At 59.7% G+C, this 106,465-nt stretch carries 102 protein-coding genes, 4 tRNA genes and 2 pseudogenes; 47 read left to right on the top strand and 61 right to left on the bottom strand.

Going from position 1 to position 106,465, the window contains the following annotated elements:
• The first annotated feature begins 401 nt into the window (after positions 1 to 401).
• The 4 genes from QP363_RS06950 to arfB all read left to right on the top strand — a co-directional run bounded on the left by QP363_RS06950 (position 402) and on the right by arfB (position 2,130).
• Complete coding sequence (locus QP363_RS06950) at positions 402 to 593, top strand: hypothetical protein (RefSeq protein WP_246821810.1); 192 nt, start codon at positions 402 to 404, stop codon at positions 591 to 593.
• A 259-nt stretch (positions 594 to 852) separates the two neighbouring features.
• Complete coding sequence (locus tag QP363_RS13705; RefSeq protein ID WP_308937178.1) at positions 853 to 1,068, top strand: Fic family protein; 216 nt, start codon at positions 853 to 855, stop codon at positions 1,066 to 1,068.
• Positions 1,065 to 1,655 carry a putative glycolipid-binding domain-containing protein gene (locus QP363_RS06945; protein ID WP_284763636.1) on the top strand — a complete coding sequence of 197 codons (591 nt, stop codon included), beginning with the start codon at positions 1,065 to 1,067 and terminating at the stop codon, positions 1,653 to 1,655. Before QP363_RS13705 ends, QP363_RS06945 begins: the two co-directional genes overlap by 4 nt.
• 31 nt (positions 1,656 to 1,686) lie before the next feature.
• On the top strand, positions 1,687 to 2,130 hold the full coding sequence (gene arfB / locus QP363_RS06940; protein ID WP_284763635.1) for an alternative ribosome rescue aminoacyl-tRNA hydrolase ArfB: 444 nt from the start codon (positions 1,687 to 1,689) through the stop codon (positions 2,128 to 2,130).
• A 54-nt stretch (positions 2,131 to 2,184) separates the two neighbouring features.
• Here the strand turns inward: arfB and QP363_RS06935 are convergent, their stop codons facing one another.
• Positions 2,185 to 2,445: a HigA family addiction module antitoxin gene (locus QP363_RS06935; protein ID WP_070444751.1), complete on the bottom strand. Its 261-nt coding sequence runs from the start codon at positions 2,443 to 2,445 to the stop codon at positions 2,185 to 2,187.
• A 34-nt stretch (positions 2,446 to 2,479) separates the two neighbouring features.
• Positions 2,480 to 2,675 (bottom strand): annotated as a pseudogene (locus QP363_RS06930) (type II toxin-antitoxin system RelE/ParE family toxin).
• 199 nt (positions 2,676 to 2,874) lie between these two features.
• Here QP363_RS06930 and QP363_RS06925 point away from each other — a divergent pair.
• Both QP363_RS06925 and QP363_RS06920 read left to right on the top strand, forming a co-directional pair.
• Positions 2,875 to 3,234: a helix-turn-helix transcriptional regulator gene (locus QP363_RS06925; protein ID WP_070716849.1), complete on the top strand. Its 360-nt coding sequence runs from the start codon at positions 2,875 to 2,877 to the stop codon at positions 3,232 to 3,234.
• Positions 3,231 to 5,123: a cation-translocating P-type ATPase gene (locus QP363_RS06920; protein WP_284763633.1), complete on the top strand. Its 1,893-nt coding sequence runs from the start codon at positions 3,231 to 3,233 to the stop codon at positions 5,121 to 5,123. The genes QP363_RS06925 and QP363_RS06920 overlap by 4 nt, the downstream gene beginning before the upstream one ends.
• A 152-nt stretch (positions 5,124 to 5,275) precedes the next feature.
• Here QP363_RS06920 and QP363_RS06915 read toward each other — a convergent pair whose 3' ends face one another.
• The 3 genes from QP363_RS06915 to QP363_RS06905 are packed head-to-tail and all read right to left on the bottom strand — an operon-like array spanning position 5,276 to position 7,771.
• Entirely contained in the window at positions 5,276 to 6,064 is a 789-nt protein-coding gene (locus tag QP363_RS06915; protein WP_284763632.1) for a zeta toxin family protein, read from the bottom strand.
• A gap of 3 nt (positions 6,065 to 6,067) precedes the next feature.
• Positions 6,068 to 6,331 (bottom strand): hypothetical protein, encoded by a 264-nt coding sequence (locus QP363_RS06910; protein WP_070524133.1) that lies wholly within the window; start codon positions 6,329 to 6,331, stop codon positions 6,068 to 6,070.
• 30 nt (positions 6,332 to 6,361) lie between these two features.
• Positions 6,362 to 7,771, bottom strand: coding sequence for an aldehyde dehydrogenase family protein (locus QP363_RS06905; RefSeq protein ID WP_284763624.1), 1,410 nt, complete (start codon positions 7,769 to 7,771; stop codon positions 6,362 to 6,364).
• A gap of 151 nt (positions 7,772 to 7,922) precedes the next feature.
• On the opposite strand from QP363_RS06905, the gene QP363_RS06900 reads away from it, so the two are divergent.
• Positions 7,923 to 8,843 (top strand): helix-turn-helix domain-containing protein, encoded by a 921-nt coding sequence (locus tag QP363_RS06900; protein WP_284763623.1) that lies wholly within the window; start codon positions 7,923 to 7,925, stop codon positions 8,841 to 8,843.
• On the opposite strand, the gene QP363_RS06895 is transcribed toward QP363_RS06900, so the two are convergent.
• The 9 genes from QP363_RS06895 to QP363_RS06855 all read right to left on the bottom strand — a co-directional run bounded on the left by QP363_RS06895 (position 8,840) and on the right by QP363_RS06855 (position 19,946).
• Positions 8,840 to 10,171, bottom strand: coding sequence for an NAD(P)/FAD-dependent oxidoreductase (locus QP363_RS06895; RefSeq protein WP_070716832.1), 1,332 nt, complete (start codon positions 10,169 to 10,171; stop codon positions 8,840 to 8,842). The genes QP363_RS06900 and QP363_RS06895 overlap by 4 nt on opposite strands.
• Before the next feature lie 18 nt (positions 10,172 to 10,189).
• Positions 10,190 to 11,677: an APC family permease gene (locus QP363_RS06890; protein ID WP_256375575.1), complete on the bottom strand. Its 1,488-nt coding sequence runs from the start codon at positions 11,675 to 11,677 to the stop codon at positions 10,190 to 10,192.
• Positions 11,678 to 11,941: 264 nt separating this feature from the next.
• A complete protein-coding gene (locus QP363_RS06885; protein ID WP_070444607.1) occupies positions 11,942 to 13,429 on the bottom strand; it encodes an NAD-dependent succinate-semialdehyde dehydrogenase in 1,488 nt (495 codons plus the stop codon).
• Between the two features lie 9 nt (positions 13,430 to 13,438).
• A complete protein-coding gene (locus QP363_RS06880; protein WP_070645208.1) occupies positions 13,439 to 14,224 on the bottom strand; it encodes an HpcH/HpaI aldolase/citrate lyase family protein in 786 nt (261 codons plus the stop codon).
• The gene (gene hpaH / locus QP363_RS06875; RefSeq protein WP_284763622.1) at positions 14,209 to 14,994 is read right to left on the bottom strand and encodes a 2-oxo-hept-4-ene-1,7-dioate hydratase; all 786 of its coding nucleotides are present in this window, start codon (positions 14,992 to 14,994) and stop codon (positions 14,209 to 14,211) included. Before hpaH ends, QP363_RS06880 begins: the two co-directional genes overlap by 16 nt.
• Positions 14,995 to 15,154: 160 nt before the next feature.
• Positions 15,155 to 16,231 (bottom strand): 3,4-dihydroxyphenylacetate 2,3-dioxygenase, encoded by a 1,077-nt coding sequence (gene hpaD / locus QP363_RS06870; RefSeq protein WP_070444601.1) that lies wholly within the window; start codon positions 16,229 to 16,231, stop codon positions 15,155 to 15,157.
• Positions 16,232 to 16,280: 49 nt separating this feature from the next.
• Positions 16,281 to 17,795 carry a 5-carboxymethyl-2-hydroxymuconate semialdehyde dehydrogenase gene (hpaE, locus tag QP363_RS06865; protein WP_070444599.1) on the bottom strand — a complete coding sequence of 505 codons (1,515 nt, stop codon included), beginning with the start codon at positions 17,793 to 17,795 and terminating at the stop codon, positions 16,281 to 16,283.
• Positions 17,796 to 17,811: 16 nt separating this feature from the next.
• The gene (locus tag QP363_RS06860; RefSeq protein WP_070645205.1) at positions 17,812 to 18,474 is read right to left on the bottom strand and encodes a GntR family transcriptional regulator; all 663 of its coding nucleotides are present in this window, start codon (positions 18,472 to 18,474) and stop codon (positions 17,812 to 17,814) included.
• On the bottom strand, positions 18,471 to 19,946 hold the full coding sequence (locus tag QP363_RS06855; RefSeq protein ID WP_070645202.1) for a fumarylacetoacetate hydrolase family protein: 1,476 nt from the start codon (positions 19,944 to 19,946) through the stop codon (positions 18,471 to 18,473). The genes QP363_RS06860 and QP363_RS06855 overlap by 4 nt, the downstream gene beginning before the upstream one ends.
• Positions 19,947 to 20,070: 124 nt before the next feature.
• Here QP363_RS06855 and QP363_RS06850 point away from each other — a divergent pair, with 124 nt between their 5' ends.
• Positions 20,071 to 21,435, top strand: coding sequence for an MFS transporter (locus tag QP363_RS06850; protein ID WP_284763616.1), 1,365 nt, complete (start codon positions 20,071 to 20,073; stop codon positions 21,433 to 21,435).
• Positions 21,436 to 21,658: 223 nt separating this feature from the next.
• Positions 21,659 to 23,509 (top strand): FAD-binding monooxygenase, encoded by a 1,851-nt coding sequence (locus QP363_RS06845; RefSeq protein ID WP_144657669.1) that lies wholly within the window; start codon positions 21,659 to 21,661, stop codon positions 23,507 to 23,509.
• Between the two features lie 172 nt (positions 23,510 to 23,681).
• Here the strand turns inward: QP363_RS06845 and QP363_RS06840 are convergent, their stop codons facing one another.
• The 3 genes from QP363_RS06840 to QP363_RS06830 are packed head-to-tail and all read right to left on the bottom strand — an operon-like array spanning position 23,682 to position 26,311.
• Positions 23,682 to 24,470, bottom strand: a complete 789-nt coding sequence (locus QP363_RS06840; RefSeq protein WP_070645196.1) for an ABC transporter ATP-binding protein — start codon at positions 24,468 to 24,470, stop codon at positions 23,682 to 23,684.
• 3 nt (positions 24,471 to 24,473) lie between these two features.
• Positions 24,474 to 25,331, bottom strand: a complete 858-nt coding sequence (locus tag QP363_RS06835) for an ABC transporter permease (protein ID WP_070711367.1) — start codon at positions 25,329 to 25,331, stop codon at positions 24,474 to 24,476.
• A complete protein-coding gene (locus tag QP363_RS06830; RefSeq protein ID WP_284763612.1) occupies positions 25,328 to 26,311 on the bottom strand; it encodes an ABC transporter substrate-binding protein in 984 nt (327 codons plus the stop codon). Before QP363_RS06830 ends, QP363_RS06835 begins: the two co-directional genes overlap by 4 nt.
• A gap of 432 nt (positions 26,312 to 26,743) precedes the next feature.
• Here QP363_RS06830 and QP363_RS06825 point away from each other — a divergent pair, with 432 nt between their 5' ends.
• The 6 genes from QP363_RS06825 to trpA are packed head-to-tail and all read left to right on the top strand — an operon-like array spanning position 26,744 to position 33,371.
• Entirely contained in the window at positions 26,744 to 28,243 is a 1,500-nt protein-coding gene (locus QP363_RS06825) for an anthranilate synthase component 1 (protein ID WP_144657671.1), read from the top strand.
• Positions 28,240 to 28,884, top strand: a complete 645-nt coding sequence (locus QP363_RS06820; RefSeq protein WP_144657673.1) for an anthranilate synthase component II — start codon at positions 28,240 to 28,242, stop codon at positions 28,882 to 28,884. Before QP363_RS06825 ends, QP363_RS06820 begins: the two co-directional genes overlap by 4 nt.
• The gene (gene trpD, locus QP363_RS06815) at positions 28,884 to 29,921 is read left to right on the top strand and encodes an anthranilate phosphoribosyltransferase (protein WP_070444579.1); all 1,038 of its coding nucleotides are present in this window, start codon (positions 28,884 to 28,886) and stop codon (positions 29,919 to 29,921) included. Before QP363_RS06820 ends, trpD begins: the two co-directional genes overlap by 1 nt.
• Entirely contained in the window at positions 29,899 to 31,281 is a 1,383-nt protein-coding gene (gene trpCF / locus QP363_RS06810; RefSeq protein WP_144657890.1) for a bifunctional indole-3-glycerol-phosphate synthase TrpC/phosphoribosylanthranilate isomerase TrpF, read from the top strand. The genes trpD and trpCF overlap by 23 nt, the downstream gene beginning before the upstream one ends.
• 45 nt (positions 31,282 to 31,326) lie before the next feature.
• The gene (gene trpB / locus QP363_RS06805; RefSeq protein ID WP_070444575.1) at positions 31,327 to 32,541 is read left to right on the top strand and encodes a tryptophan synthase subunit beta; all 1,215 of its coding nucleotides are present in this window, start codon (positions 31,327 to 31,329) and stop codon (positions 32,539 to 32,541) included.
• On the top strand, positions 32,541 to 33,371 hold the full coding sequence (trpA, locus tag QP363_RS06800; RefSeq protein WP_284763608.1) for a tryptophan synthase subunit alpha: 831 nt from the start codon (positions 32,541 to 32,543) through the stop codon (positions 33,369 to 33,371). Before trpB ends, trpA begins: the two co-directional genes overlap by 1 nt.
• 291 nt (positions 33,372 to 33,662) lie before the next feature.
• On the opposite strand, the gene QP363_RS06795 is transcribed toward trpA, so the two are convergent.
• Both QP363_RS06795 and QP363_RS06790 read right to left on the bottom strand, forming a co-directional pair.
• Complete coding sequence (locus tag QP363_RS06795; RefSeq protein ID WP_284763607.1) at positions 33,663 to 34,868, bottom strand: HNH endonuclease signature motif containing protein; 1,206 nt, start codon at positions 34,866 to 34,868, stop codon at positions 33,663 to 33,665.
• Between the two features lie 347 nt (positions 34,869 to 35,215).
• Positions 35,216 to 36,451, bottom strand: a complete 1,236-nt coding sequence (locus QP363_RS06790; RefSeq protein WP_070711374.1) for a dicarboxylate/amino acid:cation symporter — start codon at positions 36,449 to 36,451, stop codon at positions 35,216 to 35,218.
• A 157-nt stretch (positions 36,452 to 36,608) separates the two neighbouring features.
• Here QP363_RS06790 and QP363_RS06785 point away from each other — a divergent pair, with 157 nt between their 5' ends.
• From QP363_RS06785 to QP363_RS06765, 5 genes are all read left to right on the top strand, one after another.
• Entirely contained in the window at positions 36,609 to 37,073 is a 465-nt protein-coding gene (locus QP363_RS06785) for an SdpI family protein (RefSeq protein ID WP_070444569.1), read from the top strand.
• Between the two features lie 224 nt (positions 37,074 to 37,297).
• Positions 37,298 to 37,522, top strand: a complete 225-nt coding sequence (locus QP363_RS06780) for a hypothetical protein (RefSeq protein ID WP_070711375.1) — start codon at positions 37,298 to 37,300, stop codon at positions 37,520 to 37,522.
• Between the two features lie 51 nt (positions 37,523 to 37,573).
• The gene (locus tag QP363_RS06775; RefSeq protein ID WP_070645176.1) at positions 37,574 to 37,945 is read left to right on the top strand and encodes a Rieske 2Fe-2S domain-containing protein; all 372 of its coding nucleotides are present in this window, start codon (positions 37,574 to 37,576) and stop codon (positions 37,943 to 37,945) included.
• Between the two features lie 75 nt (positions 37,946 to 38,020).
• The gene (locus QP363_RS06770; protein WP_284763602.1) at positions 38,021 to 38,980 is read left to right on the top strand and encodes a bile acid:sodium symporter family protein; all 960 of its coding nucleotides are present in this window, start codon (positions 38,021 to 38,023) and stop codon (positions 38,978 to 38,980) included.
• A 6-nt stretch (positions 38,981 to 38,986) separates the two neighbouring features.
• Positions 38,987 to 39,295 carry a hypothetical protein gene (locus tag QP363_RS06765; protein ID WP_284763601.1) on the top strand — a complete coding sequence of 103 codons (309 nt, stop codon included), beginning with the start codon at positions 38,987 to 38,989 and terminating at the stop codon, positions 39,293 to 39,295.
• Here the strand turns inward: QP363_RS06765 and QP363_RS06760 are convergent.
• From QP363_RS06760 to QP363_RS06745, 4 genes are read right to left on the bottom strand one after another with little or no spacing between them, the layout of a single operon-like run.
• Positions 39,292 to 39,624 (bottom strand): branched-chain amino acid transporter permease, encoded by a 333-nt coding sequence (locus QP363_RS06760; RefSeq protein WP_070444559.1) that lies wholly within the window; start codon positions 39,622 to 39,624, stop codon positions 39,292 to 39,294. The two genes, QP363_RS06765 and QP363_RS06760, sit on opposite strands and share 4 nt — an antisense overlap.
• Positions 39,609 to 40,325 carry an AzlC family ABC transporter permease gene (locus tag QP363_RS06755; RefSeq protein WP_070645170.1) on the bottom strand — a complete coding sequence of 239 codons (717 nt, stop codon included), beginning with the start codon at positions 40,323 to 40,325 and terminating at the stop codon, positions 39,609 to 39,611. Before QP363_RS06755 ends, QP363_RS06760 begins: the two co-directional genes overlap by 16 nt.
• 35 nt (positions 40,326 to 40,360) lie before the next feature.
• On the bottom strand, positions 40,361 to 40,960 hold the full coding sequence (locus tag QP363_RS06750) for a YqgE/AlgH family protein (protein WP_070444555.1): 600 nt from the start codon (positions 40,958 to 40,960) through the stop codon (positions 40,361 to 40,363).
• Between the two features lie 2 nt (positions 40,961 to 40,962).
• The gene (locus tag QP363_RS06745; RefSeq protein ID WP_070731416.1) at positions 40,963 to 42,396 is read right to left on the bottom strand and encodes a CCA tRNA nucleotidyltransferase; all 1,434 of its coding nucleotides are present in this window, start codon (positions 42,394 to 42,396) and stop codon (positions 40,963 to 40,965) included.
• A gap of 28 nt (positions 42,397 to 42,424) precedes the next feature.
• Between QP363_RS06745 and QP363_RS06740 the strand changes: the two genes are divergently transcribed.
• The 10 genes from QP363_RS06740 (at position 42,425) to QP363_RS06695 (ending at position 56,975) form a co-directional block, all read left to right on the top strand.
• Entirely contained in the window at positions 42,425 to 43,027 is a 603-nt protein-coding gene (locus tag QP363_RS06740) for an NUDIX hydrolase (RefSeq protein ID WP_201828911.1), read from the top strand.
• The gene (locus QP363_RS13730) at positions 43,024 to 45,165 is read left to right on the top strand and encodes a DUF6049 family protein (RefSeq protein ID WP_284763597.1); all 2,142 of its coding nucleotides are present in this window, start codon (positions 43,024 to 43,026) and stop codon (positions 45,163 to 45,165) included. Before QP363_RS06740 ends, QP363_RS13730 begins: the two co-directional genes overlap by 4 nt.
• Positions 45,166 to 45,173: 8 nt before the next feature.
• Positions 45,174 to 48,416, top strand: coding sequence for a murein biosynthesis integral membrane protein MurJ (murJ, locus tag QP363_RS06730; protein WP_070716779.1), 3,243 nt, complete (start codon positions 45,174 to 45,176; stop codon positions 48,414 to 48,416).
• Between the two features lie 220 nt (positions 48,417 to 48,636).
• Positions 48,637 to 49,170 (top strand): YceI family protein, encoded by a 534-nt coding sequence (locus tag QP363_RS06725; RefSeq protein ID WP_070444547.1) that lies wholly within the window; start codon positions 48,637 to 48,639, stop codon positions 49,168 to 49,170.
• Between the two features lie 267 nt (positions 49,171 to 49,437).
• On the top strand, positions 49,438 to 51,150 hold the full coding sequence (locus tag QP363_RS06720) for an ATP-binding protein (RefSeq protein WP_070731418.1): 1,713 nt from the start codon (positions 49,438 to 49,440) through the stop codon (positions 51,148 to 51,150).
• A gap of 43 nt (positions 51,151 to 51,193) precedes the next feature.
• A complete protein-coding gene (gene pepN, locus QP363_RS06715) occupies positions 51,194 to 53,704 on the top strand; it encodes an aminopeptidase N (protein ID WP_284763594.1) in 2,511 nt (836 codons plus the stop codon).
• Between the two features lie 166 nt (positions 53,705 to 53,870).
• Entirely contained in the window at positions 53,871 to 54,413 is a 543-nt protein-coding gene (locus QP363_RS06710; protein ID WP_010188059.1) for a sigma-70 family RNA polymerase sigma factor, read from the top strand.
• Between the two features lie 54 nt (positions 54,414 to 54,467).
• Positions 54,468 to 55,394: a thioredoxin-disulfide reductase gene (trxB, locus tag QP363_RS06705; protein ID WP_284763591.1), complete on the top strand. Its 927-nt coding sequence runs from the start codon at positions 54,468 to 54,470 to the stop codon at positions 55,392 to 55,394.
• 7 nt (positions 55,395 to 55,401) lie between these two features.
• Complete coding sequence (gene trxA / locus QP363_RS06700; protein WP_070444541.1) at positions 55,402 to 55,725, top strand: thioredoxin; 324 nt, start codon at positions 55,402 to 55,404, stop codon at positions 55,723 to 55,725.
• Between the two features lie 65 nt (positions 55,726 to 55,790).
• Complete coding sequence (locus tag QP363_RS06695; RefSeq protein ID WP_070444539.1) at positions 55,791 to 56,975, top strand: N-acetylmuramoyl-L-alanine amidase; 1,185 nt, start codon at positions 55,791 to 55,793, stop codon at positions 56,973 to 56,975.
• 24 nt (positions 56,976 to 56,999) lie between these two features.
• On the opposite strand, the gene QP363_RS06690 is transcribed toward QP363_RS06695, so the two are convergent.
• The 8 genes from QP363_RS06690 to rpmH are packed head-to-tail and all read right to left on the bottom strand — an operon-like array spanning position 57,000 to position 61,936.
• On the bottom strand, positions 57,000 to 57,575 hold the full coding sequence (locus QP363_RS06690; protein ID WP_070444537.1) for a hypothetical protein: 576 nt from the start codon (positions 57,573 to 57,575) through the stop codon (positions 57,000 to 57,002).
• 6 nt (positions 57,576 to 57,581) lie between these two features.
• Positions 57,582 to 58,637 carry a ParB/RepB/Spo0J family partition protein gene (locus tag QP363_RS06685; RefSeq protein WP_284763589.1) on the bottom strand — a complete coding sequence of 352 codons (1,056 nt, stop codon included), beginning with the start codon at positions 58,635 to 58,637 and terminating at the stop codon, positions 57,582 to 57,584.
• Positions 58,638 to 58,643: 6 nt separating this feature from the next.
• A complete protein-coding gene (locus QP363_RS06680; protein WP_284763588.1) occupies positions 58,644 to 59,492 on the bottom strand; it encodes a ParA family protein in 849 nt (282 codons plus the stop codon).
• Between the two features lie 10 nt (positions 59,493 to 59,502).
• Complete coding sequence (rsmG, locus tag QP363_RS06675) at positions 59,503 to 60,132, bottom strand: 16S rRNA (guanine(527)-N(7))-methyltransferase RsmG (RefSeq protein ID WP_284763586.1); 630 nt, start codon at positions 60,130 to 60,132, stop codon at positions 59,503 to 59,505.
• A gap of 23 nt (positions 60,133 to 60,155) precedes the next feature.
• The gene (gene yidC / locus QP363_RS06670; protein WP_284763584.1) at positions 60,156 to 61,145 is read right to left on the bottom strand and encodes a membrane protein insertase YidC; all 990 of its coding nucleotides are present in this window, start codon (positions 61,143 to 61,145) and stop codon (positions 60,156 to 60,158) included.
• Positions 61,146 to 61,154: 9 nt separating this feature from the next.
• The gene (gene yidD / locus QP363_RS06665) at positions 61,155 to 61,433 is read right to left on the bottom strand and encodes a membrane protein insertion efficiency factor YidD (protein ID WP_070444526.1); all 279 of its coding nucleotides are present in this window, start codon (positions 61,431 to 61,433) and stop codon (positions 61,155 to 61,157) included.
• The gene (gene rnpA, locus QP363_RS06660) at positions 61,421 to 61,789 is read right to left on the bottom strand and encodes a ribonuclease P protein component (RefSeq protein WP_070444524.1); all 369 of its coding nucleotides are present in this window, start codon (positions 61,787 to 61,789) and stop codon (positions 61,421 to 61,423) included. Before rnpA ends, yidD begins: the two co-directional genes overlap by 13 nt.
• Positions 61,790 to 61,792: 3 nt before the next feature.
• On the bottom strand, positions 61,793 to 61,936 hold the full coding sequence (gene rpmH, locus QP363_RS06655) for a 50S ribosomal protein L34 (protein WP_003847033.1): 144 nt from the start codon (positions 61,934 to 61,936) through the stop codon (positions 61,793 to 61,795).
• A gap of 798 nt (positions 61,937 to 62,734) precedes the next feature.
• Between rpmH and dnaA the strand changes: the two genes are divergently transcribed.
• The 5 genes from dnaA to gyrB all read left to right on the top strand — a co-directional run bounded on the left by dnaA (position 62,735) and on the right by gyrB (position 70,024).
• Positions 62,735 to 64,366, top strand: coding sequence for a chromosomal replication initiator protein DnaA (dnaA, locus tag QP363_RS06650; protein ID WP_070444522.1), 1,632 nt, complete (start codon positions 62,735 to 62,737; stop codon positions 64,364 to 64,366).
• Between the two features lie 578 nt (positions 64,367 to 64,944).
• On the top strand, positions 64,945 to 66,126 hold the full coding sequence (dnaN, locus tag QP363_RS06645; protein WP_070645132.1) for a DNA polymerase III subunit beta: 1,182 nt from the start codon (positions 64,945 to 64,947) through the stop codon (positions 66,124 to 66,126).
• A 5-nt stretch (positions 66,127 to 66,131) separates the two neighbouring features.
• On the top strand, positions 66,132 to 67,310 hold the full coding sequence (recF, locus tag QP363_RS06640) for a DNA replication/repair protein RecF (protein WP_070444518.1): 1,179 nt from the start codon (positions 66,132 to 66,134) through the stop codon (positions 67,308 to 67,310).
• Positions 67,303 to 67,845, top strand: coding sequence for a DciA family protein (locus QP363_RS06635; protein WP_070645129.1), 543 nt, complete (start codon positions 67,303 to 67,305; stop codon positions 67,843 to 67,845). Before recF ends, QP363_RS06635 begins: the two co-directional genes overlap by 8 nt.
• A gap of 130 nt (positions 67,846 to 67,975) precedes the next feature.
• Entirely contained in the window at positions 67,976 to 70,024 is a 2,049-nt protein-coding gene (gene gyrB / locus QP363_RS06630) for a DNA topoisomerase (ATP-hydrolyzing) subunit B (protein WP_070512880.1), read from the top strand.
• Between the two features lie 74 nt (positions 70,025 to 70,098).
• Here gyrB and QP363_RS06625 read toward each other — a convergent pair whose 3' ends face one another.
• Genes QP363_RS06625 through QP363_RS06610 form a run of 4 tightly spaced genes read right to left on the bottom strand, consistent with a single transcriptional unit; the run spans position 70,099 to position 71,530 of the window.
• Positions 70,099 to 70,545, bottom strand: a complete 447-nt coding sequence (locus QP363_RS06625) for a hypothetical protein (RefSeq protein ID WP_070444512.1) — start codon at positions 70,543 to 70,545, stop codon at positions 70,099 to 70,101.
• Between the two features lie 10 nt (positions 70,546 to 70,555).
• The gene (locus QP363_RS06620) at positions 70,556 to 71,002 is read right to left on the bottom strand and encodes a hypothetical protein (protein ID WP_070444510.1); all 447 of its coding nucleotides are present in this window, start codon (positions 71,000 to 71,002) and stop codon (positions 70,556 to 70,558) included.
• A 49-nt stretch (positions 71,003 to 71,051) separates the two neighbouring features.
• On the bottom strand, positions 71,052 to 71,312 hold the full coding sequence (locus QP363_RS06615; RefSeq protein ID WP_070444508.1) for a cell filamentation protein Fic: 261 nt from the start codon (positions 71,310 to 71,312) through the stop codon (positions 71,052 to 71,054).
• Positions 71,309 to 71,530 (bottom strand): CopG family transcriptional regulator, encoded by a 222-nt coding sequence (locus tag QP363_RS06610; RefSeq protein ID WP_070645234.1) that lies wholly within the window; start codon positions 71,528 to 71,530, stop codon positions 71,309 to 71,311. The genes QP363_RS06615 and QP363_RS06610 overlap by 4 nt, the downstream gene beginning before the upstream one ends.
• Positions 71,531 to 71,609: 79 nt before the next feature.
• Here QP363_RS06610 and gyrA point away from each other — a divergent pair, with 79 nt between their 5' ends.
• The 6 genes from gyrA to QP363_RS06580 all read left to right on the top strand — a co-directional run bounded on the left by gyrA (position 71,610) and on the right by QP363_RS06580 (position 77,071).
• On the top strand, positions 71,610 to 74,198 hold the full coding sequence (gyrA, locus tag QP363_RS06605) for a DNA gyrase subunit A (RefSeq protein ID WP_284763555.1): 2,589 nt from the start codon (positions 71,610 to 71,612) through the stop codon (positions 74,196 to 74,198).
• A gap of 3 nt (positions 74,199 to 74,201) precedes the next feature.
• The gene (locus QP363_RS06600; protein WP_070444502.1) at positions 74,202 to 74,549 is read left to right on the top strand and encodes a DUF3566 domain-containing protein; all 348 of its coding nucleotides are present in this window, start codon (positions 74,202 to 74,204) and stop codon (positions 74,547 to 74,549) included.
• 87 nt (positions 74,550 to 74,636) lie between these two features.
• Positions 74,637 to 74,713, top strand: a tRNA-Ile gene (locus QP363_RS06595).
• 9 nt (positions 74,714 to 74,722) lie between these two features.
• Positions 74,723 to 74,795 (top strand) — tRNA-Ala (locus QP363_RS06590).
• A gap of 375 nt (positions 74,796 to 75,170) precedes the next feature.
• Entirely contained in the window at positions 75,171 to 76,184 is a 1,014-nt protein-coding gene (locus QP363_RS06585) for a DNA cytosine methyltransferase (protein ID WP_118790703.1), read from the top strand.
• A gap of 2 nt (positions 76,185 to 76,186) precedes the next feature.
• Positions 76,187 to 77,071, top strand: a complete 885-nt coding sequence (locus QP363_RS06580; protein WP_083276418.1) for an NgoMIV family type II restriction endonuclease — start codon at positions 76,187 to 76,189, stop codon at positions 77,069 to 77,071.
• Positions 77,072 to 77,157: 86 nt separating this feature from the next.
• On the opposite strand, the gene QP363_RS06575 is transcribed toward QP363_RS06580, so the two are convergent.
• Positions 77,158 to 78,018, bottom strand: a complete 861-nt coding sequence (locus QP363_RS06575) for a polysaccharide deacetylase family protein (protein ID WP_070645122.1) — start codon at positions 78,016 to 78,018, stop codon at positions 77,158 to 77,160.
• Positions 78,019 to 78,187: 169 nt separating this feature from the next.
• On the opposite strand from QP363_RS06575, the gene QP363_RS06570 reads away from it, so the two are divergent.
• Positions 78,188 to 78,260: transfer RNA gene (locus tag QP363_RS06570), tRNA-Ala, on the top strand.
• A gap of 47 nt (positions 78,261 to 78,307) precedes the next feature.
• On the opposite strand, the gene QP363_RS06565 is transcribed toward QP363_RS06570, so the two are convergent.
• The 5 genes from QP363_RS06565 to QP363_RS06545 form a co-directional block, all read right to left on the bottom strand.
• Entirely contained in the window at positions 78,308 to 78,799 is a 492-nt protein-coding gene (locus tag QP363_RS06565; RefSeq protein WP_070645119.1) for a GNAT family N-acetyltransferase, read from the bottom strand.
• A gap of 23 nt (positions 78,800 to 78,822) precedes the next feature.
• Entirely contained in the window at positions 78,823 to 80,634 is a 1,812-nt protein-coding gene (locus tag QP363_RS06560) for an ABC transporter ATP-binding protein (RefSeq protein WP_070645116.1), read from the bottom strand.
• Entirely contained in the window at positions 80,631 to 82,205 is a 1,575-nt protein-coding gene (locus QP363_RS06555) for an ABC transporter ATP-binding protein (protein ID WP_284763547.1), read from the bottom strand. Before QP363_RS06555 ends, QP363_RS06560 begins: the two co-directional genes overlap by 4 nt.
• A gap of 72 nt (positions 82,206 to 82,277) precedes the next feature.
• Complete coding sequence (locus QP363_RS06550; RefSeq protein WP_070533568.1) at positions 82,278 to 82,481, bottom strand: hypothetical protein; 204 nt, start codon at positions 82,479 to 82,481, stop codon at positions 82,278 to 82,280.
• A gap of 166 nt (positions 82,482 to 82,647) precedes the next feature.
• Entirely contained in the window at positions 82,648 to 83,523 is an 876-nt protein-coding gene (locus QP363_RS06545) for a hypothetical protein (RefSeq protein ID WP_070645111.1), read from the bottom strand.
• Between the two features lie 338 nt (positions 83,524 to 83,861).
• Between QP363_RS06545 and QP363_RS06540 the strand changes: the two genes are divergently transcribed.
• Together QP363_RS06540 and metE are read left to right on the top strand one after the other, a co-directional pair.
• Positions 83,862 to 84,785 (top strand): methylenetetrahydrofolate reductase, encoded by a 924-nt coding sequence (locus QP363_RS06540; RefSeq protein WP_070444484.1) that lies wholly within the window; start codon positions 83,862 to 83,864, stop codon positions 84,783 to 84,785.
• Entirely contained in the window at positions 84,782 to 87,046 is a 2,265-nt protein-coding gene (metE, locus tag QP363_RS06535) for a 5-methyltetrahydropteroyltriglutamate--homocysteine S-methyltransferase (RefSeq protein WP_284763543.1), read from the top strand. The genes QP363_RS06540 and metE overlap by 4 nt, the downstream gene beginning before the upstream one ends.
• 32 nt (positions 87,047 to 87,078) lie before the next feature.
• Here metE and QP363_RS06530 read toward each other — a convergent pair whose 3' ends face one another.
• Complete coding sequence (locus QP363_RS06530; protein WP_070645105.1) at positions 87,079 to 87,717, bottom strand: HAD family hydrolase; 639 nt, start codon at positions 87,715 to 87,717, stop codon at positions 87,079 to 87,081.
• Between the two features lie 69 nt (positions 87,718 to 87,786).
• Between QP363_RS06530 and QP363_RS06525 the strand changes: the two genes are divergently transcribed.
• Together QP363_RS06525 and QP363_RS06520 are read left to right on the top strand one after the other, a co-directional pair.
• Complete coding sequence (locus QP363_RS06525; RefSeq protein ID WP_039672975.1) at positions 87,787 to 88,317, top strand: peptidylprolyl isomerase; 531 nt, start codon at positions 87,787 to 87,789, stop codon at positions 88,315 to 88,317.
• A 71-nt stretch (positions 88,318 to 88,388) separates the two neighbouring features.
• Positions 88,389 to 89,033 (top strand): rhomboid family intramembrane serine protease, encoded by a 645-nt coding sequence (locus QP363_RS06520; protein ID WP_070645102.1) that lies wholly within the window; start codon positions 88,389 to 88,391, stop codon positions 89,031 to 89,033.
• A gap of 310 nt (positions 89,034 to 89,343) precedes the next feature.
• Here the strand turns inward: QP363_RS06520 and QP363_RS06515 are convergent, their stop codons facing one another.
• The 16 genes from QP363_RS06515 to QP363_RS06440 all read right to left on the bottom strand — a co-directional run bounded on the left by QP363_RS06515 (position 89,344) and on the right by QP363_RS06440 (position 104,181).
• Positions 89,344 to 89,982 (bottom strand): response regulator transcription factor, encoded by a 639-nt coding sequence (locus QP363_RS06515; protein WP_070710516.1) that lies wholly within the window; start codon positions 89,980 to 89,982, stop codon positions 89,344 to 89,346.
• Positions 89,979 to 91,112: a histidine kinase gene (locus tag QP363_RS06510; RefSeq protein WP_070716730.1), complete on the bottom strand. Its 1,134-nt coding sequence runs from the start codon at positions 91,110 to 91,112 to the stop codon at positions 89,979 to 89,981. The genes QP363_RS06515 and QP363_RS06510 overlap by 4 nt, the downstream gene beginning before the upstream one ends.
• Before the next feature lie 10 nt (positions 91,113 to 91,122).
• Positions 91,123 to 91,950: a hypothetical protein gene (locus QP363_RS06505; RefSeq protein WP_070710512.1), complete on the bottom strand. Its 828-nt coding sequence runs from the start codon at positions 91,948 to 91,950 to the stop codon at positions 91,123 to 91,125.
• Between the two features lie 2 nt (positions 91,951 to 91,952).
• On the bottom strand, positions 91,953 to 92,639 hold the full coding sequence (locus tag QP363_RS06500; protein ID WP_284763523.1) for an ABC transporter ATP-binding protein: 687 nt from the start codon (positions 92,637 to 92,639) through the stop codon (positions 91,953 to 91,955).
• Between the two features lie 101 nt (positions 92,640 to 92,740).
• The gene (locus QP363_RS06495) at positions 92,741 to 92,986 is read right to left on the bottom strand and encodes a ribbon-helix-helix domain-containing protein (protein WP_083315630.1); all 246 of its coding nucleotides are present in this window, start codon (positions 92,984 to 92,986) and stop codon (positions 92,741 to 92,743) included.
• 51 nt (positions 92,987 to 93,037) lie between these two features.
• Positions 93,038 to 93,691: a response regulator transcription factor gene (locus tag QP363_RS06490; RefSeq protein ID WP_070710510.1), complete on the bottom strand. Its 654-nt coding sequence runs from the start codon at positions 93,689 to 93,691 to the stop codon at positions 93,038 to 93,040.
• A gap of 9 nt (positions 93,692 to 93,700) precedes the next feature.
• Positions 93,701 to 93,910 (bottom strand): hypothetical protein, encoded by a 210-nt coding sequence (locus QP363_RS06485; RefSeq protein ID WP_070710508.1) that lies wholly within the window; start codon positions 93,908 to 93,910, stop codon positions 93,701 to 93,703.
• A 51-nt stretch (positions 93,911 to 93,961) separates the two neighbouring features.
• A complete protein-coding gene (locus tag QP363_RS06480; RefSeq protein WP_070444470.1) occupies positions 93,962 to 95,038 on the bottom strand; it encodes a sensor histidine kinase in 1,077 nt (358 codons plus the stop codon).
• Between the two features lie 15 nt (positions 95,039 to 95,053).
• Positions 95,054 to 95,329: a cell division protein CrgA gene (crgA, locus tag QP363_RS06475; protein ID WP_010188168.1), complete on the bottom strand. Its 276-nt coding sequence runs from the start codon at positions 95,327 to 95,329 to the stop codon at positions 95,054 to 95,056.
• Between the two features lie 68 nt (positions 95,330 to 95,397).
• Positions 95,398 to 97,338 carry a Stk1 family PASTA domain-containing Ser/Thr kinase gene (gene pknB, locus QP363_RS06470; RefSeq protein WP_070645091.1) on the bottom strand — a complete coding sequence of 647 codons (1,941 nt, stop codon included), beginning with the start codon at positions 97,336 to 97,338 and terminating at the stop codon, positions 95,398 to 95,400.
• Positions 97,339 to 97,344: 6 nt separating this feature from the next.
• A complete protein-coding gene (locus QP363_RS06465; protein ID WP_070444466.1) occupies positions 97,345 to 98,757 on the bottom strand; it encodes a serine/threonine-protein kinase in 1,413 nt (470 codons plus the stop codon).
• Positions 98,757 to 100,187 (bottom strand): penicillin-binding transpeptidase domain-containing protein, encoded by a 1,431-nt coding sequence (locus QP363_RS06460; protein WP_070444464.1) that lies wholly within the window; start codon positions 100,185 to 100,187, stop codon positions 98,757 to 98,759. The genes QP363_RS06465 and QP363_RS06460 overlap by 1 nt, the downstream gene beginning before the upstream one ends.
• A complete protein-coding gene (locus QP363_RS06455; protein ID WP_284763509.1) occupies positions 100,184 to 101,536 on the bottom strand; it encodes an FtsW/RodA/SpoVE family cell cycle protein in 1,353 nt (450 codons plus the stop codon). The genes QP363_RS06460 and QP363_RS06455 overlap by 4 nt, the downstream gene beginning before the upstream one ends.
• On the bottom strand, positions 101,537 to 102,862 hold the full coding sequence (locus QP363_RS06450) for a protein phosphatase 2C domain-containing protein (RefSeq protein ID WP_070645080.1): 1,326 nt from the start codon (positions 102,860 to 102,862) through the stop codon (positions 101,537 to 101,539).
• Positions 102,859 to 103,311, bottom strand: a complete 453-nt coding sequence (locus QP363_RS06445) for an FHA domain-containing protein (RefSeq protein ID WP_070645077.1) — start codon at positions 103,309 to 103,311, stop codon at positions 102,859 to 102,861. The genes QP363_RS06450 and QP363_RS06445 overlap by 4 nt, the downstream gene beginning before the upstream one ends.
• Positions 103,312 to 103,356: 45 nt before the next feature.
• Positions 103,357 to 104,181: a DUF3662 and FHA domain-containing protein gene (locus QP363_RS06440; RefSeq protein WP_070645074.1), complete on the bottom strand. Its 825-nt coding sequence runs from the start codon at positions 104,179 to 104,181 to the stop codon at positions 103,357 to 103,359.
• Between the two features lie 190 nt (positions 104,182 to 104,371).
• Between QP363_RS06440 and QP363_RS06435 the strand changes: the two genes are divergently transcribed.
• Positions 104,372 to 104,456 (top strand) — tRNA-Leu (locus QP363_RS06435).
• Positions 104,457 to 104,700: 244 nt separating this feature from the next.
• On the opposite strand, the pseudogene QP363_RS06430 reads toward QP363_RS06435, so the two are convergent.
• From QP363_RS06430 to QP363_RS13745, 3 genes and pseudogenes are all read right to left on the bottom strand, one after another.
• A pseudogene (locus tag QP363_RS06430) lies at positions 104,701 to 105,118 on the bottom strand (transposase family protein); the annotation flags it as partial.
• A 164-nt stretch (positions 105,119 to 105,282) separates the two neighbouring features.
• Entirely contained in the window at positions 105,283 to 106,137 is an 855-nt protein-coding gene (locus QP363_RS06425; RefSeq protein ID WP_011117480.1) for a 23S rRNA (adenine(2058)-N(6))-methyltransferase Erm(X), read from the bottom strand.
• A gap of 99 nt (positions 106,138 to 106,236) precedes the next feature.
• Positions 106,237 to 106,284, bottom strand: coding sequence for an erythromycin resistance leader peptide (locus QP363_RS13745; protein ID WP_011116968.1), 48 nt, complete (start codon positions 106,282 to 106,284; stop codon positions 106,237 to 106,239).
• Positions 106,285 to 106,465 lie beyond the last annotated feature (181 nt).

Genomic DNA, 106,465 nt, shown 5'->3' with positions numbered 1-106,465 from the left:
GCGCTTGGCGACGCCCCACCACCCACCAGGAGGTTTCGGGATCGAGGTCTGGGGATTTGGCCGAGGTCAGCGCGGCCGGTCAGATGGGATTGTCATTGGCATTCTCATTGAGGCTACATTTCAGCCTTAAAGCCCGAATGTTTAAGAGTTATCTAGCACCTAAACCCCAATGAGTGGTTGGATAAGAGTTATCCAACCACTCATTGGGGTTTGACGAATGGATAGCCTCTACATGCCCCACTACGTTACCGAGAGCTGGATCCCCGAATCAGGCTCCGGCATTCCCCGGCGTGATAAGGCTGAAGGTCCTTTTCAGGCCTATGTCCCTGACCATCTTGTAAGTACGGCATGGACTTTCCCCAAAGCGCACCAGCCGGGCAGCGCGTATCAAGCGAGATATTTTGGGGCTCAACCGCCATGCGGCTTCAGGCCAGTTGGAGTCTGTGGCCCGCCTGCTCATGCGTTCTGAAGCTATTTCTTCCTCACGCATTGAAGGTATTGCACCCAACGTCGATAAGGTTGTCCTCGCGGAACTCGCCCAAGTAGAAGAAGTCCGCGGCTTTAAGGAAAAGCGCGGAAGAGGTTACCCGTAACCTTACCGTTCTGCGTTCCATCGAGCAGAGCTTTGCCACCGAACCGACAATCTCCATCGAGCTTCTTGAAAAGCTTCAAAGAGAGTTGATGGGGGAGAAGGGCTCCATTCCCACTGGACTTCGCACTATTCAAAACTGGATCGGAGGAAGTAACCACACACCTATTGGTGCCGAGTTCATCCCAGCACCCCCACGCCTAGTCCGTGACCTCGTTGAAGACCTGTGCCTTTACCTAGATGGCGCTTAGCACGGTGCTCTCATCCAAGCCGCGATTGCTCACGCTCAATTCGAAACGATTCACCCATTTTCAGATGGCAACGGCCGTGTGGGCCGTGCTCTCATTCATGGGATTCTTCTGCGTCGCGGACTTACTGAATACACCATTCTGCCGGTAAGCCTCGTCCTCGGTACGCGGTCCAAATCGAAAACTACCTGCCTTTTCGCACCATCGAGCGTTGTAAAATCCTCACCATGAAGCGCACGTATAAGTGGGAGCATGTCGAGACTCCCCTCATCCGGAACGAGGCCGCAGGTCATTTTTTAGGAGCCGGTTTGACCGCTTCCGGAGTGCAATACGGCGATGGATACGAGGCCACGTGGGAGCTGCACGCCGCGGAGAACTGGGTGACCGAACGTGTGTCGGTGAACGTTGAAGGCGACGGATGGGGGCGAAGCCTCGAGCTGTTTAGGTCCGAACAAGGCGTGTGGTCGGCGGAAACCAATGAAGAGGGCGCCCAGCCTGAAGATCTGCCCTCCCCCGGTATCGTCCAGTCAGCCGACCTGAAAGCCGCACTCGATTGCGATCTCGGTCTGTGCCCTCTCACCAACACAATGCCTATTCGTCGCTTGACGCTGCTTGAGACTCAGGTCCCGAAAACGCAGCTGATCATGGCTTGGATTGATATACCGTCCCTCCAGGTGATCGCATCAGACCAGTACTACAGCTCCGTCGATGCTGAAACTGTCCGATACAAAAGCGGAACACGGGGAGTCGACGTCGAGTTGGAGGTCGACGGTGACGGAGTGGTCGTACACTACCCTGATCTCGCACGGCGGGTCTGATCCGGAAACAACTCTAACTAAGCTGGGCGGTATGAACGACCTGACCATCGCGCCTGGCCCAGGGATCCCCGGGGGTCTGGTCATCGTCGCCGCCGACCTGACGGAGCGGTTCGCGAAGTCGTCGGGACCAGGCGGCCAAGGCGTCAATACTACGGACAGCAAAGTGCAGCTTTCCGTCGATATCGCTACGTGCTCATCGCTTTCCGACGCCCAGCGTCGCCGCGTCCTTCACAACCTCGAGCACCGCCTAGACGGCACCGTCCTTACCGTTACCGCATCGACCCAGCGATTGCAGGTACGCAACCGCGCCGAGGCACGCGAACGCATGGCCGCCCTCTTGCGCGAGGCGCTCGCTCCGCCTCCTCCCCCGCGGCGCAGGACCAAGCCGACGCAGAGCTCGGTGCGACGCCGTCTCGAAGCGAAAAAGCGGCGCTCGGAACTCAAGTCCACGCGACGGCGGCCCCAAATTCCCTAGTTCGAACCATCCGCGTGCATATCCTCACGCAGACGGACCTGGTTCGGGTAACCGCTACGCGGAGACAGCTTGGACCGGTTGAATCCGCTCGATTCCCGAGAGGATCTTGTCTTCCGCCACGTCCAAGTCATATTGAGCCTGTAACCCGAGCCAGAACTGGGGGCTCATCTCGAAAAACTTCGCTGGACGAAGGGCCGTGTCAGCGGTTACAGCGCGCTTACCGTGAACAATTTCGTTGATCCGGCGGGGCGGAACGCCAATGGAGACGGCGAGCTTGCGCTGGGTGATCCCCATTTCCTTGAGAAAGTCCTCCATGAGGATCTCACCGGGGTGAACCGGAGGGAGCTTGTCAGTGGTAGTCAACGATTTCAACCTCCTCTGGCCCCGCGGCGGACCACCGAAAACAGATCCGCCACTGGTCGTTGATTCAAATGCTGAACTGACCCCGCTGATCACCTTTCAACGCCTCGAGCCGGTTTCCCCGGGGGAATCCGCTCTCGATTCCACAGACGCTCAGTGTCCTTGTCAGCGAACGACTGGATCATGCTTCACCCTATCCCCCATAACGCGAAGATTCTGGAGAACCTCGCCGCCCACGTCGCTCCCGCGTTGGGTGGCAGCCGAACCACAAAGGATCAGTCATCTGCTATCCCATCCACTAATTCCTGCAGGTCGCAGGACCTTCGCGTAACCGTCAGTTCAGTGCATTTTGAATAGTTCAGCACACGTTGTATTGTTCAGCACATGCTGACTATTGCTTCACGCCTCGACGTCATGAACCGGCTCGGCCGGGCCATGGCTGATCCGACGCGTTCCCGAATCCTGATGACCCTACTCGACGGTCCGGGCTACCCGGCCGAGATTTCGCAAAGCTTGGATCTGACCCGCTCGAACGTCTCGAACCACCTGTCCTGCCTACGCGATTGCGGCATCGTCGTCGCTGAGCCGGAGGGCCGTAAGACCCGCTACGAAATTGCCGATCCGCACCTCGCGGCGGCGCTCAACGCGCTGGTCAACGCGACGCTGGCCGTCGACGAGAATGCCCCCTGCATCGACACTGAGTGCTCGGTGCCCGGCTGCGGCGAGAAAGGAACGGACGCATGAGTTCAGCATGTGGATGCGAACACGAACCCACCACAGAGATCGAAGAGCTCGATCGGCCATGGTGGAAGGACCCCGAGCTACTGCTACCGATCTTCTCCGGCGTAGCCCTCATTACAGGACTGGCGCTGGACTGGTCCGACTTGGAGACGCCCGCAACGGTACTGTATTGGCTTGGCCTGCTGTTGGGCGCTTATACGTTCGCACCTGGAGCGATCCGGAACCTTGTCACAAAGCGCAAGCTCGGCATTGGCTTGCTTATGACGATCAGCGCGGTCGGCGCGGTGATCCTTGGTTTCGTCGGAGAGGCCGCGGCGCTAGCGTTCCTGTACTCGATCGCCGAGGCGCTTGAAGACAAGGCGATGGACCGGGCCCAAGGCGGACTGCGGGCACTGTTGAAGTTGGTACCGCAGACCGCGACGGTGCTGCGCGACGGTACGACGGCCGAGGTCGCTGCGAAGGACCTTGAGGTTGGCGAGCTAATGGTCGTACGCCCCGGGGAGCGGATCGCCACGGACGGCATCATTCGGTCCGGACGATCCAGCCTTGACACCTCAGCGATCACCGGAGAATCCATTCCGGAGGAGGTTGCGCCCGGCGACGAGGTACCCGCGGGAGCGATCAACTCCGCCGGTGTGCTGGAGGTCGAGACGACCGCAGCTGGAACGGACAACTCGCTGACCACCCTCGTCGACCTGGTCGAGCAGGCGCAGGCGGAAAAGGGCGACCGCGCCCGGATCGCCGACCGGATTGCCCGACCCCTAGTGCCCGGGGTGATGATCCTTGCGGTGCTGGTCGGTGTGATTGGCTCGCTGCTGGGCGACCCCGAGACGTGGATCACCCGTGCCCTGGTGGTTCTGGTCGCAGCGTCGCCGTGCGCGTTGGCAATCTCCGTGCCGCTGACGGTCGTGGCCGCGATCGGCGCGGCCAGCCAGTTCGGCGTGGTCATCAAGTCCGGCGCGGCGTTCGAGCGGCTCGGCGGCATCCGTCACCTGGCGGTGGACAAGACCGGAACCCTTACCCGCAACCAGCCCGAGGTTACCGGAGTGGTCCCGGCAGACGGATTCGATCGGGCGCAGGTGCTTTCCTTCGCGGCGGCGGTTGAGCAGCAATCGACGCACCCCCTCGCCGCGGCGATCGTGGCAGCGGAGCCCGAAGCGCCCACCGCCTTGGGTATCAGCGAGGAAGCCGGTCATGGCATCGGCGGCACCGTCGAAGGCCGACGGGTGCTGGTCGGCAGCCCCCGATGGATCGACGCCGGGCCACTGAAATCGGACGTTGAGCGCATGGAGTCCGAAGGCCAGACCTGCGTCCTAGTCACCGTCGATGACGCTCTCGCCGGGGCGATCGGGGTGCGCGACGAGTTGCGGCCCGAGGTGCCCGATGCCGTGCAGTCCCTGCACGACAACGACGTGGAAGTGAGCATGCTCACCGGCGATAACACTCGCACCGCCCGGGCGCTGGCTGAAATCGCCGGAATCGACGACGTGCGCGCCGAGCTGCGACCGGAGGACAAGGCAAGCATCGTCGCCGAACTCTCCTCCAAGACGCCGACGGCGATGATCGGCGACGGCATCAACGACGCGCCGGCACTGGCGGGCGCAACGGTGGGCATTGCGATGGGAGCAACCGGCTCTGACGCCGCGATCGAGTCCGCTGACGTCGCCTTCACTGGCCACGACCTCCGGCTGATCCCGCAGGCGCTGCAGCACGCCCGCCGAGGCAGCAGGATCATCAACCAAAACATCGTGCTGTCTCTGGCCATCATCATCGTGTTGATGCCACTGGCGATCAGCGGTGTACTGGGCCTGGCCGCCGTCGTGTTGGTACACGAAGTCGCCGAAGTCATCGTGATCTTGAACGGCCTGCGGGCTGCACGAGCGAAACGCTGAGGTTGTGACCGGAAAGTCTTATAAGGGTTAAACCACGCGCCGAGCGCACACACGTTGGACCAGGCGAGTCATTCGAGTTCACCACCTGGTCCTTCTCGATGCGTGCAGGCACGGGAACTGTGGGTGAACCTAATAGTTCCACGGGCACAGCCTTAAAGCTTGCGGATAAGCTCTGCATCAGCCACGAGGTTTTGCGTGAGCTTCTCAGCTTCAAGCCCACTCAAGTCACAGCTGTCGAAACGGGCCAGCCAGTCGGCCCGAACAGCGGGGGAGTCGAACCAGGTTGCGCGCTCAGCCTCAATATCCTCGATGCCGCTCAAAGTGCGGCCGTCGCGGGTGCGGATCTCGAGGTCGTCGACAAGCGGCGCAATAGCCTGAAGCCCTGGGACGATGGCTTTAAAACCCGACGTGTGGGAAACCTCATTGGTCCAACGCGGGTAGCGGCTCACGCGCTGCGCCTCCAGGCAGCGCTGGACGACACCGAGCCTGGAGACCTCCTGCGCCACCGCCAAGCCCACGACCCTCACGCGGAAACCCGCGGAGCGAAACTTGGCTATCTCTCCTGCGATGAATTCCGGGTTGGACAGCGTGTTCTCAATGATGAGGGAGTGCCCGTGCTGCCGACCATATTCAATCAGCGAGGACATCCAATAGGGCACCGGTCCATTGGTGAGCACGTCCATGCGCAGGGGGTCGCGCTCCATGATCTCGTCGAGGGCGGGATGCAGCTTCCGAACCTCATCGGAATCAAGGACCGCGTGACCATTCTTTACAGATTCAATAGCCGTTGATTTGCCTGACGCTGGCTGCCCCGCCACATAAATGACCTCTGGAACAGCCGGACCATGAGCATTCGACCGACCAAAATAGCTAGTTTGCAGAGTCTTTAGCCGTTGCTCCATGACCTGCGGATCAACGGGGAAGTCAGCGGCGGAAAGCATAGGCTATGCCGCTTTGTGCTCGGAGGAGAGGGCTTCAAGCCGCTGCGCAAAGAGAGCCGCAGCGGCGCGGATGGCTTCAATGTCGGTTGAATCAACACCACTGACTATGTCCTCTACCAGCCAATTCTGACGAATCCACCATTGTGATTCAACATCGTTGCCTGCTTCAGCGGCCCGAGTGAGGTAGGCAGCTTTCAGCGAGGACGCAACCTCCTTCATGGCGTCGAAGGCTGCGTACTCGATCTCCGGGACTTTGGCGGTGCTCATGGCGCTAAGAATAGCAGCGCCATGGCGGTTTTAGCCGTTGATGATCTGCGGGTACGCCAGGCCCTTGAGGCCCTCGGTACCGAACTCCACACCGTAGCCGGAGGACTTGATGCCACCGAAAGGCACGCGCGGATCCACAGCACCGTGGGCATTGATCCAGGTAGTGCCTGCCTCCAGCTGCGCAGCGACGTCCAGAGCGCGCTCACGGTTGGAGGACCACACGGAGGAGCCCAAGCCCACGTCAAGCTTGTTGGCCTGCTCGATGGCCCATTCCAGGTCTGTGTACTTCACGATCGGCAGCGCAGGACCGAACTGCTCCTCGACGACCAGCGCGTTATCCGGGTCGATATCCGCCACCAGGGTGGTGGGGTAGAAGTAGCCCGGCGCGTCGTAGTCCGGGTCACCACCCAGCAGCACGCGGGCGCCGGAATCCTTGGCGGCGCTGACAAGCTTGTCCACGATGTCGAACTGCTGCTTGTTCTGCAGCGGGCCGAGCACGTTCTCTTCCTCGAGGCCCACGCCCATCGGGGAGGCCTTGGCTACCTCGACGAGGGCTTCGCAGACGGCGTCGTACAGCGACTCCGGCACATACACGCGCTTCATCGCCGCACAGGTCTGGCCGGTGTTGATGAACGCGCCCCAGAAGAGGTCGCCGGCGATCTCCTTCGGGTCAGCGTCATCCAGCACGATACCGGCGTCATTGCCGCCGAGCTCCAGCGTGAGGCGGGTGAGGTTGTCCGCGCTGGCCTCCACGATCTTCTTGCCGGTGGCGGTAGAACCGGTGAACATGATCTTGTCGACGCCCTCGTGGGTAGTCAGCGCCGCGCCAACCTCACCGGCACCGCTGACGACTTGGAGCACACCCTCCGGCAGCACGGAGTTGACCACCTTGAGCAGGCCCAATACGGAGAGCGGGGTGTACTCGGAGGGCTTGACGACGACCGCGTTGCCCATACGCAGCGCTGGCGCAATCTGCCAGATGGTGATCATCATCGGCCAGTTCCACGGGCCGATAGCACCGACGACGCCGAGCGGGCGGTAGTTAACGGTGGCGGTGATGTCATCATCGACGGCGGTGTAGTTGGGGTGCTCGAAGGAGGCGGTGGCATTCAGCCAGCCGGAGCAGGCACCGACCTCGAAGCGGGCGTTCGGGCCGTTGAGCGGCTTGCCCTGCTCACGGGAGAGCAGCTCCACGAGTGCCTCTGCGTTAGCGTCGATGGCGGCGGCTGCCTTGGTGAGCAGCTCGCAACGCTCAGCGTCGCTAAGCTTGGCAAAGTCCTTCTGCGCTGCGCGTGCGGTCTCAACTGCAGCGTTGAGGTCCTCAACGGTGTTCTCTGGGGCGCGACCAACAACCTCACCGGTGGCAGGGTTGAAGATGTCGCGTCCGTTCTCATCCGTGATGGCGTTGAGCAGATCAGCGTAGGTGGCGAACTGAGTCATGAGATCTCCTTGTAAAGAAGTCGAGGGCCCCGCGAACAAAGCCCAAAGAAACTTTTACCTAGGATGTTACCTGCACCACACCGACTCTATTGACTCTGAGTGCACACAATTTGTCCAAAAATGTGCCAGTTCTCACGATATGATGCCACTTATGTCTACTTCCGCCGTTGAGTACTTCGATATCGCGTCATGGCGCACCGCGTCATCCGAGTCTTTTGGACAACTCGACGTGGACACTGAGGACCCCTCTTCCTTTCACGCCACGCTGCGGTCAACGAAAGTGGGGGACATATCCCTCTTCGATATGTGCACCTCCCCGCACACCGTGAATCGCTTCAAGATAGCCGCCAACGAGGCCCCCTTTTGCAAGCTCAGCCTGCAAATCACCGGATCCTCAACCATGAGCCAGGACGGGCGAACCTGTGAGCTACACCCTGGCGACCTAGCGCTGTATGTCACCCAACGGCCTTACACTCTGCGCTATCCGGAGGAGCAAAACACACTCATTGTGCATTTCCCGCAGAGCTTCCTCGATATTTCACCCGCGCAGATCCAACGCCTCACCGCGAACCCCATCTCACGCTCACACGGCTTGGGCGCGGTGGCGGTTCCCCTCTTTGAGCAGCTCGCGAAGAACCTCGATCTGCTCAAGGGCCCGCACGCCACGGCCTTGGTCCGCTCCGCGCTCACTATGTTGGTGTCGGTCCTCTCCTCCGACGTGGCCGAGGAACCTTCCGCGGGCACGCTCCTGTTCAACCAGGCCACCGCCTACATCGAGAAGAACTTGGGCGACCCCGACTTAGGCCCCAGCACCATCGCCCAAGCACTCTTTGTGTCCGTGCGCCACCTCCACGCCAAGTTCTCCGAACAGGGACTCTCCGTGAGTCACTACATCAGAACCCGACGTCTAGAACATATCCGCAGAGACCTCGTGGACCCGCGGTACTCCGAGGAATCAATCAGCCACATCAGCGCCCGCTATGGCCTGCACGATCCCTCGCACCTCTCGCGCATCTTTAAAGCGGAGTACCACAAGTCACCGAGTGCGTACCGCGCGGCGGCTAGCGGTTAACCACGCAGCTTGTTGATAACCTCGCGAGCGGTAGAGATTCCGGTTTCGATGGCTCCATCGACAACCACTCCACGCCAACCGGAAGCCCAATCTGCTCCAGCGAAGTGCAACGAGGAAGTCGAGCTGCGGAAGTGGTGCCAGCCCTCGGTGAACTGACCTCGACGCAACGTAGCCCAGGCCTGGCCTGAGTACTCATCTGCTACCCAGTCATGACCGGTGACACCAACAACCTCGAGATCTGGGCGCCACTGGTCGACAACCTTTTGAGCATCCTCAATGCTCTCCAAATCGATCTTCTCGTGATCGGAGCCAAAGGCAACACAGATAGTCGTGTCATCGTCTTCGAAGTATTCAGAACGAAGCACGGATACGACTGCAGGCTGGGGCGCGTAACCGAAGATGTTGTGGTGGCCCTTGATCTTGATCCAAGCCTTGAAACCAGTCGAATTCCACTTCTGCTCGATAGTCTTCTGCGAGCCTTCAGGCAGACCCGGGGTGAATTTAATGTTCCCCAAAGCACCAACCGGAACCGTAACAATCACAGCATCCGCCGTCTCGGAGGTACCGTCCGCATACGTAACGGTGGCCGAATCTTCTCCGTGCTCAATCGCAGTCACCGCAGTATTCAAACGGATTTCTCCGGTTAGATCCTTTGCGATGTTGCCGTAGATACCCCGCATGCCATTGACAAGTTTAAATCGCAGCGTTTGCTCATCCACCAATGAAAGACGGTGATCACACAAGGCTGCCCACTGCTTGGCCATCAAAGAGGACCCCTGCTCTGGGTACCCGATGTATCCAGCCGACCAATACGCATTGCACAGATCCTTTTCTTCCTGGGTAAAGTCACCGTCCTCCAACGCATCGAGAACTCCAGCCTGATCTGCAGCCAGGAAAGCATCCTTCAATTCTTGAGATGCACCGAATTTCTCATCCAGCACAAGCAGCGGCTTGTGCGGTTCTGGGAAGAATTCGCGAGATTTCTCGAAGATCTTCTCCATCGGCCGCGCCAGTTTGGCATCCATTTCTGCTTCCGTTCCGGACTTCAGCTCACCACCGGCATACCAATATGCGGTATCTACAACGGGCGAAGCGATAATATCCTGACCATAACGAGTGATTTCGGACCAGACATGCGGCTGATGCCAGTGCACCCAGGTTGCGCCAATCTCCAGCGGGCGTCCGAGCCTATCGTCAGTCCAAGCACGGCCACCAATGCGGTCACGAGCCTCTACGATGTGATACTCAATTCCCGCGGTTTGCAATTCGCGCGCTGCCGTTAGACCTGCGAATCCCGCACCAACGACGATTACATGTTTCTTTTCCATGATTACCTTTCTGAAGATTTAGATTCGATCAAGATTGTCTTGGAGACTTGCGTAGATATTCGGCTTCCTGCGTTTGAGACATTCGCCCCAAATCAGGCCCAGAATTCCGGAGGCGATAATGATTCCGGGCATCACCCACACGAGGGCATCCGAACCGGTGTCGCCAATCATGAGCGGGAAATTCATCAGCACCAATGCGAAGACAGCCACGAGTCCACAAGCTGATACAAGCGGTGCAATGATCCGCGTGAAGAGGTTGTAGCCTTTTTCCTGCTTGTTGAGCCATACCATGATGGACACACTCACCACTGCGAGCAGGAAGACCAGGCCGAACGCCGCGGCGTTGGTCAGCCACGTAAAAAGCGTGAGGACTGGGAATAGTTCGCCCATGTCGCTGCCATTTCCGGCAATTGCAAAGCCGCCTACAACTAGGAAAGCAATGGAAGTCTGAGTGAGCGACCCAGCTATAGGTGCTCCTTTGGACGATGACACCGCGAACTTCTCGGGAAGGACGCGTGAGCGCCCAAGGGAGAAGAAGTACCGCGCTGCGGCATTATGGAATGCGACGAGGGCAGCAATAAGCGAAGTTACAAACAAGCAGTTCGCTATGTTGGCAGCAAGCGCTGAATAGTCGCCCAACCACACGAAGACCAGATCGGGACCAAGCTCAGTTGCCTTATCGATGACGACGGACGGCCCCACTCCTTGAGCAAATGCCCACGCCGAAAAGGCGTAAAAAAGGGCAATCGTTCCCACGGCGATATAGGTAGCTTTCGGGACAGTCCGCTCTGGATCACGCGCTTCTTCCGAGTAAATTGCACCCGACTCAAACCCCATAAAGGCTGCAATTCCAAAGGCAAGGAGAACGCCTATACCATCGGTAAAGAATTGGCTCGGGCGTACCGTCTCCGCAGTAATACCCTCTGGGGCAACGCCAAGAGAAAGAACTGAGACTGCAGCAACAACAACGAACTCGAGGGCTACCAATATACCTAGGACTTTGGCAGAAAAATCAACATTGCTGACACCCATGACGGCCACCAAGAGCCAACCAGCCAAGGCGGCAACCCACCACGAGATACTTGTTCCAAACCACCCGTTGATCAGATTGGCCAGAGAGAACCCGAAAATGCCATACAGCCCAACCTGCATCATATTGTAAGAAACCAAAGCCAGAATCGCGGCCGCGATTCCTTGGCGGTTTCCTAGTCCTTCTGACACGTAGGCATAGAACGCTCCAGAGTTCTGAATCTTTGAACTCATAATCCCGTAACCAACGGCGAAAAAGACAAGAATAATTCCAAGGACGAGGTATCCCCAGGGAACACCCAACAATCCAGATACTGCGAAGTTGGTCGGCACTCCTCCCGCAAGCACAGTAAGAGGTGCCGACGCCGCGATAATCATAAAGACTAGCGACGTTGTCCCTAGGCGCCCGGCGCCCAGGCCGCCCTTAAGTTCGGTGGGAGCCCGGTGCCCGGGCTGTACATTTCGAGCGGGTAGCACTGGTGCCTGTGTCGATGTGTCCACGCCAACTCCTCCTTACTAGCTATGTCGGCCCGAGAATCCACCGGACGAACCCGGTGTCTTTCGGTGTATAGCCAGTAATTGTGTCCCAGTACACACTGAAAAAGTTGTTTGTGCGTGATCACGATTTGACTATGAGTGCTGTCACACAACATGGTTACGAATATTATGCAGAAAACAATAATGCTGACACCTCCCACCTAGGAGATGCCAGCATTGTCAGCGGCGAAACTAATGCACTAGTTATGCATTCGCGTACGGGTCGCGCATAGCGATGTACTGCAGCGAGGTGTACTCGTCCAGGCCCTCAGCGCCGCCCTCGCGGCCCATGCCGGACTGCTTCACGCCACCGAATGGGGCAGCGGCGTTGGAGATGACACCAGCGTTGAAGCCCATGAGGCCGAACTCGAGGCCGTCACCGATGCGCCACATACGGTCGGAGTCCTCGGTGAACACATAGGAGGCCAGGCCGTACTCTGTGTCATTAGCAATCTCAATCGCTTCCTTCTCATCGGAGAAGGTCAGGATCGGAGCAATCGGGCCGAAGATCTCTTCCTGTGCCACGCGGGCATCACGAGGAACGTTGGTCAGAACGGTCGGGGCGTAGAAGTAGCCCTTGCCCTCACCCGGCTTGCCGCCGACGATTGCCTTGGCACCCTTCTCCACGGCGTCGTCGACAAGCGCGGTGATGTTATCCAGTGCCTTCTGCTCCACGAGCGGACCACAAGTGACACCCTCATCGAGGCCGTTGCCCACCTTGAGCTCACCGATGCGCTTAGCGAACTTCTCCGCGAACTCATCGGCGACGGACTCGTGGACGATGAAGCGGTTAGCCGCGGTGCAGGCCTCACCGATGTTGCGCATCTTGGCGCCCATTGCGCCCTCGACGGCCTGGTCGATGTCAGCGTCCTCAAAGACGATGAACGGAGCGTTGCCGCCCAGCTCCATCGAGGTGCGCAGGACGTTGTCGGCAGCGGCCTTGAGCAGGGTCTTGCCCACCGGGGTAGAGCCGGTGAAGGAAACCTTGCGCAGGCGGGAATCCGCCATGATCGGCTCGGAGATGGCCGAAGCAGACTTACCGGAGACCACGTTGACCACACCGGCAGGAACGCCGGCATCAATCATGGTCTGTGCGAAGTACTGAGTAGTCAGCGGCGTGAGCTTGGCGGGCTTGACCACCATGGTGCAACCAGCGGCAATGGCCGGGGCAATCTTGCGGGTAGCCATAGCCAGCGGGAAGTTCCACGGGGTGATGAGCAAGCACGGGCCCACCGGCTTGCGACGGGTCACCATGCGCAGGGTGCCCTCCGGCGCCGGCAGGGTACGGCCGTAGTCACGAACGGCCTCCTCGCTGAACCAGCGTAGGTACTCAGCGCCGTAAGTAACCTCACCATAGGACTCTGCCAGCGGCTTGCCCATCTCCAGGGTCATCAGCGCAGCGAACTCGTCCTTGCGCTCCTGCACCAGGTCAAAAGCACGGCGCAGCAGGTTGGAGCGCTCGCGGGTGGACGTGCGTGCCCACTCATCCTGCACGGCGCAGGCTGCATCCAAAGCCTTCTTCGCATCCTCAGAAGTAGCGGAAGCAAGGGTAGCGATAACCTCACCGGTTGCCGGGTTGTCCACGTCGAAAGTGGAGCCATCGGAGGCGTCTACCCACTCACCATTAATCAGCAAGCCAGTTGGAACCTTGGCCAGCAGCTCGTCAATATTGACCTTGTTGTTTTCACTCATGGTTCTTTTTTACCCTCCCAAATGGAATTTGTCTGCCAGTTGGCGTGCCGCACCCGAAAGAAGTTGAACATCCGCCCCAACCAGGGCAAATGATGCGCCAGAAGCCATGTATTTCTGGGCCTGTTCGAGGTTGAAGGCGTTGACGCCTACCTTCTTTCCGGAAGCACGAACTGCTTCAAATGTGTGATTGACCGCCTCGAGCACGTCCGGATGGGTCTGCTGACCCAACAGCCCCATCGAGGCCGCCAGGTCCGAGGGGCCGACGAAGATGTTGTCCACGCCTTCAACAGCCACGATCTCTTCCACGTTCTCCACCGCGGTCGCAGACTCAATCTGCACCGTGAGGCTCACCGTGTCCGACGCGTTGGCGAGGTAGTTCTCCACGCCATTCCAGCGCGAAGAGCGGGCCAGTGCCGAGCCGACGCCGCGCACACCGCGGGGCGGGTAGTGCATGGCTGCAACGGCCGCTTCCGCTTCCTCGGCGTTATCAATCATGGGCACCATCAGATTCTGTACACCCAGGTCAAGGTACTGTTTGATCAGCGCCGTGTTATTCACAGGCACGCGAACCACACGCGTAAGACCATAGGCATCTGTGGCGCGGAGCAAGGAAAGAATGGTCTCCAGGCCATAAGGCGAATGCTCGCCGTCGATAAGCGTCCAGCTAAAACCAGCCGAGGCGATGATCTCCGCCGCGGCCTCCGAGCCGGAACAGATCCAGGCACCAACGAGCGGTTGCTCGGCCTTTTCTAGGACGTCTGCAAAGGTAGGTGGCAACTTTACTGGAATCGGCATGTGATGGACCCCAACTTTCCATAGTCTGCATGGACGGTATCGCCCGGTTCAACCCACATGGGCTTGGTGAAGGAACCGGCCAGAATAATGTCGCCGGCGGCAAGGTTATCGCCGTGCGCGTGAAGCTTGTTGGCAAGCCAAGCCACGCCCATTGCCGGGTGGTTCAGCACAGCCGCCGCCACACCCGTATCTTCGATGGACTCGTTGCGGTAGAGCAGTGCGGACACCCAGCGCAGATCGACGTCCGCGGGATCCACCGGGTTGCCGCCGTAGATCATGGCGCCGAGGGCTGCGTTATCCGAGATGGTGTCGACGATAGTGCGGCCTTCCATCTCGATGCGGGAGGAGAGGATCTCCAGAGCAGGGACGACGTACTCTGTTGCACGCAGCACGTCGAAGATGCTGCAATTCGGGCCCTTCAGCTCTTCCTTGAGCACGAAGGCCAGCTCGACCTCAATGCGAACATTGGAGAACTGCGCGTGCTCGATGGTGGAGCCGTTCTCATAGACCTGGTCTTCAAAGATGGCGCCGTAATCTGGCTCGGTGATTCCCGTGGCTTCCTGCATAACCTTGGAGGTCAGACCAATCTTACGGCCGACGAGACGACGCCCGTCTTCAATGCCGCGGCGCACCCACTCGCGCTGCACTGCGTAGGAATCCTCGATGCTCATCTCCGGGAAACGGGCGGTCAGCAGCGGGACCATGGTGCGATCCTTTTCGGCTTGCGCCAGTTCATCTGCAATAGCGATGTGCTGTTTCTCATCCAGCATGTACTTCGCTCCTTAAGGTGTTGTAGAACGTATCTGTTCTGTTTAACAGGTTCGTTAAACCTGATGGTTTCACGTGAAACGACAACGCGGTCCCGCGATATGTGCGCTTTCTTATCGACGCCGCGGGACCACGTTCATAAACCTGAGTGCTGAGGCCTGTTTAGAGCTGGTGTCCCAGCTTGTACTCGCCCTGCTTCCACTCCGGCATTTCTTCTGCATCTTCCTTACGGGTGTAGGAGAAGCCGTCTGCGCCAATGGTTGCCTCCAGCTCGGACTCGTCCTCGCGAGCCACCAGCGGCACTGGGTTGCCATCGAGGTCGAGGACGGTGGAGCCATCGCGGTACCAGGAAGGGACAACCGGGGTTCCCCACCAGTCACGGCGCTGGTTATCGTGGACATCCCAGGTCACGACCGGGTTATCCGGGTCGCCGGTGTAGTAATCCTGGGTGTAGATCTCCACGCGGTGGCCATCCGGATCACGCAGGTAGAGGTAGTAAGCGTTGGAGACACCGTGGCGGCCAGGGCCGCGCTCAATGCGGTCGGATTCGCGCAGTGCACCCAACTTGTCACAAATCGCGATGATGTTGTGCTTTTCATGGGTAGCAAAAGCGATGTGGTGCATGCGCGGACCATCGCCACCGGTCATGGCGGTGTCGTGCACCGTCGGCTTGCGGCGCATCCATGCAGCGTAGACAGTTCCCTCCTCATCGCGAATGTCCTCGGTGGTACGGAAGCCGAGCTCCTCCATGTACTTCACGGCGGCAGGAACGTCCGGGGTGATCTGGTTGAAGTGGTCGAGGCGAACAAGCGCGCCAGGGATGTGGGCATCGTATGCCCAAGCCAGACGCTCGACGTGTTCAACCTCGTAGAAGAACTCGTACGGGAATCCCAGCGGATCCTGCACACGCACGGAGTCACCGATGCCCTTAACGAAGCCATCCTTGTTACGGCGAACCTCGCAGCCACGTGCCTTGTAGAACTCCTCGGCGAGGTCCAGATCCTCCGGCGAACGAACACGGAAGGAGAATGCAGCAACAGCAGCGACGGGGCCCTGGCGTAGCACGAGGTTGTGGTGGATGAACTCCTCGTAGGTGCGCAGGTAGATTTCGTTCTCGTTTTCCTCGGTCACGACGAGGCCGAGGGTGTCAACGTAGAACTTTCGAGATGCAGCGAGATCGGTAACGACGATCTCCATGTAGGCACAACGCAGAATATCGGGGGCCTGAATGTCAGCCATGATGGCTCCTTAGATAGAAGTAGTGGTGGGGGAGAAGAGAGTGGACGTCTTAGTCCTGCTTGCCAAAGACCGGGTTGTGTACCTTGTCCAGGTTGATGTGGACGGCCTGCTGATCGGTGTAGAAGTCGATCGAACGGTAGCCGCCCTCGTGGCCCAGGCCGGAGGCCTTGACACCACCGAACGGGGTGCGCAGGTCACGGACGTTGTTCGAGTTGAGCCACACCATGCCGGCCTCAACGTTCTGGGCAAAGTTGTGGGCGCGCTTCAGATCCGAGGTCCAGACATAGGCGGCAAGGCCGTACTTCGTGTTGTTGGCCAGCTCGAGTGCTTCTTCGTCGGTATCGAACGGGGTGATAGCAACGACGGGGCCGAAAATCTCTTCCTGGAAGATTCGTGCATCCGGCTTGACGTCAACGAAGACGGTCGGCTGGACAAAGTTGCCTTCCTCGAAGCCTTCCGGGCGCTCACCGCCGGCGGCCAGGGTGGCCTCCTGCTTGCCGATCTCGATGTAGGAGGTGACCTTCTCGTAGTGCTCCGGGTGTACCAGGGCACCGACCTCGGTGGTCGGATCGGAGGGCAGGCCCACCTTCACGCGCTTAGCCTGGGCGGCGTAGCGCTCCACGAACTCATCGTAGATATCGCGCTGAACCAGGATGCGGGAGCCAGCGGTGCAACGCTCACCGTTGAGGGAAAAGACGCCGAAGATGCAAGCATCGATCGCGGTCTCCAGGTCAGCATCACTGAAGACGATGGCGGGGGACTTGCCGCCCAGCTCCATCGACAGGCCCTTGAGGTGAGGAGCTGCGTTGCCGAAAATGATCTGGCCGGTGCGAGACTCGCCGGTGAAGGAAATCAGAGGAACATCCGGGTGCTTAACCAGCGGGTCGCCTGCATAGCCTTCCTCACCGAAGCCGTTGACCAGGTTGAAGACACCCTTCGGCAGGCCGGCCTCCTCGAAGATGCCCGCCCACAGCTGTGCAGAGAGGGGAGTGAACTCAGCAGGCTTCAGGACGACGGAGTTACCGGTGGCGATGGCCGGGGCGAGCTTCCAGGACTCCAGCATGAACGGAGTGTTCCACGGGGTAATCAGGCCCGCCACGCCAATCGGCTTGCGGTTGACGTAGTTGATCTGGCGGCCCGGTACCTTGTAGGCGTCGTCAGCCTGGGCGACGATTAGGTCAGCAAAGAAGCGGAAGTTCTCCGCTGCACGCTTAGCCTGACCGTTGGCCTGAGTGATGGGTAGGCCGGAGTCGAAGGATTCCCACGCGGCAAGCTTGTCCGCGCGGCTCTCGACGATATCCGCAATCTTGTTGAGCACACGGGCGCGCTCACGCGGCAGTGCCTTGGACCACGGGCCGTTCTCGAAGGCCTCCTTCGCAGCAGCGACAGCCTTGTCAATGTCTTCCGGCTTGCCGGAGGCGGCCTTGATGTAGGTTTTATTGGTTACCGGATCCAAGACCTCGAATTCATCACCGTCGATCGACGGGACGAACTCGCCGTTGATGTAGTGAAGGATCTTCTCGGGGAGATCGGTGGGCTTAGCAGCATCGTTGTTGATAGCCATGGGTGATTTCGACTCCTTAGTCGTTTTTCTTGCGATAGGTTCTGAGAGTGGTCAGTCGGTGTTGCCTGGCCACTTTTTCTATGTAGGCGGGTTCCGCGCCAGCCTCGATGAGACTGAGCAATTGCTCGTGCTCGCGCGTTGACTCTTGAGCTCTTTCGGGCACATACCGAAAGGTAGAGACGCGGTGGTATTCCAATTGCTTCCACTGGTCCACCACCAAGTTCTTTAGCCTCTCGTTCGGGCACTTGGAGAAGAGAACGCTATGAAATTCTTTGTTGAGCTGGGTAAATTCTTCTGGATCGTGGTGGATATCGAGCTCCTGCATGCGCTGGTTGATCTCCTGCGCCCGGGCAATATCCTCCGCATCGAGATACGGTGCGGATTGGGCCGTGGCATTTGCTTCTAGCGTGGCCACGATGTCCATGGATTCGTAATAGGCCTCGCGATTGTAGGTGGTCACGCTGGCACCGACGTTGCGTTCGTAGGTGACCATCCCTTCTGCTTCAAGTTGCCGAATGGCCTCGCGGACGGGAACCACACTGACGCCCAGTTCCTCCGCGATTGTTGCTAACACGAGGCGATACCCGGGCTCATAATCTCGAGTACGAATCTTGTGACTTATCCAGTTATAGGCCTGTTGGGACTTGCTTTCCCCAGCTGATAGGGCAGGTTCCGTCATTGACCACCCGCCTTTCCATCACGGAACGCGATATAGGCTTCCTTATTCGCTCCGGTCGGCGGGAAGAGCCCATCCAGGCTGGCGCCCGTCTCCACCTGGGTGGCGACCCATTCGTCTTCGTGCTCCTTGGCCAACGCAGCTTCGGCGACTTCCGCGGCGATATCTAGGGGGATGACCACGACGCCATCGTCGTCACCAACGATGATGTCACCCGGAAGAACGGTGGCGTTGCCACAAGAAACAGCGATATCGCTGTCCCACGGGACATGCTTGCGGCCGAGCACGCAGGGGTGCGCGCCCTGGGTGAAGACGGGCAGGCCAATCTCCTTGACGGCCTCGTAGTCACGCACGCCGCCATCGGTGACAACGCCGGCAGCACCGCGGACTTTCGCGCGCAGCGCCAAAATGTCACCGAGTGTTCCGGAACCGGATTCCTGGCGGGCCTCGATGACGATGACCTCACCCTCCTTGACGGTGTCGAAGACCTTCTTCTGCTCATTGAGACCACCACCGTGGGACTTGAACAGGTCCTCGCGGCCGGCCACGAAGCGCAGGGTGCGGGCAACGCCCACCATCTTGGTTCCCTTCGCCTGCGGGTACACGCCTTCGATCACGGACTGGTTGATGCCGCGCTTGCGCAGCTGAGCGGACAAGCCGGCGGTCGGGGCCTTCTCCAGGGCCGCCTTGAGCTCTGGATCGAGGCCGACCTCACCCTTAGGAGGAAGGCCGGCGGATTCGCGGTCACCGTAGGCATCTTCGCGCTGCTTATCGTCCACGTAGGGCAGGTTGCCCAGCTGCGGATCGAAAGAGGCGGGGACCTCCTTCACGGTGGTCTTCAGCTTGCCGGAGCTCACGCCTCCTGGCACATCAACTTCGACCTCAACGACGTCACCAGGCTCGATGACGGAAGAGCCAGCAGGAGTGCCAGTGAGAATGATGTCACCGGTCTCCAGTGTCATGTGCTGGGAAAGGTCGGCCACAAACTGGGCGAGGGGGAAGATGAGGTCTTCGTCGGAGGACGTACCCTCTTGGACAACTTCTCCGTTGACCCACGTACGCAGGCGTAGGCCCTTGGGGTCGATCCCCTGGGCGTCGATAAGCTCCGGTCCAATGGGGGTGTATCCATCGCGGGACTTGGAACGGGTGTTGGAACCTTTGTCCTGCACCTTGTAGTCATACAGCCCAATGTCGTTCGACGCGGTCACGTAGGCAACGTGCTTCCACGCATCCTCAAGGGAGACATTGCGGGCCGGAGTGCCGATGATGAGTGCGATTTCGCCTTCGAAGGCCAGCAGTTCAGTTCCTTCGGGACGCTCGACAATCCCGTCCGACTCAGCCAGCGTGCTTGTCGCCTTGAGGAAGTAACTCGGGGTTTTGGGCCAGCGGCCGCGCTGTGCCGCGCGGGACTCAAAAGCCACATGGACGGCGATCATTTTGCCCGGTTTTACCGGCAAGAACTCAGGTACAGCCATGAAGAATCCTTAATTGTGAACAAATCCTTGCCCAGATCGTATATTATCCCTAGCACCACCGCAAGTGGTTCAACTCACACGCTTTTCCGTATATGGCACACCCCATGCCGAAAGGAATCACATCATGTCGCACACAGCTGTCACGCCGACAATTTCGACGGCCGAACGCCGCTGTGTCGTCGCCGCGACGACCATCGGTACCGCTATCGAGTGGTACGACTACTTCCTCTATGCAGCGGTGGCCGGACTCGTGTTCAACCACCTCATGTTCGGCCCGCTCGAAGGTGGCCTGGCCACCATCATCTCCTTCCTGACCGTTGGCTTGTCCTTCCTATTCCGCCCAGTTGGCGCGTTCCTAGCAGGGCACTTCGCCGACCGCTTCGGACGCCGCGTGGTCCTCATGGTCACGCTCATCGCCATGGGCGGTGCGACCACCCTGATTGGTGTTCTGCCAACCTATGAAACCGCCGGCATCTGGGCGCCGATTCTCCTCATCACCTTGCGCATCATCCAAGGCATCTCTGCTGGTGGCGAATGGGGTTCCGCGGTGCTCATGGCGGTGGAACACGCCCCGACTGACAAGCGCGGCCTTTACGGCGCAGGCCCCCAGATCGGCGTGCCCGCCGGCCTGCTGCTCTCCTCCGGCGTGCTGTCCATCATGAACACCATCGCGCCTGGCGACGCCTTCATGGACTGGGGCTGGCGCGTTCCCTTCCTCCTCTCCTTTGCCCTCGTCTTGGTGGGCTACCTCATCCGCATGGGCGTCGACGAGTCCCCAGTATTCGCGGAGATTGCGGAACGCGAAGAGGAAGAAGCCACCAACCCCATTGGCACGCTGTTTAAGAAGTTCACCCCGCTCGTCCTCGTCGCCGCCCTCGTCTTCGCGGGTAACGGCACCGTCGGATACATGACTACGGGCGGCTACATCCAGCGCTACGCCACCGACCCGGAGGGCCCCGTCGCACTCGACCGCGGTGATGTCCTCAACGCCGTGACCGTGTCTGCCTTCTCGTGGGCCTTGACCACCTTGTTCGCCGGCTTCATCTCGGACTACATCGGCCGCCGAAATACCTACCTCCTGGGATTCATCTTGCAGGGCATCGGCGCTGCCGCCCTCTTCCCGCTGGTCAATACCGGAAGCCTCGGTCTCCTCTACGGCGCACTCCTCTTCCTCACCGTGGGCCTGGGCCTGACCTACGGTGCGCAGTCCGCGATGTACGCCGAGCTTTTCCCCGCCTCTATTCGCGCCACCGGCGTCTCCATTACCTATGCCCTCGGCTCGGTCCTGGGCGGCGCCTTCGCCCCCATGATCGCCGCCGCGCTCGTCGAGGCAACTGGTACCACTTTTGCGGTGTCAGGCTACCTCGTATCCGCTTCGATCGTCGGCTTCATCTGCACCTTCATCCTGCGCGAACGCAAGGGGATAGCCCTCGGAGCAGAGCACGAGGCCGAGCAATCCCAGGGTCACTTCATCTTCAGCCCGCGCTAGACGACGCCCCTCCACCCATGCGCTCCCCTTTCTGCACAAGCCATTGTGCGCGGGGAACGCATCATATATGATTCTCATATACGACCCAGCTCACATCCTCTTGACGCCTTGAACTGAGTCACCAACTCAACGAGCGAAGCTCACATAGAAGTGGGGGAGCAGCCGCTACCCCCATCACTCTCTTTGTTCTCGTCAACTACAACCGCTAACTAAGGAGTCCACAGTGCAGTTCCACCACAACGGCTACGTTTCGGAAGATCCCCGCGTGCACGAGCCTGCCGGATACGGCATCGATCGCGTCGCTGAACTTCCGGATGAAATGGACGTTCTCATTGTGGGCTCCGGGCCAGCCGGCATGATCGCCGCAGCGCAGCTGGCCATGTTCCCGGACGTCAATACGCGGATCATCGAGCGCCGCCCACACCGCCTCGAGCTAGGCCAAGCCGATGGAATCCAGTCCCGTTCCGTGGAGACCTTCCAGGCCTTCGGCTTTGCCAAGGAAATTACAGAAGAGGCCTACGAGATCACGGAGATGTCTTTCTGGAACCCGGATCCGCAGGATCGGTCCAAGATCATCCGCGGCGCTCGCCCCATCGACGACGAGCAGGGCATCTCTGAATTCCCCCACCTCATTGTCAACCAGGCCCGCGTGCTGGACTACTTCGCTCGCTATGCGCACCGCGCCCCGGGCCGCATCACTCCGGACTACGGCTGGAACTTCGTCTCCCTTGAGGTAGGGGAGGGCGAATACCCGGTAACGGTCCACCTCGAGGATGTCGACGGCAACCCGCGCGACGTACGCGCCAAGTACGTCGTCGGCTGTGATGGTGCTAAGTCCCGCGTTCGCAAGTCCATCGGCCGCTCGCTCAAGGGCGACCAGGCCAATCACGCATGGGGTGTCATGGATGTCGTGGTTGACACCGACTTCCCGGATTGGCGCACCAAGTGTGCCATTCACTCCCAGGCCGGCTCAATCCTGCACATCCCGCGTGAGGGCGGCTACCTCTGCCGCATCTACGTCGACCTCGGCGTCGTGCCCGAGGATGACAATCACAAGGTCCGCTCCACCCCGATTGAGAAGATCATCGAGAAGGCCAACGAGATCTACTCGCCCTACTTCATCGACGTCAAGATGGTTGCTTGGCACTCCGTCTACGAGGTAGGCCACCGACTCGTCGATGCCTTCGACGATAACGACGAGGACCCGCGCGTCTTCCTTACCGGCGACGCCTGCCACACCCACTCAGCAAAGGCCGGTCAGGGAATGAACGTTTCCATGCAGGATGGCTTCAATATCGGGTGGAAGCTCGGCCACGTCCTCGACGGCCGCGCCCCGAAGGAACTCTTGACCACCTACCACGGCGAGCGTCAGCCAGCTGCTCAGAACCTCATCAACTTCGACCGCGAGTGGTCCACCCTCATGGCCACACCTACCGAAGAGCTCGATGATCCGGAGGCAGTGGAGAAGTACTACGTCGCCGCGGAGGAGTTCGCCGCTGGCATGATGACGCAGTACGAAGACAACCTGATTGTCGGTACAACACAGCACCAGGACCTTGCTACCGGCTTCCCGGTAGGCAAGCGCTTCAAGTCCTTTGAGGTCCTCCGCCGCTGCGATGCTTACCCTCAGCACCTGGGCCACCAGCACACCGCCGATGGCCGCTACCGCATCTACGCCTTTGCCGATGCCCCCAAGGCCGGCGAGAGCTCCACTCTGAGCGAGTGGGCCGAGAAGCTCGGTCCCATCCTGACCGCGTTCACCCCGGAGGGAGCTGATGAAAATACCTACTTCGACGTGAAGGCTATCTACCAGCAGACCAACCATCACGACTATGAGATTCTTGACGCCCCACTGTTGTTCCGCCCGCGCAACGGCAAGTTCAACATTCCGAATTGGGAGAATGTCTTCAACGCTCTCCCTGGCGACAAGGACATCTTCGATGCCCGCGGAATTTCCCGCGACGGAGCGGTGGTCATCGTTCGCCCGGACCAGTACGTAGGCGCTGTTCTCCCTCTCGATGACCCATCAGCAGTCGAGGACTACTTCTCTTCCGCGCTCATCAAGCTCAAGTAAGCTCCACTCAAGTTCAACTAGCTTTACGCTTAGAGGGCCCAGCGTTGTGCTGGGCCCTCTTTTTATGTCACCCTCAAACCTTCACAAAGGTGCTAGACCCACGAACAGAAAGAAACCTAGGTGCTGCCAAACACGACACCTAGGTTTCACGTGAAACAACCACGGAGGAACGCTACTGCAAAAGGGTCCTATCGGACGTAGCGCCCTTAATCTTCGCAAACTCCGCCATGAGATCCTCCACCGTGAGCTTCGCCTTCTGCTCAGCGTCGGCGGAGTAAATGATCTCTCCCTCATGCATCATGATGAGGCGGTTTCCCACCTGCAGCGCCTGTGCCATATTGTGCGTCACCATCAGCGTGGTGAGCTGACCTTGTTCCACGATGCGCTTCGTCAAAGTGGTCACCAGCTCCGCGCGTTGCGGGTCGAGAGCAGCCGTGTGCTCATCAAGAAGCATCACCTTCGGGTTGGTAAAGCCGGCCATGAGCAACGACAGCGCCTGGCGTTGACCACCGGAGAGCAAGCCCACCTTCGTCCCAAGGCGCTCCTCCAAGCCCAGCTCGAGCGACTCTAGCTGATCCACAAAGACAGCCCGGCGCGCGGAATTGAGCCCCAGACCGAGTCCGCGCTTCTTGCCGCGCAGATAAGCGAGCGAGAGATTCTCCTCAATCGTCAGGTTCGGCGCTGTACCTGCCATAGGATCCTGAAAGACGCGCCCGACCTTCCTCGCACGCTTGTGCTCCGGCTGGCTGGTCACATCCTTGTTGTCGATCGAGATTTTCCCAGAATCCGGGGTGAGCCGGCCCGCAATCGAGTTCAGAAGAGTTGACTTTCCCGCACCGTTTGAACCGATAACCGTGACGAAGTCACCGGAGGCAAGCTCCAGGGAGACGTCGCGAAGCGCACGGCGTTCGTTGACTGTCCCCGGAAAGAAGGTCTTTGAGATCTTGTCTATGTTGAGCATGATTTAGGCCTTCCTTTTGCCGCGTACCCGCGTCATGCGAGGCACCAGGAGAGCAACAATAACCAGCAGCGCCGTGATGAGCTTCATGTCATTCGGGTTGAGGCCCACCTGGAGGGCGGCGAAAATAATGAGCCGGTAAATTACGGAGCCCAAGGCCACGGCCACCACGGCCAGCCACAGGCGCGACTGGGGGAGTACCGCCTGGCCCAGGATGACGGAAGCCAGACCAACCAGAATGAGTCCGATGCCCATCGAAATATCGGCGAAACCCTGGTACTGCGCGATGAGCGCACCGCACAGACCCACCAGGCCGTTGGACAGGGCCAAGGTCAGGATTTTGGTGAAATCGGTGGACACGCCAAAGGACGTGATCATCTGCTGATTGTCACCCGTCGCGCGCAACGAGAGTCCCAAGTCCGTGGACAGGAACCACACAATGAGCAAGCAGAGCAGCACCGAACCCACCGCAAGCAGACCCACTCCTGCCCAGGTTCCCATTACCGCGTCCAGAGGAGTAAATACCGAATCTTGCGAGAGCAACGGCACATTGGCGCTTCCCATGATGCGAAGGTTGATGGACCACAGGCCGATCATCGTGAGGATGCCAGCGAGCAGCCCGTCAATGCGGCCCTTCGTATGTAGAAGTCCTGTGATGCAACCCGCCACAAATCCCGTGGCGAAGCCAGCCAACGAGGCCACAAAGGGGTTGACCCCATTCGTAATGAGTACGCCTGCGGTGGCAGCGCCGGTAGTGAAGGAGCCGTCAACTGTCAGATCCGGGAAATCAAGCACACGGAACGTCAGGTAGACGCCCACGGCCATCACCGCATAAATGAGGCCTAGCTCGAGTGCACCAATCACAGCGTCTCAGCCTTATCGAGAATCTCCTTCGGCACCTCGACGCCCTGTGCCTTCACGGCATCCTCGTTAATGACGTAGGTGTACTCAGAGGCAGTTTCTACCGGGGTCTCGGCTGGGTCCTCGCCGTCCTGGAGGATGCGCAGCGCCATTTCACCGGTCTGGCGGCCCAGCTCCTTGTAGTCGATACCAATGGTGGCTGCAGCACCACCTTCGACGGCACCGGAGTCCGCAGCAATGACCGGGATGGTCTTGTCATTCGCCACCTTAATGAGCGAAGAGATACCAGAGACGACCATGTTGTCGGTCGGAATGTAGATGGCATCGACATCACCCAGTGCCTCCACGGCCTGGGGGATTTCCGTCACGGAGGTCACCGTCTGCGACTTCACTTCAATACCCTTCGGCTTGGCTGCTTCCGTCAGCTGCTCTACCTGCACCTTGGAATTCACCTCAGCGGAAGAGTAGACGACGCCCACAGATGTGGCGTCCGGCACCAGCTGGCTAATGAGCTCTACCTGCTCCTCGATGGGGGCGGCATCAGAAGTACCCGTGACGTTCTTGCCCGGCTTATCCAGCGCCTCCACGAGCTCCGCCTCGACGGGGTCCGTCACCGCGGTGAACAGAAGCGGCTTGTCCTTGATGGACTTGCTCATTGCCTGACCGGCTGGGGTAGCGATGGCCAGGTAGAGATCGTGGTTAGCGTTCGCCATCTGCTGAGAGATGGACACCGCGGTGCCTTGCTCGCCATTGGCGTTCTGAACATCCCAATCCACGTCCACGCCCGCCTCCTCGAAGGCTTCTTGGAAGCCTTCTGCGGCGGCGTCGAGGGAGGGGTGCTGAACCAGCTGATTAATTCCGATGGAGAAGGAGTCCCCACCTCCGGAGTCCCCGCTGGCGCTTTCCGACGACGAGGAGCAGCCCACGAGGGCTGCTGCGCTCAACGCGATAACTGAGAGAGCGGCGGAAGTTTTAGAGAACATTTCGGTCCCTTTCTACTCAAGAATGACAGTAGTGACCGTTATTTAATCCTCTTTTCACCCTCCTAAGCAGCAGTTTTATGAATATTTTTCCTAGTCGGGGGTACTCTTAGCTCTCCAAAAGCTATAGCTTTATAGTTTTAGAGTTCTACATCACACGTGCTAGCTGCATGTTTGCTACATCACTTCCATAGCCCCCGGTGTCTGCCGCCCTCAGGCCGCGGGGGTACCCGTACGTTCTTTATCTGTACGGCGGAAGGTATCGGTGTTAGAGTCAGTGATGTGAAGAACACATCTAACCTTTGGTGGTGGCGCGCGTAACCCGCGGGCCTCGTTGTTCTCCCATATTTTAGGCCCGCAGCTGCGGGCTTTTCGGCGTTTTGCTCTCTTGCGAAGCTCGCGGCAGCACTCACTATCGTTAAAGAAAGACACAGGATGCCGTATACAGCCCAACGCGAGGTCAGGTACATACCGGACGCCAGCGCGCTCTTTTATGCCCTCGCCACTCCGCAGGATTCCCTGCTCTTAGAGTCCGCCGACATCGAGTCCAAGAAGAACCTCACCTGCATCGCCATCACCAAGGCGGCACTCAAGGTGGTGTGCCGCGGCCAGGAAGTCACCGCAACGGCCTTAACTCCGTCCGGGCACCTACTCTTAGATGAACTTCGTCAGGACTTCCGCTCCAGGATGAGCCAGAACGGTGAGGGCAGCGCCACCTTTAGCTTCGAGCTCTCAACCGAGCACGATGAGCGCGCCCGCCTCCGCGCCACCTCAACTGCAGATATCCTGCGCACACTGCAGTTTAGCCAGCTCTATTCCGGCGAGTCGCTGCCTTTCCTTGGTGGGGGATTCGCCTTCGACTATGTCGATACCTTCGAGGCACTGCCGCCGGTTCCTGATGGCCCTAACGAATACCCCGACTATGAATTTCTGGTAGCCGAGCACGTCCTCACGGTGGACCACCTGACGGAGACCGCGAAAATAGAGGGGTGGGGCGTCGACAAGCACGCGCTCGAAGAAGAGCTGGACCGGGCCGTTGTCACCGTACCTATTACTCCAGAAGCCCCGGCACCGCGCGAGACCATTCGCGCACGCGCTTCCATTGATGACGCCGCTTTCCGCCGCCACGTCGAGCGCCTCCAAGACAACGTACATGCAGGCGATATCTATCAGGTCGTGCCCTCCCGCGCGTTCAGCCTCGACTGCCCGGATGCCTTTACTGCCTACCGCACGCTGCGAGAAACCAACCCCTCGCCGTATATGTTCTACCTGCGCGGCACCGAGCACGAGCTCTTCGGCGCTTCCCCCGAATCCAACCTGAAGTACACGGCCGCTGACCGGCAGGTGCAGCTCTACCCGGTCGCCGGCACCCGCCCGCGCGGTGCGACCCACGAGCTGGACATCCGCAACGAACTCGAGATGCGCACCGACTCCAAAGAGGTCTCGGAGCACATCATGCTGGTTGACTTAGCCCGCAATGATCTCGCCCGCGTCGCTGTTCCCGGCACCCGACAGGTCGCTGATCTGCTCCAGGTGGACCGCTATTCCCGCGTGATGCACTTGGTCTCCCGCGTTGTCGCCACACTGCACGAGGATTTCGACGCCCTCGACGCCTACCGTGCCTGCATGAACATGGGAACGCTGACCGGCGCACCGAAGCTGCGCGCGATGGAGCTCATCCGCGAAACCGAAGGCACTCGCCGCGGCTCCTTCGGGGGAGCTATCGGTTACCTGCGCGGCGATGGATCCATGGACAACTGCATCGTCATCCGTTCCGCCTACGTCAAGGATGGCACGGCCGTCGTCCAGGCCGGTGCGGGAGTCGTGCGTGATTCCGTTCCGCAGTCCGAAGCCGATGAAACCGTCCACAAGGCCTACGCGGTGCTCAGCGCCATCGCCCAGGCCCACAACGCAAACCTGGAGGTCATCCGATGAACCCGCACGTCGTCCTCATCGATAACCACGATTCTTTCGTCTACAACCTCGTCGACGCCCTCGCGGGATATAACACCACCGTCTTCCGCAACACCGTGCCGGTGGAGGAGGTCCTCGCCGCCCAGCCCGACATCATCATCCTTTCACCCGGCCCCGGCCACCCGCGCGACGCCGGATCGATGATGCAGCTTATCGACGCCTCCCTCGGCCGCATCCCCATCCTCGGCATCTGCCTGGGCTTCCAGGCGCTGCTCGAGCATTGCGGCGGCAGGGTTGAAGCCTGCGGCCCGGTGCACGGTTCCTCTGTGCCCATGACGCTGACCGACGCTGGCGCGAAGCACCCGCTCTTCCAAGGGCTCACTACTGATTCCGAGCCAGATAACCCGAACTACGTGGGCCGCCTCGTCCCCGTTGCGCGCTATCACTCCTTGGGCTGCGCGAACATTCCCGCCCAGATGCGCAGCCTCGCGGAGACCGACACCAATATCGGCCCTGTCACCATGGCGGCGGAAACTCTCGACGGTATGGCCCTCGGCCTGCAGTTCCACCCAGAGTCTGTCCTCACGCCGACGGGACCCATCATCATCGAACGCTGTATCAAACAACTTTCTTCTCTCCCCACTATGGAAGGAGCCAAGTAATGACTAATAACCACGCCCTCAAGACACTGCAGGAATTCCTCGACATTTCACATCCAACGCTCGAGCAAGCTATCGAGGTCTTTACCCCACTGACAGTAGGGGAGTACGACGACATTCATATCGCCGCTCTCCTTACCCACATCCGTACTCGCGGCGAAACCTTCGCCGATGTCGCCGGCGCGGCGCGCGCCTTCCTCAATGCTGGGCGTCCCTTCCCAGTCACCGGAAAGGGACTCATGGACACCGCAGGGACCGGTGGCGATGGCGCTAACACCATCAACGTCACCACCGGCGCATCTCTCGTCGCCTCCGCCGGCGGGGTCAAGATGGTCAAGCACGGCAACCGTTCCGTATCTTCCAAGTCGGGTTCCGCCGACGTCCTTGAGGCCCTCGGCATCCCGCTCGACCTCGATCCGGACCGCGCGGTCCGCCAACTCGAAGCCTCGAATTTCACGTTCCTCTTCGCTCCTGCGTATAACCCGGCAGTTGCTCACGTGCAACCGGTACGCAAGGGACTCGGAATTTCAACCCTCTTCAACACCATGGGTCCGCTGCTCAGCCCGGGCCGCCCAGAGTTCCAGATCATGGGCATCGCCAATCCCGAGCAGGGCCAGCTCATCGCTGAAGTATTCAAGGATCTTGGCCGCACGCGCGCGCTCGTCGTCCACGGCGCGGGTACCGATGAGATTGCCGTCCACGGCACCACCCAGGTCTGGGAGCTTCGCGACGGCTCCATTAGCCACTACGAGCTCACCCCGGAGGACCTCGGCATCTCCCGCCACGAGCTCTCCGACCTCGCCGGCGGCAACGGTGAAGAAAACGCAAGGGCCCTCCGGGCGGTCTTCGCCGGTACCGGCAAGCCCGCCCACCACGACGCGATCGCCGCCACCGCCGGCGCAATGTTCTATCTCAATGGCACTACCGATTCCATCCACGAGGGCGTCGCGCATGCCGACCAACTCATTAAGGATGGAACCGTCGCCGCATGGCTGAAGAAGCACGAGGAGGCGAACTATGGCTCTGCCGACCGTGCTTGAAGGGATCGTCGCCAAGCGCCGCACGCATCTGCCCGCAATCCGTGAGCGCCTGGCACACGTTGATTTAGCTGCTCTCCCGCGCTCAGAACGTTCCTTCTACGATGCACTCAACGGCACCAACCGTTTCGTCATGGAGTGCAAGTCCGCCTCTCCATCACTGGGGCTCATTCGGGAACACTATGAACCTGGGGCCATCGCTCGCGTGTATTCGCGCTACGCCTCAGCCATTTCGGTGCTGTGCGAACCGGATCGTTTTGGCGGCGACTACGACCATCTGCAGACTGTGGCCCTATCCACGCACCTGCCTGTCTTGTGCAAGGACTTCATCGTTGACCCCATTCAGGTCTACGCTGCGCGCTATTTTGGCGCCGACGCCATTTTGCTCATGATGTCGATCGTCGATGACGACACCTACGCAGAACTCAAGCAGCTCGCGGATTCCCTTGGGCTCGATGTCCTCACCGAGGCTATCACCGAGGAGGAAGTCGCCCGCGCCACTTCCTTTGGCATCGATGTCATCGGAATTAACAACCGCAACCTCCACGACCTCAGCATCGATCTCACACGCTCCGAGCGCCTTTCACACCACGTCCCGTCTGGCAAGGTCATCGTGTCGGAGTCCGGTATTCGCGATAACCAGACCGTTCGCCGCCTGGGTTCTCACGCCAATGCCTTCCTCGTTGGCTCCCAGCTCACCGGCACGCCCGATATCGACCGGGCCGCCCGTGAGCTGGTCTATGGCCAGAACAAGGTCTGCGGCCTCACGACATGGTCAGCGGCTCAGGCCGCCCGTGCCGCCGGTGCCGTCTACGGGGGATTCGTCTTCGAGGAGGCCTCCCCGCGCAATGTTTCACGTGAAACCGCGCTCGACATCATCGCCCACGAACCCGACCTAAGCTATGTCGCGGTCTCACGCCGCACTGCCGGTTGGGAGGAGTTGGCCATCGATGGCATCTCCGCCTTGCAGATCCACGCGCCTTACCAGGGGAGCACAGAGGCCGAGCTCGAACTCATTGAGTCCGTCCGAGCAGTAGCAGGGGAGCGCCAGGTGTGGCGCGCCATCGACATGACCGCACCCCACGGCTCGGCCCTCGCCGCTGCGCTTGCCGACGCCGTCGACCTCCTCATTCTCGACTCCGGCACCGGCGGCACCGGTACCCCCTTCGACTGGACAACTGTCCCAGACGAGGTCAAAGCAAAGTCACTTCTTGCTGGGGGCCTGAATCCAGAGAACCTCACCCAGGCGCTTCGCGTCGGCACCGCCGGATTGGACATCAATTCAGGGGTCGAAGTGAACGGTCGAAAAGACAGTGCACTCATCGCTCAGGCCTTCCATATAATTCGTCACTTTACGTATTAATCCCCCACCCGAGCCCTAGCAACAGCCCGAGACAAAAGGACTATCATGACCAACGATCAGGACACCAGGGAGACCATTCTTCCCGCCTACTTCGGTGAGTTTGGCGGACAATTTGTTCCCGAATCACTCATCCCAGCACTCGACCAGCTCGAGCACGCCTTCGTCGACGCCCAGAATGACCCGGCCTTCCGCAAGGAACTTGCCGGCTACCTACGGGACTACCTGGGCCGCCCCACGCCGCTCACCGAAGCGACCAAACTTGGCGGAAAGGCACGCATCTTCCTCAAGCGTGAGGACCTCGTCCACGGCGGTGCACACAAGACCAACCAGGTCATCGGCCAGGCGCTCCTAGCCAAGCGGATGGGAAAGACGCGCATCATTGCCGAAACCGGCGCGGGCCAACATGGCACCGCGACCGCTCTCGCCTGCGCTCTGCTCGACCTCGACTGTGTGATCTACATGGGTGCCAAGGACGTCGAGCGGCAGCAACCCAACGTCTACCGCATGGAACTCATGGGCGCCAAGGTGATTCCCGTGGATTCCGGCTCCGGAACCCTCAAGGATGCAGTCAACGAAGCTCTCCGCGACTGGACCGCCACCTTCCACGAATCCCATTACCTCCTCGGCACCGCAGCGGGACCGCATCCCTTCCCAACGATCGTCCGCGAGTTCCACAAAGTGATTTCCGAGGAAGCCAAGGCCCAGATGATCGAGCGCACCGGCGGGCTGCCAGATCTCGTCGTCGCGTGCGTCGGTGGCGGTTCCAACGCCATCGGCATGTTCGCGGACTTTATCGACGAAGAATCTGTCGAACTCGTCGGCGCTGAGCCTGGGGGAGAAGGACTCGATTCCGGGCACCATGGCGCCACCATCAATAACGGAACCATCGGAATTCTTCATGGCGCCCGCTCCTACCTCATGCGCAATGCCGACGGACAGGTAGAGGAATCCTATTCCATTTCGGCCGGACTCGACTACCCGGGCGTGGGCCCACAGCACGCCCACCTCGCACAGACCGGCCGAGCCACATATGTCGGCATCACCGACGCCGAAGCTCTCGAGGCCTTCCAGCTCCTCAGCCGCCGCGAGGGCATTATCCCCGCCCTCGAATCCTCGCACGCCCTGGCCTATGCGTTGAAACGCAAAGATGAAGACATCACCATTCTCGTTTCTCTTTCCGGGCGCGGTGACAAGGACATCGATCACGTCCGCCGCACCCTCGACGCGCACCCCGAATTCAAGATCACGGAGGACAAGTAATGAGCCGCTACGAGAAACTCTTCTCCAGTCTCGCTGCCCGCAATGAAGGGGCTTTTGTCCCTTTCATCATGCTGAGCGATCCCGACCCAGAAACCGCCCTCACCATCGTTCGCGCGGCCGTCGCCGGTGGCGCTGACGCGCTCGAACTCGGCGTTCCCTTCTCAGATCCGGTCGCCGACGGTCCCACGATCCAGGCCTCACACATCCGCGCCCTCGCAGGCGGCGCGACGGTAGATTCTGCGATCGAGCAAATCCGCACAATTCGAAGCGAGTTCCCAGACCTGCCCATCGGCATGCTCATCTACGGCAACGTCCCCTTCACTCGGGGGCTAGAAACCTTCTATGCCGAGTTCCAAGAGGCCGGCGCCGATAGCATTTTGCTTCCCGACGTCCCCGTTCGCGAAGGCGCCCCCTTCGTCGACGCAGCCGACCGAGCAGGAATCGATCCCATCTTCATCGCACCCGCACAAGCCTCCGGGAAGACCCTCGAGGGCGTAGCGAAGTACTCCAAAGGCTACATCTACGCGATCTCGCGCGACGGCGTCACCGGCACCGAGAAGGAATCGGAGACGCGCGGGCTCGATGAAGTAGTGAGCAACGTGAAGCGTTTTGGTGGGGCACCGATTCTCCTCGGCTTCGGAATTTCGACTCCCCAACACGTCGCGGACGCTATCGACGCCGGTGCAGCCGGCGCGATTACAGGATCCGCGTTAACAAAGATCGTTGACGCACACCTTGACGAAGATAATCGACCCACCGAGATGCTCGCTGCTGCAGTTATCGACTTTGTCTCGAAGATGAAAGCTGCCACTAAGCCCACCGAGCCCTAGTCAGGCCTCATCTGCACTTTGCCGGGTAGCGTTTCGGGCAACGATAGCTAAAAGTGAGATGTCTAGCGACCTAGAGCAGTCCGCCTCCCGACGGCCTCTTTCATCACGCTGCGCGCCACCGCGCACCCCGATGGAAGGGGCCGTTTCACGTGAAACCGTGCCCTAACCGAGTGCACAGGCGGTGAGCCTATCGGTATCGAAATAAGCGACGGCCAATAAACCTCAGTCCACCTTCCCCATATGACTCCTTAATTCTCTGTGAGCTTCTCGATGCTTTCGCAGGCTAAGTGCTTAGAAGGGAATATCGTCGTACCCATTCGAGTAGCGTTCCGCAGGGTCCGTCTTGTCGAATATTTCGACCATCTCTCCGCCGTCCACCTCAACTTTCAAAGCTCGCGCCTCTTCGTGCATCTTGCGACGGTGCGCAACCACATCTTCCGCAATGGTCCGGGCCCACACCTTCGAGGCTGGTGCCAACGGGCCGGTTGCCTCAGTTACGGCCCAAGTTCCGTCCTCGTACAACCACACAACATCACCAGTAACCGGGTCCAGGATGTAGAACGCCCGTCCATCTGTTTTCATGTTGTGGTGATGCTGGCAAAGAGCAACCAAGTTTGAGGCATGCGTTTGGCCGCCATCGGAATAGTTAATCCGGTGGTCCAGCTGACATGTCCATGCCGGACGATTACATCCGGGCGCACGACAGGTACCATCGCGCCCCTCGACATACTTTCGGGTAAATTCAGAAGGCTGATAGCCATCGCACGGTCCTGGAGCTTCACTAAAGTCCCGCGTCACTGTTTTCGACGCTGGAACCCCCTCGCCGGTCCACCCATGTCCCTGCACGTAGACTGGAGCCCCCTCCACGTCAGTAGCTTTGTATTCATGTACGACGACCTTTCCCGCCTCAGGCTGAATTTTGCCCGTAATGAGTAGAATCAAGGCATCCGCCATTGAAACGTCATGCTCTTTGGCGGCAAGCTTAATAGTCTCGTGGATTACGACGCCGACCTTGCTGTCCACCTCAAGCTCAATCGACACACGCTCTCCCCGAGTAAGAAGCGAGTAGCGATTCTTTTTCCGCTTGTCCCGGAACTCGATTGAATCATCCAAGACTTTGGCGATGTCTCGCACTTTTCGCCGAATCTTTTCAGCACTGGGGAAGACCTGGTTCGGTTTAGTCGGCGTTAGCCACGCCGAAAGTTGACTGTCAATTTCGGCGACCACCGATGAGAGAGGGTTCCCGAGTTTTGCCATTACCTGATCGATAGCGACCAGGGCTTGCATATCGAGCAAGAACGCAGCATCTTGCAGAACCTTTACTTTCGGCAACTCACTGAGACGGATTAATCCCATGACATTCCGCGCCACATGCGCAGGAGACTTTCCTGTCTTTTGCCCTATACGCAAAAAGGCAGTATCTGAATCGGCATCGAGCGGCGGTTGGACACTAGACCAAAACTCGTACTCTATTCTCCGCATGAGTTGGCCCGCCATGCATTCTGGATCGTGCGGGTTTGAGTGAGAAAAGTACGCAGTAGGTACTGACGTTGAAGAGTTTGTTGTGGTTCCCACGGGTAGCTGCACCCCTAAACTAGCCGAACAATTACGTTCCCCACTCCCACCTATAGAATACATGTTCTATAGGTTTCCCGCAAGAGTTGCTTTATTTTTTCACCGAGGCCTTTGATGGCAAAGTGCGCAATCAGTAGACCACGAAGTTTTCGCCAAAATAAACAAAATCCCCCTCCCAGAGCCAGAGTCCGAGTTAGCGATCTAGACGTATAGACCAGGGATGGAAAGCAGGCTAGGGAGGGGGAAACATCCAGCGTTTCACGTGAAACTTATGCCGTTGCGGGCTCCTCGTCGGCAGCCGCAGCGTCTGACTCAGCCTCTAGGCCGTCAATCTTGTCCCGCGCGAAACGATCGACGATCATCGCAATGGCGCCGTCGCCAGTAACGTTTGCTGCAGTACCAACGGAGTCGATTGCAATATAGGCGGCGATCATCAACGCCACCATCGAATCATCAAAGCCCATATTGGCCTGCAACAAGCCGACCGCGACCATAACAGCACCACCCGGAACGCCGGGGGCGGCGATCATCATGATGCCAAGCAACAGAATGAATCCCAAGGCCTTACCCAGGTCAGCTTCCATACCATCTGCCATAAACACGATCGCGAAAGCGTATAGCGTCAGCTTTATCATCGAACCGGAAAGATGAATGGTCGCACAGAGAGGGATGACAAAGCCGGCAACGGGCTTGGAAATACCATTCTTCAAAGTGGCGTCCAAAGTGACCGGAATCGAAGCGGCAGAAGAAGAAGTACCCAGCGCGGTAAAGTAGGCCGGTGCCATGTTCTTCAATGCGCTGAATGGATTCTTACCTGCAATGGCACCTGCAATGACGTACTGGAGCACAAGGTAAACCAAGGTCATAACGACTGCAAGCAGAAGAACCTTCGTGAAGGCGACCAACACCGTTCCGATATTCCCGTTCATACCTAGGGAAAGGAACATGCCAAAGATGTAGAACGGCAGAAGTGGGATAACGAATCCCCAGATCACCTTGATGACAACATTCTCGAATTCCTTAGTGATCGCGTATAGGTTGTCAGATTTCACGGTGGTCATGGCCACGCCGATACAGAAGGACAGCAATAGAGCTGTCATCACCTCAAAAGGTGCAGGCATTTCGACGGTGAAGTAGGGTTCGAGAGCACCGGCATCAATGTCGGCGACGTCCGTATTAAGCGTTTGTCCACCCAGCAAAGTGGGGTAGAGGGCCTGGGTCAGGCCATAAGCGACAAGGCCCGCCACAATAGTTGAGCCATAAGCGATGCCTGCAGTAATACCCAGCCACTTACCGGCGCCCCGTCCAAGGCCTGCAATTGCAGGGGCAACAAGGGCGAGAATAAGAACGGGGATGAAGAAGCCAAGGAAGTTTGAAAACAGGCCGTTGTATGTGGCGAAGGCCCTTCCGAACCACTCCGGGGCAAACTGGCTAACGATGATGCCCAAAACTATCGCGACGATAATCTTGAACAACAGAGAGTTGAGAACACTCTTGAATGTCATGATTGAGTCTTTTCTATGGTTGCTACCATGTCGGTTTTCTCGCTCGATGATAAGTACATTAATATCTACCAAGCGACACGAAATGTATATTACAGCAGGATGCGAATAATTTGAACCGGCTTTCTCGCCAGCTAGGAAGCCGGATAGACTAAGGGGCATGCTCGTAGTCGGAATCATTTTCCTCATCTTGGCCGCGGTACTTATTGTCGTCGGTGGCCTTGCCACGCTCCGCAAGCTTCCTGGAAATAGCGTCGTTGGCTTACGTCTCGCGGAAATCCGCACATCTAGAGAAGCCTGGGATAATGCCCATGCTGTCGCGGGCCCGTTCTGGTTCTTGGGCGGCGTCGCTTTAGTATTCGGTGGCATCATCGCATTGCGCGCGGAGGGATGGATGTGGCTTATCCCCGCGCTCACCTTCGTCGTGGCAATCCTCGCGCTATCCATCGGTTCAAACATGGGTGCCCGTGCCTCGTACCTGTGGAACCAGGCGCACAAAGGGGACGAAGGCTGCGGTGATTCCTGCAATTGCGGCGATGGCGGGTGCGGGGGAGAAGCGCCGACTGTCGACGTCTCCGCGGCCCGCGCAGCTGCGGCACGCGCCGATAACGTGGACAAGAATTAACACCTACTTTAAAGCACAGTGACGTAATCAATCGGTACAAATAACCACCACACTATTTTCGTCACATTCAAATAAATACGTTGCTCCGCCATCCATGGAATCCCACCACCATTGGCGGAGCCCTTTTCTTTATCCTGTGCCAACACTGAGAAGTGTGCACCAACACCATGGGAGAGCGAGGCGGTGCCGTGACAAGACACGATCTTCGGCGCACCATGGATCCCATGAACAAAGTTACAAACATCCGCACGTTTCGAATCATCGCTGCCGCCGCGCTCAGCCTCAGCATTCTAGGGGCAGGGGCTACTTATGCGCTTTCTAGCGATAACCGCACCGGGCACACCATAGCCGGAACAATCTATAGCGATGTCGGCACAAACTACGGTGCCTATGATTTCAGCGGCAGTAGGGAAGACGAGCTCCCCGTGTGGGATGGCAAACTCAGCTAGCTGCCCACCATCCTCCAGAACACACTCCATCAATCAGATAGAGTAATCAGCATGACAACATGTTCACGCCGTCTCTTCCTGCTTGGTACCGCCACCACTTTTGCCGGGGCTTACCTCGCCGCTTGCGGCAAGGAGCCTTCCGCAGAGATCGCTGCGACAGAAATCCCCGTCGGCTCAGCCATCATTGTGGACAAAGTGATTTTCGCTCAACCCACTGAAGGGGAGTTCAAGGCATACTCGCAGACCTGCCCACACCAGGGCTCCCTCATTACGAAGATTGAAGGCATGACTGCCACCTGCACTAGCCACTACTCCAGCTTTGACCTCAGCAGTGGTGAAGTTACCGGCGGACCCAGCCCCAAACCGCTTACAGAGTACGGCGTAGAAAACAACGGTGGAACAATCAAAAACGTCTCCGCCTAGAGGCTATCCCCGGGGACGCAGGGGCTTGAAAAGATGTTTCACGTGAAACCGTGAGGGGCGTCTAGACTCTCTTCTATGATTGAGCGCCTTAAAAGACTCGACCCCCTCATCATCCTCATCCTCTTCGCCGTCGCAATCGCTATCGTTTTTCCCGCACGCGGAAGCTTTGCAGACGGCTTCGATGTCCTCACGAATATCGCGATCGCCCTTCTCTTCTTTCTTTACGGCGCGCGGCTCTCAACGCGAGAAGCCATCAACGGTATCAAACACTGGAAGCTCCATCTCACCATCCTGGTGTTTACCTTCGTGGTCTACCCAATCATCGGCCTCGCACTCCGCCCACTCACCGCGTTCATTCCAAACGATCTTTACTTGGGAATCCTCTACCTCACGCTCGTACCGTCCACGGTGCAATCATCGGTAGCCTTTACCTCAATCGCCCGAGGAAATGTTCCTGGAGCAATCGTCTCTGCGTCTGCATCAAACCTCGCTGGAGTTCTGCTTACGCCATTGCTGGTCATGGCACTCATGGGCGCCGGAGACGGCATCCATATCGATAGCTCAGTTTTCCTTGAGATTTCTGTCCTTTTGCTCCTACCTTTCGTGCTCGGCCAGCTCACCAGAAAATGGGTAGGACAACTCGCAGCGAGCAAGGCCACGAAAGTGGTGGACCGTGGCTCCATTGCCATGGTGGTGTATGCGGCCTTTTCGAAAGGAATGATCGACGGGATCTGGGCGTCGATTAGCATATGGCAAATTCTTTTTCAGATTGTGTTCTCCACCGCATTCGTTTTCTTCATGCTGTGGTTGACCAAGGTCGTGAGTAAAAAGTTTGGATTCAGCAGGGAAGACATCATCGCTATCCAATTCTGTGGTTCGAAGAAATCCCTGGCCACAGGCCTTCCCATGGCCTCGGTTATTTTTGCCTCCGGTGGTACCTCCTTGGGACTGCTCATCCTCCCGCTCATGATCTACCACCAGGTGCAGTTGATGATCTGCGCGTCTATGGCGGCTCGCTATGCGCGGGTAGAGTGAGAGCACATGAAAAAGCTTTATGTTCGCACCACCATGACTGTTCCTGAGGTCGGCACTGCCATTCACATCGCGGAGCTGGAGGAAATTAACGGCGAGGCCTGCACCATGCTGCGCATGATTGCCCTCGCACCGAATGACGCCATCGTCGGTGCCGCCATGCCAACCGCCTCAGTGGGTGACGCCAACATCCCACAGAGCGTGGTCCCACACCCCGATACCTACGACACGTTCCCCGACATCGACGCCGAGCTTATCGACGCCTTCCAGTTCCACTCCCTGTGGACCGAGGCCATCGCCCTGTACGGGGACTTTTAAAGCACCAGGTTCACTAACACCATGTACACGGCCGTGCCACCGAAGATGGACAAGCCCGAGTTCCGGCGCCACAGGTGCAATACTGCGGTAACCGCTGCGCCGACGAGGGGAGGTATTAGGCTTCCCGTGTCCTGGATCTGACCAAACAAGGTATAGACCACAAGCACCGTCATCACACCCACGGGCATGGTGAATCCCAACATGCTGATGAACTGGCTTCCTTTAAGCGCTTTGACGAACCCGAAGGGCAGCCAACGCAAGAGGACGGTGACTATCCCGACGGGGATCAAAACGGCGAAAATGCTACCGAGGGTTACTCCGTCTGGCATGTTGGCTCCCTCCGCAGAATCAGCGCATTGTCGATACGCGGAGAAAGGTAACGCACCACCAAGAGCAAGAAATAAGCACTCAGCGCCACCATGAGCAGCTGACCGGGAAATAGAAAGCTCGCGAGGATTCCCAGGACCGCCGCTGACAGGGGGAGGGAGTAATCCTTGTTGTTCTGAAAAGAATCAATCGCGAGCACAATAAACAGGGCGACAAGGGCAAACTCCAAGCCCTTCACCGAAGGAGGAATGGCCTGGCCTGCTACCGCACCAATGATCCCGGAACCGACCCATAGGACTTGGCAGTACAGCTGCACGCTAAAAACAAACACGCCACTTGGACGCGAGTTACGGGGGAGGGCCGAGAGCACGGCATAGGATTCGTCGGTAAGCGCGTACGTCGAATAAGCGCGGCCGAGGCGGCTCGAAATCTCATCGCGCGGAAAGGTCAGCCCGTAGAAGATGTGCCGGAAGTTGACCATGAAACCCGTCAGCGCGGCTACGGCGGGCGTCACGCCGCCGGTAACCATGGAAATGGCGAGGAATTCCATCGAGCCAGCGTAAATAATGATGGAAAAGATAGGGGTCCACCACCAGTCAAAACCGGTCTGGACCATGAGCACGCCGAAGGCGAGGCCCAACGGCACCACCCCGACGGCGATGGGCATGCAGGTCCGTATTGCCTTGATGATCTCCGCACGCATGGCAGAGATGTTAGCGCAGAAGAAAAGGACGAGCGCTAATTATCTTCATCGATATAGCGCGGGAAAGTGGCGAACAACGGAAGGGGCATGGCCTGCCTGCGCATGACATCCGACCACGTATCCGTTGACCCCGAGGAGACCACGTCCTGGGGCAGGGCAGGGGCCACGTACCACTCACCGCGGTCAATTTCCTCATCCAATTCGCCAGGACCCCACTCGAAGTGACCGGCGAAAAGACGCATACCCTCTACTAATTCGGTGACGGCATCGGGACCGACGCGCAAATCTACCAGAGCCACGCGCGGGGCGAGGCGGCTCAGCGCCGGCTGCTCCTCAATGGTCACGCCCTGCTTCGTCAGCGCCACACCAATGGCCGCCTGCTGATTGTGCGGACCGCCGATGTAGAGGGCCTGCGGCTTAGCAACCACTGGTAGCCACTCCGGCATGACATTGAAAACAGCGACTTCGGAGCGCTTAGTCAGGTCCACACCATAGGTCCGCCCCGCATGCTGCTCGGTGATAAGGATGACGGAGCGATTGTAATGGGGCGCGAGGACGTCGGGAGCCGCCACAAGGAGCTGGCCAGGGGCGGGATCGTTGCGCTCGAGGGCGTTGAAAAGTCTGTCTGCGTACATCCCTATCTAGAATTCCACCACTCGCGCAGCTTCGCAATAGCAACCTCGCGCTCCAGCGGGCCTTCCTCGAGGCGCAGCTCCTTGAGATAAGACCAGGCCTTGCCTACCTCGGGACCAGGTTCAAGGCCGAGGATCTCCATGATCTCGTTGCCATCGAGATCTGGGCGCACGCGCGCCAAGTCTTCCTTGGCCGCGATATCCGCGATGCGTTCCTCCAGCTGGTCATATGTGCGTTGGAGGCGGCGGGCCTTACGCTCATTGCGGGTAGTGCAGTCTGCGCGCACAAGCTTGTGCAGACGCGGGAGTAGATCACCGGCATCGGTGACGTAGCGGCGCACAGCAGAATCGGTCCACTGGCCATCGCCGAAACCGTGGAAGCGCATGTGCAGGTAGACCAGCTGGCCGATGTCCTCGGTCGTAGCCTTGGGGAACTTCAGCTTGCGCAGGCGCTTGCGGGTGAGCTTCGCGCCCACTACTTCGTGATGGTGGAAGGTGACCTTGCCGTCGGTGGTGTCGCGGGTATCCGGCTTGCCAATGTCATGGAGCAGCGCCGCCCACCGCAGAATCAGGTCGGGACCGTCCTCTTCCTGCTCCATGGCCTGGCGCAGTACTGTCAGCGAGTGCGCGTACACGTCCTTGTGCTGCGCGTGCTCGTCGGGGGCCATGCGCAACGCCGGGATCTCCGGAAAAATATAATCCGCAATACCGGAGTCAACGAGCAGGTCAATGCCCTTCCACGGCGCGACACCGCAGATGAGCTTATTGAGCTCCACCTGTACGCGCTCTACGGTGATGCGCTGGATTTCAGCAGCCATGTCGATCATGGCGCCGCGCACACGCTGGGCGACGTCAAACTCCAACTGCGCCGCAAACCGCGCAGCACGAAGCATGCGCAGGGGATCATCGTGGAAAGAAATCTCCGGCGCATCCGGGGTATCGAGGATGCGGTTCGCTAGGTCCGCGAGTCCGCCCATCGGATCGTGGAATTCACGGGTGCCGTCCGGGCGCAGCTCGATGGCCATGGCGTTGACCTTGAAATCGCGGCGCACGAGATCGCCCTCGAGGGTATCGCCGTACATGACCTCGGGGTTGCGGGACTGCCCGTCATAACTATCGGAACGGAAAGTCGTAATCTCAATCTGCTGGCCCTTATAAGCCGCCGAGACCGTACCGAAGTCAATGCCGGTATCCCACACAGTCTCCGCCCACTCTTCAAGAATGGAATAGACCACGTCGGGCCGAGCCGGAGTGGTGAAGTCGAGATCGTTGCCCAAACGGCCAAGTAAGGCATCGCGGACGGAGCCGCCGACGAGGTAGAGGGGGGCGTCGTGAAGCGCAAAGCGCTCCACCAGGCCGCTTAAGAGGCCACTGAGCCGGCTGACGGTAGCGTCCGCGCGGGCAAGAACGCCGATTAGCTGAGTGTCCTGAAAATTCACGGATCGAAGTCTACTACGATTAGCAGGGATGACTAAGAACACGCCAGGGTCCAAACGCCGCCGCCGGCGGGGCGCGGGCCACCGGAACCAGCGCACTGGACGCCCCCAGCGTACGTCCACCAACCGCATGACCACGCGGGATGAGACCTCCGCCGGCGGACTTGTCGTGTCCGGATTGGCGGAAGCCGTCGACGAAAACGGCAACGTGGACCTGTCCCAGATCTATGTGGCGCTCATCGGCAGGTTGGACCGCCGCGGGCGCCTGCTGTGGTCCATGCCGAAGGGGCATGTGGAAAATGGCGAAGCCAAGGAGCTCACCGCTGAGCGCGAGGTCTGGGAAGAAACAGGAATCCACGGTAAGGTCTTCGCGGACCTCGGCATGATTGATTATTGGTTCGTCTCCGATGGGGTGCGCATTCACAAAACAGTGCACCACCACCTTTTGCGTTTTGTGGACGGCATCATGAATGACGAAGACCCGGAGGTCACAGAAGTGTCCTGGATCCCAGTCTCCGAGCTCATCGAGCACTTGGCCTATGCGGACGAGCGCAAGCTGGCTCGCATTGCCCACGACCTCCTCCCGGATCTCGCGCGAAAGGAAGCTGCCGCAGGAAAGGCGACCCCACGGTGAGGTGGCGCGCAGCGGCGGCCATCGCGGCGCTGGCGGTGGGCTGCGCCGTCCCCGTGGCCCAGGCACAAACTCCAGACACTGGGATTACTGACTCCCACTATTGGCTCGGCTCCCGCGGTCCTGACGAGCTGGAGCTCAGCCTACTTAGCGCAACGGAGGCGCGGGTAGGGGAGACGCTCGAGCTACAATTGCGCATCCATAACCCAACCGAGAGCGCCGTTGATGATTTGCAGATAACCTCCCGGCGCAGCACTGCCGTGAACTCCACCACCCAGGCACGCCAAGAGCTCGCTGCGGGATCCTTTCCTTATTATGGGGCGACACTCGGCGCGGGAAAGCTTGAACCGGGGGAGAGCCGCGAGCTGACCGTGGAGGTTCCCACCGCATTGGGCAAAGACTCCACGCTGGCCATCACGGAACCTGGCGCCTACCCGCTCCTGTTCACGCTCACCGGCACCCGCGACGGCCAGGCGGCCAGTTTCGCGGAGGAGCGGACAATCCTGGATTTCCAAGGAGAAGAATCGGCTCCCGAAGACGAGAGCGAGCATTCCTTTTCGCTGGTCTATCCTGTCACCGCCGAGGTAGACGTGGTGCCGGGAGATACCGGTGGCGAGGAGCTCATCTTAGAAAGCGAGCAGCTGGCTGAACAGCTCTCCCCGGGCGGGCGGCTCGATCAACTGCTCGACGCCTACCTGCAGCATGATCTGCACGGTTCCGGCTGCATGGCTTTGGACCCCGCGCTTGTCGACGCCGCCGACCGCATGTCCGCCGGCTACACCGTCAACGAGACGCGCCCCTCTACCGCCAAACACCCCACTCGCCTGCGTGATTCCTGGTTTAACAGCGCCGATTCCGATCGCGGCACGCCCGGCGCGGGTTCCCGGGACGCCGCCGCATGGCTGCAGAAGCTCAAACAGGTCGACTGCCGCATGCTCATGCCGTGGGCCAACGCAGACACCGATGCCGTGGCCAAAGTGGGCAATGAGTGGCTCACCCACGAGGCCGTAGAGCAAGGCACAGACACCATCGAGCGCATCCTCGGCGTCCCGCTCAGCACGCAGCTCACCGCGCCGGCCTCTGGGACGAGCGAGCATGCGATGTCCGTTCCGCTGTTGGTGGCGGATAATTCCGAGTGGGTAGGCAAGGCCGCCACTTTTGATGCCTCCCTCGGCGCACTCTTGGCCCAAACCGGATCGAAGCCGCAGACCACCGGGTACTCCAACCCGGAGCTGCGCTACGACTTTTCGATCGATTCGGAACAGGCGAGGGCACTGACGGCGGGGGCGTCGATAAGCGTGGCGTCTGCGCAAGAGGAGACCGTGGCCAAGCTGCCGAATTACCAGGACCCTGCCGCCGCACGTGCGGTGATGGAAGCAGCGCAGCGGCTCCTCGATTCTGGGCGCCTCGAACCCCGCCCCGTTACCGCGCTAGAGGTGGAGGAGGGCGGTGGGAGTCCCGGCAGCCCCTACCCGGACCCTTCAGCCTTTCACGACGCCGAGATCACACAGGTAACACAGCAGGCGCGCTATACCGACGAGTTGATGTCCATCATGGTCAACGACCCCGGTATTGCCATGACGCGCTACGACTTCACGGCACCTCTGCGCCACGATCTGCTCACGGCGCTCAGCGCGACCGGCCGCTCCAGCCTGCACGGCTTTCCGACTTCGGTGAAGCAAAGCCGCTCCCGCCTAGAGAAGAACGCGGATATGCTTCGCGAGCTGCGCGCCTCCGTATCCCTCATCCCACCGGGCAACGTGTATACCCGCGTCTCAGAGTCATCGCCGCTGCTCATCGTGGCGGAAAACGGCCTGCCACTGCCTGTCGACGCACACCTGGCTTATGACGCCCCCGACGGCGCCACGTTGAACACGCAGAACATGATTCACATCCCGGCCAAGGGATCCATTACCGTGTCCATGACCGCTGACCTGCCTAGCAACGCTGACCAGACGTCGCTGCGCCTGTGGCTTGCAACACCATCTGAGCACCTCATTTCGGATCCCATCGACATCACGGTGCAGACGCGTGCCGGTATCGTTAGCGTCTATGGAGTCGGCGCGATCGCCGCGCTCGCCCTCGTCCTAGCTGCCCTGTTCCGTCTGGGTAAGCGGAAGAAAAAGAAGTCTCACGGATAGTTTTCTCTATGACACATGAACCTATGTCTGGTGCCCGTCGCCGCATTGTCACGCCCTCGCCGCCGGCACCGGTCCCGGAAAAGCGCGCGCCGAGCGGCGTCGTTGCTGTCGACGACGAACTCGAGGACCGTTCGGGACTGAAGGGCAAGTCTGCCTCGGCCCCGAGTGAGTCCGGCGGCGAAAAGAACTCCGACGGCGCCGTCGTCCGCGCCACCGGTTCCATGGCTATCGCCACGTTGATTTCCCGCATCACGGGATTCATTCGCAACGTGCTCATCGGCTCGTCGCTTGGCCCGGCGATTTCCTCCGCCTTTACCACGGCGAACCAGCTGCCCAACCTCATCACGGAGATTGTGCTGGGTGCGGTGCTGACCTCACTCGTGGTTCCGGTGCTGGTGCGCGCGGAAAAGGAAGATGCCGACCGCGGCGAGGACTTTGTCCGGCGCCTCTTCACACTGGCCTTCTCCCTGTTGGCCACGATCACGGTGCTTTCCTGTATTTTTGCCCCGCAGTTAACGCGCATGATGTTGCCGGAAGACGGCGAGGTCAATGCCGTGCAGGCGACCTCCTTTGCCTACTTGCTGCTGCCACAGATCTTCTTCTACGGACTCTTCGCGCTCTTCCAAGCGGTGCTCAACACCAAGAATATTTTTGGGCCGGGCGCGTGGGCACCGGTGGTCAATAACATCATCTCGATTTCGGTGCTCGTGGCCTACCAGCTGGTGCCGGGCAGTCTGCATCCCGATGCACCCTCGCCGATCACGGACAGGCACGTGCTGCTCCTAGCCCTAGGCACCACGGCGGGCGTGGTCGTGCAATGCCTCATCCTCTTCCCTTATCTCAAGAAGGCAGGCATTAACCTCAAGCCGCTGTGGGGCCTGGATGACCGCCTCAAGCAATTCGGTGGGATGGCCATGGCAATTGTGGCCTATGTGGCGATTTCCCAGTTGGGTTACGTCATCACCTCCCGCGTGGCGGCGCATGCGGATGAAGGCGCGCCCTTTACCTACCAGCAGGCCTGGCTGCTTCTGCAGGTGCCCTATGGCGTCATCGGCGTCACGCTACTCACCGCAATTATGCCGCGTCTGTCCCGCAACGCCGCGGACGGTGACGTCAAGGCCGTGGTTCGGGATCTCACGCTCGGCACGAAGCTGACGTTTATCGCCCTGATTCCGATCGTCATCTTCATGACGGGCTTCGGTATCCCGATTGCCCGCGGCCTCTTCCAATACGGAGCCTTCGACGCCGACGCGGCCGAGCTGCTCGGCCTCACACTGAGCTTCTCCGCCTTTACCCTCATCCCCTACGCCCTCGTGTTGCTGCACCTGCGCGTGTTTTACGCCCGCGAGGAAGCGTGGACACCCACCTTCATCATCGCCGGCATCACGCTGACCAAGGTGGTGCTCTCCCTGTTGGCCCCACACGTTGCGGACTCCCCGGAGCGCGTGGTCATCCTGCTGGGTACTGCCAACGGCTTCGGCTTCGTGGCCGGCGCGGTGATCGGCGGCTTCCTGCTCAAGCGCAAGCTGGGTAGCCTGGGCGGCCGCGCGGTTATCGCGACCACCGTGTGGTCGGTGCTGGCCTCCATCGTTGGCCTAGTCGTTGCTTACGCCTTCAACTACGGCATCAACTTCGTGCTCCCGGCCGAGGTTCCGCCGTTTGTGTACCTGCTCAAGCTCGCCGTCGTGGGCCTGGTCTTCGTGATCGTGACCGGCATCGTGCTCTCGCGTTCGGGCCTGCCGGAAGTCATCAACCTGGGCCGCCAGCTGCAGCGCATTCCGGGCATGTCCCGCTTCATCAAGATCGAGCATGCAGAAGCTATCGAGGTCGAAGCCCCGGAGCAGCTGGAGTTCCAGCCCATCTTCAGCGTGGACGCCTTCAACTCTTCGCCGGTGCCGCCGCCGATGTCTGCCGGTATCGTCCGTGGTCCGCGCCTGGTGCCGGGTGCGCCGGTCTCCGATGGCCGCTTCCGCCTCCTCAAAGACTATGGCTCTGCCGCGGGTACCCGCTTCTGGAAGGCGCGCGAGCAGGCCACCGGCCGCGTGGTGTCGCTGACCTTCGTGGACACCACAGGCGAAGCCCCGATGGCGCCGGCGACCCCGGCCGTGGCCGCCCGCCGCTCCGCCGAGGTCTCCCGCGCCACGCGCCGCCTAGCGGAGATGGAACTGGATGCCGTGGCGGAGAACATCGATATCCTGTCCTACCGCCAGGGCTGCCTCGTCGTGGCGGACTGGGTAGAGGGCACCTCGTTGAAGACAGTGTCGGAGGATGAGGACCTCGATCCGCGCGCCGTGGCCCACGCCTTGGTACCGCTGGTGCGCACCACAGCCGCGGCCCATGCGGCGGACCTCGTGCTGGGCATTGAAAACCGCAACCGCATCCGCATCTCTACCGAAGGTATTGCCACGCTGGCCTTCCCCGCGGTGCTGCACAGCAACGATGAGGAAACTGACCGCTCGGCGTTGGCCTCCGCAATCTCTCTCCTGGTGGACTCCACTAGCCCAACACCGGAGGTGCTACAGGAGATCGCTGCCGACGCCGAAGAGGGCCAGGACTCCGATCTCGAGGACATCGCCCACCGCTTGGCGGCCTTCGCCGGCGACGGCGAGGACGGCGAGGAAACCCTCCAGGTACCGGTGGAGGAGACCCCGCGCAAGGAGGACCCGAGCCCTGCACCGGGCTTCGGCGGCCGCGGTTATTCTGGCTCCGGGATCATCGTGCTCGGTGTGCTGGCTACCCTCTTCGTCGTGGCGATGGCCGCACTCAGCGTGTGGATTCTCTCCCAGGTAGGTAATGAGAAAACTTCCCCCGTGGTGACGAAGAGCGAATCCACGACGGAAACGACCTTCCCCAACGTGCCGCCGGTGATCCTGAAAGACGTAAAGACCACCTCCGTTCCGGAGGGCAAGGAAGTATCTGGTTCATGGTCCACGAAAAAGGCAGACACTGGACTCCTGCTCAGCGTTGACAAGCCCACGCAACTCCGCGCGCTACCGCTTCAGCAGAGCAAGTCCACGGGCGCCAAGTACGAGGTCTATGGCGTTAATACCAAGGATTTTGACCCCACGGATCCTGACTCCGGCAAGCTGACCGAGCTCGCACACGGCACCTTGACGAGCGCACGCCAAGACATCGAGCTCAAGGAGAAGCCCGTGGCCTTCGACGGCGCCCTCATCGTTTTCACCGACATGCCCAAGTCCGGCTCCGTCACACTGAAGGAGGCCACCCTGGTGGGTATCCCGACTAACTAACCCACCACCTCACGCATTCCCCCAGACCTCGATCCCGAAACTCCCTGCTCGCTGACTCAGACGCACCACGCGCTTGACGACGCCCACCTGCAGGTTTCGGGTTCCAGGTCTGGGGCTTTATTGTTCTTGCGATTTCTTCCCTTTACAGATCAGACACGGAGCGTATAATTATTGTTGTCACATCAACAATCTAGAGAAACCTAGAAGAAACGAGGAACCCATGACTATCACCGCAGGAACCTACACACTGGACGCAGCACACACCACCATCGGCTTCGTCGCCCGCCACGCCATGATCACCAAGGTGCGTGGCAACTTCACCGAGTTCGAGGGCACCCTGAAGGTGGGAGAGAACATTAACGAGTCCGCAGCTACCGCCACGGTGAAGACCGCGTCCATCGATACCAACAACGCCGACCGCGATGCGCACGTGAAGAACGAGGACTTTTTCGACGTTGAGAAGTTCCCGGAGATGACCTTCACTGCAACCAAGTTCGACGTGAACGAGGCAGGCGAGGGCATGGTCACCGGTGACCTCACCATCAAGGGCACCACCAAGTCCGTTGACTTCAAGGTAGAGGAGACGGGCGTGGCCGAGGATCCCTTCGGTAACACCCGCCTGGGCTTCGCGGCCAAGACCTCCATTAACCGCCTCGACTTCGACATCGACTTCAACGCTCCGCTGAAGACCGGCGGCGTGCTGGTCTCCGAGGAGATCAAGATTGAGCTCGAGGTCTCTGCCATCAAGCAGTAAGCCATCAAGCGCGAAACCTCGCCGTAGGAAGTAGTTCTAAGTTGTTGCCCGTAGTGCCCATTCCGGTACTGCGGGCAACAACTTTTTAACAACTAAAGGCCCAAAACCGAGTAATAAACAACTCTGAAACAACTCCCAAACAACTTGAACAACGCTCTGGACTGCATGTTCTAGATTAATTCTGAGTCAGAAGCTGCCATATTAGCCAATAGTTGTTTATTAGTTGTTGCGGAGTTGTTTGAAACAACTCTGCTACACTACGGGACCATGAGAGAGGACGAACTCGAATTCATCATCCAGGCACTGCGCTCGATTGAAGCCGGCGCAACCGCCGATAGCCTGGAATCCGAAATTCTCGATTTTAAAGAGGATCCCGCCGTCCACCCTCGAAATCGCAATCCAGACGCGTCCCTTGTTGAATTCCTCATCGATGAAGCCGTGTGCTTTTCCAATGCCGATAACGGGAACGCTTTCATTGTGCTTGGAGTCGCAGACAAGAAATCTGGACCAGAGGCATTTACAGGCACCCAACGGGAATTGGACTGGCTCATAAGAAAGATCTTTGAAGGAACACAGCCCAACATCCACATCGAAGCAGAGGAGCTGGAGTGGTGCGGAGCCCGGCTCATCGTCTTACGCGTTCCCCGTGGCATCACGCTGTATCAACGCCCAAAGGGACAGGCGAGCAAGCGAGTTGACACTCGCTGCGTACCACTCACCGAGCATCAACGCCGCGCACTCTTCTTTGAACGCGCCAACCCGGATTACACTGCTCACCCCTCCCGGCGAGGGCTTGAGGAACTCGATATGACGGCCGTCGATCAGGCCCGACACCTCCTAGCCCAAGCGAGGGCAATGTCCGGTTCCCAGGAGCCTGTTCCCGCGACGGCCCGCGAACTCTTGGGAGAATTAGGACTGCTGGATGGCTCACTAAAGCCCACATACGCGGCCGAAATCCTTTTCATGCCTCCGGTATCCCAGCAGGTTACAGTTCGGCACCTCCTCCGTCTTGTCCCTGGCGGTGAGCCGAGAACAACAGAAATCTCTGCGCCCCTCATCACCACATACTTGCGGTTGAAAGAGCTAATTCGAGTCAATGCCCAGCAAGAAGTGGAGCGGATCGCCCTTGCCACGGGTCAAGAAGTATCGATCAAGGCTTTCCCAGACACCGCTGTCGACGAGCTTGTCTCTAATGCCTTAGCCCATCGCGACTGGGACGCATCGGCTGCAGTAGTCATCGACCAATCTCCCATAGCCTTCTCTGTATGGTCTCCCGGTGGTCTTCCCACAGGTGTACAACGCGATCGGGTTCTCACAACACAATCAATTCCCCGAAATCCCCGCCTTATGACGGCGTTAAGGATGCTGGGGTTAGCAGAGGAATCCTCCCGTGGATTCGACCGCATGTGGGCATCCATGCTGTCGAGTGGTCGCCATATTCCGGAACTTCGCGCCGAGGAATCCTTCGTCGAAGTTACTTTGTCCTCTGGGCGCGTTGACACCGCGTTCGTTAAGTCCTTGACCGAACTCAAAGGTGCTTTCGGCGCTGAGCCTTTCGACAGCGTCAATGGTCTCATCATTGCCCGTCACCTTATGGACAACCAGATCCTGCTGTGTCACACTGCTGCCCAACTCATGCAAGTCAGCGAAGATCAGGCTGCAGACACCCTACGGTGGTATGAGAGCCTCGGTTTCGTAGAACAACTACGTGAAGCGCGAGAGTGGATACTTACCACCAAGGCACGATCACTGATGGGGCTTCACATAGAGGGACACATTGCAGCAACGTCCGTTCAGGATTGGATCCTGGCTCAACTCAAAGAAGGAGCTGCGCTGAATACGCGTAAAGTCGCCGAAGAACTGGGAGTAGACCGGGCAATTGTCACAGGAATACTGCGCCACCTAAGAACTATAGGCCAAGCGCGCATCGATCCTGATGGCCCACAGCGCGGCCCCAACACGCGGTGGATTCTTTCATGACCACCCTGTGATACACACCGCAGCGAGGTTTAAGATGTAGCGCATGACTACCGCAAACCTCACCCATGCAGAAGCTTCCGCCCGCAGCGCCGCGCTGCGTTTGAGCACCTACGAGCTGCACCTCGACGTCACGAGTGCGCCAACCGACGCCGACTCTTACGAGGTCACCTCGCGCATTACGTTCACCACCACCGAGCACGAGACCTTCGTGGATTACTTGGGCAAGGCCGTGCATACAGTGCACGTCAACGGCGAGGAGGTGGAGAACACCTTCGACGGCGGACGGGTTTACCTGAGCAACCTTCCAGTGGGGGAGGAGCTCACCGTGGAGATCACCGGCTCCTCCTATTACTCCCGCACTGGCCAGGGTCTGCACCGCATGCACGACCAGGCCGATGACACCACCTACCTCTACTCGCACCTCGAGCCATCTGATGCCCGCCGCATCTTCCCCTGCTTTGACCAACCGGACCTCAAGGCCAGCTACGAGGTGCACCTCACCGGCCCGGAAGGCTGGCAGCTGCTCAGTAACCAACCGGAGGTCAGCCGCGAGAAGACCGAGGGTGGGGAAGTAGCGCACTTTGCCCCGACCCCGCTGCTGTCGACGTACTTGACGGCGTTTTCGGCGGGGCCGTACGTCGAAAAGCACAGCACCTGGACCGCACCCGATGGATCCCTCAGCGTGGAACTGCGCGCCTTCGCCCGCGCCTCCATGGCGGAGTACCTGGATGATGAAATCCTGCAGGTCACCGCACAAGGCATGGACTTCTTCCACAACAACTTTGGCTATCCCTACCCGTGGGGCAAGTATGATTCCATCTTCGTTCCGGAGTACAACCTGGGTGCCATGGAGAACCCCGGCCTCGTAACCTTTACGGAGCATTACCTCTTCCGTTCCGCCGCCACCCGCGCGCAGCATGCCGGGCGCACGAATACGATCCTGCACGAGATGTCGCACATGTGGTTCGGTGACCTAGTCACCCCGCAGTGGTGGGATGACCTGTGGCTCAAGGAGTCCTTCGCGGAGTTCATGGGCGCGGATTCCTCGGTGCACGCCACCGAGTACACCGAGGCGTGGGTCAACTTTGCCGGCCAGCGCAAGAACTGGGCCTACCTGCAGGATCAGCTGCCCACCACGCACCCGATCAAGGCCGAGATCCCGGACGTGGATGCCGCGCGTCAGAACTTCGACGGCATTACGTATGCCAAGGGTGCTGCAGTGCTCAAGCAGCTGGTGCACTACGTGGGCCGGGAGAATTTCTATGCCGGCGCGCGTGACTACTTCCAGGAGCACGCCTTTGCTGCCGCCACCTTCGAGGATCTCCTTAAGGCCCTGAAGAAGCACACCAACCGCGACCTCGACGCTTGGTCCACAGCCTGGCTGCGCACGTGGGGCCCGGATACGCTGACCCCGGAGTTACACGCGGACGGCGATAGGATTCACGAGTTAGCTATCGCTGTCGAGGCGGAGGACACCACGCGCCCGCACCGCCTCAACGTGGCGCTGTTCGATAACTCCCTGAAGAAGTACGCCACCCTCGACGTCGATCTGGAGGGCGAGCGCACTATCCTCGACGAGGCTTCTGGGCTTCAGGCACCGGCGTTGTTGCTGCTGAACGACGGCGACCACACCTACGCCAAGGTCCGCTTCGATGAGACCTCCTTGAAGACCATTCGCGCGCGCTTGTCTGAAGTTCCGGATGAGCTCTCCCGAGCGGTCATCTGGACCTCCCTGTGGAACCTCACCCGCGATGGCGAGTGGCCGGTGCGCTCCTACCTCGACACCGTGCTGAAGCACGCTCCGGCGGAGTCCAACCCGACGCTTCTGACCACGGCCTTTGCCAATGCCCGCTATGCCATCGACCACTTCGTTAGCCAGGAAGAACGCGAGGAGATTCGCTCCGATTATGCCGAGCGGCTGTGGGAGGTGCTGCAAGACGCCCCGGCTGGTTCCGACGCGCAGCTCACCTTCGCCCGAGCCGCCATTCAGGCGCTCGCGGCCACCCCGGAGGAATCCGGCACGCAGCGCCTGCGTGCGCTTTACGACGACTCCCTCGACGGCCTCGCCCTCGACCCGGATATTCGCTGGGCCATCCTCCGCGCCTTGGCCGCCCGCGATGCCATCAGCACCGAGGAGCTGGAGGCTGAGAAGGAGCGCGATAACACGCTCACCGGTGCCGCCGCCTACCTAGGCGCCTCCCACGCCTTCCCATCTGCCGAGCTCAAGCGCGAAGTCTTTGACCTCGTGCGCACGCCGGGCACGTACTCCAACGCGGAGGTGGATTCCCTGCTCGCAGCGTTCAACGCACCGCGCTCAGCCCACCTCACCGAAGCCTTTGCCCAGGAGTATTTCGATTCTCTGGCGAAGCTCTGGACGGAGCATCCCATCGAGATTGCCAACCGCCTCGTGCGCGGTCTTTACCCAGATCTCGCGATGGCCGACGCCGCCACCAGCGAATTCCTGAGCAAAGATCGTCCGCGCGCGCTGCGCCGCGTGCTGCTGGAATGCCAGGATGCACTGCGTCGTGCGTACCGTGTCCGTGCCGTGCAGTAAGCACGGCACGTTAAACGCGGCACGTGAGACGCTTCGCGTAGCGGATAGCAGAATCTTCCCGTAAACTCGCAACCACATCAACGGGGGGACAATCACAAACCATCGGCTTCGGCCGGGGACTGTGTTGACCCACTTGTCATTGCTCAAGTTTCCGGGGGGATTCTTAGTGTCAGCACAGCCGACCGATCGTGAACTCGTCGACGCCTTCATTGGTGGAGATACCAAGGCCTTTTCGGCAATCGTCGAAAAGCACCGCGCGCGCCTGACCGCCATGGCGCGACGCTATACGCGCAACGATGATGATGCGCAGGACATTGTGCAGGAGGCCCTGCTCAAGGCCAGCTGCAACATGGCCTCCTACCGGCACGATGCCACCCTGAGCACGTGGCTGCACCGGCTGGTAATGAACTCCGGCTATGACTTCCTCAACCATCGCTCCAACCGGGAAAACGCCTCCCTCGATGCAGAGATCATTGAGGATGACCGCAACTATGCGCTCGCGCACAACCCCAGCGAAAACCTGGCGGAACGCATCACGGTGGCCCAAGCGATGGAAACCTTGCGCCAAGACCAGCGCGAGGCGCTCTACCTCACCGACGTTGCAGGTTATCCCATCGATACGGTGGCTAAGGTGCAAGGCGTGGCACCTGGCACGGTGAAGTCACGGCGAGCTCGAGCTCGGCAAGTGTTGCGTGCGGCGATAGACTGAGGGCGAGTAGAATCTGAGTCTTACTTAAAAAGAATCGTTTCAAGGGAGTTTTTAGTGACTATCCACGATGTCGCCATCGTCGGCTCCGGCCCTGCCGGCTATACCGCAGCGCTCTACGCAGCACGCGCCGAACTCAATCCCATCGTCTTCGAGGGCTTTGAATACGGTGGCGAACTCATGAACACCACCGAGGTCGAGAACTACCCAGGCTTCCAGAAGGGAATCATGGGCCCTGAGCTTATGGAAGAGATGCGCGCTCAAGCCATCCGCTTCGGTGCCGACCTTCGCATGGAAGTTGTAGATTCCATCGAGCTCGAAGGCGAGGTGAAGAAGCTACACGTGGGCGACGAGGTTTATGAAGCCCGCGCTGTCATCCTCGCTACCGGTGCCGCTCCGCGCTACCTGGGTATTCCGGGCGAATCTGAGCTGACCGGCCGCGGCGTGTCGGCGTGTGCCACCTGCGATGGCTTCTTCTTCAAGGACCACAACATCGCCGTCGTCGGCGGTGGCGATTCCGCCATGGAAGAGGCCACCTTCCTCACCAAGTTCGCCGAGACCGTCACCATTATTCACCGCTCGGAGAACTTCCGCGCCTCCAAGATCATGCTGGAGCGCGCCAAGGAGAACCCAAAGATCAAGTGGCTGACCAACACCACCGTCGAGCGCGTCCTGGAGAAGGACGGCAAGGTCGGTGCCCTCGAAGTCAAGAACGTGCTGACCGGTGAGACCAGCGAGCTGGATGTGACCGCCATGTTCGTAGCCATTGGCCACGACCCGCGCTCCGGCTTCCTCAACGGCCAGGTAGAGACCGATGAGGCTGGCTACGTGGTGGTACAGCAGCCCTCCACTAAGACCTCGCTGCCAGGTGTCTTTGCCTGTGGTGACTTGGTGGATGACCACTACCAGCAGGCCATCACCGCTGCGGGCTCCGGCTGCCGCGCGGCGATTGATGCGGAACATTTCCTCGCTGAGAACCGTTAGTAATCACATGAGCAACATTAAAAACGTCACTACTGATTCCTTCCGCGCTGACGTCGTAGAGGCAGGCAAGCCAGTCGTCGTGGACTTCTGGGCCGAATGGTGTGGTCCGTGTAAGAAGCTGTCCCCGATCCTTGAGGAGGTCGCCGAAGAACTCGGTGAGGACGTCTCCGTAGTCAAGGTCAACGTGGATGAAGAACGCACTTTGGGTGCCATGTTCCAGATCATGTCCATCCCATCTGTGCTGATTTTCAAGGACGGCGAGAAGGTCGATGAGTTCGTTGGCTTGCGTTCCAAGGCCGACATCGTGGCGCAGGTAAAGAAACAGCTCTAACTGGTATTCTTTAACTCGTTGTTGGCGCACTGTAGTGCGCCTCCTTGATCACGAAAGGGGTAGGTGTGAACCGCGTTTTACGTGTAGGTGACCAGAGCGTTCGGGTCGCCGAAGCACGCGCAACCCTTGCCCGCCTCGGCCTGATGACTGACTACCAGGGGACGTTGTCCGACTGGAAGAAGCAAAAGTACTCCGAAGCCGATAAGCACTTTGATAGCGAGCTAGCGGAAGTACTTAAGGCCTTCCAACAATCACGCGGCATTGTGCCCAGCGGCGATATCGATGAACTCACTTTGCGTGAACTGCGCCAAGCCTCCTACACCTTGGGTGCGCGCGTGCTGGCCTATGAGCCTGGCAACGTGCAGGTGGGCGACGATGTCTCCCAGTTGCAGCAACAGCTCCAGGAGCTCGGCTTCTACCAGGAGCGCATCGACGGCAATTTCGGTGCCCGCACCTATGCAGCGCTGGCGGAATACCAATTGAACTCTGGACTGCGCAGTGACGGAATTTGTGGCCCGGAGACCATCAACGCGCTCAACCTACTGGGTCGGCGCATCACCGGCGGATCAGCGCACAACATCCAAGAGCGCGAGCGCGTCCGCAACGCAGGGCCCCAATTGGCCGGCAAGCGCGTTGTCATCGATCCCAGCCTGGGCGGTTTCAACAAGGGCCGTACGGTCAAGGGCCGCTTTGGTGACATCACTGAGGAAGAGATCCTCTGGGATTTGGCCGAGCGAGTTGCTGGCCGCATGATTGCCGCCGGCATGGAGACCATCATCTCCCGCCCGCGTACCGATGATCCCTCTATTCATGATCGCGCCGACATTGCCAATGCCTTTGGCGCTGACTTGGTCATTTCGCTCGCCTGCGACGAGTACCCCACAGAGAAGGCCAATGGCGTAGCCACCTTCTACTTCGGTTCGGAGTCCGGAAACTCCTCGCTCATTGGTGAAACGCTCTCCGGCTTCATCCAACGTGAGATCGTCGCCCGTACCGAACTGGGTAATTGCCGCAACCACGGCCGCACCTGGGCACTGCTGCGCCTGACCCAGATGCCGGTGGTGCAGGTCGTGCTGGGCTACCTAACCAGCCCCAAGGACGTGACTATTCTGGCCAACCCAGATCGCCGCGATGACATCGCCGAGGCCATCGTCGTCTCCGTCAAGCGCCTGTACCTTCTTGACGATGACACTGCCGTCACCGGCACCTACCGCTTCGACGAGCTGCTGCGCGCGGAGCGCTCTTCCTAACGAGCTTAGAGGAACCACCTGTATCTAGGCTAGGGCGCGGGCGAGGAGGTCCTCCACGGCGGCAGCCGTCAGCAGATCGAAAGCTGGGGGCAGCTCGAGTCGCAGGCGCGGGGTAATGGGGTGATCACGCTCCACCCTGAAACCGGCGGATTCCAGCGTTTCCACCGGTAGTAGGCCAATACGGCCGGGCTTAGCCCGCAGGAGATTTTCGGCGGCGCGAGCATCGCGGTAACCAAAGGCCTCAACGGCGCTAGCTTCGCGGGAGGTGAGGTGCATGATGGTGGCATCGAGAAGCACCGCCTCCAGGCCCTTCGCCGCGCGGTGCGATTTCACGAAAAGCGAGGACACCAGCACCGCGTCCTCCGAGACGGGGGAGGTGGGTAGCTTCGCGGCACCGGGGGCAAGATCGGGCGGGCAAAAGAACACTGTGGCCTCATCACCCACGGTAAAACCGCACTCACCACAGCGCAGCAGCGTGGCACTGATCCATGCTTCCTTCTCGAAAACAGGATCAGCGACCGTGGTCTTCAGCTCCCAGAAGATGGATCGAGCCGCCAAGGGGTTGATGGCAACACCTTCCTTGACGGCCTGAACGAGCATGGTCAGCTAGCTGCTTTCCTTACCCTCAATGAGGGCCAGAATACGCTCGAAATCTTCCTGGTCGCCGAATTCGACGACCATCTTGCCTTTGCGCTTGCCCATGGTGACGGTGACCTTGGTGTCGAAGCGATCGGCCAAGCGCTCAGCGGAATCAGTAAAGAATTGCGGCTGCGGGGCGGCAGGTTTCTTGGTTGGCTCGGCCGGCTTACCGTCCCGCTTATACAGGGTGACGGCTTCCTCCGTAGCGCGCACGGACAGGCCCTCGGCCACAATGCGGTTGGCAATGAGCTCCATGGCTTCAGCATCCGGCAGGCCCAGTAGCGCGCGGGCATGGCCACCGGACAAGGTGCCAGCGGCAACGCGCTTCTGCACATTGACCGGCAGCTTGAGCAAGCGGATCATGTTGGTGACTTGAGGGCGGGAGCGGCCGATGCGATCAGCCAGCTCGTTCTGGGTCACGCCGAATTCTTCCAGCAGCTGCTGGTAGGCGTGAGCCTCTTCCAGCGGGTTGAGCTGTACGCGGTGGATATTCTCCAAAAGCGCGTCCCGCAGGAGGTCATCATCCTTGGTATCGCGCACAATGGCCGGGATGGTGGCCAGGCCCGCCTTGGAGGAGGCGCGCCAGCGGCGCTCACCCATGATGAGCTCGAAGCCGCCTTCTTCGGACGGCCGGACCACGACCGGCTGCAACAGCCCAAATTCCTTGATGGAGTGGACCAGCTCCGCTAACTCATCCTCATCGAAGACAGTACGCGGCTGCTTCGGGTTGGGCATGATATCCCCGACGGAGATCTCGCGGTACGTCGCACCAATCACCGAAGGCTTGGCCTGCCGCTTCTTCGAGCCAGAAGACTGCTGGATGGTGGGCGCTCCCTGCACCTTTTTCGGCGCAGATCCGTGAGCCCCGCCTGTCGAAGCGCCAAGGATAATGTCGGCCGCCGAATCCCCCAGGCGCGGTTTGCGGGAGGGCGCACCCGGGCCGGATGGAATGAGCGCGGCTAGGCCCTTGCCTAGGCCGCCCTGGCGCTGCTCCGGCTTCTGCTCTGCCTTCTTATCTGCCACGGTGTCCTATCCTTCCAATTCCGCGAAAATCTCTGGGCTCACGCCAATGGCACCCGTGGTGGGGTGCGGTGTGTAGTCTCCGCGCTTATCCAACTCGCGCGCGGCGGCGGAGTAGGCGCGAGCACCCGTCGACGACGGGTCATAAGCGATAACTGTCTTACCATAGCCCGGCGCCTCCGAAACGCGAACGGAGCGCGGGATAACGTTGCCCAAAACGACGGCGCCGAATTGCTCGCGCACCTCATTGGCCACCTGTTCAGCCAGCTTGGTGCGGGCATCGAACATAGTCAGCAGCACGCCGGAAATGTGAAGGTCCTCGTTGAGGTGCTCCCGAATCATGGAAATATTGCCCAGCAGCTGGCCCACGCCCTCCAAGGCGTAGTACTCACACTGAATGGGAATAATAACTTCTTCTGCACACGTCATCGCATTGATGGTGAGCAGGCCTAGGGAAGGTGGGCAGTCGATAAAGACGTACTCAAAGCCGTGCTCCTCAAGGAAGCCGTTGTGCAGAGCGTCATAGAGGCGGAACTCGCGGCGAACCAGCGAAACCATTTCGATCTCTGCACCGGCGAGGTCGATGGTGGCTGGGATGCAGTAGAGGTTCTCATCATCGGGGGAGTGCTGCATCGCATCCTGCGCGCTGCAGTCCCCCAAAAGGACCTCATAGCTGGATTTAGTGCCGGAGGTATGCTCCGCTCCTACTGCGGTGGAGGCGTTGCCCTGCGGGTCCAAGTCGATCACCAGGACCTTCTTGCCGGCCTCAGCGAGCGCGGCGGCAAGGTTGACGGCGGAGGTGGTTTTACCCACGCCACCTTTCTGGTTCGCGATGGTGATAAGACGAGGATGAGTCATGCCGTCTACTTTAGTTCACGCGCGGGACACGGATAATCGTGGTGCCGTGGATGGTCATGACCTCGGCTTTTCCGCCGCCGGCGCGCTTGATATCAGCAGCATCGCGTTCCAGCTCCTCGTGCACCGAAGAGCCCTTGAGAGCGATCATCTTGCCGCCTTTGCGCACCAGCGGCAGGGACCACTTGGCCAGCTTTCCCAGTGGGGCCACCGCGCGGGAGGTCACGATGTCGGCACTCTTGACTGCCTTCTTCACCGGGCCTTCCTCGGCGCGGCCGCGAATGACGGTGACGTTATCCAGCCCCAGTAGGTCGACGACCTCGTTGAGGTAGGTCGAGCGCTTGAGCAACGGTTCGATGAGGGTGATCTTCAGATCAGGGCGCGCGATAGCGAGCGGGATGCCGGGCAGGCCGGCGCCACTGCCGACGTCGATAAGCGTGGCGCCCTGCGGCATGACTTCGGCGACCACGGCGCAGTTGATGAGATGGCGCTCCCACAGGCGCGGGACCTCGCGGGGACCGATAAAACCACGAGTGGACCCGTCCGTAGCGAGCGAATCGTGGTATTTCTGCGCGAGTGGCAGACGCGATCCGAATACGTCAGACGGGTCCAGTGGCACAGTGTCGGACACAGATTCAGTCACTGTGAAAACTCCTGGGTTAAGTTCTAGTTATTGTTCTTGCGGCGCTGCTTCTTGGAGCGATTGTCCTTCTTGCGTGCGCCCGGCTTCGGAGCAGAGGTGCGCTTGAGCTCAGCCTTGGCGGCTGCCTCTTCTTCTTCCTCGCGGTCCATCTTGGCGTAGACGATGCGGGTCTGGAAGAAGGTCCACACGGTGTTAGCCAGCATGTAGAAGAGAAGGCCGATGGGCCAGATGAAACCGGAGAAGACCAGCATTGCCGGCATAAACCACAGCATCATCTTGTTCATCATGGCCATCTGCTGCTGCATCATCTCCGCATTCTGGCCCTGCGGGGTAGCGGTCTTGCCGGCGGCGCGGCGAGCCTCCTGACGGTTCAGCGTCATGCGGGCGTTGAAGTGCGTCAGCGTCGCAATGATGGCAATGAGCGGCACGATGATGACGGCCGCCTGGGCGGTGGTGGTTTCCTTAACAATTTCCAGCCCCGAGTTGAGGCGCAGGTTGGCCACCAGCGGTACGCCAAAGATCTTCGCGTCCACGAACTGCTTCACCAGCGCGGGTTCGAAGATGTAGTTGGCGATGGAGGCGTTCATCTCCTCCGACATTGCTTCACCCGCCGGGTGGCCAATGCCACCGGCGACGGCAACAGTGCGGTCGAAGGAGCGCAGCACGTGGAACAAACCAATGAACATCGGGATCTGCGCGAACATGGGCAGGCAGCCCGCGACCGGGCGCACGCCAGATTCCTTGTAGATGCGCTGCATCTCCTGCGCCGCCTTGGTCTGGTCATTGGCGTACTTGGTGCGCAGTTCCTGGATTTGCGGCTGGATCTCCTGCATCTTGCGGGAGGAGCGCAACTGCGTGATGGTCGGCTTGACCATGATGGCCTTGAGCGTCCACGTCAGAAGAACGATGGCAATGATCCAGGTTCCGCCCCATGCGGAATCAAGAACGAAGCTCAAGAGCCAATGCCAGAACCACAAGACGGCTGAAATTGGCCAATAGATGAAATTAAGCACGAGAGTTGTTTACCTCAGTTGTTGTTTGGTCGGTACCGGATCAAACCCGCCCGGGTGCCAGGGACCGCACTTGCATAACCTGGCAAGCGCCATGCCCGTCCCCTTGAAGGCTCCATGGATGGAAATGGCTTCGAGGGCATAGGCACTGCACGTCGGTTCAAAACGACAGGTGGAGACCATCTTAAGGCCTGACAAGTGCTTTTGGTAGAAGCGCACCCCGTGAACTAGGACTCTTCCGAAGCCGCGGGCTTCGGGAATCTCCTCACCTTGGGAGTTCAGATATCCCATGTGCGTAGCGCTTTGCGGATATCACGCTCAAGGCGCTCACTGGTGGCATCACCGCTGGCGGGCAAGGCGCGGATAACGATGTCAACGTTGGCGGGCAGCATTGTCCCTTTAACACCATCGCGCATGAGGGACATGCACACATGACGAAGCCGTCGGGAGGTGCGGTGGCGAACCACGGCATTCCCGACGGCCTTCGACACGATGAGACCGAACCGCGGCCCAGTGGCCGCGATGGCGTCTTCACCGTCATTAAAGCGCAAATGCACGACGACAGTGCGCGTGCCCGCCCGGCGCCCGCCCTTGATGGTCCTCCGAAATTGCCTCGGAGACGTGAGCTTGTGCTGGGCTGGAAGCATGAATTAAGCGGTGAGCTTAGCGCGACCCTTCTTGCGACGAGCGGCGACGATAGCGCGGCCTGCGCGGGTGCTCATGCGGGTACGGAAGCCGTGCTTACGGGCACGACGACGGTTGTTCGGCTGGAAGGTACGCTTACCCTTTGCCACGATTAACTCCTTGAAGTTGTTGGTGGATGGCACAGCTTCGCGCCACTGATGGCGGTGGGCTTAAACATCCACTGATGAATGGTGTACGTGGGGATGAGGCCTCGCACTTTAAGCGCCGTGAGGCGTGGCGAGGCATTCCCACATGCAACATGTGCACCATGCACTGTTGCGATAGACCATCACAGGTTACGTGACAGATAGTGCGCGAAACAAATCGACACACTGGGTGTCCCCGAAATTACAAAGATGTTTTTATCCGCAGCTAGAACGCCACTTTTTGCCCACATGCTGCGCGGCAAGCGCCGCCTCCTGCCGTCCACCCACCGCGCTGGGGGCCACCGTGTCAAGCGCGCATAAAAGCGCGTTAGACAGCGCCCTTATAACGCGGTACAACTGAGGAATCTAATTCCACAGTCACCCACAGGATGTGGATAACTCTCAATCATAACTTGAGACTTTTGCTGTTTGCGCAGGTCAACTGCGTTAAGGAGCCAATTCATAGTTATCCACAGCCATGAGATAGGCTGTGGATAAACCACCTATTCACACCTGTGGATAACTTTGTGGAAACCGAGGTTACGCGCTAAAACATCGTGTGGAATCTCCGGTGGAAATCACAAACTTCTTGTGATTTCTCGTTCCGTATCTCTTTCTTATCCATCCGTCCATCCCCGATTCTCACCCAGAGTCACGCAGTAAATATTTGGTTCTCAAGGCCACTTCTTCCCAGAATCAAATAGGTGTGGCCGCCTCTTCGGCAGCACCGCGTGAACTCTAACTACACAGAAGGTAGGCGTTGTGTCCGATCCGCAAGCAGCCCTCCGGGCCAGCTGGAAAGCTGTGGTCAGTGATTTGCTGGCTCAGTCCGAGCAACCAAGCTCGGATGTCCCCAACTTCTCCCATAGCCAGCGCCTCAACCTCCAACTCGTCGAGCCCATCATGATCGGTGATGGCTATGCGTTGATCGCCGCGCCACACGAGAACGCCAAAACTGTCATCGAAACTGAACTAGGGGAATACATCACCCGCGCTCTATCGCAGCACATGGGTCGCCCCTGTTCTTTGGCCGTGACCATTGCGGCACCCCCGCAGCCGGCACCACAGGAAGAGCCTCCAGCACCCGCACCTCAACGCCCTATCCAAACCGAGGCTCCCGAGCACGGCATGGGGCACCAGGCGCAGGCTTTCCAGCAGCCCACACCGCCCGCTCCAACCTCCCAGCCAGAAACACCAAGCCACCATCAGCCGCGCTCATGGGAGACTGCGCATTCCCCAGCCAGCCTCGATGAATTGGCGCAACACTACAGCGAGCAACAAAGCACCGCACCCAGTGGCTACCCCGAAGCAGCCGGGGCACGGATCCCGCGGGAGGAGCCAGCGCACAACCCGAACCGAGAAAAGTCTCTCAATCCGAAGCACACCTTTGAGAACTTCGTCATCGGTTCCTCCAACCGCTTTGCTAACGGCGCCGCCGTGGCCGTCGCGGAAAACCCCGCGCGCGCCTATAACCCACTCTTTATTTGGGGCGGTTCCGGCCTCGGCAAAACGCACCTGCTGCACGCAGCCGGCAACTACGCCCAGGTCCTGCACCCGGGACTGCGCGTGAAATACGTGTCCTCGGAGGAATTCACCAACGACTACATCAACTCCCTGCGTGATGACCGCCAGGAATCCTTCAAGCGCCGCTACCGCAACCTGGACATCCTCATGGTCGATGACATCCAGTTCCTAGAAGGCAAAGAGTCCACCCAGGAGGAGTTCTTCCACACCTTCAATGCGCTGCACCAGGCCAACAAACAGATCATTTTGTCCTCCGACCGTCCACCGAAGCAGCTGACCACACTGGAGGATCGCCTCCGCACGCGCTTCGAGGGCGGATTGATTACGGATATTCAGCCGCCAGACCTAGAGACGCGCATCGCTATCCTCATGAAGAAGGCCTCCGCGGACGGCACAGACGTCGATCGCTCGGTTCTCGAGCTCATCGCCTCTCGCTTTGAATCTTCGATCCGCGAGCTCGAAGGTGCGCTCATCCGCGTCTCTGCCTATTCCTCTCTGGTCAACGAGCCGATCAGTTTGGAGATGGCGGAGATTGCTCTGCACGATCTGGCCCCGGATTCTGCAGATCGCCAAATCACCGCGGCAGCCATCATCGAGGTGACCGCGGATTACTTCAACATCGACGTGGATACCTTGCGCGGTTCTGGTAAGAAACGCGCCGTGGCTCACGCCCGTCAGCTAGCGATGTATCTGTGTCGCGAACTCACTGAGCTCTCCCTGCCAAAGATTGGTGACCAGTTCGGCGGCAAGGACCACACCACCGTCATCTATGCGGACCGCAAAATCCGTAAGGAGATGACTGAGAACCGGAATACCTACGACGAGATCCAGGCGCTGACCCAGCGCGTGAAGAACCACAACCAGCGTTAGCACCACGCAACGCTTGGCGACGCCCCTCCCACCTTCCCCGCAGCAACCTCCCCCGCGGGTGTGGGCAGGGGCGTCTTTGCGATCCGCCAAAAAGTTATCCACACCGTTATTCACAGCTGTGTAATTCCATTGTTGTAATTTGTAGATCCTTGTCACATTTTCTTCTTCCACAGCAGATCAGAGGGCACATCGCCCTTGTGGTTAACCCTGTGATCAGCAGGGATAGATCTGGGGATGGATTGTGGATAACTTTGACCCCGACCCAGTTACTCACATTTCTTGTCATTTGATCACAGTGATCCCACACCCTGACTCACAGATCGATTCGCGGCTCAGAGCTTGGCTTTTGCTAGGTTGTCCACAGATCCCACAGCGCTTATTACTACTCCTATTTTGTTTTCTCCCTAACTAAGAAGAAAAAGGATGTGTGTGATTCGTTGGCGCCCGGCCTGACCGCACGCCCTCATCGAGAAGCACAGACGGTAAATGACAAAATCCTGTGCTTCGGCGCCGATCCTGTAAGTTGGAGTGAGCTTGCAAGAATCTTCCATCCGCAACTAGAGGAGCGTCTCACCACCATGGAGCAGTCCGTGTCATTTCGCGTTGCCAAAGATGACCTCGCCAACGCCGTAGCGTGGGTCGCGCGCAGCCTTCCCTCGAAGGTCACCCAGCCGGTACTGCGCGCCATGCTGATCACTGCGGATGACAATGGTTTGGAATTCACCGGCTTCGACTACGAAGTCTCCACCCGTGTGCGTATCGCCGGCATGGTGGATGAGCCGGGACGCATCGCCGTGGCCGGTAAGTTGCTTTCTGACATCGTTGCTTCCTTGCCCAACAAGGAAATCGAGATGACCCAGGAAGACAACAAAGTTCTGTTGACCTGTGGTTCCTCCCGTTTCGAGCTGCCGCTCATTCCGCTGGATGATTACCCTCAGCTCCCTGTCCTGCCAGAGGTCACCGGCACCATTAACCCGCAACTCTTCGTGGAGGCCATCAGCCAGGTCGTTGCGGCTGCCGGCAAGGATGACACCCTGCCGATGCTCACAGGTGTGCACATCGACATCAATGGTTCCCACGTGGAAATGACGGCTACGGACCGTTTCCGCCTGGCCATGCGCACCTTCGAGTGGGAGCCGGTATCTCCTGGTGTCCAGGCCAAGCTCCTCGTCCCGGCCAAGACGCTGCAGGAGACTGGCCGCTCCTTGGACACGCACCTCAACATCCCGGTAGAAATTGCCGTGGGCACTGGTGACAACATCGCTGCGGAAGGCCTTTTTGGCCTGCATGCGGATAACCGCGAGACCACGACCCGCATGTTGGACGCGGATTTCCCCAACGTGGCACCGCTGCTGCCCAAGACCCACAGCGCCATGGCCAGCATTGAGGTTGCTCCGCTCCAGGAAGCGATTCGCCGCGTCTCGCTGTTGACGGATCGCAACGCTCAGATCCGCATGGAGTTCAGCGAAGGTGAGGTGACCTTGGCGGCCGGTGCGGACTCTGGTCGCGCAAGCGAGACCTTGCCGTGCGCCTTCAACGGCCGTGAGGATTTTGTTATTGCCTTCAACCCGTCCTACCTCAAGGATGGTTTGGCTGTGGTTCACACGGACCGCGTGGTCTTTGGCTTCACCGAACCTTCGCGCCCGGCAATCATGATTCCGGAACCGGAAGAGCTGCCGGTAGCCAACGAAGACGGCTCTTTCCCGACCCCGGAGACTGATTTCACCTACCTCTTGATGCCAGTGCGCTTGCCAGGCTAGGCCATATGTATATTCGCGATCTCGATGTCAGGGACTTCCGCTCCTGGCCCGAGCTCACCCTCAGGCTGAAACCGGGAATTACCTTGTTTGTCGGCCGCAACGGTTTCGGCAAGACCAATATCGTCGAGGCCATCGGGTATACCGCGCATCTATCCTCACACCGTGTGGCCCACGATGCCCCCCTCGTGCGCCAGGGCGCACACAATGCTCGTATCTCTGCCACGGCGGTGAACCAGGGCAGAGAGCTCACTGCGCACCTACTGATCAAACCCCACGCGGCCAACCAGGCGCAGATCAACCGTACGCGCCTGAAATCCCCGCGTGAGCTACTAGGCGTGGTGAAAACCGTGTTGTTTTCCCCCGAGGATTTATCGCTCGTACGCGGCGAACCGGCAGCGCGCCGCCAGTATCTGGATGACATCATTGCCTCGCGCACGCCGCGTTTGGCTGGTGTGAAGGCCGATTATGACAAGGTGCTCAAGCAGCGGAATGCGTTGTTGAAGTCGGCGTCGCCAAGCTTGCGCCGCGGCTACAGCGACAGTGATGGTGCCTCGGCGCTGGCGACTCTCGACGTGTGGGATACACAGCTGTCTTCCCTCGGCGCGCAGGTGATTCAGGCACGCCTTGCGCTTGTCGACGAACTCCGCGAGCTCATCCCCGCCGCCTATGCCGGGCTTGCCCCGGAATCGCGGCCGGCGAATATTGAGTACAAGTCCACGGTGGATATTTCTGATCCTGAGGTCATCGAGGCCATGATGCTCACCGAACTCGCTAGCAAGCGCCAGCGCGAGATCGAACGCGGTATCTCGCTTGTTGGCCCGCACCGCGATGACCTGCTGCTTAATCTAGGAGCGAGCCCTGCCAAGGGCTTTGCCAGCCACGGCGAGACCTGGTCCTATGCCATCTCCCTGCGGTTGGCGGAGTTCAACTTGTTGCGCCAGGACGGCACTGATCCGATCCTCATCCTCGATGATGTCTTCGCTGAGCTGGACGCCAAACGCCGCGAAAAGCTCGTTCACCTCGCGGCAGGTGCGGAACAGGTGCTCATCACCGCAGCTGTGGATGAGGATCTGCCCGGCAACTTGCAGCCCATCGAACGTTTTACGGTCACGGTCTGCGATACCGATGAGGGCCGAATCTCCGAGATCGCTCCGTATACGGCGGGCGGTGACGAGGATGACTGAACAAGACTTTGATCCGGTTAAGGCGCTTTTTGAGCGCACGCGGAACAATTCCCAAAATCCGCCGAAGCTCAATAAGCCGGCGCCCAAAATGAACTTAGCCCAGACATCTTCAGAGAAGCAGCCAAAGCCCTATCAGCGTGGTCGGCCGAGCGGTCCCGATGGCCGTCGCAGGCGACGGAGCCTCGAGATCCCTAGCCTCGGCGCGCAGATCCAACGAGAGATTGGCAAGCGCGGCTGGGAACACGAATTGGCCCATGGCTGGGTCATGGGCAATTGGGAAAACCTCGTCGGCGAGCGCATTGCTGCGCATACGCAACCGCTCAACATCAAAGAGCAGGTTGTCTACGTGGCGTGTGATTCCTCCAGCTGGGCTACCGAGTTGCGCTACCTGCAGCGCCCCATCTTGCAAAAAATTGCGGATCGCCTGGGCCCAGACGTGGTGGTTAAGCTGCACATTCAGGGTCCTAAGCAGCACCGGAATTACGAGGGCCGCCAATGGGTCAAGCCGCAAGGTTCGCAAGATACCTACGGCTGATTTTCGGCGACCGCGAAATTCACGCAAATTTGGGGCTCTCACGGGCGTGCAGTGCCCTTGCGTGGGGGGACACAGTGTAGAATGGCTAGAGTCTTAGATTTAGCTCTAGCCAAAAGGAGAACACGAATCCGTGGCTGAACAACACGCATATGATGCGGGGTCAATCACAATTCTGGAGGGCCTCGAGGCCGTCCGTAAGCGCCCCGGTATGTACATCGGCTCCACCGGTGCCCGTGGCCTGCACCACCTGATTTGGGAGATCGTTGACAACTCCGTCGATGAGGCGATGGCAGGTTATGCCGACAAGGTCATCGTCACCCTCCGTGAGGATGGCGGCATCGAGGTCATCGATAACGGCCGTGGTATCCCGGTGGAGATGCACGCCTCTGGTGTTCCCACCGTCCAGGTGGTCATGACCCAGCTGCATGCCGGCGGTAAGTTCGACTCTGAATCTTATGCCGTGTCCGGTGGTCTGCACGGCGTGGGTATCTCCGTGGTCAACGCTTTGTCCACCCGTGTGGAGGCGGACATCAAGCGCGATGGCAAGCACTGGTACCAGAACTTCAACAATGCCATCCCCGATGAGCTTGTCGAAGGCGATAATGCTCGCGGCACCGGAACCACCATTCGCTTCTGGCCGGACCCGGAAATTTTCGAAACCGTCGAGTTTAACTACGACACCATCGCCCGCCGCCTGCAGGAGATGGCCTTCCTGAACAAGGGCCTGACCATTGTGCTGCGTGACGAGCGCGCTATCTCCAAAGAGCAGGCCGAGCTAGAGGAGATCGCCGAAGCCGGCGACTCCGCCGTGAGCCTGAGCTCCCTCGATGAGAAGGAAAAGTCTGACAAGGACGGCGAGGATAGCGAGGAGAAGACTTCCAAGAAGAACAAGGAAGTTATTTACCACTATCCGAACGGCCTGCAGGACTATGTTGAGCACCTCAACAAGACCAAGACCGCCATTCACCCCACCATCGTTGCCTTCGACGTCAAGGGTGAGGACCACGAGGTCGAAATCGCACTGCAGTGGAACCAGGGCTACAAGGAATCCGTCCACACCTTTGCCAACACCATCAACACCCATGAGGGTGGTACGCACGAGGAAGGCTTCCGCGCTGCGCTGACCTCCCTGATGAACCGCTACGCCAAGGAGCACAAGCTCCTCAAGGAAAAGGATGGCAACCTTTCCGGCGATGACTGCCGTGAAGGCCTTGCTGCCGTTATTTCCGTCAAGGTGGCGGACCCACAGTTCGAGGGTCAGACCAAGACCAAGCTTGGTAACTCGGAAATTCGTGGCTTTGTCCAGCGTTCCGTCAATGAGCACCTCAATGATTGGTTCGACGCCAACCCGGCTGAGGCAAAGGTCATCATCAATAAGGCCGTGTCCTCCGCGCACGCCCGTGTGGCCGCACGCAAGGCTCGTGAGCTCGTGCGCCGTAAGTCTGCCGGTGACCTCGGCGGCCTGCCGGGCAAGCTAGCGGATTGCCGCTCCAAGGACTCGAAGCGCACTGAACTTTATATCGTGGAGGGTGACTCCGCAGGCGGTTCCGCTAAGGGCGGCCGCGATTCCATGTTCCAGGCCATCCTGCCGCTGCGCGGCAAGATCCTCAACGTGGAAAAAGCCCGCATGGACAAGGTTCTGAAGAACGCTGAGGTCCAGGCCATCATTACCGCCCTAGGCACCGGTATCCACGAAGAGTTCGATATTTCCAAGCTGCGCTACGACAAGATTGTGCTCATGGCCGATGCTGACGTGGACGGCCAGCACATCGCCACGCTTCTGTTGACTCTGCTCTTCCGTTTCATGCCGCAGCTGGTGGAGGATGGCCACGTCTTCCTGGCTAATCCGCCGCTGTACAAGTTGAAGTGGGCGAAGGGCCAGCCGGGCTACGCCTTCTCCGATGCCGAGCGCGACGAGCAGCTCGCCGAGGGCTTGGAGCAGGGCCGAAAGATCAACAAGGATGACGGTATCCAGCGCTACAAGGGTCTGGGTGAGATGAACGCCGCCGAGCTGTGGGAGACCACCCTGGATCCGACCACCCGCGTGCTCCGTCGCGTGGACTTGGAGGATGCACAGCGCGCCGACGAGCTCTTCTCTATCCTCATGGGTGATGACGTTTCTGCTCGCCGATCCTTCATTACCCGCCGAGCGAAGGACGTGCGCTTCCTAGACGTCTAAGCACTAGGTAAAACCCGCAAAGACCAGCACCTCATATGAGGTGCTGGTCTTTTTTCTTCGTCAAGTGCGTGCTCTTAGACAGTGCCCATGTGGCGCTGCAGAACGCGGCCGATGGTCGCAACATTGGGCTCCAAGATGGAGGAGGCTTTGCCGCGCAGGGACTTGTAGGTGCGAGCGATGCCAGGCGCATTAACGTCTTCAGCGGCTTTGTCCGCAGTAGTCATGATGACCTCTGTAACTTCAGCGCTGCGTCCGTCCAGGTAGGTGCCGAAGTCAGACTGCTCAGAGCCTTCGAATTCCTTCCAGTAGGAATCCAGGCTGTTGAGCAGCTCCGGGAGCATCTGGTTGATTCCCTTGGATAAGACCTTAGAATCTGCCTTCTTTGCGGCGGCTAGAGCGCCCTTGAAGGCCATTCCGGAAATGCCGGAAAGCGAAGAGACGGTGTCATCGGCGGCCGTGGCCAAGTCCGCCACCACGGCGTTGCGGGTAGGGGATTGGAGAAGCTGGGTGAGGTTTGTCATACAGGCGAGCTTACTGTGCCGGTGCGCTGGATCCTGCCTTGAGCGCGGCGAGCTGGTCAGCAATCTCCGGGAAACCATTGGTGCGGGCAAGGCGCTCGAGGTCAAAGTCGAGGCCACCTTCGTAGAGGCGGTTGTTCTCGGAAGAACCGGAGGAGCCGGCCATCCCGATTTGGGCGGCAAACTCGTCCACCTGGGCGCGCAGTGCCGGGACATTATCCACTACCAACTTGAGCAGTGCTGCTGCGGCGGCGATGCTACCGCCGATGATGAGCGTCATGTCGATCGGCGTGGAACCGGTCAGGGAGGAGCCTGCTTCGCCCTGCTGGAAGTTGGGGTTCTTGTTGTTTTGCCAGTCATTGTCAGCAGTCTTAGCACCCGCAGCCGGCGTCGCGGCAGTGGCGAGGGTGGTAGCCACGACACCAGCGGCTAGAAACTTCTTCAAAGACTTCGAAGGCATAGGGGATTCCTTTCTACAAGGGAATAGAGACTTCTTTATCATGTTTAACCTACATAACTTCTGCAACAGAAAGATAGACCTCCGTGCAAAATCGCGCGAATTCTTCGTTCCTTCCACTCAGAGCGGGGACCGCGCGCAAGACTGTTTCTAGTGATTCTGCCGCCGCAGAGCGGCTGCCATGAACGGAAATTCCCTCAATGGTGGCCGTGCTCGCAGCCGCCGCGGCGGCCAGGGCGGCAAAGTTTATAACCCGCACCCGATAGGCCTGGCAGAACTCCCGCGCGACGAGGAGCAGCTGTTCTGCGCTCATTGACGCCCTCCCCGAGCTTGGCGGATCTCCGCTTCTAATTCTGAACGTCCAGGCAGCAGCCGGCGCGCGGTGTCCTGCACGGCAGCATCCGAGAGGGTTCGCGCAGCCGCCGCAACTACGGCTCGCACCACCGCTTCATGTTTGGAGGTGCCTTGCGCGGAAGCCAACAAGGTCAGCGCATGGTCTTGGTCCGGGGTCAGGCGCAGCGTCATAGCCATAGAGGACATGGTATCACCGTGATACCACAGCTGTGCCACAAACGGCCTTAGACGGTCCTAGAAGGTAGGATAGGGCATTATGAGCGACAATAACGGTGATCTTTTCGATCGCATCCAACCAATTGACATCAATGAGGAGATGGAGTCGAGCTACATCGACTACGCCATGTCCGTCATTGTCGGCCGCGCCCTGCCAGAGGTGCGTGACGGTCTTAAGCCTGTCCACCGCCGCATCCTCTACGCCATGTATGACTCCGGTTACCGCCCGGACCGTGGCTATGTAAAGTCCGCCCGCCCAGTCTCGGACACGATGGGCCAGTTCCACCCGCACGGTGACTCCGCTATCTACGACACCCTCGTGCGCCTAGCCCAGCCGTGGAACATGCGCTACCCGCTGGTCGACGGCCAGGGTAACTTCGGCTCCCGCGGTAATGACGGCCCGGCAGCTATGCGTTATACCGAGTGCCGTATGACGCCGCTGGCGATGGAGATGGTGCGTGATATCCGCGAAAACACCGTTGACTTTGCGCCGAACTACGACGGCAAGACGCAGGAGCCGACTATCCTGCCCTCCCGCGTTCCGAACCTGTTGATGAACGGCTCCGGCGGTATCGCCGTCGGTATGGCCACCAATATCCCGCCGCACAACCTTAACGAGTTGGCGGAGGCTATTTACTGGTTGCTTGATAACCCGAATGCTTCTGAGGAAGAAGCCTTGGCTGCCTGCATGGAGCGCGTCAAGGGTCCGGATTTCCCGACTGCGGGCCTCATCGTGGGCGATCAGGGCATCAAGGATGCCTACACCACCGGCCGCGGCTCCATCCGCATGCGCGGCGTCACCTCCATCGAGGAGGTGGGCAACCGCCAGACCATCGTTATCACTGAGCTGCCCTACCAGGTCAACCCGGATAACATGATCTCCAACATCGCGGAGTCCGTGGTCAACGGCAAGATCGCGGGAATCGCCAAGATCGAGGACGAGTCCTCCGACCGCGTAGGTATGCGCATCGTGGTCACCCTCAAGCGTGATGCTGTGGCCCGCGTTGTCCTCAACAACCTGTACAAGCACTCCCAGCTGCAGACCTCCTTCGGCGCCAACATGCTCTCCATCGTCGATGGCGTGCCGCGCACCCTGCGTCTGGATCAGATGCTGAACTACTACGTGGCCCACCAGATTGAGGTCATCGTCCGCCGTACCCAGTTCCGCCTTGATGAGGCTGAGAAGCGCGCCCACATTCTGCGCGGTCTGGTCAAGGCGCTCGACATGCTCGATGAGGTCATCGCGCTCATCCGTCGTTCCCCGACGGTGGAGGAGGCCCGCGAAGGCCTGATGCAGCTTCTCGGCGTCGACGAGATCCAGGCCGATGCCATCCTGGCCATGCGTCTGCGTCGCCTGGCCGCTCTGGAGCGTCAGAAGATTATTGATGAGTTGGCGGAGATCGAGGAGATCATCGCGGACCTCAAGGACATCCTGGCCCGCGAGGAGCGCCAGCGTCAGATCGTCCACGATGAGCTGGAGGAGATCGTCGAAAAGTACGGTGATGAGCGCCGCACCCAGATCGTTGCCGCTTCCGGCGACGTTAGCGATGAGGACCTCATCGCCCGCGAGAACGTCGTTGTCACCATCACCGCTACCGGTTATGCCAAGCGCACCAAGGTGGATGCCTACAAGGCACAGAAGCGCGGTGGCAAGGGCGTGCGCGGCGCGGAACTAAAGCAGGACGATATTGTCAAGAACTTCTTCGTCTGCTCCACGCACGACTGGATCCTGTTCTTCACCAACTTCGGTCGCGTCTACCGCCTCAAGGCCTACGAGCTTCCGGAGGCTGGCCGCACCGCCCGCGGCCAGCACGTGGCCAACCTGCTGGAGTTCCAGCCGGAGGAGAAGATCGCCCAGGTCATCCAGATTCAGTCCTACGAGGACGCTCCTTACCTCGTCCTTGCTACCCAGCAGGGCCGCGTAAAGAAGTCCCGCCTCACCGACTACGAATCTGCACGTTCCGCTGGTCTCATCGCTATCAACCTCAACGAGGGCGATGCGCTGATCGGCGCCCAGCTGGTCAACGAGGGCGATGACATCCTGCTCACCTCTGAACAGGGTCAGGCCATCCGTTTCACCGCGGACGATGACCAGCTGCGTCCGATGGGCCGCGCTACTGCCGGCGTGAAGGGCATGCGTTTCCGCGGCGATGATCAGCTGCTGTCCATGTCTGTGGTCAGCGACGGTCAGTTCCTCTTGGTGGCCACCTCTGGCGGCTACGGCAAGCGCACCGCGATTGAGGAGTACACCCCGCAGGGCCGCGGTGGCCTCGGCGTGATGACCTTCAAGTACACCCCGAAGCGCGGCAAGCTCATTGCGGCCATCTCCGTCGACGAAGACGACGAGATCTTCGCCATTACCTCTGCCGGTGGCGTTGTCCGCACCGAGGTCAACCAGATCCGTCCGAGCTCCCGCGCCACTATGGGCGTTCGCCTGGTTAACCTGGCTGATGACGTCGAGCTGCTGGCCATCGACCGCAACGTTGAGGACGATGGTGAGGAAGACGCCCAGGCAGTAGCCAAGGGTGAGAAGTCCGTGGAAGACGTCAAGCCTGAGCACCTCAAGTCTGGCGAAGACTCCCAGCAGGACGAAGCTGACAGCAAGGATGCCGATAAGGACGAGGAGTAACCCATGATTGGACGAGAGCTTCACCTCGCCCGGATTTCGCCCATGTCGGCGTTCCGCGTTGGCTTGGCCATGTCCCTCGTCGGCCTCGTGGCCTGGCTCATCGCCGTGTGCTTGTTGTACGTCGGCCTTGACCAGGCAGGCATCTGGGATTCCTTCAACAGCCTCGTCGGCGGTGTCGGCGGCGGCTTTGAGGTCTCCTTCGGATTGGTCGTCTCTGCGGCCGCACTGTTTGGTGCCATCATTGCTGTGCTGATGACCATCCTGGCGCCCATTATGGCTGTGATCTACAACGCCATCGTGGACGTCTTCGGTGGATTCAAGATTCGACTGCAAGACGAACCGATTAACTAGAGAATATCACCGCGAAAAACTACATATGACCTGGCGATTTGTAATAGATCGCCGGTCCTATGTAGAGTTACTACTCGTTCCGGTCAAGGGCCTATAGCTCAGTCGGTTAGAGCGCATCGCTGATAACGATGAGGTCGCTGGTTCGATTCCAGCTAGGCCCACCACGGAACAATGGGGCATTAGCTCAATTGGTAGAGCATCTGCTTTGCAAGCAGAAGGTCAGGAGTTCGATTCTCCTATGCTCCACAGCATAAGTGGAAGGCGCTCGGCGGAAACGCTGGGTGCCTCTTGCGTTGGCTCCTTGACCCTAGGGGGGTTAGGTCGGGTTAACCGCTTAAGGGACATTTCGTGTGGCTCGATGGGCTCCGGGATAAGCAGGCTTCGCCACCATATGCCGGAGACTCTCTCGAGCAGCCGGCTGGGTGAGCAAGGGGAAGAAAAGAACCCTAGAGCCGTTTATATGAATCGAGGGCTGCTGACCTTTGCTTCGCGAGTTTGGCATGAGCAGCGAGCTACCAATTGCTCCAGCACCCATCTTAATTCAAACATGCGTTCGACCTCCTTGCCTTATTCGTGTCATTGCTCTCTTGAAGGTCCGGTGGGCTATGTACAATCAGCGGCGTGCATAACTCGTTAACTTCTGTTGAAATCTGCGCTGGCGCCGGCGGTCAAGCTTTGGGTCTCGAAAACGCTGGTTTTGAGCATTTGGTTGCAGTAGAGATCGACGAGTTTGCCGTTCAAACCCTTCGCGTTAACCGACCGCATTGGAATGTTGTTGAAGCAGATGTCCTCGAATTCGATCCTGAGCCTTATGTAGGAGCGGATCTCTTTGCTGGTGGTGTCCCATGCCCACCCTTCTCTATCGCAGGACAGCAACTTGGTGAAGACGATGAACGTGACCTCTTTCCCCGCGCTTTGGAAATGATCAAGCAGATAGATCCACGCGCTGTAATGCTGGAAAACGTTAAGGGCCTAGGGCAAAAGCGGTTTGAAGAATATCGTGCTCGCATCATCACTCGTCTGGAGCAAATGGGGTACAGCGTCTTTTGGAAGCTGCTTCAAGCTGCTGACTATGGAGTTCCCCAGCTTCGGCCGCGGTTTATTCTGGTCGCAGTCAAAGAAGAATACGCTCCCTACTTCTTCTGGCCGCCAGCGAACTGGCAATGGAAGACCGTGGGCGAAGCTTTAGAAATACTTATGGGACAAAATGGTTGGACAGGTGCCGCAGAGTGGGCTAAAAAGGCGAACAAGGTAGCGCCAACTCTGGTTGGAGGGTCCAAGAAGCACGGCGGCCCCGATGTTGGACCCACAAGAGCCAAAGCTGCTTGGAAAGAACTCGGAGTAAAAGGAACTTCAATTGCCGAGACTGCTCCTGAAGAAGATTTCCCAACTAACCTCGACAAGGACTTACCACGTCTCACTGTTCAGATGGGCGGCGTGATTCAGGGATTCCCTCAAAACTGGATTTGGCAGGGGAAGAAGACCGCGCAATGGCGGCAGGTCGGTAATGCTTTCCCACCCCCTGTGGCTGAGGCCGTCGGCTCGCGGATCGCTGCGGCATTAAATAAAGAACCACTACCTGATGGTGTTTACGCTGCTGAACCAACTCGCGTACCAGATTCACTAAGGTTCTAACTATGACTCAACCAGCCTTAATTACAGCTACACGTAAACAGTTTCACCAGCAATTAATTGATTCGGGTGTGTTGGCTCTCACTGACACGCCAAGTGGAGAAAGGATCGCTTCCAATGCTGATAGAGGTCAGCGCGCCAGTAAAGTACTTTCGGCACACATTGCGCGTCAGCTCAATGTTCCTTTAGTTCAAGGTAAGGGCGCCGGACAATCGACGGGGGCAAATTTTGAAAAAGCTGTGCAAACGTTCCTAGCAGCGACATTTCCTTATATGCAAACAGTTCGTCCCGGGGATTGGATGGTTCAAAATTTAGGTAACTCTAGACGTCAAGACCATCTTGCCCGTTATGAGCCGTATCGTCACTTGGCTGAACTTGCCGAAGCCGTAAAGCAGCATCCGGAACTTGGCGCTGCGCTCGGAAATAGCTACGTCATATCTCCTGATGTTGTAGTTATCCGCAGTGCAGCCTCCGATAATGTTATTAACGCAGACTTGCCGATTGTTGATAAAGAACAAGCACTGCTGTCCCCTTTCCGTGCTTCCAACGGTGAAACACCCGGATTCATACATGCCGTGGTCTCTTGCAAGTTCACTATGCGCTCAGACCGCTCCCAGAACACCCGCTCTGAAGCTTTAAACCTAATACGCAATCGCAAAGGCCGAGCACCCCACATTGTTGCTGTGACTGCTGAACCAACAATGAGCCGTATTGCGTCCTTGGCGCTCGGCACAGGTGATGTAGACATGGTCTACCACGTAATGCTGCCTGAACTTCAACAAGCAGTCTCAGAGGTAGGTTCAGACGATGCTAAGGAACTCATGCGCACCTTGTTAGAAGGTAATCGACTGAGAGACATCGCGGATCTACCTTTAGACTTAGCTGTTTAAAGCTACCAAATCTTACCTAGCAGCTAAGGGGCAAGTGAACCGCATACTGCTGACGGCTTGAGTTACCTAATTGGCTGTTTCGTGCACTATCGCCTGAAGTACTGCCTTCCCGCCTGGGGATTGGGGATGAGGCGGTCGAGGCTTACAGGCTCGAGGCCCTTCGCACGTAGCCCGTCGATGACGCAGTCTGCGGCTCCTACGGTCGTGGCGTGGATGTCGTGCATGAGGACGATGGAGCCGGCCTGTGCGCCGTTGACTGCGGCCTCGCAGACGTGCTCAGAATTGCGGTCCTTCCAATCCACGGTGTCGACGGACCACAGGGCCTGTGCCTGGCCATTAGCCTTCGCAGCGGCCTCCACGGTGCCGTTGGTGGCACCGTACGGGGGACGCATCCAGCGAGGGTTCTCACCCGTCGCTGCCTTGATGGCGGCGGCACCGGCCTTGATTTCGCCGTCCACGTCGCTGGGGGAGAGCTTGTTGAGCTCACGGTGGGTTGCGGTGTGGTTTCCCACGGTGTGGCCCTCAGCCTTCATGCGGCGTAGCAGCTCCGGGTGCGTGGAGGCGCTGGGGGCTAAAACCATGAAGCTGGCGTGGGCGTCCTTGGCCTTCAGGGTATCGAGGAGCTGAGCAGTCAATTCACCAGGCCCATCGTCATAGGTGATGGCCACGCAGTTGGAACAGGTGGAATCAGCAACCGACTGCGACTGCTGTTTGCCGGTCGGCGCGGGCTTCCCAGCCGGCCGCGAGGAGCCTGCAAAGACTGGGCTGCTCTGAAGCTCCTTGGGAAGAGCATCGTAGGCGTCCTGTTCTAGTCGTTGAATGTCCTTCTGGACGTCGGGGAGTTGGGGGAGTGCGGGAAACTCCGCTGCCGCAGTAGCGGTGCCAGGCAGGGCCGTGGCTGCCGCAAGGGCGATGAGGGAGCGAACAAGAACACTTTTTCGGCGCATGACAACCTTCCACAGACTTTTTCAGACCCCTTATTGTCTGCCCGGTGAAGGTGGATTATCCCTAGTGACACGCAACTAGAGTGAAAGAAATTAACTCCTGAGGTTTTGCTAGACCCGTCCAGGGGTGATTTCGCTGCTTCTACTGGGAGGAGTACGCTCTACAGGTATTGGGGCATTAGCTCAGTTGGTAGAGCGTTGCGTTCGCAATGCAAAGGTCAGGGGTTCGATTCCCCTATGCTCCACAGGGCGCTCACATGGTGAGCGCCCTTTAGCTTTGCCGGGGGTTGACTTATTCGGCGGCCTTGAAGCGCTTGACCAGGATGATGTGGCCATCGCTTTCGCCCACCGGCTCGAAGCCAAGGTGCAGGTAGAGACGGTGGGCGCGTTCATTATCTTTAGCCACCGACAGTGAGATACCCGGGGCGCCCATCTCGCGGGCGAGTTCGGTGGCGGCGTCGATAAGCAGGGTGCCTACTCCCTGGCTGCGGAAGCGAGGTTCCACGGCTAGGGCGAGCTCCGGGATGCCTTCAATAACGTGGCCAAAACCATGGCGTTGCGCCGTTCCCCAGTTCAGCCACACGCCACCGGCAGGGACGTGGCCCTCCCAGGCGATGAAACCTCCACGGGAAGGCTCCCAACTGCCGAGGTAGTAGTCAAAGCCTTCCTCGAAGCCCGCAGGAAGCTCCTTGTGCTCATCGCCAAAGGTATCGGCGAGAAAGTTAATACGGGCCAGGTAGGTACGGTCAGCTTCAGTGAGGGAAAGAAGATGCATAGTTTCCATGGTAGGACGCGGCGCCGAACTACCTACTTCCCATGCTCCCACTGGGCATAGGCCGAGGCATAGCGCCCGCCCAGATCGATGAGCTCGGTGTGGGTGCCATCCTCGACGATCTGACCCTGTTCCATGACGATGATGCGGTCGGCCTCGCGGGCTTGGTCCAGGCGGTGGGCAACGACGAGCGCAGTGCGGCTCTTCGTGACTGCTCTAGCGGCGTCTTCGAGCACTTCTGCGTGCTCGGAACCGGCCTCGGAAGTCGCCTCATCCATGATGAGCACCGGCGGCTGGCGCAGAATCATGCGAGCCAGAGAAAGCTGCTGCTCGGCCTCCGCACCGATCTCCTCGTTGCCGGCGCCAATCTTCGTATCCAGGCCCTGAGGCAGCCACCGCGAATGTTCATCCAAGCCCACGGTGTTAAGCGCCTGCCATAGCTCCTCATCGCTGGCGTCAGGTTTGGCCAGCAACAGATCCTCGCGCAAGGTGCCGGAGAAGAGATGGACCTCTTGGGTAATGAGCGCGACGTGCTCTGTAATCCACGTGTTCGGCACGGTGGCGGTATCGATGCCATCGAGGCTGATGCTCCCCGCCGAAGGGTACTGCAGGCCCGCCACGAGGGCGGCGAGCGTGGACTTACCCGCACCGGACGTACCCACCAGGGCAGTGGTGGTGCCGGCGGTGAGGGTGAGGGAGACGTCGTCAAGCACGGGCGCCCCACCGGGATAGGAATAGGAAAGGTGATCAATGGTGATGGCCGGCGCGGAGGTGAGCCGGGGCGTGTCCTTGAGGTCTGGAGCGCCAGCGTTGTTCGCCAGGGTCGCCAGCGCCACCGCGCGGCCGAGAGACGTCACGGAATGCTGGATCTCGCCGGCGAAGAAGAGGATGTTGAAGACGTGGATCTCCAGCCGCATCACCAGCAGCACCGCGGCGGTGGCCTCACCGGGGGTCAACCATTCCCACATCACCATGGGCACGGACATGAGGACCGATCCCAAGAGCAACACCGCAAAGGCCAGGGCGCCTTGGCCCAGGATGCGGTTGATCAGCGGAACCTTATCACCCCAGGCCTGCACCGTGTCCCAGGAATAGCGCTCCATGCGTGCATGGGCCCAGTCCTTCAGGGAGAACTGGCGGAGGGTCTCCAATGCACGGATGGTGTCCAGCAGGACGTTGTTGCGGTAGGCCTCCACCGAGGACACCTCGTTGGCTACGGCGGGGATATCGCGCATGGTGCCGCGGATGAAGGGATAGAGCAGACAACTCACCGCGATGAAGAGGAGCGCATAGGCGGGGTGGATGAAGACCATCATGAGCGCGGTCAGCGGCAGCATGAAGAGTGTGAGTACGAGGCGATCACCCATCATGGAGATCGTCATAACCACGGTGTCGATGTCCTTGGACAGGCGCGTAATGATGTTGCCGGTGCCCAATTCCATGACGGCTGGCACGGGAGCACCGAGGGTGGAATCCAGCGCTGACGTGCGCAGATCCACCGAGAGCCGGCGGGTAGTGGAGGTAACCAGGTAGCGGCCCACGGTGCGGCCAGTGACCTCCACGAGGTAGCCCACGGCGATAATAACCAGCGCGCCCACCATGGCTGCGCGGCCCGTACCCAGGACGGGGACCTCCACGCCCTGGATGATATCGACGACGCGCCCGAGCACCTGGGAGACCAGGTTCATCATGATGACTGTGATGCTAAAAAGCACAAAGAAGAGGGCGATGCCCAGCCTGCTCGGGGCACTGGGCAGGGTCTTCAGAAAACGGAGGCACTCCCTCGGTGAGGCGGGAGCTAGGGCATCTGCGCGGTTGTCATTGGTGGTCTTGTGAGCAGGGCTCATAGTTCCACCACCTCATCGGCGTTGGCTGCCCACGTGGAGGCGGATGTAATGATCACGGTGATCTTGCCAGCGCGCAGCTCACGCACGCGCTTGGCCACGTCCGCCAGGGTCAACGAATCCAGCCCCGTCGTGGGGTTGTCCAGCAGGAGAACTTCTGGGTCCACAGCGAGCGCGCGGGCCAGCGCGACGCGCTGACGCTGGCCACCGGAGAGGTTGAGGCCGGCCTCACCAATGGGCGCGGTGGGCAGCTCGCCGTTGGGCCCAAGCCCACCGAGGCGGATAACAATATCCTCGCAGGCGGAGGCGTGGAGGGCGTCGTGAAGCTGCGTAGCGCTAGCACTGCGGAGCGGATCGACGTTGTCCTGCAGGGTGCCCTCCAACACGGAGATGCGGTGCGGTGGGCACAAGGCACCCTGCTCATGGAGGTAGCGCACCCAGGAATCCACAGTGCTGCGCCCCTCGTTGGTGATGGGCATCCACACGTGCAAGCCTGGGGAGAGGTCGATGGGCGTGCCGGCGGCCTCGGTGGTATTGGAAGAAAGCTGGCCGAGCAGTTCGCCAACGCGCTCCACGGAGGCCCGAGCCCGCGCCCAGTTTTCAGTGAGCAGGCCCAGAGAGACACCTAATGCTGTGAGCGCGGGCGGGACGAGCATGGTAATCGCCATCATCCCGCCGGGGGCGATGCGTCCCTCGAAGGTTTCCCAGGAGGTCCAGGCAAGAATGCCCACGGCAAAGGACGCGGGAACCATCTGGCGCAGCCAGGCCATGAGGGCGGAAAGCTTGGCCTCGCGGAGCATGGCACCCAAGGAGTCCTGGGCGGCGTCGGAAAAGCGTTGGCGGGAAATCTCCTTGGCGCCGAGGCCCTTAATCACGCGTGAACCTTGCGCAAAGTCCGTAGCGAGTGACAACGCGGTGTTCTCCAGCTGGCGGCGGCGCGCGGCAATCTTAGTCAGCGGCTTCGTGGTGGCCCAGGAGGCCAGCGCGGTGGCGAGCGCGCCAACCAGCAGTACAGCTGAGACCTGCCAGGAAATCGGGGCGAGGCTGACCACTGCGCCTAAGAGGTAGCCCACCATGACCAGTGGGAAGTTGAGGATCTGCTTGAGCTGGCCAATGTAGTGCGAATCCTCATCCATCGTGTTGAGTAGCCGGCCGGGGCTTATGCCTGCGGTAGAAGCGCCCAGCAGCTTATCCAGCAAGTTCAGCCGCAGCGTATGCGTGGTGCGGGCCTGACTCAGATCAGTAAACGCATCTGCCGTGGCCTCGCAGATATAGGCGATGAAGAGGAGGATCGCCGTGGCCGCAAGCGGCAGGGCTACGGTGCGCCACGAGGGATCGGAAAAGGCATACTGCGTGGTCTGGCCGATGATGACGGAGACCAACGCCCCCAGCGGAGCGTTGATGAGGGTGGCAACGAAGATGCCGATAACGCCGGTGCGTTGGGCACCAAGCAGCCGCCACGTGGCGGTGCCGGGCCGGGAGAAGTCGGTGGTCTCAGTGAGGGAGACCTCCCCGGACGGGGGCTCATCGGGGAGGTACCACGACCACGTCCGCATGCGGGGGTAGTGAGTCATAAGAACTCATCCTATAGCGCACAACGCATAAGGGAGTGATTCAGATTACGATCAATGACTCACTGTGGGAATTTAAGCTAGGTGGTAGTTCTCCACGTCATAGCCGTTGAATTCGCGGTCGACTCCATAATCATCGACGGAGCTAAACTGTGTGCCGTTTTCGATGGCAAAGCGTAGGTTATCCACGCGGGTGGACGGATCGCCGCTCACGGCACCTGCGGGGAAATAAAAGGTCTCCCCGCTCTTGAGCTTGACTACGAGCGACTCAAAGCTCATGCCTGATCTCCTTGGCTGCTGTTGATAGGGCTTCCCGCGCAAAACAGCGCGCGGGCACCGATCTTTAAAGATCGATGCCGATTATCCTTCAATTCAAGCAGGTCGGGCGCGCGGGGGCAAAGAAGTGAGATCAAGGCAACTAAACGTGCACCCCAAGGATGGGGGTTTAGTTCTCGTCCTCGGTCTGGAGGCGGTGCTTGCCCTCGGACTCGTGATCATCGGTGATGCGGGAGGTGTCGGCATCCTTCTTGTCGGCGTTGCTGACCTCAATTTCGGTCTCGACGGCGTCCTGAATAGCGGTTTCTTCCTCGCGGTGCTTGGCCAGCTGCTCATCCAGCGAGCCCAGCAGCTCTTCGTCGCGCTCGACGACGCCCTCCTCAGCCAAGTCGGAGCCATGCGTGGCATCGTCCTCGGTGGTGGAGGTGTAGACCAAGGTGGAGCCCTGCGGCGCGGACGGGGAGGAGAAGTCCTCAACGCGCGGCGGAACGGCGGATTCCTTCTCCTTCTTCTGGGTGAAGAAGTAGTAGATGCCACCGCCGATGGCAGCAATGGCGGCAATGAGCGCGGAGATCAGCCAGATCTTTGAGCCCTTCTTCTTGTCCTTGCCACCGAGGCGGCGGGCCTTCTTCTGCAACTTAGCGCTTTGCTTCTGCGCCTTCTTCTCAGCCTTGGACGCCTTCTTCTTGGCCTGCTTGCGGGCCTTGGAGGCCTTCTTTTCCGCCTGCTTGCGGGTCTTCTTCCACTGCTTGGAGGCCTTATCCTGGGCCTCTGATGCAGCCTCAGAGAGCTTCTCGGTGGTTTCCTCGCTGCGCTCCTTGAGCTGTTCGAGGGTGCGCTCGAGGCGGGCATGCGCGGCCTTGGTTACGGCGCCCGCTTCGCGGCGGGCCTCCGGGAACCACTCGCCATCTCGCTCTTCCATCCGGGCGGCGGCGGTCTCCAGGACGGAGTAGGCCTCACGGGCCTTCTCGTCGCGGCGTTCCTTGAGGCGCTCCACCAGGGCGGAGGTGGCGCTGATGGCGGTGGACAGGGCGGCGGGGTTCATGGGTTTAGGTGCTCCTTTACGTCAATACTGAAGTGACTTTTCGGCGGGGCACTGTATATGCGCGCCCGCGTTAGCGCTGGGTACTCCCTTTCAGCGTAGTGGTGGCGCGCAGGTCCCGCCACCAGATGCGCCAGGTGGCGAGCTGTCCAAAGAAAATAGACAGCTTTGTACGGATGGGCCGGGTTTTTATTCACTAGCGCTATGGGCTAACGGTGCAGCTGACTGGGTTCTAAAGGTATTACCAAAGAAAAAAGCCTTTCGCTCAAAATGGACAGCTTGGTACGTTTTGGGACATCAACATCGAAGATAAACAACGATAACCTGCAGAGGAGGTGAGCATGTCCCCGCGACTTTCCGCATCCGCACCACTAGACCAAATCAGCGAAGATACGCCCAAGGAGCTTAAGCGTACCGCTCTCTCCTTCGAGGTGATCCCGCCGCGTCATGATGCGGACGCTGCAAAGATTGACCGCTTGCTCGCCATGCTCGCCGCGTATAACCCTGATTACATCGCCGTCACCAGCTCCCAGCGCTCTGGGTGGCTGGAGGGAACCGCAGCCTTCATTGAGAAGATCTCACGCGATACAGCGATGCGTCCCTTGGCCCACCTGGCCTGCACCGCCGGCACAGAGGAAGAGCTCGTTGGCTGGATCGACACGCTGGTCGACGCCGGCGTGCGCGGCCTCCTTGCCCTCCGCGGCGACCTTCCGGAGGGCGGCATGCCCGAAGGTCACCTGCCGCACGCCGATTCCCTGGTCCGGCTCATCCGCCGCTGGGAATCCGACCGCGTGGCGCGCTTGGCAGCCGGCCGCTTGGCGGTGGGCGTGGCCTGCTATCCCAACGGCCACGCCGAGTCCGCCACACCGGACGAGGATATCGACGTCCTTTTGGCCAAGCAGCGCCTCGGCGCAGACTTCGCCATCACCCAGCTTTTCTTCGACGCGGAGGATTACGTCCGCTTTGCCCAGCGTGCCCGGCTGGCAGGTGTGCGCATTCCGCTCATCCCCGGGATCATGCCGATGACGAGCCGCGCCCGGGTGGAGCGAATGTGCCAGCTGTCCGGGTTGGATGGGCCGACCAAGGTCCTCGACCAGCTCGCGGCAGCGACCTCCCCCGAGGAAGAGAAAGAAATCGGCATGCAGATTACGGCCAAGCTGGCGAAGTCGGTGATGAACGCCGGCGCCGACGGGCTGCACATCTACACGCACAACAATCCAGACATCACGACTGACCTGCTACATCGAATTGGAGTCATCCCATGACCGCATCCTTCCCTAAGGCCACGATTGAGGGCTACCCGCGCGTCGGTGCCCACCGCGAGCTCAAGCGCGCGCTGGAGTCCTACTGGTCCGGCAAGATCGACGCCGAGACTTTCGAGTCCGCCGCGCACTCCCTGCGCCTTGACACCTATGCCCGCCTCAAGGAGCTGGGCCTCACTGAGGATTACGCCATCCCGGCCGACGTTGCTTACTACGACCACGTCCTCGAGACCGCGCTGACCGTGGGCGCTGCCCAGGGCGAGAGCCTCGATGATGAGTTCACCCTGGCCCGCGGTAACAAGGACACGGCGCCGCTGGAGATGACTAAGTGGTTCGACACCAACTACCACTACATTGTTCCTGAGATCACCGATGACCAGACCTTTAGCGCCCGTCCGCAGCGCGTGCTGAAGATCGTCGAGGAGGCCCGCGCCGCCGGCCACACTGTGCGCCCAGTCCTCGTCGGCCCGGTGACCCTGCTGGCGCTGTCCAAGCAGGCTGAGGGCGCCACCAAGCAGCCCCTGGACCACCTCGATCAGGCAGTCGAGTCCTACCTCACCGTTTTGGCTGAGCTTCACGACGCCGGCGTTGAATGGATCCAGCTCGCCGAGCCGGCCCTGGTCGCCGACCTCGCCGCCGCTGACGACGCCACCTTGGCCGCCGCACTCAAGAGCGCCTATGGCCGCATCCTGGGCGCGGAGAAGCGCCCGCAGGTTTACCTGACCACGCCCTATGGTTCCCTCAACGCTGGCCTCGACGCTGTCGCCGAGCTGCAGCCGGAAGCAGTCCAGGTGGATCTTTCCGTCGGCACTCTGGCCCTAGACACCTCCTACCTCGAGCGTGTGGCCAAGCTCGCCGAGGTCACCCACCTCTCCGCCGGCCTCGTCGACGGCCGCAACGTCTGGGCCGCCAACCTCCGCGACCTGCGCGAGAAGCTGGAGTCCCTGGGCGCGGATGTCTCCGTGACCACCTCCGTGTCCCTGCAGCACGTGCCGCACACCGTGGAGGCGGAGACCTCCCTGCCGGTGGACGTCGCCACCTGGTTTGCTTTTGCTGATGAGAAGATCCGTGAGGTCGTAGCACTCGCCGCCGGCCCGCTCGACGCCCCGGAGGCATACGCGCAGGCCGACCGCGCCGTGCGCACCCGCGCCGAGTCCTCACGTATCCACAACCAGGCCGTGCAGGAGCGCACCGCGCAGCTGCCGGAGGGCCAGGTCCAGCGCCAGCCGGAGTTCGCGGAGCGCAACAAGGCACAGGAGGCCCTCGGCCTGCCGCAGCTGCCGACCACCACCATCGGTTCCTTCCCGCAGACCTCTGAGATCCGCGCTGCCCGCGCCGCGCACCGCAAGGGCGAGCTCTCCGACGCCGACTACACCGAGGCCCTGCGCAACGAGGTGAAGTCCGTCATCGAGCTGCAGGAGCGCTTGGGCCTCGACGTCCTGGTCCACGGCGAGCCGGAGCGCAACGACATGGTGCAGTACTTCGCCGAGCTTCTCGACGGCTTCGTCGTCACCGAGAACGGTTGGGTCCAGTCCTACGGCTCCCGCTGCACCCGTCCGCCAATCGTGGTTGGTGACATCTCCCGCCCGAAGGCCATGACCACCGAGTGGGCGAAGTTTGCGCAGTCCCTGTCCGAGAAGCACGTCAAGGGCATGCTCACCGGTCCGGTGACCATTCTGGCCTGGTCCTTCGTGCGCGATGACGTCCACCAGTCCGTCTCCGCCGACCAGCTCGGCGTGGCGCTGGCCGACGAAGTCCGTGACCTCGAAGAGGCCGGCATCGACATCATCCAGATCGATGAGCCCGCCCTGCGTGAGCTGTTGCCGCTGCGCGAGAAGGACCGCAAGGCTTACCTCGACTGGGCCGTGCGCTCCTTCCGAGTGGTTTCCTTGCAGGCGAAGCCTGAAACCCAGATCCACACGCACCTCTGCTACTCGGAGTTTGGCCAGATCATCGACGCCGTCGCCGGCCTCGACGCCGACGTCACCTCCATCGAGGCGGCCCGCTCCCGCATGGAGCTGCTCGAGGATATCGATGAGAAGTTCCACTCCGAGATCGGCCCGGGCATTTATGACATCCACTCCCCGCGCATCCCGTCCGTGGCGGAGATGGCCGAGCTCATCCGCGCGGCGCTCAAGAACGTGCCGGTCGAGCGCCTGTGGGTCAACCCGGACTGCGGCCTGAAGACCCGCGGCTACGAGGAGACCGAGGCCTCCCTGCGCAACCTGGTCCTCGCCCGGGACGAGGTCCGCGCCAGCCTCTAAGTTTAAATCTCTTGATTTAAACTTCTCTTGATTTAAACGAAGTCCATCGCCGTCAGCTCACTGAGCGCGGCGATGTCTCCGTTTCCGCCCCTATCGAAGTGCAGTGCCTTGAGACCCGCGTCACGGGCGCCTTCGACATCATTGGCCACCGAATCGCCCACCATGAGAGTGGCGCCCGGTTCCACCCTTAAGTGCCGACAAGCTTCGAGGTAGGCCTCTGGGTGCGGCTTCGGGTGGCCCATCTCCACGGTGGGAAAGAGCTCAACGCCTGGCAGGTCGAGCCCGCCCGCCTTGAGCTTGCCCTCCTGCATTTCACGAGCCCCGTTCGTTAAAACGCCCACTTTGAGGCCGCGGGACAGGACGTGCTCGAGGGTAGGGAGGGCGTCATCAAGCGCCTGCCAGTGCTTTTCATACGCGGCCAAATACTTGGCATATTCCGCCAGTGCCTCCTGCTCCGTCATCTCTGGGCGCCCCAGGAACTCGCGGCAGCGCTCCACGCGCTGGCCTTGGTGGGTGACCTCGCCGCGCTCGTAGGCGGCGAACCATTTCCTTTCAATCTCGGCGAAGCGCTTGTGGTGCCCGCCCGGCAGCCACTCCTCAACGGCCGCATGCATCGCGGCGGTGTGGTCCATGAGGGTGTCATCGAGATCGAAGAGAATGGCGCGAATCATGCTTGTAACCCTACGCAGATCGCTGACAGCGTCGCGCCGGAACAACGCATTGGTGGAAATTTCCATACAATGGCTGGCATGACTCAGAAGACCGCAACTGCAACGATGCACACCAACTACGGTGACATTGTTATCGACCTGTTCGGTAACCACGCACCGGTAACCGTTGAGAACTTCATCGGCCTGGCTAAGGGCGAGAAGGACTACACCACCCAGAACGCCAAGGGTGAGCAGTCTGGCCCGTTCTACGATGGCGCTATCTTCCACCGCGTCATCGACCAGTTCATGATCCAGGGCGGTGACCCGACTGGCACCGGCCGTGGCGGCCCCGGCTACCAGTTCCAGGATGAGTTCCACCCGGAGCTCCAGTTTGACCGCCCGTTCCTGCTGGCCATGGCGAATGCCGGCCCGGGCACCAACGGTTCCCAGTTCTTCATCACCGTGGCGCCGACCCCGCACCTGAACAACCACCACACCATCTTCGGTGAGGTCACCGATGCGGCTTCTCAGGAAGTCGTGTCCAAGATTGCGAAGGTCTCCACCGACCGCATGGACCGTCCGGCTGAGGACGTTGTCATCGAGTCCATCGAGATCGCCTAAGCGTTCTTAGCTTTTCATCCGAGCCCGCTGCCACGTGAAGTGGTGGCGGGCTCGTTGTTTTAGGAGTCTGCGTGAAGAACTATCTGAAATCAGCACCGGCCACCCTGGTGCTCATGGTGCTGTGCATCGGTGCTTGGTGTGCCACGGCCATTCAAGGCTCGTCCCTCTCCGCGCCCTACTATCGCAGCATGCTGGCCCAAGACTGGACGCTGTGGGGCCCTGACGTGTCCGCACACCCCACAACTGTCATTACCGCGGGCTTCATGCATCTCGACGCCGGGCACCTCTTGGTCAACATGGTGATGCTGTTCTTTGTGGGCAGGGAAGTAGAACGCGCCCTGGGCAGTGCTCTGTATGTGGCGGCCTATCTCATCTCCATCGTGGGCTCTTCCGCCGCAGTGCTGTGGATGGATTACGGCACACCTACGGTGGGCGCCTCCGGTGCCCTCTTCGCGCTCATGGGTCTACTCATTGGTGTGTACCGCAGCCGCGGTCTTGACCTGCGCGCGCCCATCGTCCTCGTGGTGGCCAACGTTATCTACAGCTTCGTGGCGGAGAATGTCTCCGTGTGGGGGCACTTGGGTGGCTTGCTCACAGGACTGCTGTTGGCACCATTCCTCTTTCGCCAACGTGCGTGGCTGCGGTGGCTGGGGATATGGCTTATTGCTGTCGTGGTAGCCGTGTTAGCGGCGCTGCGAGCTGGGCTTTGGGGATAACTCGGGTGTGTTATCCACCAAAACCTTTGTGCGAAAGAATTCCACATAAGTTATCCACATTGTGGATAACTACATTTTTGTAATTTACCGAACGTGTGCGCCAAGATAATCGCAGATCAGCAGCTTAATCGGTTGTATTCGAAGTTTTTGTGCGGGCTGTGGGAAGCGTGAAAACACTTATCCACAGGGTGTGGAGAAAAGCTGTGGAATTCGTTTTCCACAGAGTTATCCCCACCCTGTGGATAACTTTGTACCCAAGGTGTTAACAGTGCTCCGGTTGCGGGGTGGTGTTGGGAATCGCTCACCCTAGTTAGCTCACCACTCCTGCGCGAAATGCCCAGATCACGAGCTGTACTCGCGAACTAGCTCCCACTTTGGCCATCGCAGATGACAAATGAGTCTTGACCGTAGAAGGCTCCAAATACAGCTCGCGCCCGATTTCGATGTTGGTCAATCCTTTACCCAGGGCCCGTACGCACTCGAGTTCGCGCGGCGTGAGTAGGGCTGAATCTACCGTGGCCCGCGCTTTCCGCCGACCAAATTCCGCAATCACCCTTTTAGTAACCGCAGCGTCGACCATGCCTTCACCTGAGGCCGCGTGTTTGACGCCTTGAATGAGGTCGGTCATTGGGGAGTCTTTCAGCATGACGCCACAGGCACCGGCTTCGAGGGCGCCAAAGACGTATCCGTCTAGGTCAAAGGTCGTGATCACGATGACTGCTGGGGGATTGTCTTGCTTGTTAATCTCCGTGGTCGCGTAGATACCGTCCCCGTCAGGCATGCGGATGTCGAGGCACACCACGTCAATGTCGCGTGCTTTAGCAGCCGCTATAGCCTCATTTCCAGAAGCTGCCTCAGCCACAACTTGGATCTCTCCGGTGGCCTCGAAGATTGCCTTTAATCCCTGTCTGATCAGAGGTTGGTCATCAACTAACAAGACTCGAATCATGGCTTCCTCCAGGTAATGAGCACCAGCCAACCATCTTCGGTAGGTTCATTGAAAGCGGTTGCACCGACAGCACGGGCGCGCTCTTGGATGCTGATGGTGCCACGGCCCGTGGGGCTATGCGTGAAAGCGCCGCGGGTGATGATCCGCAGTTCATCATCGCTCAGCATGACATCAACAGGCGCGCCTGTTGTATGTTTGCGGGCATTTGTCAGAGCTTCTTGGGTGATTCGATAAGCCGCAATCAACTCGCCCTCCGACAAGTGGGAAGTGTCCGAAAACGTTACTACCTGTCCCAGAGCGCGAACTTCCGAAATTAGCGCAGGTAAATTTGTCGGCTGAGGGATGCGGTGTATTTCGGCATCGGAAACCGAGAGCTTGCCAACGGTCGCGCGGACATCCTGGAGTGCCTTCGTCGTCGACGAGGTCACGTGTTGGAGATGTTCTTTGGCAGCGATGGGGTTGACATCGATGCATGCCTGTGCGGCTTGAGCTTGGATGGCTATGGCTGAGAGGTGATGGGCGGTGGTGTCGTGAAGCTCCCGCGCAATGCGGGCGCGCTCTTCGATAACGGCGTTTTCCTCAGCGAGTTCTGCTTGGCGGGCGAGGGATGCGGTGAGCTCGCGGTTATTGCGGACAGCGAGTCCAATAGCAAAGAGCACAATGAGGGGGAGCATCCAGCCCAGGGCTGTGAGCAGAGTAAAAAGTGGAGGCTCGATTCCTCCCAGCGGTGGCATGGCAATGGCGCGGAGGGTGCCGACAATGAGACCCGAGATAATGAGGGAAATAGAGTCGCGGGTTTTTGACTTCGTGTGCAGCGCTAGCGAAAACGCAGCCACCGAGGCAGCGATACCGTTATAGCCGAGGCTGTGGTCTGCGGTGACGAGACAGTAGAGGGACCACAGGAGCTCAGTAGCAGAAATCCCGAGTAGGACGCTTAAGGGAAATTTACGGCGCCACAGTAGGAGGATGCCTTTGGCAATGATGGCACCAAGAATCAGCCAGAACTGCGCTGGAGACAATGCGGTATTGAAGGGGGTTGGGTCCATCGAGCTAGCCACCAGGAACCCAACGAGGTCAAGGGCTAGAACGATGACAGCGAGAGCGATGTCTCTGGCTGAAAGGCGATCCATGTAGTCCATGTTAAAGATTTGCCCGGTGAAAGCGGGTGAGCCCAAGTCCCATGCTCACAACCGACCAGCCGGCAAGGACAGCTATACCTACCCATGGATTCATAGTCTGCGTTGCCCCCTGTCCACCAGCAATTGACACAGCAGAAGAAGGAAGCCAACTGTAAAAATACGGTTCCCACCCGGCCATGACGCCGATAGTTCCCAAGATCACTCCTGCCATTAACACTGCGACAATAACGCCGATGGCTGGACCGATCCTCCGTATGGCTAAGACGACACCGATGATCGCGAGGGTCAGTAGTAGCACCGCCAAGCTGCCCCGAAGCCACACGACGGCGACGTTAGAAGCAGAAGCAACCAGTGAAACATCATTCATCGGAGCCGCAACCAGTGCGATCAGTGAGTTAAGAACGCAGGCTCCCGCGCACACTAGGAGGACGGTACTAAGTACAACCGTGATCAAAGAACGCACCCATTTCATACGCGAACCAGCGCCAACCACCTTCCACACCACTGCACCGCTGGAAAATGGGTAGCTAGCTGCGGTGATTGTGAGTGCAACAATGGCGATGAGGAAGATTGAAATGCCTGTCGACTGGCCAGAACCTGTGATGTCGAGGGCGGCCAATTGGAAACTGGACGTCGTGGGGTCGGAGCCGTCGATAAGCGCCTGCACCTGTTGGCCCGTAGGACTGTCACCGACTTGTGGCGGGTCAATTTTCAAAAGGAACGGAAGTGCCCACTGCAGGACAGCGCTGATGCCCGCCATCATAACTGCGAGTATGGCGACGATTCGCACGTTCGGGAGGTGACGAAGGGTATAAAACTCGGATTTCACGTCTAGCCTTTCGTAGTGTGGGCGAAGTAGGTGGCTTCAAGGTCGGGGATTTCACTGAGAACGCCTGTGAATGTGGTGTGACCACGAGAAATGATGACTACGTCGTGGGCGACTGCGGCTGCTTCAGCCAGATGATGGGTTGCCATGATAATTGCCTTCCCACGGGAAGCTTCCGCACACAAGACTTCCCCTAACCAACGAATGCCGTCAGGATCAAGACCAGAAGACGGCTCGTCCAAGATGATGATGTCGGGATTTTGTAACAGAGCTCCCGCTAGCGCTATACGACGCTTCATGCCTAACGAGTAGGTTTTGATCTGCCGGTCGCATCGGTGCGACATATCGACCAGCTCTAAAATTTCTTGCACTCGATGCTTATCGACGCCATATAGCCTCGCCATTGCTTGGAGATGCTGACGCCCGGTGAGACTGCTAACGAGGCCGCCATCGTCGAGGAGCAGCCCGATGGTGCCATTGATGTGCTTCGTTCCGGTGGCTTTGACCAACCCGAGGGCAGCCCGGAGCGTGGTGGATTTGCCGGCGCCGTTCGGACCAAGCAAAGCGGTGATCCGTCCGGGAGATGCCGTCAGGTTCGCGCCGTGGACAACCTCATGTCCGGCGAAGGAGACGGTGATGTCTCGAGCAGTGAATGCGGTGTTCATACCTCTGACGATATTGATCAGGGGCATGAGAAACATCGCCTAAGCAGGCAATCTTTTGCCTCCGCCATTTGGGGGAGAAGCCCGTTAATCGAGCAGAGCGCGGTACTGCTTAAGGGTCTCCATTTTCTTTAAATGGCTTTTCTTAATGCTTCACGGATTGCCTGTGACCTAGACCATCCATGGGTTGCGGCATACTTATCCAGGTCCGCAATTTCATTGGGCGAAAGGCGAATCGAGACAATCTTTGCGGCCTGGTTGTCGCGGGGTTTCCGCCCCCGAGTACGAAGAGTCTCCACGTCGTAACCCTTTTCGGCTTCCGTTACCCATTCATCAACTTGCTCTTCGCTAATCGGTTGTCCATTGATGGTTTTCATAACCGTAATCGTATTACGAAAAGGGGTTCTGTCGCTAGAGTGAAGTTCGGACTAGGAACCAGTGCCACCCAGAATCTTCGTCACTAGGTTTAGGCGCGTGCTGGCGCCGAAGATGGTGATGAGGCGTGAGACGTGCTTCTTCACGGCGGACTCGGAATAGTGGGTGGCGGCGGCGATCTCTGAATTGGAGTTGCCGGCGAGGAGGAGCTTGAGGACGGCTATTTCGGCGTCGTGAAGCTCGTGGCTCTCAATGGCGGCGGCGACGGGATCGCGTGGGGTGGCGGGCTCACCGATGTAGTCGACCAAACGGTGCATGGCGGCGGGTGCCACGACGGTGCCACCCTCCACGGCGGCGCGGACCGCCTCAATGATGGAGCGCGGGCGTTGGTTCTTCAAGATATAGCCCGCGCCGCCCGCCCGCAGGATCTTTAGCATCGTGTCATCCGAGTCGAAGGCGGTCACCGCCAAAAACGTCGGGGGATTCGGTCCGGAGTTAAGGTGCTTGAGCAGCGTAATGCCGTCCATGTGCGGCATGTGAATATCGGCGAGGACGAGGTCCGGCTTGGCTTCTTCAAGCTGGTCTAAGCAATCGGCGCCGTTGGTTGCCTCACCGACCACCGAGATGTCCTCGGTGGTCTGGAAATAGACGCGGAGCGTCGAGCGAACGAGCTCATCATCATCAACGAGGAAAACCCGAATGCTCATGGCAACAGTTTAGCGGCACCACCAGAGCTGGGGGTTGTTGGAGCAACGGAAGTGGTCGGTGAATTCGCCCGCGAAAGACTTGTAGAAGGTGAATCCGGTGGACTCAGTGTTCTCAGTAGCGGTGTCAACGGTGGTTTCAGCAGGAGCCTCAGCAGCGCTGGCGATTGGCGCGGAAAACAGCGCGAGAGCTGCGGCGGCAACGGCGAGGGAAGTACGCATGTCTACTAACCTTGTGGAATCTAAGAATCGGCGGGTTACCGGGCAAGCTTACTATATTTTTCTTAGGTGGGCAGTGGGAAGAGAAAGGCGTGTGATCCAGTGATCGCCTTCTTTGCCACTGCCGAAGCTGCCGTGCATTCGGCGAACGCGGCGGGCGATTTCCCCCAAACCCAGATTCGTCGTCATGTATTGGCGTGATTGTTGCGCTGCAATCTCGGAAGTGATCACGAGGTCGATGGACTTGGAGCTGCCGGTGGCTTCGATGCTCACACGGGATTCAGGGCGAGCGTACTTGAGGATGTTGATGGCGAGCTCAGAGAACACGAGGGAGAGCTTTTCCGGTAGCGCAAGCTCACCGTTCTTGCCTACATTGATCTGTGCTTCGCAGTGGAAGCCGTGGCTGCTCAGGAAGCTAACCATGGTGTCGAGGTCTTCTTCCAAGGACTTAACTCCCTGAGTCACGCTCTCATTCTTCATCACGCGTAGCAGGTCGCGGACTTCGCCCATGGCTCGGCGGGCGTCGTTAGCAATCGCTTCCGCGGAGTCAGCCGCGGAGGGATCCGTTTGGGTTAACGCCAAGGTTTCGGAGCGCATGACCACGGAGGTCAAGGTCGCAGCCACCGAATCATGAAGGGCGGTCATCAGCGCCTCGCGCTGCTGGGCGGCGCGCTGCTCGGCGGCAAGACGCTGGTCCCGGGTTTTGCGTAGCGCGGCCCCAATGACGATGGACACCGCATACAAGATGAGTGGTGTCGACAGGTTTAACGGGTCGAAATCGGGCAGATAATTAATCGAAGGATCCGTTGTGACGAGGTATGTGTACACCACCGCTGGGGGAAGCGCCCACAGCCAGCGTGTACGAAACGCCACGATGCCCACGATGACGGGGCTCCACGCCAAGAGGAGGAAAGACCGCCAGTCGGGGCACCACATTGCGAGCGCAAAAAGCGCACCGTACCCGCAGGCCGCCGCAAGTGGGCGGCGGATGGCCAGCGGCGTCAGGGAAACGCCGAGGCCGGCAAGTACGAGTGCACCGGGAGTGAGGAAGTTTTTATCCACCGTGACGGTGAGCATCACCAAAATGATGCAGCCAACGCCAGCGATGCTATAGAACCTCGAGGAGCTCATCGGTGGCGATGAAAACTAACGCCAGCCCATCGTCATTAACAGACCGATGATGGCCAGGCCGAAGCCGATGCCGTAATTCCACGGTCCCAGCTCCTGCATGAACGGAATGGACTCACCCGCTAGGTAGTTGACCACCAGCCAGAGCAGGCCGAGGAGCATGAGGCCCAGCATGATGGCGATGTACCACTTCGGGGTTCCCTCAGAGTTGATCTTGACCGGGGTGCGGTTGGTCGCAGAGCTGGAGGACTGCGGGAGTGCGGAGCCCTCCGTCGTGATCTTGGACTTTGGCATTGTTACACCTTCACGAAGAATAGGGGTGGTTAATCTGTGAGATACCTTAGCAGCTGCGGCGTTGAGAGCTACTGCGGCAGCAGTGCTGCCGGGTCAAACTCCCAGAACCGGACGTGGATGGTTTCATCCTTGCGGATGACATCGCCGCGGCTTGCCGACGCCCACCCAATCTTGTCACTATCGATCGGGTTCGACGTTGGGATGCGTTCGCCCACGTCGAGGGAACCGGACCAGCCCTTGGCGCGCAGCGCGGATTCAGCTTCCTGCTGCGTGGAATGCGTAATATCTGGTGCCTGGATGAGCATCGCGTTGGAGACCTCGAGGGTGACCTGGCTGCCCTTGGGTAGCTTCTGGCCCTTCTCGACAACCCTGAGCACCTGGTTCTCCGGCAGCTCAGAATCCACCGAATGCACGGTGACGTCAAAGTCCATGGAGGACAGCATGTCCACTGCGCGATCACGATCCATGCCGCTGACGTCTGGGACGCTGACTTCCTTCTGGCCCTTGGACACTGTGACGCGTACCTTCGAACCCTTGGATAGCTGCGCGCCGCCCGCTGGGTTCTGGGAAATGATCTCGCCCGCGGGGGCCTCATCATTCACCTGCTCCACGTCGGTATTCAGCTCTAAGCCGGCTTCCTCCAGCGCAGTGGTAGCTTCATCCAGCTTCATGCCGGTGATATCAGGGACCTCGGTGACCTCTTTGCCAGAGGATACTGTCAGCGTGACCGAAGAATTCTTCTGCAGCTCTGATCCTTCCGCCGGGTTGACGCGGATGACCTTGCCGCGCGGCACATCGGGGCTGGGTTCTTCGTTGACGGTCACCAGCAGACCAAGCTTTTCCAGCTCTTCGACCGCTTCATTGCGCGGGCGGTTGGCCACCTTCGGGACAGTGACCATGTTCGCGCGCTGAGCTGCTTCATGCTGCTCCTGTTCGCGCTCGCGGGCCTCTTGGCGGGAGCTATCCCAGAAATCCCAGGCAAAGTAGCCAATGATGGCGATGAGGGAAGCGGCGAGCAAGGCCGCCAGCCACTTCAAGCCCGATCCGGATTCCTCGTCCTCCGAAGGGCGGGTGGAGGCCACCGGCGCACGGTGTTGTGCGGCTACGGGTGCCACCATCGTGGTGGGGTGATCTTCGTCGTTGACGTGGGAGCGCGCCGCCTCCGGCAGCTGGCCCTGCGCCAAACGGTCAAGGTCATCGCCCATCTCCCAGGCGGATTGGTAGCGATCCGCCGGGTGCTTGGCCATTGCCGTGAGCACGACGGCGTCGACGCCAAGGCGCTCTCTCTCCGTGAGCTCTTCGTCGATGAGCTCCGAGGGGGGCGTTGGATCCTCCTGCACGTGCTGGTAGGCCACAGCGAAGGGCGTTTCACCTTCAAACGGGGTGCGCCCAGTGACCGTTTCATACATGACGCAGCCGAGAGCGTAGACGTCGGAGCGGGCGTCGGCAGGCTTGCCACGGGCCTGTTCCGGGGAAAGATACTGCGCGGTACCGATGACAGCAGAGGTTTGCGTCATCGCCGACGTGGAATCATCCAGCGCGCGGGCGATGCCGAAGTCCATGACCTTCACTTGGCCTGTGTTGGTCAGCATGATGTTGGCCGGCTTGATATCGCGGTGGATGATGCCGGCCTCATGGGAGGACTGGAGGGCCTCCGCCACCGGCTTGAGCACGCGCGCGGCTTCCGCCACCGACATGGGGCCGTCTTCGCGGACGATGTCGCGCAAGGTGCGGCCCTGCACGTATTCCATGACGATATACGGCACCATCAGGCCGTCGACGTCCTTTTCGCCGGTATCGAAGACGGCGACGATGTTCGGGTGGTTGAGCTTGCCGGAGTTTTGGGCCTCGCGGCGGAAACGCTCACGGAAGTTAACGTCGCGCGCCATGTCAGGGCGCAGCATCTTGATGGCAACAGTGCGCCCCAAGACGGAGTCTTCGGCCTCGTAGACCTCGGACATGCCGCCGGAGCCGATGGACTGGCGGAGGTGGTACCGATCACTGACCATGGCGGGTTACTGGCCTCCCTGTAGTGCGGATTCTTCGGTGGGGTTGTTCTGTGAGTCTAGTTCGGGTTCGGGCAGTGGGCTGTCATCGACCTGCGGTTGCGTCTCCTCGGTAGGGAGCGCGGGTGGCTCCTGTTGCGTTGTGCGATGCGCAGTTGTGGGTGGGGAGGGGATAACCGAGTGCGTCGTGGTGACGGTGACTTGAGTAGGTTCCTCCTCCACGGTGGTGATCTCAACGGTCTCAGGGGCTTCCGTTTCCTCTTCTTCCGTTGTTTCCGGCTCCACCGTTTCGGTCACAATGACCTCCGTTGGTGTGGGCTGTGGGGTCGGTGTCGTGTTCCCCCACAGCCTATAAGCCATGAACCCGATCGCCACGAGGGCCGCGATAGCCACCGCGATGAGCAAACCTGTGCCGAAACCTCCCTGCTTGGCGGGGCGCTCCTCCGTCTGGGGTGCAGAAACGGCCGGACGCACCGTGGTGGGGTGAGCCATGTTGGCCAGCATTTCCGTGGACGCGGAGGGCGAAGGCTCGGCAGCGACGGGCGCGAGCGCCGCGGATTTCGGCTGCGGTGGACGCTGGCCTTGGCGCACGGCGGAGATCGCGTTGGTGAATTCGTTGCCATCGACGAAGCGGGTGTTCGGGTCCTTGCGCAGGGCCATGCCGATCAGTTCACGGGTGGGCGCGCTAATCGACGTCGACAAGGGCTCCGGCGCCTGGCTAATGTGCGCCAGCGCCACCGAGACTGAGGAATCGCCGCTAAAGGGGCGTTTTCCGGCTAGCATTTCATAGCCCACGACACCGAGCGAATAGACGTCGGACGACGGGCCAACCTCATAGCCTTGGGCCTGCTCGGGGGAGACGTATTGGGCGGTGCCGACGACCATGCCAGTGCGGGTGAGAGGCACAGCGGCGGCGGCTTTGGCGATGCCGAAGTCGGTGATCTTGACCTGCCCATTCTGGGTGATCATGAGGTTGCCGGGCTTAATATCGCGGTGCACTAGGCCCATGTGGTGGATCACGGACAGGCCGTGGGAGGCCTGCTCCATGACGTCGAGGGCCAGCGTTTCCGGCAGTGCACCTTCGCGGGCTAAGAGATCCGCCAGGGATTCTCCGCGAATGTATTCCAAGGCCATGTAGCAGAAGATGCGGCCGTTGTCCTCAAGCTCCCGGTAGTCGTACGTAGCTACGACGTTTTCGGAATCGATGGATTCTGCGGCCTTGGCCTCGTTGCGGAAGCGCGAGAGGAACTCGTTGTTATCGGAGAACTCTGGGCGCAGGACCTTGAGGGCGACCTCGCGGTCATTGCGGACGTCGTCCGCCAGCCACACCGTGGACATGCCACCGTGGCCGACGATCCACTGCAGCTGATAGTCCTCACCGATCAGCGCTTGGAGGTGTTCCTTGTTATCTGCACTACTCACTATTGCTGTCCTCCGTATGCGCGCAGGATGGCGCGGCCGATGGGCGCGGAGACCTGGCCGCCGTAGGCATTCTGGCCAAGGTGCCCGCCGTCCTTGACCACGACGCCCACCGCGATGTCCTTGTCCGGGTCGAAAGCCACGTACCACGCGTGCGGGGCAAGGCCCTCGCCGTGCTCGGCGGTACCGGTCTTCGAGGCAAAACCGTTCCCGTCATAGCCATAGGTGCTGTGCTCGGAGGCAAACATGAGGTCCTTGATGGTGTTGGCCGTCTCTTCACTGACAGCTTCGGCTGCCTGACGTGGTTGAGTCGTGCGAAGCTCATTCATCTGGGCATCGGTGATGCGGTTAATGAGGTAGGGCTCCATGCGCTTGCCCTGGTTAGCGATGGTCCCGGCCATGATGGCCGCCTGCAGGGCGGACATGGTCACGTCGCGCTGGCCGATCGTGGATTGGGCGACTTGGGCGCCGTCGCCAAGATCGCCCAGCGCACCAGCGGAAGTCTCCACACCGAGCGAGTACTTCTCACCCACGCCGAAGCCCTCCGCATATTTACGCAGCTCATCGGCGCCGATGCTCTCCGACATCTGCGCAAAAGCCGTGTTGCAGGACAGCGCGAAGGCCGTATGTAGGGTGACGCTCTCCGCGCCGCCGCAGGCTCGGTTGCCGTCGTTGGTCAGCTCCGTGACCGTATCCGGCAGCGTGATGGACGCCGCGCCGGTCAGCGTAGAGTCCGGGTTAAAGCCGTTGTTGAGGCCAGCGGCCGTGGTGATGATCTTAAAAATGGACCCGGGGGGCAGGGTGTCTTGCGTGGCATGGTTGATGAGCGGATTGCCCTCTTGATTCTGCAGCTGATCCCACGTTTCGGCCGCGTTGTCCCCGACGAGGTCGGAGACGTTGAAGCTGGGCGTGGAGGCCATGGCCAGAATCTTGCCCGTTGAGGGCTGGATGGCTACGGCCGCGCCTTTGTAGCCTGGGCCGGCCAGCTGGTCGTAGGTTGCCTGCTGCAGCGCTGGGTCGATGGTGACCTCCACGTTGGCACCCTTCTGCGGCTTGCCGGAGAGCATATCGAGCCAGTTGTGTGCCAACAGCGAGTCGTCCTTGCCGTTGAGGATGTCATTCTGCGAGGCCTCCAGCTGGGAGGCGCCGAAGCGCTCCGAGAGGTAACCGGTGACATCGGCAAAGGCTGGGGAATCAGTGGGGTAGGAACGCGAGTAATTGCCGTTCTCATCCGCGGTGGACTGCGCCAAGACCGTATCGCCGGCGAAGATCTGGCCGCGCGGGGTAGTGCGCATTTCTAGGTAGCCGCGAACGTTCTTGGGGTTGTGGGCGTACTTATCCGTCGAAAACGCCTGCACCACGGTGAGGTTCACCAGGAGCACGGCGGTAAGGATGAGGGCAAAGAGGGAGACGAGGCGAATCGATCTATTCATCGGGTGGCCTCCTGGATGGCGGGGAACATGGACGTATCACTCGGCGCGTTCGAGGTGAGCTCGCGCGCTGGGCGACGAGCCGCGTTGGAAATACGCAGCAGAATAGCCAGCAGCATGTAGTTAGCCATGAGAGAGGAACCACCCGCAGACATGAACGGCGTGGTCAAGCCCGTCATGGGCAGCAGCGCGGAGATACCGCCGGTGACGACGAAAACCTGCACAGCCAAGGTGAGCGAGAGGCCTGAGGAAACCAGCTTGCCATAGGTATCACGGCAGGTCAGCGCGGTGCGGAAGCCGCGGGAGACGAGCATGGCAAACAGGACAAGTACCGCAGTAAGGCCAATGAGACCGAACTCTTCACCGATGCTAGCCAGGATGAAGTCCGAGTGCGCCACCGGAACCATGTCCGGATGCCCCTGGCCTAAGCCAGTGCCGGTGATGCCGCCGGAGGACATGCCGAAGAGCGCCTGGGAGAGCTGGTAGCCGGTGGAATCATAATTAGCCAGCGGATCCAGGAAGTTGGAGAAGCGCTGTTGGATCTTCTCCGATACCTGGTAGATGCCGAAGCCACCGACGCCCACGAGGATGACGCCAATGAGCAGCCAGCTCACGCGGTTGGTAGCCATGAAGAGCATGCCGAGCACGGTGCTAAACAGCAGCAGGGCCGGGCCGAAGTCATTGGAAATGCCCATGATGACAATGGCAATACCCCAGATCACCAGGATGGGAGCGAGATCTCGCAGGCGCGGCAACGAAATGCCAAGGAACTTGTAGCCAGCCACCGTAAACAGCGAACGCTTCTGGGTCAGCAGCATGGCGAAGAACAGGATCAACAGGATCTTGGAAAACTCACCCGGCTGGATGGAAAAGGGCCCGAGCCATAGCCAAATGCGGGCGTCCACGCCTGGCGGTTGCGGCCACACGAGGGGTAACGCGAGGAGGATGAGGCCGAGCGCGCCCAAGATATAGGAGTATCGGGTGAGCGAGCGGTGATCACGCAGGAGGACCAGCACCAGCGCGAAGAGGATGAGGCCCACGATGGTCCACATCACCTGCCGCACTGCCAGCCCGCCGCCATTCGCCAGGTCGAGGCGCTGCAATAAGATGAGCCCGGTGCCGTTGAGCACCGCGACGATGGGCAGCATGAGCTGATCCGCATAGGGTGCCAGGAAACAGAGCACCAAGTGAGCGACGGCAAAGACGCCGATGAAGCCACCGATCAGGTAGAGCACATCGAGGGTCAGCACGTTGCCCTGGGAGAGCTCAAGGCTGACCAAGGTGATGGCGAAGACCACGGTAGCCAGCACGAGCAGGCCGAATTCGGTGCCACGGGAGAAGAATTTACTCATCTACTTCACCTCCCGGCAGTTTCCTTTAGACGCGTCTTTATCTTTTCCGTCCTTCGGCGAGGTGGGACAGGGCTTGAGCGCCTTGTCCGAGAGCTGCGAAAGCTGCGTCTGTACCTCGTCATAAGAACCGGAGGGCAGGTTGCCCACGGCGGCACGTTCGGATTCGGGCAAATCCTTCAGCGTGAAGGGCGCGAAATCGCCGTCGCAGGCGCCGTGCCCCAGCTTGAGCGCGTTCTCCTTGCTCAAGCAGGCATTTTGATACGTGTGGTGCAGCGGGCGGCCAAACACTTCATAGTCCGCGCCTTCGTGGATGGCGAGGATACCGTCCTCGTTCGCGGTGACGTAGTAGTTATTGCTCAGGTAATTCTTCATCCAGAGCCCGCCGCTGATGACCAGCACGATGATGATGACCAGGCATGCAATGACCTTCCACCCAATCCGGCTTCGCTGTGGCCGCCGCTGTGGTTCTTCCTGGGGTTTCTCCTCAGCGGCTTGCGCTTTTGGGGGTGAGATCAACTTGGCAGCGCGGCTGGCGGAGGAATCCGGATGCGTGGGCTCCGGGACGACGCCCTGGATCGCGCCCACGGTCATGGGGACGTTCTCATCACCCTCTCCCTCCAGGACCTCCGCCACCACGATGGTGACGTTGTCCGGGCCGCCGGAGCGCAACGCCAGATCCCGCAAGGTGGTAGCGGCTTCTTCGACCGTGCCCTGCTTCAGCGCTTGCTCGATGGTAGAGGCCGTCACCGGATCCGAGAGGCCATCCGAGCACAACAGGAGGCGATCGCCCGGTTTAGCATCGAGCATGAAGAGCGTCGGCTCCACCGGGCGGCCCGTGTAGGCCTTGAGGATCAACGACTTCTGCGGGTGGGAGGACACATCCTCCGGATCGAGCTTTCCCTCATCCACCAGGGACTGCACATAGGTGTCATCCTTGGTGATCTGAGTCAGCTTGCCCTCACGCAGCCGGTAGCCGCGGGAATCCCCCACGTGGCACACGCCGAACTCGGAGCCGTTAAAGAGCAGGGCGGTCAACGTGGTGCCCATGCCCTCGGTCTCCGGGTGCTCGTCCACGTGCTTGCGGATCGCCGCATTAGCGTCTTCCGCCGCCGCGCCGAGCAGCGCCAGCATGTCATTATCGCCCGGATCCCGCTCGAGGGAGGCCATGTGCTCCACCATGGTGGTGGAGGCGACCTCGCCGGCGGCGTGGCCACCCATGCCGTCGGCAAGCACCAGCAGGTGCGGGCCCGCGTGGGCGGAATCCTCGTTGTTTTCGCGGACCAATCCGCGGTCCGTCACTGCAGTAAAAGTCAGGCTTAAAGTCATGCCATCAACCTCACGGTCGTTCGGCCAAGTTTGATATCGGAGCCGACTCCGACTCGTTCTGGCTGGTCAATGCGAACGCCACCAACAAAGGTGCCGTTGCGGGATTCGAGGTCCTCCACGAACCACTCGCTGCCCCTGCGGAACAGGCGAGCGTGGTGGCCGGAGGAGAAATCATCACCGGTGACAAAGTCACAGTCCTGCGCGCGGCCCATCGTACAGTCCTCGAGCGTGCCCAGTTCCATGTGGGAACCACGCAGCGGCCCGTCCACGATGGTGATCTCACGCGGCGCTTCGCGCCGCCTCTGGGATCCCTTCACCGGGGACGATGCCTGGTAGACGCCGGCAGCCTTATTGGCGTCGCGGCGCATGGCGTTGAGTGCGACCAAGATGAACAGCCACAATAACACCAGCAGGCCGATGCGCAGCGAGAGCAGCACGATCGAATCCATGGAAAATCCTTACGCTAAAAATCTGTGAACGTTGCCGGGGGTGGCTTAATAGCCTTGGCTCTCGAGGCCGGTGATGCGCACCTCGATGTGGGAGTGGCCGAGGGTGATCACGTCGCCGTCGGCAAGCAGCCAGTTCTCAATCGGGGTGTCGTTCACGGTGGTGCCATTCGTGGACTGCAGGTCCACCAGCACGGCGTCCTGGCCGTTCCAGGTGATTTCCGCGTGCTGGCGGGAGACACCGGTATCGGGCAGGCGCAGGTCCGCGTCGTTGCTGCGGCCCAGGATGTTGGAGCCTTCCTGCACGTGGTAGACGCGGGAGGAGCCGTCCTGCAGCATGAGTGTTACCGCTGGCCCCTGTGGTGCGGGCTGGTTCGGGGTGGGCGCCATAAAGGCGGTGGTTGCGGCCTCGTCGGCGTTGTGCGGCTGGGTCATAGAGTCCTCCTGACCATGGTCGTGGTGGAAAATCGCATCGAATCCGGTTTCTTCGGTGGGCTCGTGATCCAAAAAAGAGGACACGCGCAACTGCCCAGTCCGCAGCCCCGATTCCTCCGCGATGCGGACGATGACCGGCCCGGCGAGGGACCAGCCACTGTTACGGATGAAGCGGGTGAGCTGATCAGCTAGATCCTTGGGAACACCCCGGTCCTGGGAGAGGTTCTCGATGTCCTTGGAGGATACACCGACGGTCATGACGTTGGGGCTATACAGCTTGCCGTCATCACCGCGGGACAAATTGTCCTGCGCCTCCTGCTTGAGAAGCTCCTCAATCTCAGCGGGGACGACTTTTCCGCCGAAGACAAAGGCCATGCCGTTGTCCAGTCCGCGTTGCAGGGAAGAATCCAGCTTGGCGAGCTTATCTAGCAATGCCATAGGAAGAGCCGTCCTCCTTTCGGGATGTTTTCAGGGAGAGATATAGCAGCGATCAGTATAAGGTGCTTTCCTTGACTTAACGTAGACGCGCGCGGCAAAGTTCCCTGGAAAGTTTGGGTTTGCCAGCGGATTTGTAGAATTTGCTGGACTGCGTGCTAAGGTTAGCTAGTCGCCAAGACATCAATACCCTGCCCGGGTGGCGGAATTGGCAGACGCGCTGGCTTCAGGTGCCAGTGTCCTTATAGGACGTGCGGGTTCAAGTCCCGCCCCGGGCACGCTGAGCAGTTGAACAAACTGCACCACCGGAAGTAACAAACTCGAAAGGGTATGTTACCTCCGGTTTCTTTCATTTTTCAATCTTTGAGGTGCGAAGATTGCACGCGTGGGGATTGAGGGTGTGAAACCCACTGTCGTGGGTTTGATGAGGTAGTCGATGTTGCGGAAGCTTTGGCATCGGCGTGCGTTGTGCTCCGTACGTTGTTTCAAAAACGGGTTTCATCAAACGGAACAAAACCTGGGACACTTCATATCCCACCCCAGGCCTAATGACTTGGGTGCAGCGGCAACGCTCATCCGATTTAGGCAGAGTCGTTGCAGGATCTAGTGGGTCACCTGGTCCGTGGTCTTTGAATTGTCGGGCGCGCAGGCAAGGCCAGCACGGAAGATCTTCTGCAAGCAACGCTTGTTGGTGCACCGGTAGCGTGGAAGGCGCACATGAAGTTGTTGGGTGGCCGACGATGGGCAGATCGACCAGGCTGCGGATGACGTGGTCGCGGAATACTCCAGGCTGCCCGCAGGTAGGGCATTCATTGATCGGCTCGACGGGTTCGGCTTCAATAACAGTGACGTCACCGTTTTCTGTGGCACCGGTGATAGTAGTTCCTAGTTTTGCGGTGCGGCAGATGGTATCGACGATGACATTTCCGTTAGGCTGCACAGTAGGTCCTTAGTTTTGTACGGATGGATTAGATACCTTTTTCCTACAAAGCCAAGGACCCCAATATCTTGTGCCACGCCCGAACCCCCGGCGAACTAATCAATGCACTCTAAAACCGGAAGAGCCCTTTTAGTACTACTGGTGGATTTCGGTTTTGGTGGGGATTAACGCCGCCGGCTTCGGTTTTTCCGTTGAGGAGGTCGTTGACTACTTCCCGATGGTGAAATGGGTCGATGGTGAGGTAGAGAGGAACCAGTCACCTGGAAGAGATCGATCCAGTCGTTGGTGTGCAATCTGGGAGGTAGGGTCGCGGGGTCGATTCCTCGCGAGCGCAACCATGATTGTGTTTCTGAACGTGATGAAAACAACCCTGCCCTTCGGAGAATTTCCCCTATCCCGCGTCCCCGGGCAGTGAAAACGGTGTGCACCATCGCCTGAAAGGCTTTGCGCTGCTCTATCGGAATCTTCGGGTCACCCACCCGGCGGATCACTAAGATCCCCCCGTCAACGTTTGGCTGTGGCCGGAAAGCAGACCTTGGTACCCGAGAACCCAGGTGAAATGTGAACCATGGGGACCACTGAGCCGTCATCATCGTGCTTGCGCCTACCCCGGCCCGGCGGCGAGCGACTTCCCACTGCATGAGGAGTACAGCGTCAGTCCATGCTGGCGCATGCAGCAACTTTCGAAGAATGGCAGTGGTGAGGTGAAAGGGAATGTTTCCCACAATGACGCAGGGAGTGGCGGGTAACCGGAAGTTAAGGAAATCATCATGGACCACTTCGACCGCCGCCGAGGAGGTTTCTTGTGTGATTTTGGCAGCTAGTTTTGCGTCCACTTCAACTGCCGTTATCGCCCTCCCCAAGTGGGCCATCGGGTGAGTGAGGGCACCGCTTCCTGGTCCGATCTCAATGATGGGGCCGGAGGTTTGTTTCACAAGGTCGATGATGGAGTTGATGATCTTGTGGTTGGTGAGAAAATTTTGGCCATGCTCGTGACGGCCGTGTCCGTATGCAGACATCAGGTGTGCTCCTTGGATTTGAAAGGGAGCCGGGCATGACAAATAGCCGCCCGGCTAAAGGACCGGAGCGGTTTTTAACCTACGGGGTAGGAAACCGCCTTAGCGGTTGGTGCGCAACCGCAAGAAAGCGGTACCTGAAATCAACATGGGTCTAATTATATCCATTTTGGGGTTGCCCGCAAATCGTGGACACGTAGTGGAGCTACCTAGTGGTTAGGCAGCTATTTCTTTTCTGCTGGTGGTTAGACCAATGTGGTTCTCGAAGTCGACGGGGCTTACCATACCGAGTGCGGAGTGTCGGCGCCGGCGGTTGTAGACGACTTCAATC

It is taken from the genome of Corynebacterium sp. UMB6689, from assembly GCF_030215295.1.
Classification (GTDB): Bacteria; Actinomycetota; Actinomycetes; order Mycobacteriales; family Mycobacteriaceae; genus Corynebacterium; species Corynebacterium aurimucosum.
The sequence above is the reverse complement of the archived record's forward strand: the minus strand, read 5'-3'. Positions and strand labels throughout refer to the sequence as shown.

Bases quoted from the DNA above. Each gene is read 5' to 3' on its own strand.
- QP363_RS06720 (WP_070731418.1), top strand. From the start codon at position 49,438: ATGAGAGAGGACGAACTCGAATTCATCATCCAGGCACTGCGCTCGATT.
- QP363_RS06490 (WP_070710510.1), bottom strand. From the start codon at position 93,691: ATGAGCATTCGGGTTTTCCTCGTTGATGATGATGAGCTCGTTCGCTCG.
- QP363_RS06860 (WP_070645205.1), bottom strand. From the start codon at position 18,474: ATGACGGAACCTGCCCTATCAGCTGGGGAAAGCAAGTCCCAACAGGCC.
- QP363_RS06760 (WP_070444559.1), bottom strand. From the start codon at position 39,624: ATGCCAGACGGAGTAACCCTCGGTAGCATTTTCGCCGTTTTGATCCCC.
- QP363_RS06825 (WP_144657671.1), top strand. From the start codon at position 26,744: ATGCCGTATACAGCCCAACGCGAGGTCAGGTACATACCGGACGCCAGC.
- QP363_RS06770 (WP_284763602.1), top strand. From the start codon at position 38,021: ATGATTGAGCGCCTTAAAAGACTCGACCCCCTCATCATCCTCATCCTC.
- trpD (WP_070444579.1), top strand. From the start codon at position 28,884: ATGACTAATAACCACGCCCTCAAGACACTGCAGGAATTCCTCGACATT.
- QP363_RS06450 (WP_070645080.1), bottom strand. From the start codon at position 102,862: ATGACTTTAAGCCTGACTTTTACTGCAGTGACGGACCGCGGATTGGTC.
- QP363_RS06530 (WP_070645105.1), bottom strand. From the start codon at position 87,717: ATGATTCGCGCCATTCTCTTCGATCTCGATGACACCCTCATGGACCAC.
- QP363_RS06460 (WP_070444464.1), bottom strand. From the start codon at position 100,187: ATGAATAGATCGATTCGCCTCGTCTCCCTCTTTGCCCTCATCCTTACC.
- QP363_RS06820 (WP_144657673.1), top strand. From the start codon at position 28,240: ATGAACCCGCACGTCGTCCTCATCGATAACCACGATTCTTTCGTCTAC.
- QP363_RS06495 (WP_083315630.1), bottom strand. From the start codon at position 92,986: ATGAAAACCATCAATGGACAACCGATTAGCGAAGAGCAAGTTGATGAA.
- QP363_RS06425 (WP_011117480.1), bottom strand. From the start codon at position 106,137: ATGTCTGCATACGGACACGGCCGTCACGAGCATGGCCAAAATTTTCTC.
- gyrA (WP_284763555.1), top strand. From the start codon at position 71,610: ATGAGCGACAATAACGGTGATCTTTTCGATCGCATCCAACCAATTGAC.
- QP363_RS06560 (WP_070645116.1), bottom strand. From the start codon at position 80,634: ATGAGCCCTGCTCACAAGACCACCAATGACAACCGCGCAGATGCCCTA.
- QP363_RS06525 (WP_039672975.1), top strand. From the start codon at position 87,787: ATGGCTGGCATGACTCAGAAGACCGCAACTGCAACGATGCACACCAAC.
- QP363_RS06510 (WP_070716730.1), bottom strand. From the start codon at position 91,112: ATGGATCGCCTTTCAGCCAGAGACATCGCTCTCGCTGTCATCGTTCTA.
- recF (WP_070444518.1), top strand. From the start codon at position 66,132: ATGTATATTCGCGATCTCGATGTCAGGGACTTCCGCTCCTGGCCCGAG.
- QP363_RS06910 (WP_070524133.1), bottom strand. From the start codon at position 6,331: ATGAGCACCGCCAAAGTCCCGGAGATCGAGTACGCAGCCTTCGACGCC.
- QP363_RS06905 (WP_284763624.1), bottom strand. From the start codon at position 7,771: ATGACTCAGTTCGCCACCTACGCTGATCTGCTCAACGCCATCACGGAT.
- QP363_RS06755 (WP_070645170.1), bottom strand. From the start codon at position 40,325: ATGCGTGCGGAGATCATCAAGGCAATACGGACCTGCATGCCCATCGCC.
- QP363_RS06895 (WP_070716832.1), bottom strand. From the start codon at position 10,171: ATGGAAAAGAAACATGTAATCGTCGTTGGTGCGGGATTCGCAGGTCTA.
- arfB (WP_284763635.1), top strand. From the start codon at position 1,687: ATGAACGACCTGACCATCGCGCCTGGCCCAGGGATCCCCGGGGGTCTG.
- QP363_RS06740 (WP_201828911.1), top strand. From the start codon at position 42,425: ATGACTAAGAACACGCCAGGGTCCAAACGCCGCCGCCGGCGGGGCGCG.
- QP363_RS06920 (WP_284763633.1), top strand. From the start codon at position 3,231: ATGAGTTCAGCATGTGGATGCGAACACGAACCCACCACAGAGATCGAA.
- trxA (WP_070444541.1), top strand. From the start codon at position 55,402: ATGAGCAACATTAAAAACGTCACTACTGATTCCTTCCGCGCTGACGTC.
- QP363_RS06790 (WP_070711374.1), bottom strand. From the start codon at position 36,451: ATGACATTCAAGAGTGTTCTCAACTCTCTGTTGTTCAAGATTATCGTC.
- QP363_RS06830 (WP_284763612.1), bottom strand. From the start codon at position 26,311: ATGTTCTCTAAAACTTCCGCCGCTCTCTCAGTTATCGCGTTGAGCGCA.
- QP363_RS06850 (WP_284763616.1), top strand. From the start codon at position 20,071: ATGTCGCACACAGCTGTCACGCCGACAATTTCGACGGCCGAACGCCGC.
- murJ (WP_070716779.1), top strand. From the start codon at position 45,174: ATGACACATGAACCTATGTCTGGTGCCCGTCGCCGCATTGTCACGCCC.
- QP363_RS06445 (WP_070645077.1), bottom strand. From the start codon at position 103,311: ATGGATTCGATCGTGCTGCTCTCGCTGCGCATCGGCCTGCTGGTGTTA.
- QP363_RS06795 (WP_284763607.1), bottom strand. From the start codon at position 34,868: ATGGCGGGCCAACTCATGCGGAGAATAGAGTACGAGTTTTGGTCTAGT.
- QP363_RS06555 (WP_284763547.1), bottom strand. From the start codon at position 82,205: ATGACTCACTACCCCCGCATGCGGACGTGGTCGTGGTACCTCCCCGAT.
- hpaH (WP_284763622.1), bottom strand. From the start codon at position 14,994: ATGCTGGATGAGAAACAGCACATCGCTATTGCAGATGAACTGGCGCAA.
- QP363_RS06580 (WP_083276418.1), top strand. From the start codon at position 76,187: ATGACTCAACCAGCCTTAATTACAGCTACACGTAAACAGTTTCACCAG.
- rnpA (WP_070444524.1), bottom strand. From the start codon at position 61,789: ATGCTTCCAGCCCAGCACAAGCTCACGTCTCCGAGGCAATTTCGGAGG.
- QP363_RS06625 (WP_070444512.1), bottom strand. From the start codon at position 70,545: ATGACAAACCTCACCCAGCTTCTCCAATCCCCTACCCGCAACGCCGTG.
- dnaN (WP_070645132.1), top strand. From the start codon at position 64,945: ATGGAGCAGTCCGTGTCATTTCGCGTTGCCAAAGATGACCTCGCCAAC.
- QP363_RS06725 (WP_070444547.1), top strand. From the start codon at position 48,637: ATGACTATCACCGCAGGAACCTACACACTGGACGCAGCACACACCACC.
- QP363_RS06680 (WP_284763588.1), bottom strand. From the start codon at position 59,492: ATGACTCATCCTCGTCTTATCACCATCGCGAACCAGAAAGGTGGCGTG.
- QP363_RS06615 (WP_070444508.1), bottom strand. From the start codon at position 71,312: ATGAGCGCAGAACAGCTGCTCCTCGTCGCGCGGGAGTTCTGCCAGGCC.
- trpB (WP_070444575.1), top strand. From the start codon at position 31,327: ATGACCAACGATCAGGACACCAGGGAGACCATTCTTCCCGCCTACTTC.
- QP363_RS06550 (WP_070533568.1), bottom strand. From the start codon at position 82,481: ATGAGCTTTGAGTCGCTCGTAGTCAAGCTCAAGAGCGGGGAGACCTTT.
- QP363_RS06480 (WP_070444470.1), bottom strand. From the start codon at position 95,038: ATGAGCTCCTCGAGGTTCTATAGCATCGCTGGCGTTGGCTGCATCATT.
- QP363_RS06935 (WP_070444751.1), bottom strand. From the start codon at position 2,445: ATGGAGGACTTTCTCAAGGAAATGGGGATCACCCAGCGCAAGCTCGCC.
- QP363_RS06925 (WP_070716849.1), top strand. From the start codon at position 2,875: ATGCTGACTATTGCTTCACGCCTCGACGTCATGAACCGGCTCGGCCGG.
- QP363_RS06945 (WP_284763636.1), top strand. From the start codon at position 1,065: ATGAAGCGCACGTATAAGTGGGAGCATGTCGAGACTCCCCTCATCCGG.
- QP363_RS06765 (WP_284763601.1), top strand. From the start codon at position 38,987: ATGAAAAAGCTTTATGTTCGCACCACCATGACTGTTCCTGAGGTCGGC.
- QP363_RS06565 (WP_070645119.1), bottom strand. From the start codon at position 78,799: ATGGAAACTATGCATCTTCTTTCCCTCACTGAAGCTGACCGTACCTAC.
- QP363_RS06775 (WP_070645176.1), top strand. From the start codon at position 37,574: ATGACAACATGTTCACGCCGTCTCTTCCTGCTTGGTACCGCCACCACT.
- QP363_RS06575 (WP_070645122.1), bottom strand. From the start codon at position 78,018: ATGCGCCGAAAAAGTGTTCTTGTTCGCTCCCTCATCGCCCTTGCGGCA.
- hpaE (WP_070444599.1), bottom strand. From the start codon at position 17,795: ATGGCTATCAACAACGATGCTGCTAAGCCCACCGATCTCCCCGAGAAG.
- QP363_RS06620 (WP_070444510.1), bottom strand. From the start codon at position 71,002: ATGCCTTCGAAGTCTTTGAAGAAGTTTCTAGCCGCTGGTGTCGTGGCT.
- pknB (WP_070645091.1), bottom strand. From the start codon at position 97,338: ATGGTCAGTGATCGGTACCACCTCCGCCAGTCCATCGGCTCCGGCGGC.
- QP363_RS06455 (WP_284763509.1), bottom strand. From the start codon at position 101,536: ATGAGTAAATTCTTCTCCCGTGGCACCGAATTCGGCCTGCTCGTGCTG.
- trpA (WP_284763608.1), top strand. From the start codon at position 32,541: ATGAGCCGCTACGAGAAACTCTTCTCCAGTCTCGCTGCCCGCAATGAA.
- crgA (WP_010188168.1), bottom strand. From the start codon at position 95,329: ATGCCAAAGTCCAAGATCACGACGGAGGGCTCCGCACTCCCGCAGTCC.
- metE (WP_284763543.1), top strand. From the start codon at position 84,782: ATGACCGCATCCTTCCCTAAGGCCACGATTGAGGGCTACCCGCGCGTC.
- QP363_RS06635 (WP_070645129.1), top strand. From the start codon at position 67,303: ATGACTGAACAAGACTTTGATCCGGTTAAGGCGCTTTTTGAGCGCACG.
- QP363_RS06515 (WP_070710516.1), bottom strand. From the start codon at position 89,982: ATGATTCGAGTCTTGTTAGTTGATGACCAACCTCTGATCAGACAGGGA.
- QP363_RS06900 (WP_284763623.1), top strand. From the start codon at position 7,923: ATGTCTACTTCCGCCGTTGAGTACTTCGATATCGCGTCATGGCGCACC.
- QP363_RS06785 (WP_070444569.1), top strand. From the start codon at position 36,609: ATGCTCGTAGTCGGAATCATTTTCCTCATCTTGGCCGCGGTACTTATT.
- QP363_RS06440 (WP_070645074.1), bottom strand. From the start codon at position 104,181: ATGGCATTGCTAGATAAGCTCGCCAAGCTGGATTCTTCCCTGCAACGC.
- QP363_RS06485 (WP_070710508.1), bottom strand. From the start codon at position 93,910: ATGCGTACTTCCCTCGCCGTTGCCGCCGCAGCTCTCGCGCTGTTTTCC.
- QP363_RS06610 (WP_070645234.1), bottom strand. From the start codon at position 71,530: ATGGCTATGACGCTGCGCCTGACCCCGGACCAAGACCATGCGCTGACC.
- QP363_RS06540 (WP_070444484.1), top strand. From the start codon at position 83,862: ATGTCCCCGCGACTTTCCGCATCCGCACCACTAGACCAAATCAGCGAA.
- QP363_RS06500 (WP_284763523.1), bottom strand. From the start codon at position 92,639: ATGCCCCTGATCAATATCGTCAGAGGTATGAACACCGCATTCACTGCT.
- QP363_RS06600 (WP_070444502.1), top strand. From the start codon at position 74,202: ATGATTGGACGAGAGCTTCACCTCGCCCGGATTTCGCCCATGTCGGCG.
- trpCF (WP_144657890.1), top strand. From the start codon at position 29,899: ATGGCTCTGCCGACCGTGCTTGAAGGGATCGTCGCCAAGCGCCGCACG.
- QP363_RS06915 (WP_284763632.1), bottom strand. From the start codon at position 6,064: ATGCTTTCCGCCGCTGACTTCCCCGTTGATCCGCAGGTCATGGAGCAA.
- yidD (WP_070444526.1), bottom strand. From the start codon at position 61,433: ATGGGATATCTGAACTCCCAAGGTGAGGAGATTCCCGAAGCCCGCGGC.
- QP363_RS06880 (WP_070645208.1), bottom strand. From the start codon at position 14,224: ATGCCGATTCCAGTAAAGTTGCCACCTACCTTTGCAGACGTCCTAGAA.
- QP363_RS06545 (WP_070645111.1), bottom strand. From the start codon at position 83,523: ATGAACCCCGCCGCCCTGTCCACCGCCATCAGCGCCACCTCCGCCCTG.
- QP363_RS06840 (WP_070645196.1), bottom strand. From the start codon at position 24,470: ATGCTCAACATAGACAAGATCTCAAAGACCTTCTTTCCGGGGACAGTC.
- QP363_RS06690 (WP_070444537.1), bottom strand. From the start codon at position 57,575: ATGCTCGTTCAGGCCGTCAAGGAAGGTGTTGCCATCAACCCCTTGGCG.
- QP363_RS06855 (WP_070645202.1), bottom strand. From the start codon at position 19,946: ATGGCTGTACCTGAGTTCTTGCCGGTAAAACCGGGCAAAATGATCGCC.
- QP363_RS06750 (WP_070444555.1), bottom strand. From the start codon at position 40,960: ATGTACGCAGACAGACTTTTCAACGCCCTCGAGCGCAACGATCCCGCC.
- pepN (WP_284763594.1), top strand. From the start codon at position 51,194: ATGACTACCGCAAACCTCACCCATGCAGAAGCTTCCGCCCGCAGCGCC.
- hpaD (WP_070444601.1), bottom strand. From the start codon at position 16,231: ATGGCTGACATTCAGGCCCCCGATATTCTGCGTTGTGCCTACATGGAG.
- QP363_RS06885 (WP_070444607.1), bottom strand. From the start codon at position 13,429: ATGAGTGAAAACAACAAGGTCAATATTGACGAGCTGCTGGCCAAGGTT.
- QP363_RS06780 (WP_070711375.1), top strand. From the start codon at position 37,298: ATGAACAAAGTTACAAACATCCGCACGTTTCGAATCATCGCTGCCGCC.